Source organism: Mycobacterium sp. URHD0025 (genome assembly GCF_000426065.1).
GTDB lineage: Bacteria > Actinomycetota > Actinomycetes > Mycobacteriales > Mycobacteriaceae > Mycobacterium.
The window spans coordinates 400088-484056 of sequence record NZ_AUEQ01000009.1; the positions used below are offsets into that span (position 1 = coordinate 400088).

98 protein-coding genes, 4 tRNA genes and 2 pseudogenes (1 of these 104 cut by a window edge) are annotated in these 83969 nt (G+C 66.2%); 48 read left to right on the top strand and 56 right to left on the bottom strand.

Annotated elements, in window-relative coordinates:
• From H977_RS33190 to H977_RS35850, 3 genes and pseudogenes are all read left to right on the top strand, one after another.
• Window positions 1-356, top strand: partial view of a helix-turn-helix domain-containing protein gene (locus tag H977_RS33190; protein ID WP_051288854.1) — the 3' portion only. Its footprint begins 1276 nt before the window's first position; only the last 356 of its 1632 coding nucleotides appear in the window; the start codon falls outside the window, past its left edge; its stop codon occupies window positions 354-356.
• Window positions 357-383: 27 nt separating this feature from the next.
• Window positions 384-752: a hypothetical protein gene (locus H977_RS0114580; protein WP_029108550.1), complete on the top strand. Its 369-nt coding sequence runs from the start codon at window positions 384-386 to the stop codon at window positions 750-752.
• 137 nt (window positions 753-889) lie between these two features.
• Window positions 890-1111 (top strand): annotated as a pseudogene (locus tag H977_RS35850) (hypothetical protein); the annotation flags it as partial.
• Here H977_RS35850 and H977_RS0114585 read toward each other — a convergent pair.
• Both H977_RS0114585 and H977_RS0114590 read right to left on the bottom strand, forming a co-directional pair.
• The gene (locus tag H977_RS0114585) at window positions 1108-3909 is read right to left on the bottom strand and encodes an ATP-binding protein (RefSeq protein ID WP_029108551.1); all 2802 of its coding nucleotides are present in this window, start codon (window positions 3907-3909) and stop codon (window positions 1108-1110) included. The pseudogene H977_RS35850 and the gene H977_RS0114585 sit on opposite strands and share 4 nt — an antisense overlap.
• 92 nt (window positions 3910-4001) lie before the next feature.
• Window positions 4002-5303 (bottom strand): carboxylesterase family protein, encoded by a 1302-nt coding sequence (locus H977_RS0114590; RefSeq protein ID WP_029108552.1) that lies wholly within the window; start codon window positions 5301-5303, stop codon window positions 4002-4004.
• Window positions 5304-5353: 50 nt separating this feature from the next.
• Here H977_RS0114590 and H977_RS0114595 point away from each other — a divergent pair, with 50 nt between their 5' ends.
• The 4 genes from H977_RS0114595 to H977_RS0114615 all read left to right on the top strand — a co-directional run bounded on the left by H977_RS0114595 (window position 5354) and on the right by H977_RS0114615 (window position 8892).
• Window positions 5354-5722, top strand: coding sequence for a hypothetical protein (locus tag H977_RS0114595; RefSeq protein ID WP_029108553.1), 369 nt, complete (start codon window positions 5354-5356; stop codon window positions 5720-5722).
• A gap of 13 nt (window positions 5723-5735) precedes the next feature.
• Window positions 5736-6617, top strand: a complete 882-nt coding sequence (gene gluQRS / locus H977_RS0114600; RefSeq protein ID WP_029108554.1) for a tRNA glutamyl-Q(34) synthetase GluQRS — start codon at window positions 5736-5738, stop codon at window positions 6615-6617.
• A gap of 92 nt (window positions 6618-6709) precedes the next feature.
• Entirely contained in the window at window positions 6710-8131 is a 1422-nt protein-coding gene (locus H977_RS34875; RefSeq protein ID WP_081681737.1) for an ABC transporter permease subunit, read from the top strand.
• A complete protein-coding gene (locus H977_RS0114615; RefSeq protein WP_029108555.1) occupies window positions 8128-8892 on the top strand; it encodes an amino acid ABC transporter ATP-binding protein in 765 nt (254 codons plus the stop codon). The genes H977_RS34875 and H977_RS0114615 overlap by 4 nt, the downstream gene beginning before the upstream one ends.
• On the opposite strand, the gene H977_RS0114620 is transcribed toward H977_RS0114615, so the two are convergent.
• Together H977_RS0114620 and hpnE are read right to left on the bottom strand one after the other, a co-directional pair.
• The gene (locus H977_RS0114620) at window positions 8879-9472 is read right to left on the bottom strand and encodes a TetR/AcrR family transcriptional regulator (RefSeq protein WP_029108556.1); all 594 of its coding nucleotides are present in this window, start codon (window positions 9470-9472) and stop codon (window positions 8879-8881) included. The two genes, H977_RS0114615 and H977_RS0114620, sit on opposite strands and share 14 nt — an antisense overlap.
• The gene (gene hpnE / locus H977_RS0114625) at window positions 9469-10818 is read right to left on the bottom strand and encodes a hydroxysqualene dehydroxylase HpnE (RefSeq protein WP_029108557.1); all 1350 of its coding nucleotides are present in this window, start codon (window positions 10816-10818) and stop codon (window positions 9469-9471) included. The genes H977_RS0114620 and hpnE overlap by 4 nt, the downstream gene beginning before the upstream one ends.
• A gap of 129 nt (window positions 10819-10947) precedes the next feature.
• On the opposite strand from hpnE, the gene H977_RS0114630 reads away from it, so the two are divergent.
• A complete protein-coding gene (locus tag H977_RS0114630) occupies window positions 10948-12162 on the top strand; it encodes an MFS transporter (protein ID WP_029108558.1) in 1215 nt (404 codons plus the stop codon).
• Here H977_RS0114630 and tgt read toward each other — a convergent pair.
• The gene (tgt, locus tag H977_RS0114635) at window positions 12117-13385 is read right to left on the bottom strand and encodes a tRNA guanosine(34) transglycosylase Tgt (RefSeq protein ID WP_029108559.1); all 1269 of its coding nucleotides are present in this window, start codon (window positions 13383-13385) and stop codon (window positions 12117-12119) included. The genes H977_RS0114630 and tgt overlap by 46 nt on opposite strands.
• A 66-nt stretch (window positions 13386-13451) precedes the next feature.
• Between tgt and H977_RS0114640 the strand changes: the two genes are divergently transcribed.
• Window positions 13452-13901, top strand: coding sequence for a lipoprotein LpqH (locus H977_RS0114640; RefSeq protein WP_029108560.1), 450 nt, complete (start codon window positions 13452-13454; stop codon window positions 13899-13901).
• Between the two features lie 16 nt (window positions 13902-13917).
• On the opposite strand, the gene H977_RS0114645 is transcribed toward H977_RS0114640, so the two are convergent.
• A complete protein-coding gene (locus tag H977_RS0114645; protein WP_029108561.1) occupies window positions 13918-14838 on the bottom strand; it encodes a haloalkane dehalogenase in 921 nt (306 codons plus the stop codon).
• Window positions 14839-14973: 135 nt separating this feature from the next.
• Here H977_RS0114645 and H977_RS0114650 point away from each other — a divergent pair, with 135 nt between their 5' ends.
• From H977_RS0114650 to H977_RS0114665, 4 genes are all read left to right on the top strand, one after another.
• Window positions 14974-15474 (top strand): lipoprotein LpqH, encoded by a 501-nt coding sequence (locus H977_RS0114650; RefSeq protein WP_029108562.1) that lies wholly within the window; start codon window positions 14974-14976, stop codon window positions 15472-15474.
• A 107-nt stretch (window positions 15475-15581) separates the two neighbouring features.
• A complete protein-coding gene (locus tag H977_RS33200; RefSeq protein ID WP_155946646.1) occupies window positions 15582-16889 on the top strand; it encodes a PE-PPE domain-containing protein in 1308 nt (435 codons plus the stop codon).
• A 22-nt stretch (window positions 16890-16911) separates the two neighbouring features.
• Window positions 16912-18678, top strand: a complete 1767-nt coding sequence (locus tag H977_RS0114660; RefSeq protein ID WP_029108563.1) for a penicillin-binding transpeptidase domain-containing protein — start codon at window positions 16912-16914, stop codon at window positions 18676-18678.
• A gap of 101 nt (window positions 18679-18779) precedes the next feature.
• Window positions 18780-19040 (top strand): hypothetical protein, encoded by a 261-nt coding sequence (locus H977_RS0114665; RefSeq protein WP_029108564.1) that lies wholly within the window; start codon window positions 18780-18782, stop codon window positions 19038-19040.
• Window positions 19041-19048: 8 nt separating this feature from the next.
• Here H977_RS0114665 and H977_RS0114670 read toward each other — a convergent pair whose 3' ends face one another.
• From H977_RS0114670 to H977_RS0114685, 4 genes are all read right to left on the bottom strand, one after another.
• The gene (locus H977_RS0114670; RefSeq protein ID WP_231395951.1) at window positions 19049-20779 is read right to left on the bottom strand and encodes a diol dehydratase reactivase ATPase-like domain-containing protein; all 1731 of its coding nucleotides are present in this window, start codon (window positions 20777-20779) and stop codon (window positions 19049-19051) included.
• Entirely contained in the window at window positions 20776-21120 is a 345-nt protein-coding gene (locus H977_RS0114675; RefSeq protein ID WP_029108566.1) for a diol dehydratase small subunit, read from the bottom strand. The genes H977_RS0114670 and H977_RS0114675 overlap by 4 nt, the downstream gene beginning before the upstream one ends.
• Window positions 21117-23336, bottom strand: a complete 2220-nt coding sequence (locus H977_RS0114680) for a propanediol/glycerol family dehydratase large subunit (RefSeq protein WP_036476089.1) — start codon at window positions 23334-23336, stop codon at window positions 21117-21119. The genes H977_RS0114675 and H977_RS0114680 overlap by 4 nt, the downstream gene beginning before the upstream one ends.
• Window positions 23337-23423: 87 nt before the next feature.
• The gene (locus tag H977_RS0114685) at window positions 23424-24779 is read right to left on the bottom strand and encodes a WS/DGAT/MGAT family O-acyltransferase (protein WP_029108568.1); all 1356 of its coding nucleotides are present in this window, start codon (window positions 24777-24779) and stop codon (window positions 23424-23426) included.
• Between the two features lie 101 nt (window positions 24780-24880).
• Here H977_RS0114685 and H977_RS0114690 point away from each other — a divergent pair, with 101 nt between their 5' ends.
• From H977_RS0114690 to H977_RS0114720, 7 genes are read left to right on the top strand one after another with little or no spacing between them, the layout of a single operon-like run.
• Entirely contained in the window at window positions 24881-25285 is a 405-nt protein-coding gene (locus H977_RS0114690) for a hypothetical protein (protein ID WP_036476091.1), read from the top strand.
• Window positions 25245-27035 (top strand): peroxidase family protein, encoded by a 1791-nt coding sequence (locus H977_RS0114695; protein WP_029108569.1) that lies wholly within the window; start codon window positions 25245-25247, stop codon window positions 27033-27035. The genes H977_RS0114690 and H977_RS0114695 overlap by 41 nt, the downstream gene beginning before the upstream one ends.
• On the top strand, window positions 27035-27505 hold the full coding sequence (locus H977_RS0114700) for a hypothetical protein (RefSeq protein WP_081681725.1): 471 nt from the start codon (window positions 27035-27037) through the stop codon (window positions 27503-27505). The genes H977_RS0114695 and H977_RS0114700 overlap by 1 nt, the downstream gene beginning before the upstream one ends.
• Window positions 27460-28860 (top strand): hypothetical protein, encoded by a 1401-nt coding sequence (locus H977_RS33205; protein WP_051288857.1) that lies wholly within the window; start codon window positions 27460-27462, stop codon window positions 28858-28860. The genes H977_RS0114700 and H977_RS33205 overlap by 46 nt, the downstream gene beginning before the upstream one ends.
• Window positions 28857-30290, top strand: coding sequence for a Dyp-type peroxidase (locus H977_RS0114710; protein ID WP_029108571.1), 1434 nt, complete (start codon window positions 28857-28859; stop codon window positions 30288-30290). Before H977_RS33205 ends, H977_RS0114710 begins: the two co-directional genes overlap by 4 nt.
• Window positions 30287-30751 carry a DoxX family membrane protein gene (locus tag H977_RS0114715; RefSeq protein WP_029108572.1) on the top strand — a complete coding sequence of 155 codons (465 nt, stop codon included), beginning with the start codon at window positions 30287-30289 and terminating at the stop codon, window positions 30749-30751. The genes H977_RS0114710 and H977_RS0114715 overlap by 4 nt, the downstream gene beginning before the upstream one ends.
• Window positions 30708-31256 carry a nitroreductase family deazaflavin-dependent oxidoreductase gene (locus H977_RS0114720; protein ID WP_029108573.1) on the top strand — a complete coding sequence of 183 codons (549 nt, stop codon included), beginning with the start codon at window positions 30708-30710 and terminating at the stop codon, window positions 31254-31256. Before H977_RS0114715 ends, H977_RS0114720 begins: the two co-directional genes overlap by 44 nt.
• Here the strand turns inward: H977_RS0114720 and H977_RS34460 are convergent.
• Window positions 31253-31810: a TetR/AcrR family transcriptional regulator gene (locus tag H977_RS34460; RefSeq protein ID WP_051288858.1), complete on the bottom strand. Its 558-nt coding sequence runs from the start codon at window positions 31808-31810 to the stop codon at window positions 31253-31255. The two genes, H977_RS0114720 and H977_RS34460, sit on opposite strands and share 4 nt — an antisense overlap.
• Window positions 31811-31916: 106 nt before the next feature.
• Here H977_RS34460 and H977_RS33215 point away from each other — a divergent pair, with 106 nt between their 5' ends.
• Entirely contained in the window at window positions 31917-32786 is an 870-nt protein-coding gene (locus tag H977_RS33215; protein WP_036475948.1) for an SAM-dependent methyltransferase, read from the top strand.
• Window positions 32787-33323: 537 nt separating this feature from the next.
• Here the strand turns inward: H977_RS33215 and H977_RS33220 are convergent.
• A complete protein-coding gene (locus H977_RS33220) occupies window positions 33324-34289 on the bottom strand; it encodes an SRA domain-containing endonuclease (protein ID WP_155946647.1) in 966 nt (321 codons plus the stop codon).
• Between the two features lie 155 nt (window positions 34290-34444).
• Here H977_RS33220 and H977_RS0114745 point away from each other — a divergent pair, with 155 nt between their 5' ends.
• The 3 genes from H977_RS0114745 to H977_RS36240 are packed head-to-tail and all read left to right on the top strand — an operon-like array spanning window position 34445 to window position 36099.
• Entirely contained in the window at window positions 34445-35263 is an 819-nt protein-coding gene (locus tag H977_RS0114745) for a hypothetical protein (RefSeq protein WP_029108575.1), read from the top strand.
• The gene (locus H977_RS0114750) at window positions 35256-35885 is read left to right on the top strand and encodes a 3'-5' exonuclease family protein (protein WP_029108576.1); all 630 of its coding nucleotides are present in this window, start codon (window positions 35256-35258) and stop codon (window positions 35883-35885) included. Before H977_RS0114745 ends, H977_RS0114750 begins: the two co-directional genes overlap by 8 nt.
• Entirely contained in the window at window positions 35863-36099 is a 237-nt protein-coding gene (locus H977_RS36240) for a ribosome modulation factor (RefSeq protein WP_036475955.1), read from the top strand. Before H977_RS0114750 ends, H977_RS36240 begins: the two co-directional genes overlap by 23 nt.
• Before the next feature lie 49 nt (window positions 36100-36148).
• On the opposite strand, the gene H977_RS0114760 is transcribed toward H977_RS36240, so the two are convergent.
• The 9 genes from H977_RS0114760 to H977_RS0114800 form a co-directional block, all read right to left on the bottom strand.
• Complete coding sequence (locus H977_RS0114760; RefSeq protein WP_029108577.1) at window positions 36149-37525, bottom strand: hypothetical protein; 1377 nt, start codon at window positions 37523-37525, stop codon at window positions 36149-36151.
• Window positions 37522-37836 (bottom strand): hypothetical protein, encoded by a 315-nt coding sequence (locus tag H977_RS0114765; RefSeq protein WP_155946648.1) that lies wholly within the window; start codon window positions 37834-37836, stop codon window positions 37522-37524. Before H977_RS0114765 ends, H977_RS0114760 begins: the two co-directional genes overlap by 4 nt.
• Window positions 37836-38237 carry a hypothetical protein gene (locus H977_RS0114770; protein ID WP_029108579.1) on the bottom strand — a complete coding sequence of 134 codons (402 nt, stop codon included), beginning with the start codon at window positions 38235-38237 and terminating at the stop codon, window positions 37836-37838. Before H977_RS0114770 ends, H977_RS0114765 begins: the two co-directional genes overlap by 1 nt.
• Before the next feature lie 450 nt (window positions 38238-38687).
• A complete protein-coding gene (locus H977_RS0114775) occupies window positions 38688-39440 on the bottom strand; it encodes a hypothetical protein (RefSeq protein WP_029108580.1) in 753 nt (250 codons plus the stop codon).
• A 2-nt stretch (window positions 39441-39442) separates the two neighbouring features.
• Window positions 39443-39646 carry a hypothetical protein gene (locus H977_RS0114780; protein ID WP_029108581.1) on the bottom strand — a complete coding sequence of 68 codons (204 nt, stop codon included), beginning with the start codon at window positions 39644-39646 and terminating at the stop codon, window positions 39443-39445.
• Window positions 39647-39651: 5 nt separating this feature from the next.
• Entirely contained in the window at window positions 39652-40080 is a 429-nt protein-coding gene (locus tag H977_RS0114785) for a helix-turn-helix domain-containing protein (RefSeq protein WP_029108582.1), read from the bottom strand.
• Complete coding sequence (locus H977_RS33230) at window positions 40077-40508, bottom strand: hypothetical protein (protein WP_036475961.1); 432 nt, start codon at window positions 40506-40508, stop codon at window positions 40077-40079. Before H977_RS33230 ends, H977_RS0114785 begins: the two co-directional genes overlap by 4 nt.
• A gap of 552 nt (window positions 40509-41060) precedes the next feature.
• Entirely contained in the window at window positions 41061-41321 is a 261-nt protein-coding gene (locus H977_RS0114795) for a hypothetical protein (RefSeq protein ID WP_029108584.1), read from the bottom strand.
• A complete protein-coding gene (locus H977_RS0114800) occupies window positions 41321-41545 on the bottom strand; it encodes a helix-turn-helix transcriptional regulator (protein ID WP_036475967.1) in 225 nt (74 codons plus the stop codon). Before H977_RS0114800 ends, H977_RS0114795 begins: the two co-directional genes overlap by 1 nt.
• 121 nt (window positions 41546-41666) lie before the next feature.
• On the opposite strand from H977_RS0114800, the gene H977_RS0114805 reads away from it, so the two are divergent.
• The gene (locus H977_RS0114805; protein WP_029108586.1) at window positions 41667-42377 is read left to right on the top strand and encodes a helix-turn-helix domain-containing protein; all 711 of its coding nucleotides are present in this window, start codon (window positions 41667-41669) and stop codon (window positions 42375-42377) included.
• On the top strand, window positions 42364-43476 hold the full coding sequence (locus tag H977_RS0114810) for a site-specific integrase (RefSeq protein WP_029108587.1): 1113 nt from the start codon (window positions 42364-42366) through the stop codon (window positions 43474-43476). The genes H977_RS0114805 and H977_RS0114810 overlap by 14 nt, the downstream gene beginning before the upstream one ends.
• Window positions 43477-43530: 54 nt before the next feature.
• Here the strand turns inward: H977_RS0114810 and H977_RS0114815 are convergent.
• The 3 genes from H977_RS0114815 to H977_RS0114825 form a co-directional block, all read right to left on the bottom strand.
• A tRNA-Ser gene (locus H977_RS0114815) sits at window positions 43531-43621 on the bottom strand.
• 59 nt (window positions 43622-43680) lie between these two features.
• Entirely contained in the window at window positions 43681-44136 is a 456-nt protein-coding gene (locus tag H977_RS0114820) for a nucleoside deaminase (RefSeq protein ID WP_029108588.1), read from the bottom strand.
• Window positions 44133-44639: a tRNA adenosine deaminase-associated protein gene (locus tag H977_RS0114825; protein WP_029108589.1), complete on the bottom strand. Its 507-nt coding sequence runs from the start codon at window positions 44637-44639 to the stop codon at window positions 44133-44135. Before H977_RS0114825 ends, H977_RS0114820 begins: the two co-directional genes overlap by 4 nt.
• 97 nt (window positions 44640-44736) lie before the next feature.
• On the opposite strand from H977_RS0114825, the gene H977_RS0114830 reads away from it, so the two are divergent.
• Window positions 44737-45681, top strand: a complete 945-nt coding sequence (locus H977_RS0114830) for a prephenate dehydrogenase (RefSeq protein WP_029108590.1) — start codon at window positions 44737-44739, stop codon at window positions 45679-45681.
• Here H977_RS0114830 and H977_RS0114835 read toward each other — a convergent pair.
• From H977_RS0114835 to H977_RS0114855, 5 genes are read right to left on the bottom strand one after another with little or no spacing between them, the layout of a single operon-like run.
• Complete coding sequence (locus H977_RS0114835) at window positions 45644-46237, bottom strand: putative glycolipid-binding domain-containing protein (protein ID WP_036475969.1); 594 nt, start codon at window positions 46235-46237, stop codon at window positions 45644-45646. The genes H977_RS0114830 and H977_RS0114835 overlap by 38 nt on opposite strands.
• Window positions 46234-47010, bottom strand: a complete 777-nt coding sequence (locus H977_RS0114840) for an ABC transporter permease (RefSeq protein ID WP_029108592.1) — start codon at window positions 47008-47010, stop codon at window positions 46234-46236. Before H977_RS0114840 ends, H977_RS0114835 begins: the two co-directional genes overlap by 4 nt.
• Entirely contained in the window at window positions 47007-47681 is a 675-nt protein-coding gene (locus tag H977_RS0114845; RefSeq protein ID WP_029108593.1) for an ABC transporter permease, read from the bottom strand. The genes H977_RS0114840 and H977_RS0114845 overlap by 4 nt, the downstream gene beginning before the upstream one ends.
• Before the next feature lie 3 nt (window positions 47682-47684).
• Entirely contained in the window at window positions 47685-48791 is a 1107-nt protein-coding gene (locus H977_RS0114850) for an ABC transporter ATP-binding protein (RefSeq protein ID WP_029108594.1), read from the bottom strand.
• Window positions 48788-49702: an ABC transporter substrate-binding protein gene (locus H977_RS0114855; protein WP_051288873.1), complete on the bottom strand. Its 915-nt coding sequence runs from the start codon at window positions 49700-49702 to the stop codon at window positions 48788-48790. Before H977_RS0114855 ends, H977_RS0114850 begins: the two co-directional genes overlap by 4 nt.
• Before the next feature lie 155 nt (window positions 49703-49857).
• Here H977_RS0114855 and H977_RS0114860 point away from each other — a divergent pair, with 155 nt between their 5' ends.
• Window positions 49858-50253 carry a LapA family protein gene (locus tag H977_RS0114860; protein WP_029108596.1) on the top strand — a complete coding sequence of 132 codons (396 nt, stop codon included), beginning with the start codon at window positions 49858-49860 and terminating at the stop codon, window positions 50251-50253.
• A gap of 4 nt (window positions 50254-50257) precedes the next feature.
• On the opposite strand, the gene H977_RS0114865 is transcribed toward H977_RS0114860, so the two are convergent.
• Both H977_RS0114865 and H977_RS0114870 read right to left on the bottom strand, forming a co-directional pair.
• Window positions 50258-51286 (bottom strand): phosphotransferase family protein, encoded by a 1029-nt coding sequence (locus tag H977_RS0114865; RefSeq protein ID WP_036475970.1) that lies wholly within the window; start codon window positions 51284-51286, stop codon window positions 50258-50260.
• A 3-nt stretch (window positions 51287-51289) separates the two neighbouring features.
• Window positions 51290-51898 (bottom strand): histidine phosphatase family protein, encoded by a 609-nt coding sequence (locus H977_RS0114870; protein ID WP_029108598.1) that lies wholly within the window; start codon window positions 51896-51898, stop codon window positions 51290-51292.
• A 48-nt stretch (window positions 51899-51946) separates the two neighbouring features.
• Here H977_RS0114870 and H977_RS0114875 point away from each other — a divergent pair, with 48 nt between their 5' ends.
• Window positions 51947-52702 (top strand): SDR family NAD(P)-dependent oxidoreductase, encoded by a 756-nt coding sequence (locus H977_RS0114875; protein WP_029108599.1) that lies wholly within the window; start codon window positions 51947-51949, stop codon window positions 52700-52702.
• A 59-nt stretch (window positions 52703-52761) separates the two neighbouring features.
• Window positions 52762-53502 (top strand): GntR family transcriptional regulator, encoded by a 741-nt coding sequence (locus H977_RS0114880; protein WP_029108600.1) that lies wholly within the window; start codon window positions 52762-52764, stop codon window positions 53500-53502.
• 49 nt (window positions 53503-53551) lie between these two features.
• On the opposite strand, the gene H977_RS0114885 is transcribed toward H977_RS0114880, so the two are convergent.
• From H977_RS0114885 to H977_RS0114895, 3 genes are all read right to left on the bottom strand, one after another.
• The gene (locus H977_RS0114885) at window positions 53552-54886 is read right to left on the bottom strand and encodes an MFS transporter (protein ID WP_029108601.1); all 1335 of its coding nucleotides are present in this window, start codon (window positions 54884-54886) and stop codon (window positions 53552-53554) included.
• A gap of 177 nt (window positions 54887-55063) precedes the next feature.
• Window positions 55064-55762 (bottom strand): phosphonatase-like hydrolase, encoded by a 699-nt coding sequence (locus tag H977_RS0114890; protein WP_029108602.1) that lies wholly within the window; start codon window positions 55760-55762, stop codon window positions 55064-55066.
• 29 nt (window positions 55763-55791) lie between these two features.
• Window positions 55792-56934: a TIGR03364 family FAD-dependent oxidoreductase gene (locus tag H977_RS0114895; protein WP_029108603.1), complete on the bottom strand. Its 1143-nt coding sequence runs from the start codon at window positions 56932-56934 to the stop codon at window positions 55792-55794.
• A 150-nt stretch (window positions 56935-57084) separates the two neighbouring features.
• On the opposite strand from H977_RS0114895, the pseudogene H977_RS33235 reads away from it, so the two are divergent.
• Window positions 57085-57258: pseudogene (locus H977_RS33235) on the top strand (winged helix-turn-helix transcriptional regulator); the annotation flags it as partial.
• A 5-nt stretch (window positions 57259-57263) separates the two neighbouring features.
• Here the strand turns inward: H977_RS33235 and H977_RS0114905 are convergent.
• Window positions 57264-57764, bottom strand: a complete 501-nt coding sequence (locus H977_RS0114905; RefSeq protein WP_029108604.1) for a metallophosphoesterase family protein — start codon at window positions 57762-57764, stop codon at window positions 57264-57266.
• Between the two features lie 93 nt (window positions 57765-57857).
• On the opposite strand from H977_RS0114905, the gene H977_RS0114910 reads away from it, so the two are divergent.
• Both H977_RS0114910 and H977_RS0114915 read left to right on the top strand, forming a co-directional pair.
• Window positions 57858-58214, top strand: a complete 357-nt coding sequence (locus H977_RS0114910; RefSeq protein WP_029108605.1) for a hypothetical protein — start codon at window positions 57858-57860, stop codon at window positions 58212-58214.
• A 107-nt stretch (window positions 58215-58321) separates the two neighbouring features.
• The gene (locus H977_RS0114915) at window positions 58322-58735 is read left to right on the top strand and encodes a hypothetical protein (protein WP_155946649.1); all 414 of its coding nucleotides are present in this window, start codon (window positions 58322-58324) and stop codon (window positions 58733-58735) included.
• A gap of 145 nt (window positions 58736-58880) precedes the next feature.
• On the opposite strand, the gene H977_RS0114920 is transcribed toward H977_RS0114915, so the two are convergent.
• Both H977_RS0114920 and H977_RS0114925 read right to left on the bottom strand, forming a co-directional pair.
• Window positions 58881-58953: transfer RNA gene (locus H977_RS0114920), tRNA-Arg, on the bottom strand.
• A 38-nt stretch (window positions 58954-58991) separates the two neighbouring features.
• A tRNA-Ser gene (locus tag H977_RS0114925) sits at window positions 58992-59083 on the bottom strand.
• Between the two features lie 88 nt (window positions 59084-59171).
• Between H977_RS0114925 and hisC the strand changes: the two genes are divergently transcribed.
• Window positions 59172-60251: a histidinol-phosphate transaminase gene (hisC, locus tag H977_RS0114930; RefSeq protein ID WP_029108607.1), complete on the top strand. Its 1080-nt coding sequence runs from the start codon at window positions 59172-59174 to the stop codon at window positions 60249-60251.
• On the top strand, window positions 60248-60709 hold the full coding sequence (locus H977_RS0114935) for a DUF4334 domain-containing protein (RefSeq protein WP_029108608.1): 462 nt from the start codon (window positions 60248-60250) through the stop codon (window positions 60707-60709). The genes hisC and H977_RS0114935 overlap by 4 nt, the downstream gene beginning before the upstream one ends.
• On the opposite strand, the gene H977_RS0114940 is transcribed toward H977_RS0114935, so the two are convergent.
• The gene (locus H977_RS0114940; protein ID WP_029108609.1) at window positions 60706-61251 is read right to left on the bottom strand and encodes a TIGR03086 family metal-binding protein; all 546 of its coding nucleotides are present in this window, start codon (window positions 61249-61251) and stop codon (window positions 60706-60708) included. The genes H977_RS0114935 and H977_RS0114940 overlap by 4 nt on opposite strands.
• Before the next feature lie 19 nt (window positions 61252-61270).
• On the opposite strand from H977_RS0114940, the gene H977_RS0114945 reads away from it, so the two are divergent.
• Entirely contained in the window at window positions 61271-62086 is an 816-nt protein-coding gene (locus tag H977_RS0114945; RefSeq protein ID WP_029108610.1) for a crotonase/enoyl-CoA hydratase family protein, read from the top strand.
• On the opposite strand, the gene H977_RS0114950 is transcribed toward H977_RS0114945, so the two are convergent.
• Together H977_RS0114950 and H977_RS0114955 are read right to left on the bottom strand one after the other, a co-directional pair.
• Entirely contained in the window at window positions 62073-62981 is a 909-nt protein-coding gene (locus tag H977_RS0114950; protein ID WP_029108611.1) for an NAD-dependent epimerase/dehydratase family protein, read from the bottom strand. The genes H977_RS0114945 and H977_RS0114950 overlap by 14 nt on opposite strands.
• Window positions 62982-63404: a hypothetical protein gene (locus tag H977_RS0114955; protein ID WP_029108612.1), complete on the bottom strand. Its 423-nt coding sequence runs from the start codon at window positions 63402-63404 to the stop codon at window positions 62982-62984.
• Window positions 63405-63450: 46 nt separating this feature from the next.
• On the opposite strand from H977_RS0114955, the gene pdxR reads away from it, so the two are divergent.
• Window positions 63451-64848 carry a MocR-like pyridoxine biosynthesis transcription factor PdxR gene (gene pdxR, locus H977_RS0114960; protein WP_029108613.1) on the top strand — a complete coding sequence of 466 codons (1398 nt, stop codon included), beginning with the start codon at window positions 63451-63453 and terminating at the stop codon, window positions 64846-64848.
• Here the strand turns inward: pdxR and H977_RS35310 are convergent, their stop codons facing one another.
• The 3 genes from H977_RS35310 to H977_RS0114975 all read right to left on the bottom strand — a co-directional run bounded on the left by H977_RS35310 (window position 64849) and on the right by H977_RS0114975 (window position 66843).
• On the bottom strand, window positions 64849-64998 hold the full coding sequence (locus tag H977_RS35310) for a hypothetical protein (RefSeq protein WP_155946650.1): 150 nt from the start codon (window positions 64996-64998) through the stop codon (window positions 64849-64851).
• 60 nt (window positions 64999-65058) lie between these two features.
• Entirely contained in the window at window positions 65059-65784 is a 726-nt protein-coding gene (locus H977_RS0114970) for a cutinase family protein (protein WP_029108614.1), read from the bottom strand.
• A 141-nt stretch (window positions 65785-65925) separates the two neighbouring features.
• The gene (locus tag H977_RS0114975) at window positions 65926-66843 is read right to left on the bottom strand and encodes an acyl-ACP desaturase (RefSeq protein ID WP_029108615.1); all 918 of its coding nucleotides are present in this window, start codon (window positions 66841-66843) and stop codon (window positions 65926-65928) included.
• 198 nt (window positions 66844-67041) lie between these two features.
• On the opposite strand from H977_RS0114975, the gene H977_RS0114980 reads away from it, so the two are divergent.
• Window positions 67042-68079: a linear amide C-N hydrolase gene (locus H977_RS0114980; RefSeq protein WP_029108616.1), complete on the top strand. Its 1038-nt coding sequence runs from the start codon at window positions 67042-67044 to the stop codon at window positions 68077-68079.
• On the opposite strand, the gene H977_RS0114985 is transcribed toward H977_RS0114980, so the two are convergent.
• From H977_RS0114985 to H977_RS0114995, 3 genes are all read right to left on the bottom strand, one after another.
• Entirely contained in the window at window positions 68061-68894 is an 834-nt protein-coding gene (locus H977_RS0114985; RefSeq protein WP_029108617.1) for a MerR family transcriptional regulator, read from the bottom strand. The two genes, H977_RS0114980 and H977_RS0114985, sit on opposite strands and share 19 nt — an antisense overlap.
• A gap of 71 nt (window positions 68895-68965) precedes the next feature.
• Window positions 68966-69595, bottom strand: coding sequence for a hypothetical protein (locus H977_RS0114990; RefSeq protein WP_029108618.1), 630 nt, complete (start codon window positions 69593-69595; stop codon window positions 68966-68968).
• Window positions 69596-69662: 67 nt separating this feature from the next.
• Complete coding sequence (locus tag H977_RS0114995; RefSeq protein WP_231395952.1) at window positions 69663-70328, bottom strand: helix-turn-helix transcriptional regulator; 666 nt, start codon at window positions 70326-70328, stop codon at window positions 69663-69665.
• 70 nt (window positions 70329-70398) lie between these two features.
• Here H977_RS0114995 and H977_RS35855 point away from each other — a divergent pair, with 70 nt between their 5' ends.
• Window positions 70399-70701: a hypothetical protein gene (locus H977_RS35855; RefSeq protein WP_231395953.1), complete on the top strand. Its 303-nt coding sequence runs from the start codon at window positions 70399-70401 to the stop codon at window positions 70699-70701.
• A 159-nt stretch (window positions 70702-70860) separates the two neighbouring features.
• On the opposite strand, the gene H977_RS34465 is transcribed toward H977_RS35855, so the two are convergent.
• Window positions 70861-71310, bottom strand: a complete 450-nt coding sequence (locus H977_RS34465) for a hypothetical protein (protein WP_029108620.1) — start codon at window positions 71308-71310, stop codon at window positions 70861-70863.
• 139 nt (window positions 71311-71449) lie between these two features.
• The gene (locus H977_RS0115005; RefSeq protein WP_029108621.1) at window positions 71450-71716 is read right to left on the bottom strand and encodes a hypothetical protein; all 267 of its coding nucleotides are present in this window, start codon (window positions 71714-71716) and stop codon (window positions 71450-71452) included.
• A 203-nt stretch (window positions 71717-71919) separates the two neighbouring features.
• Here H977_RS0115005 and H977_RS0115010 point away from each other — a divergent pair, with 203 nt between their 5' ends.
• The 3 genes from H977_RS0115010 (at window position 71920) to H977_RS0115020 (ending at window position 73071) form a co-directional block, all read left to right on the top strand.
• Complete coding sequence (locus H977_RS0115010) at window positions 71920-72198, top strand: hypothetical protein (RefSeq protein ID WP_029108622.1); 279 nt, start codon at window positions 71920-71922, stop codon at window positions 72196-72198.
• A 91-nt stretch (window positions 72199-72289) separates the two neighbouring features.
• The gene (locus H977_RS35315; RefSeq protein ID WP_155946651.1) at window positions 72290-72526 is read left to right on the top strand and encodes a hypothetical protein; all 237 of its coding nucleotides are present in this window, start codon (window positions 72290-72292) and stop codon (window positions 72524-72526) included.
• Entirely contained in the window at window positions 72523-73071 is a 549-nt protein-coding gene (locus H977_RS0115020; protein ID WP_029108624.1) for a hypothetical protein, read from the top strand. Before H977_RS35315 ends, H977_RS0115020 begins: the two co-directional genes overlap by 4 nt.
• Window positions 73072-73098: 27 nt before the next feature.
• Here H977_RS0115020 and H977_RS33245 read toward each other — a convergent pair whose 3' ends face one another.
• The 5 genes from H977_RS33245 to H977_RS0115050 all read right to left on the bottom strand — a co-directional run bounded on the left by H977_RS33245 (window position 73099) and on the right by H977_RS0115050 (window position 75727).
• The gene (locus tag H977_RS33245; RefSeq protein ID WP_036476106.1) at window positions 73099-73407 is read right to left on the bottom strand and encodes a hypothetical protein; all 309 of its coding nucleotides are present in this window, start codon (window positions 73405-73407) and stop codon (window positions 73099-73101) included.
• 493 nt (window positions 73408-73900) lie between these two features.
• Entirely contained in the window at window positions 73901-74218 is a 318-nt protein-coding gene (locus tag H977_RS33250; protein WP_051288862.1) for a hypothetical protein, read from the bottom strand.
• A 69-nt stretch (window positions 74219-74287) separates the two neighbouring features.
• A complete protein-coding gene (locus tag H977_RS35630) occupies window positions 74288-74425 on the bottom strand; it encodes a hypothetical protein (protein WP_196808250.1) in 138 nt (45 codons plus the stop codon).
• A gap of 680 nt (window positions 74426-75105) precedes the next feature.
• A tRNA-Ser gene (locus H977_RS0115045) sits at window positions 75106-75195 on the bottom strand.
• Window positions 75196-75214: 19 nt separating this feature from the next.
• Window positions 75215-75727, bottom strand: a complete 513-nt coding sequence (locus H977_RS0115050; RefSeq protein WP_029108625.1) for a MarR family winged helix-turn-helix transcriptional regulator — start codon at window positions 75725-75727, stop codon at window positions 75215-75217.
• Between the two features lie 67 nt (window positions 75728-75794).
• On the opposite strand from H977_RS0115050, the gene H977_RS0115055 reads away from it, so the two are divergent.
• Complete coding sequence (locus H977_RS0115055) at window positions 75795-76778, top strand: NAD(P)H-quinone oxidoreductase (protein WP_029108626.1); 984 nt, start codon at window positions 75795-75797, stop codon at window positions 76776-76778.
• 12 nt (window positions 76779-76790) lie between these two features.
• Here H977_RS0115055 and H977_RS0115060 read toward each other — a convergent pair whose 3' ends face one another.
• Complete coding sequence (locus tag H977_RS0115060) at window positions 76791-77987, bottom strand: cysteine desulfurase-like protein (RefSeq protein WP_029108627.1); 1197 nt, start codon at window positions 77985-77987, stop codon at window positions 76791-76793.
• Window positions 77988-78111: 124 nt separating this feature from the next.
• Here H977_RS0115060 and H977_RS0115065 point away from each other — a divergent pair, with 124 nt between their 5' ends.
• The 5 genes from H977_RS0115065 to wzm are packed head-to-tail and all read left to right on the top strand — an operon-like array spanning window position 78112 to window position 83194.
• The gene (locus H977_RS0115065; protein WP_029108628.1) at window positions 78112-80073 is read left to right on the top strand and encodes a DUF6541 family protein; all 1962 of its coding nucleotides are present in this window, start codon (window positions 78112-78114) and stop codon (window positions 80071-80073) included.
• Window positions 80074-80109: 36 nt separating this feature from the next.
• Window positions 80110-80625: a bacterial proteasome activator family protein gene (locus H977_RS0115070; RefSeq protein WP_029108629.1), complete on the top strand. Its 516-nt coding sequence runs from the start codon at window positions 80110-80112 to the stop codon at window positions 80623-80625.
• 7 nt (window positions 80626-80632) lie between these two features.
• Window positions 80633-81430, top strand: coding sequence for a galactan export ABC transporter ATP-binding subunit Wzt/RfbE (gene wzt / locus H977_RS0115075; RefSeq protein WP_029108630.1), 798 nt, complete (start codon window positions 80633-80635; stop codon window positions 81428-81430).
• Window positions 81420-82367 carry a galactofuranosyltransferase GlfT1 gene (glfT1, locus tag H977_RS0115080; RefSeq protein WP_029108631.1) on the top strand — a complete coding sequence of 316 codons (948 nt, stop codon included), beginning with the start codon at window positions 81420-81422 and terminating at the stop codon, window positions 82365-82367. Before wzt ends, glfT1 begins: the two co-directional genes overlap by 11 nt.
• Complete coding sequence (wzm, locus tag H977_RS0115085; RefSeq protein WP_029108632.1) at window positions 82364-83194, top strand: galactan export ABC transporter permease subunit Wzm/RfbD; 831 nt, start codon at window positions 82364-82366, stop codon at window positions 83192-83194. The genes glfT1 and wzm overlap by 4 nt, the downstream gene beginning before the upstream one ends.
• Before the next feature lie 4 nt (window positions 83195-83198).
• Here the strand turns inward: wzm and H977_RS0115090 are convergent, their stop codons facing one another.
• Both H977_RS0115090 and H977_RS0115095 read right to left on the bottom strand, forming a co-directional pair.
• The gene (locus H977_RS0115090) at window positions 83199-83621 is read right to left on the bottom strand and encodes a pyridoxamine 5'-phosphate oxidase family protein (protein WP_502691172.1); all 423 of its coding nucleotides are present in this window, start codon (window positions 83619-83621) and stop codon (window positions 83199-83201) included.
• Between the two features lie 75 nt (window positions 83622-83696).
• The coding region (locus H977_RS0115095; RefSeq protein WP_029108634.1) for an MspA family porin at window positions 83697-83969 on the bottom strand (273 nt) is incomplete at its 5' end.

Sequence of the window (83969 nt, forward strand, 5' to 3'; positions counted from 1 at the left end):
AGATCGCGGTCGAGGCCATCGAGCAGTTCTACGACACCGAGCTGGAGGCCGAGGTGAAACAGCTCCGCGACGAATGGACTGAGGCAGCCCAGGAGCTGGTGGACGAGCAGGCCGACAGCGGCGAGCAGCAGCGGCTACGCCGGGAGGCGCAGGCCGCCCTCGGCGCGCTGCGCGACCGGATCGAGGCCGACCTGGACGAGATCGAGGAGAGCCTGCCCGAGGTGCCTGAGCTGCCCGAGTCTGACCTGGATCCTGGCGAGGTGCCGAACACGGTGATTGACTCAGCCGACGACTGGCGCACCCAAACATTCAAACTGAAGGACCGGAAGAGGTATCTGGTGGACGACATAGGCTGACCAGCGGTCGGACCGAATGGCCATCGGTTGGGCTACACCGACGAGGGCGACAAGGTGGAGTGGATTCCCGACGATGAAGAGCCGGGTGAGTTCTGGCCGCTACTTCTTCGCCGCAACGACAAGCAGATCCTCGCCGAGTACAACGAGCTGTGGGACAAGGTCTGGTGGAATCGCCATCAGAACTGGCTAATAGATCTTGCTTCGGGCAAGGAGACGCTGCGGGAAGGCCAACAGGAGATTCTGGAGCAAGCGAAGAAGGCCGCTGCTCAGATCGAGGAGAAATACGGGCGCGAGAACCTCGGCTGGGACGACTTCGAGTGGGGCCTGCTAAGCGGGAGGATGTCAGCTTTGTCATGGATGCTCGGCGCCGAGTGGAACGAATCTCTGGATACGTAGTCGAGAAACTCGGGGTATCCCAGGAAATTGTCCGTGGGACCCAGCCGCTGGGGCCGACGGACAACTGGGCAACCCCGCGCTACCCTGACCTGCATCGACCCGCCTTCAACCCCGAGTGTTGTCCAGCCAATCGCAAACACCACCGGCTGCACCACCACGGCGGCATCACCCTCACCGGACCCGCCGACCAACTCGTCGTCACCGACCCCAACGGCACACCACTGAGCAACGGATCCCTGGCCCAACCACCGACCACACCCCCACCCGACGTCCCACCGTGTCGCGGCCCCACCGGCGAACGCGCCGACTGGTGGTGGTACCCACCCTTCCAACCCCAACCGCCACCATCGACGAACTAGCTACTCCACGACACCGTGCGCAGCTGCCGACGCGACCGGACCCCGAGCTTGACGAAGACCTTGCGCAGGTGCCATTCGACCGTGTGCGTGCTGATGAACAGCTGCGCACCGATCTCCTGATTGGTCAGCCCGTCGCGGGCCAACTGGGCGATCTGCGCCTCCTGGGCCGTCAACTCGTCACCCGAGGCCAACGGCTGTTTGCGCACCTTCTCCCCGGTGGCGGTCAGCTCACGCCTGGCACGTTCGGCCAACGCGTCCGCGCCCATCTTGGTGAACATCTCGTAAGCGGTGTTGAGGTGCTCCCGCGCGCTGGTGCGCTGCTTCTGGCGACGCAGCCATTCCCCGTAGCGCAGGTGGGTTCGCGCCAGTTGAACCGCGATCCGGGTGCGGCCAAGCCGCTCGACGGACTCCTTGAACAGCGCATCGGCTTCGGCGTCGTCGGCCAGCAGCGCCCGGGCGCCGGCCAGCGCACCCAGCCCCCAGTCGGTTCCACTCGCGCCGGCGCTCGCCTCCAGCCGGCGCACCGCATCCGCCGCGGCGTCCCGCGCGCCGACGCGGACCCCGGCCTCGACCAGTTCCAGCAGAGTCCAACTGTAGAAGCCCAAGTCGTTGAACTCACAGGCCTTCTGGGCCGCGGTCAGCGCTTCCTCATACCGGCCCAGCCCGTTGTAGAGGACCGCGGCGGCATAGCCGACTGCCCCCAGTAACCGACCCTCGCCCTTGGCGGTGCCCTCGGCGGTCCCCGCTTCGATCAGACCGCCGGCCTCCTCCAGATCACCGCGCCAGGCCGCCAGTTCCACCTTGTGGTATTTCATCGGACGATGGCCGACGGCCTCCGAGATCGAGTCGGCCTCTTCCATAAGCCTTGCCGCCGTGATGAATTCGCCTTGATGGACGTGTACACCTGCCTTGTAGGCAATCGCTTGCGGCAAGACGGCCAATGCACCGGTGGCTCGGGCGTAGCCGATCATCTCGGTGGCGAGTCGGTCGATCAACTCGTCGTCCCACATCTCGTGCGCGGCGGATTCCTGCACGATCGGGAAGGCCAACGCCAACCAGCGCAGCGCCCTGCCATCATGGAGCCGGGCGTGCTCACACCACAGCTCCAGCGCGCTCCGCAGGTGATCGACTGCGGCGGGCAGGCCGTCGGTGATCAAATTCGCCATCCCGATGAGCAGGAAGTCGATAGGTCGTGAGGGCGCCGCGATTCCCTCGACCGCCGCCCGTGCCGCCTCGGCAGCCACCACCAGGGCCTTGGGTTCGCTGCGCGAGGCGAACATCGCGGCCGCCAGCGCCTCGATATACGTCTCCCGCGCCAACTCGTCGTCGACGTTCTCCAACCGCTTGGCGGCCTCCAGCAGCAGCGCGGCCGCGTACCGGACCGGCGGCGATCCGGGCAGGCCGCCCCTGCTGCTGGTGAAATCCATCTGCGCCCTCAGCCGGCCCACTTGGGCCTGCTGCAGCTCGGTCATCGGGGTCAGTTCGGCCAGTGCCAGCAGCTCGTAGGCGGCGGCCGGCGCGGCAGCTTCGCGCTTGGCGCCGGCCGCCGCGATCGCCCTGGAACTGCGCAGGACCGGATCGGCGGACAGGACCGCGGCCCGCTCGAGAAAGACTGCCGCAGCGGCTATTCCGCCGCGGCTGTGCGCGCGCCACGCCGAAGCTTCCAGGTCGGCAGCCACCGCGTCGTTGGGCCCGGAGGCCGCGTTGGCGGCATGCCAGGCCCGGCGATCGGGATCCAACTCGGGATCGGTGGCACTGGCCAGCGCCCGGTGCACCGCCCGGCGGTCGGCCACGTCGGCCGCCTGGTAGGCCGCCGACCGGACCAGCGGGTGATGAAACCGCATGCGGGGGCCGAACTCGATCAACTCGGCGGCCTCGGCCGGCGCCAGCGCATCCATTCCGATACCCAAATACCCTGCGGCACGCGAGAAGACCACCGGATCACCGACCGGATCGGCCGCCGCGAGCAGTGCCAACTGACGAGTGTCCGCGGGCAGCGACTGGATTCGGCGGACAAAGCCCTCCTCGACCTGTCCGACCGACGGCCGCGTCCCCACGATCCAGAAGCCACCGGCACGCTCCGCGGCCGAGACATTACGCGGAACTTCCAACAGGGCCAGCGGATTGCCCCGGGATTCGGCGATGAGCCGGTCGCGGACCCGCTCGTCGAGCCGCCCCAGAACCACCGAGTCCAGCAGGTCCCTGGCATCGCTGTCCGAAAGGCCTTCGAGCCGCAGCTCTGGCAGGCCGGGCAGGATGTCGGCGGCGGTGCCGTCGCGGTTGTCGCGGACCCCGAACACCAATACGACCGGCTCGGCCAGCAGCCGCCGCGCGACGAAGCCCAGGGTCTGTACCGAAACCTGATCAAGCCATTGCGTGTCGTCGATCACACACAACAGCGGCTGATCGTCGGCGGCTGCCGCCAACAGGCTCAGCACCGCCAGGCCGACCAGGAAGCGATCGGGCACCGGCCCGACACCACGGCCGAATGCGACCGAGAGCGCGTCGCGCTGCGGTTCGGGAAGTTTGTCGAGATGGTTCAGCAGCGGCGCACACAGATGATGCAACCCCGCGAAGGCCAGTTCCATATCGGACTCGACCCCTGCCACCTGGGTCGCCCGAAACGCCGGGGCCTGTCCGACGACATAGTCGAGCAGCGCCGTCTTCCCGACACCCGCCTCGCCCCGAACCACCAGCACCGCGCTGCCACCCGAGGCGGCGTCTGAAACCAGCCGTCGGAGTACCGCACATTCGCTGGCGCGCCCAAATAAGGGTGGGCCCGCGCCCGTCATCGCCATCACACCACCGCGTCCGATTTTTGCCGAAACCCTACCAAGGCGGGCCGTGTTCGGCGCTCCGGGCGAGAGTGGTCCGACAGAGGACGACCGATTCAGCCGAACCGCAGCGACGATTCCGGCAGTGAGGTGACTCCGTGATGGGCGAATTGCGCCCAGCGCGTACGCATCTCGGCGGCGAGCCGGGTGTCGATGGCCCGCTGCGGGCCGAGCATCGGAGCATCCGCCCAGGCCTGCGGTGAGCCGAACAGAAACGGCAATTCCATGCAGTGGCATGCCCCGAGGGGTGCTCCGTCCGGCGTCCAGTCGAAACGGTAGGTGCCCACCCGGCCGCCGTGGGTGCGCCAGGCGGCGGTCAGACGCTCGGCGGGGCCGGCGAACGCTTGCTTCGTGATCGACTTCGAACCGGCCCGGACCGCGAGCCGGCCGAGGAGAGGCACCCGGTTCAGCCTGGTCACCCGAGGATCCATCGCCACGAACGGCGCCGCGTCATCCTTGGTGTAGCCGATCAGCAGCTCGATGCGGCCGGCTGCGTCGGCGATGGCGCCGGGCACGTCGGGCGGGTCCGGCAGCGGCCCCCGGCCGAGCCGCGGCGAGAACGCGAGGCCGCTGAGGAGCCCCAACCCCTGCGCGGCGGCCACCGCAGCACCCTCCGCGGCGAGCAGCCGGTCCACGCTCACCTCGGCCGGATCGGCCCCGGCGAGCGACGTGGCCATCGCGGCGCCCATCTTCTGCGCCATGTCGTCGCGCCCGCGGTCGAGTTCCAGCGGAGCACTCTGCAGGATCGCGCGGTGGAACAGCCCGGCCGCGTCCTTGCACAACATCAACGACCACACGGAATGGGCACCCGCCGACTGGCCGAACGCGGTGACATTGCCGGCATCGCCGCCGAACGCGGCGATGTTGTCGTGCACCCACCGCAGCGCCAGGATCTGATCACGCAGGCCCAGGTTGTCCTCGCCTGCCCCGGGTGGCGCGAGATAGCCGAAGATGCCGAGCCGGTAGCTCACATTCACGACGACCACGTTGCCGCTGCGGGCCAGCGCACCGGCGTCGTACTTGGCCGATTCGCCGCTACCCGCGACATACGCGCCGCCGTGGAACCACACCATGACCGGTAACCGATGGGCATCGGCCGGTGCCGTGACGGTCAGCACGAGGCAGTTCTCGTCCGTCGACAGGCCATCGAGCACGTCGCCGGTCACCCAGCCCAGCCGCGACGGCCGCTGCGGGCAGGCCGGGCCTGACTGGGACGCGTCCCGTACCCCCGACCAGGCCAGGGGCGGTTCGGGGACCGCGAATCGTTTGGCGGTGCCGTAGCGGACACCCCGCGCCCGTACCAGTCCGTCTCGATGTTCAACCTGGATCGTGCCGCCCGTGATGTGTCGCTCCCGCACCCGCCCAACGCTAGCGTTTACCGCCGCCCGTAGCCGGGCATGCCAACAGCATGTCTGTAACCGCATTTCAGGACCTGCCACTGGCTGATCGGGACCGGGAGTGGGACGGCGATGCCGCTGACAAACGGGTCCGCAAATGGGCCGATGCGCAGGACGAACCCAACCAGAAATACCGCGACGCGCATGTCTGGTACGACAAGGACGAGAAGGACAACTTCACCGCGTACAAGTTGCTGATCGCCGACGTGGTCGGTGGCAAGCTCGAAGCCGTGCCACGTGGGGTGATGGCCGCCGGCGGCATCATGGACGGTGCCCGCGGTGGTATCGACCTCCCCAAGGACGACATCGACAAGGTGAAAAGCCACCTCGCCAAGTACTACAAGAAGATGGGCGAGACGGCCCCCTGGGAGCGCGATTAGCTAGATTGCGGGCGTGAGCCCAACCCCCGCCGGGCGGTTCGCGCCGAGCCCGTCGGCCGACCTGCACATCGGCAACCTGCGCACCGCGGTGCTGGCCTGGTTGTTCGCCCGGTCCACCGGACGCCGCTTCCTGCTGCGGGTCGAGGATCTCGATGACCGCACCAATACCTCGATCGGTGCGCGGCAAGTGGCCGACCTGGCGGCGATCGGGCTCACGTGGGACGAGCCGCCGCAGTGGCAAACCGATCACCGCGACCACTACGACGCGGTGATCGATGAGCTCTCCGGGCGTGGACTTCTGTACGAATGCTATTGCAGCCGAAGGGACATCGCCCAGGCGCCGCGGGCACCGCATGCCCCGGAAGGGGCCTACCCGGGCACGTGCCGGGACCTGACCGAATCCGAACGTGCGCGGCGCAGAGCCGAGACGGACCGCCCGCCCGCACTGCGACTGCGGACCGACACGTTCGTCGGCACCGTGACCGACCTGCTCCACGGCAGCTACACCGGGATCATCGACGACTTCGTGGTGCGCCGCGGCGACGGGGTGCCCGCCTACAACCTGGCTGTGGTGGTCGACGACGCCGCGGGAGGTATCGACCAGGTCGTTCGTGGTGACGACCTGCTGAGCTCCTCCCCGCGGCAGGCCTACCTGGCCCGGCTGCTGGACTACCCCGAACCGGTCTACGCCCACGTTCCGCTGGTGCTCAACTCCGACGGAGCCCGGCTGGCCAAACGCGACGGGGCCGTCACCTTGGCCGAGATCGGCGTCGAGCGGGCGCTGGGCCAGATCAGCGCATCGCTGGGGTGGCCCGCGCTGGACGTCGACGGCATGCTCGACCGGTTCGACCCGGGCGCGCTGCCACGGCATCCATGGGTATATCAGCCGGGCTGAGCAGAAGCCTGCCGAATACGGCCCGCCCCTGTTAGCGTCCGGCCGTGCGCTCCCGACGAATTCCGCTGCTGGGACTCCTGCTGATCCTCGCGATGTTGACGGCCGCATGCGGGGGCAAGGCCGCCGACACCGACGAACCACTGAAATCGGCCGGCGTGCTGCGCGTCGGCACCGAAGGCGTGTACTCGCCGTTCAGCTACCACGACACCGCCACCGGTCAACTCGTCGGCTATGACGTCGACGTGGCCCGTGCGGTGGCCGACAAACTCGGCGTCACAGTGGAATTCGTCGAAACACCGTGGGACTCGATTTTCGCCGCGCTCGAGGCCAACCGGTTCGACGTGGTGGCCAACGAAGTCACGATCACGCCGGAGCGGCAGGCCAAATATGACCTCTCACAGCCGTATTCGGTCGGCGAGGGCGTGATCGTCACTCGCGCCGACGACAATTCGATCAAGTCGCCGGCGGATCTGAAAGGCAAGGTCGCCGCCGAGAACGCCACCAGCAACTGGTCGGAGATCGCCCGTAAGTCCGGGGCCCGGGTGGAAGCGGTCGAAGGATTCACCCAGGCCATCAAGCTCCTCAACCAGGGCCGCGTCGATGTCGTGGTCAACGACAGCATCGCCGTCTACGCGTATCTGGCCGAGACCAACGACACGTCGGTGAAGATCGCCGGCACCGTGGGCGAGAAGAGTGAACAGGGCTTCGCCGCGCGCAAGGACAGCGGCCTGCTACCCGAACTCAACACCGCACTCGACCAGTTGCGGGCAGACGGCACGCTGGCCGCCATCTCGCAGAAATATCTCAAGGCCAATGCCTCCGGTGAGCCCGCACAGGGACCCCCGCGTTCGCATTCGACGTGGCAGTTGATCGCCGACAATCTGTGGCCGCTGGCCAGGGCCGCCCTGACGATGACCATTCCGTTGACCATCATCAGCTTCGTCATCGGCCTGGTGATCGCGCTGGCGGTGGCGCTGGCCAGGTTGTCGCCGAATGTGGTGCTGAGCAACATCGCCCGCTTCTACATCTCGATCATCCGCGGGACACCGCTGCTGGTGCAGCTGTTCATCGTGTTCTTCGCGCTGCCCGAGTTCGGCGTGAAGATCGACCCGTTCCCGGCCGCGGTGATCGCGTTCAGCCTCAACGTCGGCGGCTATGCGGCCGAGATCATCCGCTCGGCGATCCAGAGCATCCCGAAGGGGCAGTGGGAGGCCGCCGAGACGATCGGGCTGAACTACGCCGGCACGCTGCGGCGCATCATCTTGCCGCAGGCGGCCCGGGTGGCGGTGCCACCGCTGTCGAACACCCTGATCTCACTCGTCAAGGACACTTCGCTGGCCTCGACGATTCTGGTGACCGAACTGCTGCGGCAGGCCCAGATCGTCGCGGCGCCGACGTTCGAGTTCTTCGCCCTCTACGGCACCGCCGCGATCTACTACTGGGTGATCTGCCTGGTGCTGTCGTTCGGCCAGAGTCGCCTGGAGCGCCGACTGGAAAGGCATGTAGCGCGATGACCACTGAACACGAAGACCGCATCGTCGCCAGGGATGTGCACAAGGCCTTCGGCGACCTCCAGGTACTCAAAGGCGTGTCGTTCACGGTGCCGCGCGGCACTGCGACAGCCGTCATCGGCCCGTCGGGATCCGGCAAGACCACGCTGCTGCGCACCCTCAACGCCCTGGACGTCGCGGACTCCGGCGTGATCCGGGTCGGCGACACCGAGCTGGACTTCGCCAAGCCGGTACCCAAGGACCAGTTGCGCCGCTATCGGGCGCAGAGCGGCTTCGTGTTCCAGTCCCACAACCTGTTTCCGCACAAGACCGTGTTGCAGAACGTCACCGAAGGCCCGCTGGTCGTCCAGAAGCGCCCGCGCGACGAGGCGCTGACCGAGGCCACCGAACTGCTGACCCAGGTGGGGCTGGCAGACAAGCAGGACAAGTACCCGTATCAGCTCTCGGGCGGCCAGCAGCAGCGCGTCGGGATCGCCCGGGCGCTCGCGCTGAAACCCAAAGTGGTGCTGTTCGACGAGCCGACCTCGGCGCTGGACCCGGAACTGGTCGGCGAGGTGCTCGCGGTGATCCGCGACCTGGCCGTCGAAGGCTGGACCTTGGTGGTCGTCACCCACGAAATCCAGTTCGCCCGGCAGGTTTCCGATCAGGTGCTGTTCACCGACCGCGGGGTGATCCTGGAGCAGGGGCCGCCCGCCGCCGTGATCGGGGACCCGAAGGAAGAGCGCACCCGCCAATTCCTCCAGCGCATCCTCAACCCGCTCTAGCCGCCGCAGCGGAGAACGTCACGGCCCAATCGACGAGCGAACGCAGATGGGCCCGCACCTCGTCGTCAGGATGGCCGCTTGGGTCCTCCAGGTGTATGCGGGCGAGCTCCTCGATCGCGGACAACAGGATTCGCACCGTCGTCCCATCCGGATCGACGTCGACGCCGGCAGCGACCGACAGCGGGCGCGCCGCGACCTTCCTGGCATAACAACGGCCCACTTCGATGCGTTCGCGCACCTGTGGGGGCGCGCCGTCAGGAGGCCGCAAGATGATGCGCCAACTCGTCGGCGCCGCATGCAGGTAAGCCAGAATTCCCCTGCCGAGCTGCTCAGGATCGAGATCGGGCTGGTCCACGGTACGCATCCCGGCGAACGCGATCGCCGACTCACGGTCCAGCAGCGCGGTGGTCAGCCCGGCGAGATCGGTGAACTGCTGGTAGACAACGGTTCTGGTTATCCCAGACTGGCCAGCAACCCGCTCGATGGTCAATGCGGGATAGCCGCCTTCGGCGACGATGTCGCGGGCGACGTCGAGCAGTTGTGCCCTGCGGTCCGCGCCGCTGAGCCGACGCCGGGTCATTTCAGCAACAGATCCACGGCTATCGCAGCGCTCTGCACGGCGCTCTCCATGGTGGCCGACCAGTCGGTGGCGGTCCAGTCACCTGCCAGTACCAACGACGGCACCGAGGTCCGTTGCGGCGGGCGCAGCGCATCCGTGCCGACCACCTGCGAGAAAGTCGCCTTCGGCATCTTGACCACCTGCGCCTGAACGACTTTCGCCTCGCGTGCTGCCGGATAGTACCGGCCCAACAACGCCATCTGCTCGTCGACGATCTCGTCGTTGCTCTTGTGGATCTGCTCGTAGGCGCCGCTGGTGGTCAGGCAGTACAGCCAGGCCCGGCCGGCGTCACGGCCATGCATGATCTGGCGGTCGAAGACCTCGTCGATCACCCCGGTTCCGCCGATCAGACCCTCGAACGCCGACTCGGTGCCCAACGGACGGTCGAGGTAGAGATTGGTGCTGACGATCGGGGTGTATCCCAGTTTGTCTGCGGCAGCATAGATCTCGGGATGCTCCGGCAGGTCATCGAGCAGTCCTCCGACGTTGGAGTTCGGCACCGCGCAGACCACCGCGTCGGCGGGTACTTCGGCGCCGTCGGCGAGGAGCACTCCGGTGACGGTGCCGTTCTCGATGCGGACCCGTCGCGCGACGGCGCGGTAGCGGACGTCGACGCCGCGTTCGGCGAACACCTTCAATGCGCCGGTGACGTAGAGGGTGTCGAGGTCGACGGTGGGATAGCCGATGGTGACCGGCGTACGGTGCTTGAACCCGAGCCGGATGCCCGTGGCCATCACGTTGGCGAAGATCTTGGCCGATTCGCGGGCGACCGGCTCGGCGGCGATTCCCAGGGCGAGCCAGTCCCACAAGGCTTCTCGTGCCGGGGCCGGCATACCGACGCGCTCGAACCACTGCTGGGTGGTGAGGTCTGCCAGGTCTGCCGGCTGATGCAGGGCCTGCCAGCCCAACCGCAATGTGGCGCGGGCGGCGCGCAGCCGGTCGGCCCAGTTTGCGTCGGGGTGAACCCCGAACAGGGTGCGGACGGCCCCGGCGCCGGTGGTCTGCATGGTGACCTTGCGCCCGTCGGGCCATCGCAGTGTCGAGGACTTCGGAAAGGCGATGTGCTGCCGGGTGCCGACGCTGGCCAGGTAGCGGTAGAGGTGCTGGTAGCCGCTGGCGATCACGTGCTGGCCGTTGTCGGGGACATCGTCCGCCTCCTCGGCCCGCATCGCATGGGTGCGTCCACCGAGCCGGCCACGTCGCTCGAGCAAGGTGACGCTCTTGCCCGCTTCACTGAGCCAGACCGCGGCGGCCAGCCCGGCCAGTCCGCCGCCGATCACCACGTAGCGCCGCGTGTCCTCGTCCATACCGCCCCTCAATGCGCCCAACTTACAAATTGCAAGTTAAGTCCCCCCCTGCGGTCATGGTCAACCATCGCGGCCACGCGGTCCGATTTCCGCCAGCATCGGCTCGCCCACACCCATAACGTCGCCGACATGACATCACAGCCCGGTCTACAGCGAATCACCGTGTGGTTCATGGCGATTGCCGCAGCCCTCGGCACCGCCGCCATCTACCCGCTACAGCCGGCGATATCCGAAGTCGCTGACAGCCTTGACATCTCGGTCGCACAGGTCGGTGTCGCGCTGGCATGCGGTCCCGTCGGCTATCTGCTGGGGCTCGCGCTACTGGTGCCGCTCGTCGACCGATTCCCACCGAACTACCTGCTGGGCGCGCAGTTCTTCGCCCTGGCCGCGGCCTTGGCCGCCAACGCCGCCGCGGGCAGCCTGTGGATGTTGGGGCTCACGGTCGGCATCATCGGCGCCTGTTCCACCGTCGGTGCGCAGTTGAGTTCGATCAGCGCGCGCTTCGTCCCCGACGGACGTCGGGCGACTGCGCTGGGCATTGTCACGGCGGGTATCTCGGCCGGGATCATCGCGGGCCGAATCGTCGGGGGCCGGCTGACAGACATGGTCGGATGGCGGGGCGGCCTGCTCGTGTTCGCGCTGGCATGCGCCGTCACCGCACTGGTGGCACTACGGACGCTGCCCGGCACCGCCGGTGTGTCCACGAACGGATATCTGGCGACGCTGCGCGGTCTGCCCGGCCTGTACCGGCGCTTTCCCTCGTTGCGCATTGCCGCGGTACGGGGCGCCCTCTGGTTCTTCGCGTTCTGCGCGGTGTGGGCAGGCCTGGCCGTCGCACTGGCCCAACCGCCGTATTCGTATTCGGCAGAGCGGATCGGCCTCTACGCGCTTGCCGGTCTGCTGGGCATCGTCGCCACGCGCATCGCGGGTGTGTGGACCGACCGTGCAGGCGCGCGCCGTGTCATGTTGGTCGGCCTGCTCGTCGCCACCCTCAGCGTGATCGCCCTCGCCGCAGGTCTGTCGAATCCCGTGGTCACCGTCGCCGGCCTCGCCATGTTCGATGCCGGACTCTTCGCGGCCCAGGTGGCCAACCAGAGCACGGTTCTGGCGATCGACCCCGCCGCGCCGGCGCGGTTCAACAGCGCCTACATGGTGGTGTACTTCGTGGGAGGCAGCCTGGGTACCGCATTCGGCGCAGCCGCCGTCGGATGGCTCGGTTGGCCGGCTACCGCCGCCCTCACCGCCGTCGCGATCGCGCTGGCAATGCTGCTCACCGCCGGCGGCCGGAGCGGCCGAGTTCAGACTTGTGGCGCTTCGCGCACGCGCTCGTCGCGCACCCCGTAATACCGCCCCAGCACATGCGCCCGCAGCTCGTCGAACTCGCCGGCGACGATCGAGGCCCGGATCTGATCGACCAGCCGGATCACGAAGCGCTCGTTGTGGATGGTGCACAGGGTCGCCGACAACATCTCCTTGGCCTTGAACAGGTGCCGGATATAGGCGCGGGAGTAGTTGGCGCAGGTGTAGCAATCGCATTCGGCGTCGATCGGGGTGAAATCCCGCTTGTACCGGGCGCCGGTGATGTTGAACCGCCCGGTCGCCGAGTACACCGCGGCGTTGCGCGCCACCCGCGACGGCGACACACAGTCGAAGGTGTCGGCTCCGGCGGCCACCGCGTCGAACAGGTCGTCGGGCTCACTGATGCCCAGCAGGTGGCGCGGCTTGTCGGCGGGCAGCTCACTGCTGACCCAGCCCACGATGGTCGCCAGATTCTGCTTCTCCAGCGCACCGCCGATGCCGTAGCCGTCGAAGCTGAGCCCCTCGGCGGGCCCGGCCTCATCGCCGATCCGGGCCAGCCCGCTCGCTGCCTGGCGGCGAAGATCCTCGTACTGAGCGCCCTGCACCACCCCGAACAACGCCTGCCGGGGCCGCTCCGGCGACAGGCCCTGCAGGCGGTGGTGCTCGGCCAGGCACCGCACCGCCCACTCATGGGTGCGCTCCACCGAGCTTTCCTGATAGGCGCGGGTGTTGACCAGGGTGGTGAGCTCATCGAACGCGAAGATGATGTCGGCGCCGAGCTGGTTCTGGATACCGATCGACACCTCTGGGGTGAATCGGTGTTTCGAGCCGTCGAGATGCGAGCGGAAGGTGACACCGTCGTCGTCCACGACGGCCAGCCGCTCCTTGCCCTTGGCGATGATGTCGTCGGTCTGCAGCCGCTCGGTATCCATGGCCAGGACCTTCTTGAACCCGACGCCCAGCGACATGACCTGGAATCCGCCGCTGTCGGTGAACGTCGGGCCAGGCCAGTTCATGAATGCCCCGAGCCCGCCGGCCTCGGCCACGATGTCCGGGCCGGGTTGCAGGTACAGGTGGTAGGCGTTGGCCAGGATCGCTTGGGCGCCAACCTGTTTCATGGCCTCGGGAAGCACCGATTTCACCGTGGCCGCTGTCCCGACCGCGATGAACGCCGGGGTCTGGATGTCGCCGTGCGGTGTATGGATGGTCCCGACCCGGCCGAGTCGGCCGGGCAACTCGGCCTCCACGGTGAAATAGGGCTGGTCCACACCAGGTATTCAACCGGATGCGCGTCCGATTTCCGTCACGGGGGCGGACGCGACCATACTGCGGACGTGAATTTGGTCAAGAGCCGCCCAATCGTCATCGCCACCGGATGCGCTGTGTTTCTGGCCGCAGTCGCCGGATGCTCGTCGCAGGACTCGGAATCCTCAGGGAAAACCGGCCAGGGCCGGGTGACCTTCGGCCCCAACGATGCCGGTCCCGTCACCAACGTCAGCTGCGAGACCAAGGACGGGCTGACCACCATCAGCATCGAGGCCAAGATGCCGGCCTCCGTGGTGCTGACCGAGGGCGCCTCCCCGACGGTGCAGTCGGTGAAGATCGGCGACGTGAACGGCGAGGGCTCCTCGCTCACCTATCTCGCCGGCCTGTCGGGTGTACCGGTGGTGGCAGCGCGCGACGGCAAGGGTTACACCGTCACCGGTACCGGCATGGGCATCGACCCCAACCAGCCGGCCGCGCCGGTGGACATGCCGTTCGACATCGCCGTCACCTGCCCATAGGGCGACGACAGCAGACCTAGCTCGGGCGTAGACCGCCGGCGAGGAACTCGACTACCGCCCCAGCGAGTTCCTCGCCGGCGTCCTCCTGCAGGAAATGACCGGCATCCCGGATCACGGGATGGTCGATGCCCTGCGCGCCGCGCATCTCCCGCTTGAAAATGGGTGCCATGCCCCCGGTGATCGGATCACCGTCACTGAATGCCACCAGCATCGGAGTTTCGCCGGCCGCCAACACCTTCCATGCCGATCGGTTGGCGGCCGAAGCCGGGTCGTCGGGCGACGTGGGCACCAGGCCCGGCATCGCCCGCGGACCCGCACAGTACGAGTCGTCGGGGAACGGGGCGTCATAGGCGGCCCGGACCTCGTCGCTCACCGGCCGCCGACATCCCGATGCCACGAACCGCCCGACGTCGATCGTGGGCAGATTTTGGATCGCGGTGCGGAACTGCCACCAGATTTCGGGCATCGGGATGTCTCCGGTGGGCAGCCCGGTGTTGGCGACGACGACGCCGGCGAACCGGTCAGGGTGTTCGGCGGCCAACCGCAGCCCGATCAGGCCGCCCCAGTCCTGACAGACCAAGGTCACCCGACGTAGGTCCAGCACGTCGAAGGCCAGCACCCTCATCCATTCGACATGCCGCTCATAACTGTGGTCCTCGATGCGGGTGGGCTTGTCCGACCGGCCGAAGCCGACCAGGTCTGGGCAAACGACCCGATGTCCCGCGGCGACCAGAACGGGGATCATCCGGCGATAGAGAAACGACCACGATGGTTCCCCATGCAACAACAGCACCGGATCCGCCTCCGGTGGCCCGGCCTGCACCCAGGCCACCCGCAATCGACCACCCTCCGCGTCATCGATATCGGAATACTCTGGTGGATAAGGAAATTCAGGAAGATCGCCGAAGCGGTCTTCGGGCGTGCGCAGCGTCCGCATGTCCTCGAACTTACGACCGCCCCGCCCTATCGACAAACAATTCACCCAAACGCACGCCCACGACCTGCGCAAACTCCATACTTCTGCCTGACAGCCCGCCACTGATGGCGGGCTGCACAATCGTGAGGAGCACTGGTGAAGCGTGAGTTCCTGGTAGCCGTCGGCGGCGCCGCGATCATCGTCGCAGGCCTGTCCGGCTGTTCGTCGAGCGACAAGAAAGAAACCTCCAGCGACACGACAGCCACGGCATCGGCGTCGGCGACAACCTCGGTCGCCTCAGGCGACACGACGGCGACCACCGGCGCGGGCACCGCCCGGGTTGTCATCGACGGCACGGAGCACAAGGTCGAGGGCACGGTCGTGTGCGCCACGGTCGCGGGCAATGTCAGCCTGACCGTCGGTCAGGGCATGAGCGCAGTGAGCGCCACGCTCAGCGAGGGCGACAAGCCGTCGGTCACGGCAGTGGCACTGGGCAACATCGACGGCGTCAGCCTCGGCTACACTCCCGGCGTCCCCGGCGGCAGCGCCGAAGCCACCAAAGACGGCAACAAGTACACGATCAAGGGCGACGCGACCGGGGTTGACGGGATGAACCCCGTCACCAAGTCATTCGAACTCGAAGTCGCCTGCCCTTGACAGAATCCCCTACATCTAGCAAACGACTGACATAGTGTGGGCCCGGACTGACCCGGGCCCACACTCCGTTCTCAGTCGTCTTGACCCGCACGACGCCGAGGAGCCCAGTGGCCAGTCACCGTAAGCGCGCACGTTCATCCGCTGCCGTGGTGGCCGGCGCCACCGCCGGCATGACGGCGGTCCTCACCTTCGGACAGGTCGCCGACGCGCTCGCGGCCACCCTGCCGGGCGACGGTGCCGTGGTGGGGGTGGGCGGGGCGAAGAACCCCACCAGCGACCGGATCCAGGACAAGTTCAGCGGCGCGTACGTGCCGTATGGCGGCGAGTTCGTCGACGTCACCGACCACCAGTTCAAGGCCGTCCAGTACTCGGCCACCTTGCCGATCGACACGAGTGTGGCCGACGGACGCCAGCCGTTGATCGACACGGTCGCCGTAGCGCGCACACAGGTCGGCCCGGACGGGACGGTCTACATCGTCAGCTACTCCGAGGGCACCCTCGTCGCCGAGAACTACAAGCGCGAACTCAATGCCGGGACAGTCGACGACCCCGGCGGAAACATCGAATTCGTGTACATCGCGGCCCCGACGGTTCCCAACGGCGGCATCTATGCGCGCTTCCCGAATATGGGTCCGCTCGGTCTCCTCGGTTTCACCAGCACCGGGGCAGCCGCGCCCACGACCTACAACCAGACCTTCATCACCGTCGAATACGACCCGGTGGGCGACTTCCCGGCGTACGCCAACCCGTTGTCGCTGGCCAATGCCGTCGCGGGATTCGCCTATCTGCACGGTGATCCGACGCCCGACGCCGCCGACCTCAACGATCCGGACACGATCATCGTGAAACCGGTCGGCACCGACACCTACATCCTGGTCAAGACCGAGCACCTGCCACTGCTGCAGCCCGTGCGTGACTTCTCGACGGCCCTCAACGCCACGGCTTTCACCGAGCCGATTCTCGGCGCGATCGAGCCGACGCTGAAGCTCGGCGTCGACATGGGTTACACCGACCGGGACTACTCCGATCCCGCCACGCCGACCCGCTTCTCCTTGATCACCCCGCCTCAACGCGTCATCGACACCGTCAAGGCGCTGCCGGGCGCCCTGCAGGAAGGCGCCGATAATTTCAGGAACGGGTCGTCCTCTACCACAACGCCTTCCACGACGTCTGAGCCCACAGATCGCAACGCGGCGAAGAACGACATCCCCGTCGCTCGGCCCAAAGCCGAACCGGACGCTGAGGCCGGCGTTCCCGAGAAGCCGGTCAAGCGCCTGCCCGCGCACCGGCGCGACGACGTGCGCAACTCCGTGTCCGATCTCGCGAAGAACGTCAGGAACTCGCTGAAGCCCCATCCCAGGCCGAAGCACGAGGCCAAGCCGAAGACCGAATCGGACGCGGACCGGGCTGCCTAGGTACTGATGTCATGCTGGGAGCATGACTCAACGGCGCGCCTGGTTCTTGCTGCTGTGCCTGTTCTTCCCGCTCGTGGGATGTTCGTCCTCCCCGGACCCCGCTGACCGCTTCGCCGCATTCGCCGATGCCTTGCAGCGCAAAGATGCTCACGGCGCGGCCGAGCAGACCACCGACCCCGCTGCGGCCGAACCGGCAATCACCTCGATGTTCGACGGCATGGGCGATGCCGCCGCGGTCAAGGTCAGTGCCGCTCCCGAGGACGGCAACGATGCCGGCGCGACCCTGAAATACGAGTGGTCCTGGGGTGAGGGTCATGATTTCGCCTACGACGTCGTCGGCACCGCGACCAAGTCCGGTGACGACTGGCGTATCTCGTGGACGCCGACACTGTTGCACCGAGACCTGCGCGACGGCTTGAGGTTTCAGTACAGCACCGACAGCGACCTACAGACCCCGGTACTGGACCGGACCGGCCAGCCGTTGATGACGTGGCAGACCGTGGGTGTGATCTCCCTGGATCGCGCCCACCTGGATTCGGCCGCCCCGCTCGCCGCGCTCCTGGCACCCTTCGATCCGACCACCACCGCGGAATCCATCGGCGCACAGTTCGCGTCGAACTCCGATGATCGGGTGACGGTGATGAAGCTGCGCGAAGACGACCTCACGTCGGTGCGCGACCAACTGACCCAGGTTCCGGGGGTCACGGTGGCCGAGCAGGGTGACCTGCTGACGACCGACCGCCAGCTGTCCTCACCAGCCATCGCCGGCTTGGCCCAGCTGTGGCACGACCGGATCACCAAAGCCGCCGGGTGGTCGGTATATCTGGTCGACGGGGACGGCGCGCCCGCACAACGGCTGGCCGCGCAACCACCCGCGCCGACCGACCCGATGCGCACCACGCTGGACCTGCGCCTGCAACTGCGCGCCCAGCAGGCCGTCGCCCAGGAGGCGCGGCCCGCCGTGGTGGTCGCTCTGTCCGGCTCCACCGGCGGCATCCTGGCCGCGGCGCAGAACACCGCTGCGGATCCACAAGGCGCCATTGCCTTTTCAGGCCTCTATCCGCCGGGGTCGACGTTCAAGACCATCACCACCGCTGCCGCGCTGGAAGCCAACCTGGCGACCCCGGAGACCCCGGTGGCCTGCCCCGGCCGGTTGACCATCGAGAACCGCACCATTCCCAACGACGACGACTTCGACCTCGGCACGGTGCCGTTGACGGCGGCGTTCTCCCACTCGTGCAACACCAGCATGGCGGCGCTGTCCGACAAGCTGCCCGCCGACGCGCTGACCAAGACTGCCCGCGCATTCGGCATCGGGGTCGACTTCACCATCCCGGGGCTGACCACGGTGACCGGTCGGGTTCCCAACGCCGACAGCGCCGCGCAGCGGGTGGAGAACGGTATCGGCCAGGGCACCGTGACAGTGAGCCCGTTCGGACTCGCGGTCGCCGAGGCCAGCCTGGCGCACGGCTCGACCGTCCTGCCGAACCTGGTGGATGGCGACAAGGTGACCGCCGATACCCCCTCGGAGACACTGCCCACCGCTGTCACCGGGGCGCTGCGGGACATGATGCGCAAGACCGTGACCGAGGGCACCGCAAGCCAATTGAGCGATATCCCCGACCTCGGCGGCAAAACCGGAACGGCGGAATTCGGCGACAACACGCACTCGCACGGGTGGTTCGCCGGTATCGCCGGTGACATCGCCTTCGCCACCCTGGTGGTGGGCGGTGACTCCTCGACGCCCGCGGTGAAGATCTCGGGAGACTTCCTGCGGGCTACCGGGTAGCCCTACCTATGAGATGGGTGTCAGCAGCGACGACACCAGAGTGCCGGAGCGACAGGATTTATTCATCGCCAGCAAGGGCGACCGGCACCGAGGAGACCACCATGAAGAACCCGATGAAGTTCGCCGCCACCGCACTCGCCGCCGTCGCGATCGGCGGGGCAGTCGCCATGGCCCCGATCGCCGCCGCTGACACCGGTTCGCATCCGGCCATCGCGGCCGCCGCCAACAACAGCCCGATGACGGGCACCGATCCCCTGGTCCCCTACGGAACCAATCCGTATCTCCCCTATCCGCAGGGCTACGTCGATTCCAACCATGACGAGGTCTACACCACGAATGGCAGTGTGGAACTTCCGTTCTGAGGCCGCACTCAGCTCCGCGAGGCGGTGGCGCACAGATGCACCAGTCCTGACGCCACCGCGAAGCGGGGGCCATGAACCCCGTCGATGTTGGCTCGCCCCACCACAACTCCGCTGGGGCGCAACGATTCACCGACAGTCCGCAGCAGTTCGTCATCCAGCGCCCCGCCACCGGCAAGCACCAACGCGGTAGGGGGCTTCTCGAACGCGGCCAGGCACCGGGCGATGTTGGCCGCCACGGTCTCCTGCTTGATCGCCAACCGCAGGCTGCGCCATTCCTCGGCCGCCAGCTTGGTGGAGAACGGCACCAATCCGGCTGTGCCACGGGTGCACAGCCGGCCGATCGCGTCGGCCGGGGCGGGTGAATCCAGGAACAGGCGCCGCCCGTCCTCCTCATGGGCCACGTGCGGGCCTTCCACCCGGATCGCCGGGGTGCGTTTGACCCGCTCGGCCAGTGCGCGAGGGATGTTGAGCATCCGGGCGACAGCGACGGTGATGCTCTCACCCGCGCCCGCCGCCGTGACGGCACGGTCCGTACCGATCAGATCGATGGTGCCACCGCCGATATCGCACACCACCGAATCCGGCGGCAGGCCAGGCGTGGTGCGCGCGCCACGGGCGGCCGCTTCAGGTTCGGTGGCGATGGTACGGGCCGGACGACCGGTGAGCTCGGCGAGCGTCGCCGCGGCATCCTCGACATGGTCGGCCGCCAGCAGGGCCACCACCGTGCCCCTGGCATCGGCCACGCCACGGCGCAACCACGTGCCGCTGTCGAGTGCGGTCAAATCGGTGAAAAAGGCATCGTCCACCTCCATCTCGTGATCGGCGGTCGCCATGGAGCGCAACCGGATCCGCACCACACTGCCCGGCAGCTCACGCCGCAGGATGGCGTGCGCCTGTGCGGGTGAGTATCTGGCCAGTGCTCCGTCGATCCTGAATTCGACGTAGTCGTCGTCCACCGCGGGTGGTTCCGGTGGCTCGGTGCGTGCCGTCACCGCGATCGCCGGGGAATCCGAGAGCTCCCTGGTGAATTCGGCCACGTCGTGGATCCGCTCATGGCCCAGCTGCAGTGCCGCGCACAGGGCGATCGGATCGGCCAGCGCCCGGTAGGCGCGCCCCTCGGCCACCACCTCGACCGCGACCAGCACCCCGGGCGTCAACCCGTCGAGCATCACCTCGTCGACCACGGGGACGTCGAGCGGGATCCGGTTGCGGATCAACACCGCATCGTCCTGAGCGGCCAGCACACCCGCGATGGTCCAGCCGCGCGCCACCGCGGCGGTGATGGCCGCCGCGGCGACCTCGAAATCGGTGTCCCCGTCAACCGAGACGATCACCGGGCCGTCGTCGAGCGCGCCGGTCAACGCACCCAGCGGCACGTGCCGGCCGACCGCGTACCCCGTACCGGCAGGAGTGCTCGCGTCCGGCCTGCGCAGGCTGCGTACAGGTGAGCGCGGCGACGGTGCCGGCGCCAGCGGAGCGGTCTCGGTGTCGACCGGGCGGATCGCCGAGAGCACCAGCTCGTCGGCGTGGATCTGCGCGTCGACCTCGATGCGGCGCAGCAGCGCGGCCGCTCCGTCCAGCGATTCCCGGGATCCCTTGCGGCCCCGGGTCGGTGCCTGCCCGTGGCTCAGTGGTTGCACCTCGCCGTCGAGGATCCGGGCCAGGACGATCTCGGTGGTGTGGTTGCCCACGTCGATCCCGGCGACAATGTGTTCGGGCCGGCGATTGGGCACCGTCACCGCAACAAGCCCCGGCGGGCATATACCGTCGCGGCTTGGCGCACCAGTTCCGCGCAGCGCGCGGCGCCTCGGGTCTCCAGCGACGCCTGCAGCGCGTCGAGTTCGGCGGCGGTGGAGCGGTGCGGACGCAGAGCCTCGTACAGGCCCATCACCTCTTCATCGTCGATCGTCGCCAACTCGGCTGCGCGCAGGAAGTTCTCGGCGAGTTGGGGGTTGCCGTTCTCCTCTGCGACCACCGCCTGGTGTGCCAGGGTCGCCGGGTCCATCCGCAGATCCGACAGATCCAGCTTGCCGTCGACGGCCGCGTCTACCGAAAACTTCTGGGCTGACTTGTCGCTCATGCCCGGGCCACCTCCACCGTGACGGGTGCCCGGCCCGGCTCGCTGGCCTCACGCTCCAGCGCGACGAGTGCCACCGCGCGGGCGTGGTAGCGCGCCGAGATCGACTCGTCGGTACCTCCGGTCAGGATCGGCACCGGGGCCATGCCCTTGGCGTGCCGGGCCGCGTTGCGGCCCAGCTCGCGATAGTTCCTCGCCGTCAACAACGGGGCCACGCTGAACAGCTCCAGGTTGGCCAGCGGTGCCAGATCTCTGCGATGGATGAGGGCAGTACCCTTGCCCTGCAAGCCGATTCCGATCCCCGACCCGGACAGTTTGGCCGCCGTCAGGCCGATCAGGCCGACGTCGATGGTCGAGCGAACCCGGACGAACCGCGGCACGCAGCCCTCCTCCTCCAGCCCGGCGGAAAGTTGACGGATCACCTCACCGATCGGCAGGCCGCACAGGCTCAGCCACACGCTGCGCCCCAGTGCGGGCGACAACCCGATGCACACCTCCCGCGGATCGCTGCCCTGACGGGCGGGTTCGAGATCGGTGACGGTGATGTGGCCTGCGTGCTCGACCTGGTCGGCGGTGAGCTCACCGCCGGTGCGCTGCTGACGGATGTTGTCGATCTCGGCCCGGCGCGCATCGCTCGGCGTGTAACCGGTTGCGGGACCGGCGTAGTCGTTCGGATCGGTGATCTTGGACAGCACCCGGAACTGCTCGTCGAAGATCGCCGAGGTCTGCAACTGGTCACCACGCAGGCGCTCGGCCGTCAGCCGCATGATGGCCCCGGCCTCCTCGTCGTACCCGGTGCGCTTCAGCGACGCCACCACGTCGAACACCGTGAGCTGCTTGGCCTCGATGGCGTTGGCCGCTTCCGCCACAGCCTTGGGATCGCCGGGCGGCAGATCGCGCGACCCGTTGGCGACCACCACTTCCTCGATGTGGCTGTCGTCGAAATCGGCCAGGCCGAGATCCCGGTAGACCGCCTGCACGGCCGTCGCGGCCCGCCGCCGGACTGCGGCGAGGTGCTCGGGCGACACCGTGCGCAAACCGCCGTCGGCTCCCCAATCCCGTTGCAGGACCAGGAAATCGTCCATATCGTCGGAATTGAAGTTGGACAGCGCGAACGCGTTGTCGTAGCGCGGGATCGAGCCGAACCCGGAGAAGATGAAATCGGCACCGGCCAGCAGGACGGGCAGGGTGTGCGCGCTGCGGCGGATGTCGGATTCGGAGATCAGGTTGTCATTGCCCGCGCACGACTCCAGATCGCGCATCATCACCATCAGGTTCTCGGCGAGCAACTCCTTCATGCCCTCGGGCACCGAGGCCACCACACCCACCCCGTCGATACCGCCGTTCTGCACGCCCTGGGAGCCGAGCGCCCGGGCCAGCGACACGCAGCGCGATTCCAGGTACAGGATCGAGCATTTCTCGGCCGCACCCATGAGCACCTCGGCCCCGCCGCCACTGGTGACCCGCATCTTCAAACCGCGTGACGCATAGGCACTTGTCAGGATCGCCTTGGAGAACGGGGTGTCATCGCCGTCGACGAACACCTGCTCGGTGCCGTAGATGGAAATGGTCTCGGCATAGCTGGTCAGCCCGCGCATACCGAGCCGCAGCTCAAGCGCCTCCTCGATCGCGCACTGCGCCATCGCGCCCGGCGTCCCCACCTGCGAACCGATCAGCAGCGCAACGGCATTCGACGGCGCGTCGCCCAGCACCGGAACCGTCGTCTCGACCTCACGGAAACCGTAGGCCACCGCGCCGGCCGCGTCGGCGGCGATCAGCATCGGATCGTCCAGCTGGTTGGTGACGTGGGCCTGGTTGCTCGGGGTGCGTCGGGCCCGCATCTTCGCCATGGCCACCTGGATCTCGACCGGCGTCAGCACCGCGATGACCCGTGCGAGCTTGGCCGGCGTGGTGCCGCCGATCAGCCGGACCACCTCGGCGCGGGGAACGTTGAGGTCGACGGTCTTGCGGGCCAGCTCGACGTCGGACATCGACATGGCCTCGGCCGCGACGTTCAGGTCAAGGCCGTAGCGGGCGATGAACTCGTCGATCACGTCGAAATCGGCGGCGGCCTTGCCGTCCATCTCGATGACCTGGCCGTCCCGCAGCACCAGCGAGGGTTCCGGATCGTGCGGACTGCGCATCGCCACCAGACCCAGATCCGGGTTCGGCGTGCTGAACCCGTCGAGGTTCACCGGCTTGGCATCGAGAATCCGCATCCTGCCGAGGTAGGCACCGCCGTCATCCGCCACGCCGACCATTTTGCGTGAAGATCACTATTTGGTCTACCCATTACACCTTTTGGATCAGACCCCGGAGGCGACCTCCAGCGCCTTGAGAGAGTCCTCCAGATGGCTGAGCATCCGCTGCAGATGCGGCACGCTGCGACGGCACCCGACCAGCCCGAAATCGAGGTTGTCGGCATTGTTGGCCAGCGTGATGTTCATGGCCTGCCCGTCCAGCGCGATCGACAGCGGATAATTACCGTCCAGGCGAGCGCCCTTCCAGTACAACGGTTGTCGCGGTCCGGGCACATTGGAGATGACGAGGTTGAACGGCGGGGAGGTGGCGCCGACGAAACCGGGCACCGCGGCCAGGCCGAGCGGGGCGATCATCATCGCGGACAAGGCCAGGGCCTGGATCCGGGGCAGTTCGGAGAACACCTTCTTGTTGCCCCGCATCGACTCGCCGACGACGTTGAGCCGATCCGCCGGATCGTCCAGGTCGGTACCCAAATTGCACAGGACCGAGCCCACGAGGTTGCCTCCGGCGTCGGCCTCGTGCTCGGCGCGCAGGCTCACCGGCACCATCGCGATCAGCGACTCGTCCGGCAGCGCGTCCTGCTCGAGCAGGTAGGCACGCAACGCACCGGCACACACCGCGAGCACCACATCGTTGACCGTGAAACCGGCGGCCGCGGAAATCCGCTTGAACCGCTCCAGCGGCCACGACTGCGCCGCGACCCGGCGGGCACCGCCGATCTTGACGTTGAACATGGTCTTGGGAGCCGCGAACGGCAACGTGAGCTGTTGCTCCAGCAGCGCCGCACGAGCCAGCCGCAGCGTCGACGGCGCCAGCCCCGCGACAGCGCCGGCCGCATCACCGACGGTGCGCATGATCGACGAACTCTGGTGTGGGCGTTTCCGGCGCGGCAGCGCCCACGGCACCCGCACCTCGGTGTCATCCGGATCCTCCGACAACGTGCGCATCAACAGCTTGAGCGCCGACACCCCGTCGATCAGCGAATGGTGCATCTTCGTGTACACCGCGAACCGGCCGTCGGCCAGCCCCTCGATCAGGTGGGCCTCCCACAGCGGCCGGTGCCGGTCGAGCAGGCTGCCGTGCAGGCGTGAGGTCAGCTCGAGCAGATCGCGGACCCGGCCCGGCGACGGCAGGCCCGAGCGGCGTAGGTGGTAGTCGAGATCGACGTCGTTGTCGTAGGTCCAGCCGACGTTGGCGATACCGCCCAGAATGGTCGCCGGGTGCTTACGGAACACCGGCTCGACCTCGGTCTGGGACAGCATCTGCTCGTACAGCTCCCGCACGAATTCTCGGTTCGCACCAGCCGGAGGTTCATAGAGCGCGAGGCCGCCGACGTGGAAAGGGTGCTCCCGGCTCTCTGCGATCAGAAACATCGAATCGGTCGGCGACATCAGCTGCATGAGGCCATTCAACGCTGCCGCATCAGACCCCGACACAAACCCGGCAAAACAGGTAGCCCACTACGCGTTCCCCCGCACCCGTGAGCAACCAAGATCTGTTCATGGCGAACGTGGCGCGCAAGATGCTCGCACTGATCAGGATCTTCAACGGGGCGGCCGGACTCCTGGTCCCCGAGAAGCTGCTGGCCCGCCTCGGGGCCGATACGGCGACGGATCGCGCCGGAACCTACCCGTTCCGGATGTTCGGCATCCGCACCGTTCTCATCGGCCTCGACCTGTTGGTGCTCCGCGGAGCCGAACTGCGTCGGGCCGAAAAGCTCGCGGTGCTCATCCACGCCACCGACACTGTCTCTGCCGCCGTCACCGCAGCCCGCGGCGACCTGCCGCGCAAACAGGGTCTGGTGGCCATAGCCATCTCCGCAACCAACACCGCACTTGCCGTCATCGCATGGAAAGGAGGCCGGGATGCCATCCCTGCTGACACGCTGGTTCATCAAAGCCACTGAGGTTGTCGACCGACGGATCGGGTGGGACAAGCTCCCGCCGTGGATCGGTCTCGGCGTCCTACTCGGGGTTCGCGACGCACTGCGCGAACACAATCTCTACGACTCCTACCGGGGCGATCCTCCGGCAGCACCCGCACACGCTCCTGCCGAATACCTCACCATCAGGACCGTCGACGGCTCCTACAACGATCTGTCGGCACCGTCGATGGGTATGGCCCACACAAGGTTCGGACGCAACGTGCCGCTGGACAAGGGCCATGCCGAGCAGCCGCCGAACCTGATGGACCCCAACCCGAGGGTGATCAGCAACGAGTTGCTGCGCCGCGACACGTTCAAGCCGGCCACCACACTCAACGTCCTGGCGGCGGCCTGGCTGCAGTTCGAGACCCGCGACTGGTTCAGCCACGACACCGACCCCAGCAAGATGATCGAGATTCCGGTGCCCGAGGGCGACGACTGGGACGAGTCCGCCATCCGGATCCCGTCGACGCCTGCCGACCCGGACCCGACGCCGGGCGACTCGACGTTCATCAACACCGAGACGCACTGGTGGGATGCCTCGCAGCTCTACGGCAGCAACCAACTGTTCCAGGATGCGATCCGCACGCCGGACAAGAAGGACGGGAAGGTTCGCATCGACGCCGACGGATTCATCGATCTCGATCCGTCGTTGCTCGGCGCCTCGGGCGGGGCGGACGGCTGGTGGCTCGGCCTGGAACTGATGGGCACGATCTTCCTGCGCGAGCACAACGCCATCTGCGACCGGCTGCAAGCCGCCTACCCGACCTGGACCGGCGACCAGATCTTCCACAAGGCGCGGATGATCAACGCCGCGCTGATCGCGAAAATCCACACCATCGAATGGACGCCCGCAATCCTCGGCCATCCCACCTTGCAGATCGGGATGCGGGCGAACTGGTTCGGGCTCGCCGGCGAACGCGTCAAGCAGCTGTTCGGGCGGCTCAGCGCCGACGAGGCGATCAGCGGTGTCGTCGGGTCGGCCACCGATCACCACACCGCGCCGTACTCCATCACCGAGGACTTCGTCACCGTCTACCGCATGCACCCGCTGGTGCCGGACGACTACGAGTTCCTCAACATCGCCGGAAAGGCCGAGCCGCAGCAGCTTTCATTCGACAGCATCCACGGCGGTGCCAACTCTCGTGGCGTGCTCAAGAGCATGGGTGTCTCCAACTGCATCTACTCGCTCGGCGTCGCACACCCCGGCGCGGTCACCCTGCACAACAGTCCCAACTTCATGCGCCGCTTCGACCGCACCGACGGGCACGTCATCGACATGATCTCGACCGACATCGTCCGCTCCCGCGAGCGAGGGGTGCCGCGCTACAACGAATTCCGCCGCCAGCTGCGATTGAAGCCGGCAACGTCGTTCGACGAGATCAGCGGCGGGGACCGCGACACTGCCCTGAAGATGAGCGAGATCTACGGCGGTGACATCGAGAAGGTCGACGCCATGGTCGGCATGTTCGGTGAGAAGCTTCCTGAGAAGTTCGGCTTCAGCGACACCGCGTTTCGCATCTTCGTGTTGATGGCGACCCGCCGGCTCAAGAGCGACCGGTTCTTCACGGTCGACTTCACCCCGCGGGTCTACACGCCGGAGGGCATCGCCTGGATCGCGGACAACGACATGTGCTCGGTGCTCATCCGCCACTACCCCGAGCTCGAACCGGTGCTGCGCGACCAGCGCAACGCGTTCGCCCCGTGGTCGCGACTCGGTCAGGACTCGTGATGACCCGACCCGAGCCCGGCTTGCCCCGGACCACACCGCTCGACGAGTCGGCGTTGCTCGGCTACCGCAACAGCGAGTTGGACATGCTGTTCCGGCAGGCGGAGGCCGGGCCCATTCCGGACGGGGACACCCAGGGCACGCTGCTGGCCTGGCCGGGAACCTGGGTCGCCGCACCGCTGGCCCGGCTGGTCCGCGTACTCATCTGGCAGGGCAAGGTGCTCGACCGCCGTGAGGGGATGCTGCGCAACAAGCTGACCCCGTTCGGTCTGCGGCTCGTCAAAGCCCGACTGTCGGTCACCGCCAGCTGGGTGGACAGCGCTGACTGCGTACTCATCGACTACTCCAAGACGTCGATTCTGGCCCGCATGGTCCGCGATGAGATCCGCCTGATCGGCCCCGGGCTCTACCTCGGAGTGGTGTGGCTGTGGCGGAAACGCATCGGCTGGTTCACCATTCGCTCGACCAGGTGATCCAGATGCCGCACCAGGAAGCCTTCACCGTACTCGCCGAGGTCAGCGCAGATCGGCTGTCGTCACTGCGTGATCTGCTCGGACGCATCCCCGACCATGTCGAGCGGTGGGACGTGCTGCCGTTCGAGAAGTTGAGCGGTCTGCACTTCGCCAGGATCGTGCTGTTCGAGCCGACGCAGGATCTCGACGGACGCCCCGTGCCGGCCCAGGTGGCGCTGCTGACCGATGTCGACGCGCCGCTGGGCGGCCATCTCGACGAGCTCGCGGCGATCGGCGGTGACGGGCTCGACGCGGTGTTCTCCCACTGCGTCGGCTACCCGGCCAGGGCATCGGTGCCGGACCGGCGGGCGTTCCTGCGTGCGCATCAGGCCAAAGTCGCTGCGGCACACATCAACCGGCGCGGCCGTTCGGTCAACCAGATTCGGCAGGAGGATCTGCTGCAGCGCGAGATCAACAGGTTCCTCGATGCGGGCGATCTCGGGTCGTTGGATCCGGGGAAGATCAAGAGCGCGATCGTCGACTTCGTACGCGACCGCGAGGATCTGGCGTGGGCCCTGAAACAGGCGCAGGGGCCGTCCTTCCTGTGGCGAGCCAAAGAGGCTGTGCACAAGTACTTCTGGATTGCCGCACTGGCCGTGGTGACGGTGCTGTTCCTGCCGCTCGTGGCGCTCGGCCTCGGATTGTTCACGCTCGTGCTCCGCTACCACGAGAAGCGCGACCAGCCCGACACCCGCGCCGCCGCACCCGAGGTGGCCCGCGCGTACCGCGATGACGAGGACTACTGGGCACACAACCAGATCGTCGCCGTCGGCTTCCTCAAGCCCGGCCCGTTCCGCCGGCTGACCACGACGGCGATCCTGTTCCTGACCGACTACGCGACCCGCCACATCTACAACCGCGGAACCCTGTCCGGGCTCAACACCATTCACTTCGCCCGGTGGGTGCGGATGGACGGCAATCGCGGCCTGTTCTTCTCCAGTAACTACGACGGCAGCCTGGAGAGCTACATGAACGACTTCATCGACAAGGCGTTCTGGGGACTCAACGCCATCTTCAGCAACGGCGACGGCTTCCCGCGCACGCGCTTCCTGTTCTTCGGCGGCATCACCGACGAGAAGGCCTACAAAAAACTGCTTCCCACCCGACAAGCCCCGAGCAATGTCTGGTACAGCGCCTACCCGCATCTGACGACCAAGAACATCGCCAACAACGAAGCCATCCGACAGGGCCTCTCGGACAACATGGACGATGCCCAGACACGGCGCTGGTTGCGCCGATTCGGTTGTGGCAACGAACTTCCCGAGTCCAACTGGGCGGCCCGACAGCTCGACAGCATTCCGTGGGACAGGCTATGACTCTTCAACTGGACGACATCCAGGGCGTCATCCTGCATGGCTACGGCGCGCTGGACGACGCGGCGTTCCTGCTTCTGACGATCGACGACGTCGCGGCGGCCAAGCAGTGGCTGTCACAGCTTCCGTTGCGCGACAGCACAGTCCGGCCCGACGTCACCGACACCTGCACCAACATCGCCTTCACGCCGTCGGGACTGGCGCGGCTGGGGCTGCCACCAGAACACCTCGGAATGCTGGCCGGGGAGTTCCGCGAGGGTATGTCGGGCACCGAGCATCGCCGTCGGATTCTCGGCGACCACGGTGACAGCTCCCCCTCGAACTGGCGGTGGAACGGCGACGACATCCACGCGCTGTTGCTGCTCTACGCGCGTGACGCCGCCGCGGTGGCCGACCTGGAGAACAGTCACGACCTGCCGGGCGCCGGTCTGCGCGTCGTCAGGCGGCTCGATTCGCTGACCCTCCCGGGGCGCAAAGAGCACTTCGGTTTTCGCGACGGGATATCGCAACCTCTGATCGACGGCTACGACGACGGCGGACCGGCGGGAAACACCGTGGCCCCAGGCGAATTCGTGCTCGGATATCCCAACGCCTACGGCCAGTACACCGACCGGCCGCTGGTGGATCCGGCTGCCGACCCGCGAGGCCTGCTGGCGGCTGCGGCCGATGCGCCGGCGCTGCGTGACCTCGGCAAGGACGGCAGCTACCTCGTCTTCCGGCAGCTCAAGCAGGACGTGGCCGGGTTCTGGAACAGCCTGGCCGAGCGATCCGCCGACGTGCTCGACCGGGTGCCTGCGTGTGTCGGGCTGGCAGCCAAGATGGTCGGTCGCTGGCCCAGTGGTGCGCCGCTGGTGAAAGCACCGACCGCCGATGATCCCGCACTCGCCGACGACAACGACTTCATGTACTTCCGGTCCGAAGATCCCGACGGTCTGAAATGCCCGATCGGCTCGCACCTGCGGCGGTCCAACCCACGCGATGCGCTCGACCCGGTACCCGGATCCGACCGGTCGATCGATGTGGGCAAGCGCCACCGCATCATTCGCCGCGGCCGGGCCTACGGTGCGCCCCTGGCGCCGTCCATGGACCCCGCCGACATGATCGGGGCCGGTGACGACGGCGCCGAACGAGGTCTGCACTTCATCTGCTTCAACAGCCAGCTCGGGCGGCAGTTCGAGTTCATCCAGCACACCTGGGTCAACAGCGCCAAGTTCGACGGCGGCTACGCCGAGGACGATCCGATCGCCGGTGCCCGCGGCACTGGAAACGGGAACGGGAACGGAAACGGTGACGGGCACGGGACATTCACGGTCCAGCAGGAGCCGATCCGCCGGCGCGTCACCGGCTTGCCCCGCTTTGTCCACACTGTCGGCGGCGCGTACTTCTTCATGCCCGGTGTGGCCGCCACGCGCTATCTCGCGGCCCTGCCATGACGTCCTGGCGGGAGTGGGCCCCGCTTCCTCTGCGACTGTTCCTCGGCGGCGGGCTGATCCTGCACGGCGGCATCAAGCTGTTCACGTCCGGCGGGCACGCCAACATCGCCCACCTCGTCGGCCGGCTCGGGGTGCCGTTCGCCGATATTGTCGGCTGGATCGTGGGCATCGTCGAATTCGGCGGTGGCCTCGGCATCCTGCTCGGGATCTTCTTCCGGCTCGCCACGGTGGTGAACGCGCTCAACGTCGCCGGCCTTTTGGTGCTCGGCTTCGTCGCGGGCGGAATCCCCGCGCCTCTGCCCGGCGGCGATCCGCTGCCCGGTTTCCGTGAGGCACTGCTGATCCTGGCGGGCGTGGTCAGCCTGCTGCTCAGCGGACCCGGCCGGCTTTCGCCGGCCGACAAGTCAGGAGGCCACCATGCACACCGACAACCTGAGCGGGATACCCCGGGTCGAGCTTGAAACCAGGCCGCGGTGGAAGCGGGAACTGTCCTGGTGGATCGGAGGCAGGCTGTTCACCACCGACCGCGCCGCGACGTTCTGGCGGCGACGAGTCGCGCCGTTGGAGGCACCGGTGATGAAGGCGACCCGCGGGCGCGCGCGGATGAGTGTGGGCCTGCCGGTGCTGGTGCTGAACGCCACCGGAGCGCGTAGCGGCAAGCGGTACGAGGTCCCCCTGGCGTACTTCACCGAAGGCGATGACGTGGTGTTGATCGCCTCCAACTACGGGCGCGAACATCATCCGAACTGGTATCACAACCTGATCGCGCATCCGGAATGCGAACTGCACATCGGCCCGCACGGTGGCCGGTTCCTCGCGCGCGAGGCCACCGGGGCCGACCGCGACCGGCTCTATGCCATGGCTGCCGATCGGCTCAACAAGGGCTGGAATGTGTACAAACAGCGCACCGACGGAATCCGCACCATCCCGGTGCTGCGGTTGTCGCCCGATGGCCGGCCGGGTTAATCGCTGCGCTCGTAGATGTCTGAGGCGATCGCGATGGCGGTGTCGTTGCATTCCTCGTCGGTCAGCGCCAGGTCACCCATCATCGCCACGCTCCACGAGATCGTCAGCAGCGCCTGCCGGGCGTGGTACACCGCGACTGGTTCATGATCGGGTGCGGTCATGGCATCGGCCACACTCCGAAACTGATAGCGCAGGTCTGCTCCTACCCCGAGCCGGTTGAACGCCGCGTAATTCTCGTGCATGAACCGCGTCATCGCCCGACCGGTGCCGTGGAGGACGGTGCCGTACCTTCGCAGCACCTCGCGTCCGGTTTGCTTGCCCGGCGGTTGCCCGGCGGCCCACTCGAGGATCTCGTCCACACCGGTACGCAGATCGTCGGCGAGGCTCACCACGATGTCTTCTTTTGCCGGAAAGTGGTAGTAGACAGCCGCTTTCGTGATCCCGAGGCGCTCGGCTATCTGCCGGATCGAGGTCTGGTCATAGCCGTGGACGGAGAACAGTTCGAGCGCCACGGCACGGATCTTGTCGCGGGTATCGGTCCGTCGACCTGCCATGGAGGCCCCTTCCATTACTTGACGCCCGGCAAGGGATGAGCTTAGCGTGGGCACACCATTACTTACCTGCCGTCAGGTAATGACGAGCCACTTCTGGGGGGATCGAATGGACGAATCACAGCCGACCACCGCGTTGACCGGGCCGCCGCTCACCGCCGTCGGGGTCGCGGTCATCCGGGCCCGGGAAACCGAACGGGCCGACCGCCTCTACGCCGATCCGTACGCCGCCCGCTTCGTCGAGGCGGCACAGAAGGCATATCTCGACCCAGGCGCTCCCGAGGGCGCCCCCAGCACCTGGGCGACGGTGATGCAGTTGGCCGAGGTGATGTACGAAGCCCGCACGATCGGTGTCCGCCTCGTCGACGACGCTTTGACCGAAGCCGCGGCGGCCGGGCGCACACAGATCGTGTTGATCGGGGCCGGACTGGACACCCATGCCTTCCGGCTGACCTGGCCTGAGCCCGTCAGGCTGTTCGAGATCGACCTGCCCCAGCTGTTCGCCTTCAAGGAACCGATCCTGCGCGACGCCGTCGCCACTTGCGAACGCCACATCATCGAGGCCGACCTCTCCGACCAGGGTTGGGCGGAATCCCTGGTGTCCAACGGGTTTGATCCCGCCACCCCCACGCACTGGGTCGACCACGCACTGATGACACTGCCGAGGGCCGCGGCTCGCGCCGGGGTCGAGGCGATCACGCGCCTGTCCGCACCGGGCAGCCGCTACGGATACCCGACGATGGGCAGCCAGAGCTTCAACACCACCATGAACTCGGTGGCCGGTGCCGCGGAGCTGTACCGCAGCATGCCCAATGTCGACCGCGGCCTCGGTGATGACGCCCGGCAGTGGATCGAAAACCTGGGATGGTCAACGTCGTTCAACAGCTTCGCCGACCTTGCCGCGCGCTATCCCCGCAACATCGGTTCCGACACCGGCAGCGGAACCGTCACCGCCACCCGCCTGGGGACGCCGGCATGAAAAAAACCCGCTACCTGCGATGGCAGGAAGCGGGTTTATGGCGGTGGCGGAGGGATTTGAACCCTATTTACGCTCCAGGCCAGGCGTTCGGATATGCGTCAAGCTGCTAAAACACATATCGACAGTTCACGCGTGTTATCTGTAACTGCGGCCAAATTGCGGCCAAATTGCGGCCGCGACTACCCACCCAATGTGCTGTTGTCGCTACGGCCGGCAGTCGCCATGTCACGGTGAAGTGGTGACGCGAACGTACTCCCTCGCCGAAGTCGCAGCGGTCTATCTGCCACCCGAGTGGAAGGACGGCGTCCGTTGGCTCTCACGCCGACTCAACCGCGGAGAGATCCAGGGTTACAAAGTTGGCCGCGTTTGGCGGATGACCGAAGGCGACGTCGCAGCATTCGTCGAATCGCGGCGCAATCCAACGAAGCCCGCGGCCGGTTTCGCGGCCGCCGCATCAGCGAAGCCTGGCGGCAGCGTCATCGACGGACTGTCCGAACGGTCAAGGCGTCGAGTGACGGAGTGCGAGACTGGCAGCAACTAGGGGCAGCGGTTCAGTGATGTCATGTCGATGAAGATTCCCGGTGACGACTCAACGACGCAGCCAATGTCGAGTTGCTCGAGCAATTCGACCAGATCGGCGGCCGGCGACTCCGGCAACAAGACGGCCAAACTCGAATCGCCGACATATCGCCCGTAATCGAGGACCTGGCCGATAGCCAAACGAACGCTCATCCGCTCGGCGGATCCCTTGGCTTCGTACAAGATGTTGTCGGAGATATCCGCGAGGTCGCTGTACAGCGTGGCTGATCCAACCGGATTGATCCGGTAACGCATGACTTCCCGATGATGAGCTTCGAGATATGCCTTGAAGCGGTCCGTCAATTGCGCCTCACGCTGAACTACCGTCCCGCTAACCGACTTCTCAACTTCGGAGTTCTCGATGTTGACCACTGCGACCGGGACAGAGTCCACAGCGACGGTGGCTATTTCCGCGGCCTGGCCAGCGCCTTCGATAGTGCTGACGTGTGGATCCCCCTCGGCAACCACGACGCCGATCGGTAGCAACCGAAACACGAAAACATTGCGCGGGACACCGTCGGTGCCTGGCGCCCTCCGGATGAAGTACGGAAGGTCTGGGTCAACTGAAAACTGTCCGACGTACTGATGAATGCGTGCGTCGCTGCCGGGGACATTGCCGACCGCTACGAACAGCCTCAGCGCAGTGCCGTTGGTTTGATGGTCGGCGATCGCGCGGTTGCCCCGGACCATCTGCTGATCGCCGATCTTGCCCTCGCCGGTGTAGTAGTACACCTGCTGCGACACATCCCAGCCGTCGAAGTCGTAGCCGTTGGCAGCAGCCTTGCCATGATCCGAGTAGACAAGAACATTCGGCGTGGTACTCGAGCCCGTGATGCCTGCTTGAGCATTGCCCTTGTAGACACCGTGGATTTGTTCCCTGACAAGGATCTCTCCGGGTTGCACGCTCCACATCGGCGAAGTCATCGGGCGATCGTAGGTCGCGGCACCGACATGTCCAGGCGCAGCGCAGCTCCTGGCGGATGTTCCAGCGAGTGTCGACAGCTCGTCCACCACCGGCTGACGACTTTTAGACGGCACGTTGCCACAAGATTGTCGGCAGGCCCGCTTACTGTGTCCTTGTGGGGCAGGCAGGTGCGGTGAGTGGCGGCGAGGCCGTGTTGGCAAAGCTGACGACGTACAAGACGGCCCTGTTCGCGTCACTCGTAGTGATCGCGGGAATCGGCCTAATGTGGCTTTCCAACAAGGGCTGGTTCGACTCTCACAAAGCTGTGCAAGCCACCGCGAACCAGGTTGGTGGGCTCCTCGTTACGACAGGCGGGCTCGCCATCCTGTGGGACCTTCGAGCCAAAAGAGACTTCATGCAGGAGGTCCTTGAGAAGGTACGGATTTCGTCCGACGTGACCGCCGCCGGCATTGACCGCGTGACGATGAAGTGGATGGACATTCCGTGGGATGACCTTTTCAAGAACTCGAAACAGGTATCAGTCTTCATTTCGTATGGAGGCAGTTGGCGCAAGAATAATTGGGCGTCGATCGAAAAATTTGTCGGAGTCAAGGGCAATTCGCTCAGGTTGTTCCTGCCAGATCCCAATGACGAAGCAACCATGCAAGTGCTCGCGAAGCGCTACGACTACACGCCACAGAAAGTTCAAGACAACGTTGTCGAGACGACGGAGGAGTTCGCGAAGCTGGGGATAGCGGGCGCGGATGTTCGCATCTACTACCGCGCAGGCGATCCCACCTACACGTCTTACTGCTTCGACGACAAGGTGCTAGTGACCCTGTACGCAAACAGACGACGGCGCGGCGATGTACCAACACTGCTGGTGGGACAAGGTACGTTCCACGATTTCTTCAAAGAAGATCTCACTGCGATCGAGAATCAGAGCACGCCGGTCGCATTGGCCGACGTAATCAAAGGCGGTACGAATGGTTGAGATCCAATACGTCGATCTAGTCAAGGGCGACGTTTCCTCAGACTTCGAAACAGCTGTCCGGGATGCCGGGACAGTAGCGTGGGACATTGAAACCAGCGGTCTCGATTGGCGGCTTGACCGCATTGGCACCTGCCAGCTGCATGTGCGCCACGTAGGGACACAGATCATCCGGATGGATGGGCACCAACCCGAGCGGCTTCGGGAGCTCCTCACGTCTGAGCATGTTCGAAAGGTTTTCCACCACGCGCCTTTTGACCTTCGGTTCATGCGCCATCATTGGAAGGCCAGCGCACGAAGTGTGGCGTGCACCAAGATCTTGTCGAAGATAGTTCGACCGGAGGCGGACGGCCGTGAGCACAGCCTCAAGCCCACTCTGGAGCGGTTCCTCGGAGTAGTGCTCGACAAGAGCCAACAGACCTCCAACTGGTTGTCAACTACTTACACAGCTGAGCAACTCAATTACGCGTCACGCGACGTCGAATACCTGGTGCCGTTGTTCGACACGTTGATGGACGAGGCACGGGCCAGCGGTGTGGCTGACATCGCTGAGCGGACATTCGAATATCTACCTATCCGCGTCGAGACTGATATACGCGGATGTGGCGACGTATTCGATTACTGATCCAGAGAACACGTCGCCAGAGGCGCGTGCGCAACGCGTCGCTGAGCTCAAACGCATATATGTCGAAGGCCGGGCCGCCAGCGTGGGCGCACCTAATCCGTACCGCGGTCAGCACGTGAACGCTGCCGTGTGGCGCGCCGGCTATCGACGCATGCTTGACGACAGGCTCGTCGCTTCGCCGGCGCGGCAGGACTATCTACGTCGGAAAGACTGATCCGAAGACTGGAATCGACTGCGCCTCTGTTCTGCTGGTCTTCCGCGGGCTATCGCGGCCGGAAGCGTGTAGCCGCGAATTCCAACGGCGACAGTGGGCGGCCCCCGATTGTCGTCTCTATTCGGCCGCCGGCCATAGCCGCGAAAGCCCGGGCGGCGGACTCACTAGTCTGGCCCGCGGCATCCTGAGCAGCGGCCAGCTTGTACGCAGCCGCCAGGCGCGCTTCGTCGCTATCACCGCGCGGATGACCCGCGGTGCCATCCCAATAGCCTCCCAGAGACGCCGCTGCTGGCTGGTGGTGTGTAACCGATGCTCCCTCGGGGAACAGCGTCGCTGCGGATACCCCTGCGAGTTCCCGCCACGCCGATTGTTCCGCCGCTTGCAGCGCTCGCGTGTCGGTCGATATGGCGACCTCGATTCCGTACCTCTTGCGCAGGCTCTCGGCGACATAGGCATGTGTTTCGGGAATGCAGAGGCGAAGCACGTTGTATCGCTGCGACACGAGGTCGTTGATCGGGGCGTCGACGTGACCGGGAGCGTAGCCGAAGGTGAACGCGAAAGCGCAGTTCTTCATCGACCCATCCCCGTACACGTCTGAGCGCTCAATAGCCATCCGCAGCCCCATGACCGCAAGTGACAGCGACCGAAAGTAAGACACACCTTCGGCGCGCTCGATATACGGGCCGTCCGGCGAGGTTTCGAGTGCAACGTTCCATCCGGTCGTCGGGTTGCCGATCAGCCGCGGCGCGCTGTTCTCGTTTTCGTCGTCGATCAGCCACAACTGCCAACCGAAGTGGTCGGGGTGAACGTCGCACACGTGCTCGGATGCCGGTAGTGCCGGTTCTCGGCGGGCATCTTCTAGGAAGCCTGTCGAGTCCACGCCGCGCAGACGCCGGCGAGCAGAGCCCTCGATCGCATCAAGATCGTCGTGTGTGATGCGCCGCAAATCCGCTGCCGTCCAGACTCCTCCAAATGACTCCGACCGCGGATACTGGGCTCGGAACTCGTTAGCGCGCCCGCCCGGCACCACCATTTCGAGGAAACGAAACCGCGTGGTCCGCATGAGATGTGAGGCGGCCGGATCAGTACCGAATCCACCGACCGCGACCCCATAAGTCAAGACCGTCAGCTCCGGCTGCCGCCGAAGCCCAGCCTCCCAGTCCATCCGCAGTATGTTCGCCAGCGATTCTCGGCGATGGCCAGGCACGTAATAGATGCCGCAATAGCAATTCTCGTACAGCGCAAAGTGATCGACGTCGGGCGGCTTGTGCGTGCAGATCGACTGCTCTGCGAAGAGCCGGCCGAACCGCGCCGGGCCACCGTGAAGCGGCGAGAAAAGTCGCGTGCCCTCATCGTGCAGATACCACCGACGCCAGCCGAACCGGTTCGGCTCCATGTCGACCCAGTCCGTCGTGCCCTCATTCACTCGTCGATCACCGCTTCCTCGTCTGCGGGCCCGTGCCATTCGCAGAGCTCGTCACCATTGAGCCGAAACCACTTGCCGTGGTCGACGCCCCCGAACCCGAACCGGTTGGCCGGCAGACCGGCGAGCGTGAACGCCGAGAGCAGGCGATCCGTCGAGATGACAACGGGCCGGCCGCCCTTCAACGCCTCTTCGTATTCGTAGATGTGGCCGGGTATCCGCCACCGCTTCATGCCTTGGTCCCACTCTGCAACCAGTAATGCGCGGATCCCCGATATGCCGGCGATACCGGCGCGACCGTCGCGACGCGGCATCAGCCACCGCCTGCGCCCCACCGCGCCAGCGCGGCAGCAGCGAACCGATTCGTTCCGCCGGCAGCCGGAGTCTTCGGTGTCTTCTCCGCGGGCAGGTCGAGGGTCAGTCGGCCGAGCGTTTGCGACTTCAACTGTGTCTGCATGCGGATCTCTGCAATCAGCGGATTCAACACTGCCTGTCCGGTGGAGCCAGTCGAGCCGATCTCCTGCGCTACGAGCTCGGCCTCAAGCGTTGCGATCCGGCCCTCGATCGCACACGCCGCTTTCAGCTGCGCCAGCTCCACAGCGTTGAGCACAATGCCGACGTCCTGGGCATCAGCGATGATCGCGCGCCACAGCTTCTTGCCGGCCTCGGCGAGATCCGCCGGCACACGCGGCGGCCACGCTGGCTTGGCTCCCATGGCTACCTCCTGGGAGTCGAAAAATGGAAGTTTCGGAAAACATGCGACGCATAGGCGGGTGCTATGGCATTTCGGTGCCGGCCGGGGCCTTGGGGGTCACCCGGTACCCCCGAACGCTCGCGCCGGCGCCAACGGTGGCGCCCAGCCGCCGTGTGAGCGACGATCGCCGCCGGTCTGGTGTGGTTCATTGGCGAGTAGAACGTGGCGCGGTGGCAGTCCTTGCGGTTCTGGCCGCCGTCGGCCGCGCGGGTAGTTGCGTGGTGGCACTTGGTGTTTCCGTTCGTTTCGGGTGCGGCCGGGTGCGCTCGGGGGTTCAGGACTTGGACGGCAACCTGGCCGCCAAACCCCGGCGCACTCCGGCCGCGTGGTGTCACCGCGGTATGCCCAGGAGTGGCTTTCGGGTGACGGGCCGCCACGCCCGACCCCGCAGTTGATGCGTGGCGGCAGTCTTCATGCGGTGGTGTGTCCTGATTCGGCGTCGAGCAGTTCGCGTAGCGCGTCGCGGAGCATCGCGTTGCGGGTCGTCGACAGGCTTCCGCCGCTGTTAGCCTCGTGTGCCGATTCGATGGCCTCGGGCGTGATGGCCGCAGTGACGCGGCGGTAGGCATCGGCTATCCGCTCGGGGGTGTCGATGTTCAGGCACTCACCGTCGGCGAGTTCGGCGGCTTGTTGACGGGCCGCCGCTTCGGCGGCGTCGATGGCTTCTGCGAGGTCAGTGCTGAGCTGGTGTGCCCGGGCGTTGTATGCGGCTTTCTCGCGCTGCGCGATGATGGAGTCGAGGTAGTCGGAGAATTTCACACCGATGAATCGGCGACCTACAGGGACCGTTCGGTCCCGCTGAACACCGATCTCGTTGTCGGGTAACGGGTCAACCGTGTTGAGCCTGTTCAGGTGCAGGTGGAGCGCGCCGAGCTCCGCGTCGAGACGTTGCCGCTTATCGAACGCGCCGGCGAGGGCGTCGAGGTCGAGTGGGTCGGCGGCCGCGAGCGCGTCAAGTTCCTTGCGGGCCGCGATGGCGGCGTCACGCGCGGGCTTCGGTAGTTCGCGCCAACCGCGGCGTATCTCTGCGAGCTCAACAGCGGCGCGGGTGGTTTCGCCGGCCTCGCGGATGGCGACGGCCTTGCCGGCAAGGCGGCGGTGTTCAGCCTCGGCGCCTTCGAGCGCCGCGTCAATGTCGGCCGGTGTAGCGGTCTTGGTTGCCATTGTCAGGCTCCTTTGGGGTTGAACGTGAGGGCGACGGCTTCGTTGGCTTTGTTCGACATGTCCCACAGCTCAGCGGATTTCGAGCCAACTTCAGCGCGGCGGTGTTCGGCCGCGAGCCGGGACGCGGTGATCGGGTCGCGTACGCCGGGTTCGATCTGTGTAGGTCGGGCTTGGGCCGACAGCGCTTGGTATTCGTCGTCGGTCATGGCTGCTAGATGCGCGAGGAGCTGTCCACGGTCCATCGTTCGCCTTTCTCGTGTTCGTCGATGGCGGTCTGGTCGAGCAGCCAGCGACCGCCGACCTTGCGGCCGCCGAGCTGTTCGGCGATTCGTCTAACCTGGCGGTGTGACAGTCCGAGTCGGGTGGCCGCGTCGTCGATCGTGACCGTTGACTGTTCTCGTGGGATAGATTGCAACACTTTGGTTTTACGGACGTCCGTCTGTCCGTTTGCGGACATAGCAGCGGTGTTGAGAGCGCAGGCAAGGGCGGTTAGTTTCGTTCCGACGGGCAGCCCGTTGTGGTGGCGTGTGCGGGCCGCGATCAGCACAGCTTGGCGTGCCGCTTCGAGCCATTCGCCTGTGAGGACCACCGCGCTGCCGGCTACTACCAAGCCCGCGCTTTTGTTGTCGGCGGAGGTCATGAGGCTTCGTTGCTTTCGTGTGGGTGGTCGCATCGGCGGACTTCGTTTTCCGCGGTCTCGACCCATCCGCTTCCCTGACAGAGCTTGCAGTCGGCGCCGCGTCGCTTGAGTGCTTGGATCTCAGCGACGCGTTGATCAGCGGTGGAACGTCGAGCGAGCGCCGGCAAACGGCCTGGGTTGCGCCCGATCCAGCGCTCGTGATGTTCCCGAGCGATCTTGCATCCGGGACAACTGTCTCCTGTCCCGTAGGGCATGTGCACTTTGCAGAACTCGGGTGGTTTGGGATCCGGATCGGCACGGGATACGTCGGCGCTTTCCGCGGCGGCGACGCCGTTGATGTTCCGACCCGAGAATCGGATTGGAGAGAGAGCGCTGCCCGAGTCGAGGAATGCTTCGACATCGACCGGTTGTGCCGGATCCGTTCGCACGCCTCTCTCCCGAAGTAACTCCCGAAGCGATACCCGAAGGGGGGCACTCTGCTGCCCCCCTTAATGGGTCACTGGTGACCCCACCATTCACCGCTACTGACCGCACTAAACCGATAGTGGGGTCAGCGATAGTGGGGTCACCAGCGACCCCACTATCGCCATTCGCACGGCCCGGCTTAGATGGCATGGTCAGCCGATATTCGGTGGTTTTGCGACTGCCGCGGGACCTCGGCGCAGGCCTTGACACTGTGAGCAGCCCGTACTTGATGGCGTCCTGCCGTGCTCGCTTAACCGTTTCGGGCGAAACTCCCAGGTCGTCGACGAGAATGCCGTTGGCGCGCCATGCGTTTCGTCCGTCACGATCGGCCGTCGCCCCGATGTGCTCGATAACCAGGCGGCGCGCCGCCGGTATGTCCTTGCAGCAGCGCACCGCTCCAAGCCAGGCCAGTTTCGAGAACTGGCCGCCATCCTCGCTGCGTACGGTGTTCAATGCCTGGCTTTCGGTTGAGAGCGGACTGCCTAGCGACCTGCTAGTGACTTGCTAAACACTTGCTAGCCTTTGTATTTCGAGGACTGGACGAGTTCCTGAATTGCGACGCACCCTGCCGGGTACACAAGCGTGGTCTCGACGCGCAGTCCCGCGATACTGCCCTGGCGCGCGCGGAAGATTCCCGAGAGCGTCGCAATCGCGATTTGCGCTTCGTCCAATGTCCAACTGTCCCGAGGATGCACGGCGAGGATGTTGTCGATGCGGCGCTGAACGTCGCGCAATTGGCATTCGTGCATCTGCGCCTCACACGTCAACTCAGTCATCACGCGAGCACTCCCCGCGCGTCGTCGGTGCGCTGGCACACGTTGGCGTCGAGGTAGGCACGAACGTCCGACCATCGGTAGAGCACACGCCTGGGGCCACATTTCACGAACTTGGGACCGGTTCCGCGGTAACGCATTTGAGCAAGTCCCGCCGTGGTGGTGCCAAGAACTGCAGCAACCTGGGCGGAGCTAGCGGTGTCGATATCGGCGGGAATCGGTGGCATCAATTTCTCCCTGGTTGATGTAGCGATATCTCAAGCTACGGGTTATTTCGTAGCTTCACGCACAGCGAAGCATGCCCGGGCTACCTTGTCAAGCAACGGAGATAGCCGTAGTATTTTTCTCGTGACGGAAGCCGAAAAGTGCCTGCCGTTGGCCGTGGTGGTCGGCCGCAACTGCCAGCGCATTCGTAAATCGCTCGGTTTGTCCCAAGACGAGCTAGCGACTTACGCTCGCGATGCCGGGCTCAAATGGTCGACGTCACGCGTCAGCGACTTCGAGGCGGGACGGACTTCCCCGACGTTTGCGACAGTGCTGCTGGTGAGTCTGGCGCTACAACGCGCCGCTCAGGCGACGAGCGACGCCACCGAAGAGGGGTCGGACGGCAACGAAGTGCAGCTCGCCGATCTGGTAGGAACTGACGGCTGCGTGCAACTCAGCGAGGACCTGTCGCTACCCGCCAAGCATCTATCTCTAGCGTTGTCTGGTAGCGGTTGGATCCTGGACACCTGGTATGACGAGTACCAGGAGGCGATGCTGGCGCGCGAGTTCCGGCGACTAATCCCTGCCGACAGGATCAGCGCATTTAGCGGCAATTTTCAGCATTTGTCGGCGTCAGTTCTACGCCGGTCTGGACTGGCAGAAGACAGGATCGCGAAGAAGCTTGGCATATCGCGTGACGGACTTGCGGACATCTCGTCGGTGCTCTGGCAGCGTACGTTCAGTGAAGAACGTGACCGGCGCGCCGGGGATGGCGCCAACCAGCAGCGAAAAGGGCACATCGCGCGGGAGCTGCAAACCGAGCTTGAGCGGGCCCTAGCCGATGGCCGCGATTAGCCGGTATCAGACGGCAGCAGGCGAATCCCGTTACAGGGTTCGGTATTACACGCCCGATCGGGGCGAGACACAGAAGCGCGGGTTCAAAACCAAGCGCGACGCGGAAGCGTTCGCCGCGACAGTCGAAGTGTCGAAGATGCGCGGTGAGTACGTGCGGCCGGCGCTCGGCCGTGTCCGTATCGCTGAGCTCGGGCCCGACTGGCTGACGCGCAAGCAGGGCATGGCGCCGTCCCACTACCGGATGCTCGAATCCGCTTGGCGGGTCCATGTTGCGCCACGGTGGGCGACTGTCCGCGTCGCTGATGTCGACATCCTCGCCGTCGAGGACTGGATAGCGACGATGACAGACAAAGGCTCCGGCGCAACGACAGTGCTGCGGGCACACGGCGTGTTGTCAGGCATTCTGGCCGATGCGGTAAAGGCCAAGCGGATCGCAACCAATCCCGCCCGCGGCGTCGAGAACCTACCGCGCAAAACGGCGCGCCGCCGTATCTACTTGTCCGGTGATGACGTACACCGCCTGGCCGCCGAGTCGGGCGAGCATCGCGCCCTGGTGCTCGTGCTCGCGTATTGCGGACTGCGGTGGGGCGAGGCCATCGGCCTGCGGTGGCGGGATGTCGAGTTCCTACGCCGGCGGATCTCGGTGTCTACGAACGCTGTGCAACTCGGCGTGACGCATTCTGTCGGCCGCACCAAGAGTCGAGAGGATCGGACTGTCCCGGTGCCGGCGTTCGTGCTGGAAGAGTTGTCGGTGCTGCGGAGGGACCGCGCCGATGATGATCTGGTGTTCGCGGGGCCGGCCGACGGATATCTTCCGCGGCCCAAGTCGACCCGCGGCTGGTTCGCCGGGGCAGTGAAACGGGCCAAGGTCCAGCCGATCACGCCGCATGATCTGCGGCACACGTGCGCGTCACTGGCGATCTCGGCCGGCGTCAACGTGTTGGCATTGCAACGGATGCTCGGCCACAAGTCTGCGAAGGTCACTCTGGACACCTATGCGGACCTGTTCGACGATGATTTGGACGCGGTCGCCGTCACGCTCCATGCCAAATATTCACCGGAGATTGCGGCCAAAATGCGGCCACCTTCAGCCCAGTAGTCGGGGCAGCAGACAAAAAATAGCCTCCGACCTGCGTTAACAGATCAGAGGCTATGGCGGTGGCGGAGGGATTTGAACCCTCGGACGGGGGTTACCCGTCACACGCTTTCGAGGCGTGCTCCTTAGGCCGCTCGGACACGCCACCGTGTGGCAGCTTACCGGGCGAGGGCCGCCAGCCCTAATCGGTCGCGAGTCTGGCGGGAACTAGCGCTGGGCGGCGAAGAATTCCTCCAGCAGCGCCGCGCACTCGTCGGCCAGCACTCCGCCGACCACCTCGGGACGGTGATTGAGCCGACGATCGCGCACCACATCCCACAGCGAGCCCACCGCACCGGTCTTGGGCTCCCACGCCCCGAACACCACCCGCGCCACCCGGGCCAGCACCAGCGCACCCGCGCACATCGTGCACGGCTCGACGGTCACGGCCAGCGTCACACCTTCGAGGCGCCACCCGTCGCCGAGCACCCGGGCGGCCTCGCGCATCGCCACGATCTCGGCATGCCCGGCCGGGTCGCCGGTGGCCTCACGGACATTGGCCGCGCGGGCCAGCTCGGTGCCGTCGGCCGCGAACACCACCGCACCGATCGGCACATCACGCGGCCCGGCCGTGCGGGCAGCCTCCAGCGCCGCGCGGATCAGGGCTTGGTCTGAGGCACTCACCGACCGAGCCGGTCGAGCACCGCCGACAACTCGTCGGCGAAGCCCATCTCGCGGGCGATGCGCCCGATCTGCTCGTCGGCGTACAGGTCGGTTTCGGACAGGATCACGCCAAGCACGTCCTCGTGCAGACCGATGTCCGACAGCACCGAGAGGTCGCCCTCCTCGAACGGATCCGAGTCTTCGAGATCCTCTTCATCGAGATCGGCGTCGAGATTCTCCAGCGCCTCGGCGGCGATGTCGTAGTCCAGCGCAGCCGTGGCATCCGACAGCAACAGCCGGGTTCCCGCAGGTGCAGGCCTCACGATCACGAAGAATTCGTCATCCACGTCGAGCAGCCCGAAGACCGCCCCGGCACTGCGCAGCTCACGAAGCTCGGTCTCGGCCGCGGTCAGACTCTTCAATGACGACGAACGCATGGGGGCGCACCGCCACTTGCCGTCCTCCCGGACAACGGCCACCCCGAAGCCATCGGGCAGGTCTGCCGGCGCACGCTGTGCTCCCATGCCCGCCTACGGTAGTCGCCGACCAGCAATTTTGACAGGGATCACCCTCGGCTCCGGCACAGCCGTATGCCAACCTTGATGCGTGACGAACACCCCCGTGTGTGTGGTAGGCCTCGGCCTGATCGGTGGATCGCTGATGCGTGCCGCCGCCGGAGCCGGCCGCGAGGTCTTCGGCTACAACCGGTCGATGGAGGCCGTCGCGGCCGCGAGGTTCGACGGGTTCGATGCGACCGAGAACCTCGACGAGGCACTGGGCCGGGCCGCCGACCGCAACGCGCTGATCGTGGTGGCGGTGCCGATGCCGGCTCTGCCGCAGATACTCGCCCACGTCAAGCAGACGGCACCGCAGTGTCCGCTGACCGACGTCATCAGCGTCAAGGGGGCAGTGCTCGATGAAGTGCGTCGAGCAGATCTGTTACCGAACTTCGTCGGTGGCCACCCGATGGCGGGCACGGCGCATTCGGGCTGGTCGGCCGGGGACGCCGCACTTTTCACCGGCGCCCCGTGGGTGGTCAGCGTGGACGATCACGTCGATGCGCGGGTGTGGTCGCTGGTCACCCAGCTGGCACTGGACTGTCACGCGGTCGTAGTGCCGGCCCGCTCCGATGAGCACGACGCCGCCGCGGCCGCCATCTCGCACCTGCCACACCTGTTCGCCGAAACCCTGGCCGTGATGGCCGGCGACGTACCGCTGGCCTTCGCCCTGGCCGCCGGATCGTTCCGCGACGGCACCCGGGTGGCGGCCACCGCACCGCACCTGGTGCGGGCCATGTGCGAGGCCAACGCCGACCAGCTGCTGCCCACGCTGGAGCGCGGCATCGAACTGCTGACGAGCGCCAAGAAAACCCTGGCCGCCACGGGTTCGGTTGCCGAGCTGGTCGAGCCCGGTCACGCCGCCCGGATGCGCTACGACAGCTTCAGCCGCCCCGAGATCATGACGACGGTGGTGGGCACGGACAACTGGCGGGCCGAGCTGGCCGCCGCCGGACGAGCCGGCGGGGTGATCAGATCCGCTCTGCCAGTCCTGGGTAATCAAGGATGAAACCGTCGGAATCCACGGTGATGGTGGTGTCGGCGACCGGCGAACGCAGCTTCACCCCGGCGTCCGGGCCGGAACTGGTGTAGCTGATGCTGGCGGTCTCCACCGAGAAGTCCGGCAAGCGCACGTAGACGACCGGCAGGGTCATCGACTCAGCGCGCTCGTGAAGTCCGGTCCGCCGGATGGGCAGCGCATTGAAGAACGGGCTGAACACGACGTCGACGTCGAGCGCGCCGCCGAAGTCGGAGCGCTTGGTCTGGGTGTGGTCCTGCACCAGCCACATGTTCTCCTCATCGCGGGCGATGGAGAGCTGGCGTTCCCGCTCGGCCAGCGTCACGGTGAGCGAGAGTCGCTTGGTGGCACCGGTCTCGTCGGTGATCAGGTCATAGGACGCAGAGAACGCCGGGTGGGAGCCGGTGGCTGCGGCCACGATCCGGCCGTAGGCCTTGATTCGCTTGCCCGACAACTGAACCCGAACAGACTCCATCCGCGATACATCGTGCGCCCGCCACGTCAACACTGCCGGCCAGGCACGGTCCTTCTGGTCGCTCACCCTTATACCGTATGCGACGACGCGCGGCGTTCGTAGCCGAGTCCGGAAGTCCTCACCGAACGCGACTCGAGTGCGACCTCGTCACTGAGCAACGGCTGCGGAATCCGTCGCCCACCTCCCAACCGGCCACTACCGGGCACCGACAACCACACCGCGAACGCCAGCGCGGCATCGAGAATCAAGGCCAAGGCCGTGACCATGAGCGCACCCACCAGAGCGATGTGGAACTGGCGCACCTTGATGCCGTCGATCAGATACCGGCCCAGCCCACCGAGGCTCGCATACGCGGCGACCGTCGCCGTCGCCACGATCTGAAGCGTCGCGGTGCGCAAGCCACCCACGATCAACGGCAGCGCATTGGGCACCTCGACCCCGAACAGCACCCGGCGCTCGGTCATGCCCATCGAACGCGCCGCGTCCACCACCGCGGGGTCCACATTCGCGATTCCGGCGTAGGTCCCTGCCAACAGCGGCGGGATGCCCAGCAGCATCAGGGCGACCGTCGGCGGCACCAGGCCCAGTCCCCACAACAGGACCCCGAGCAGCAGCACGCCCAGCGTGGGCAGTGCGCGCAGCGCGTTGACCCCGGTGACGATCAGGAAGGTACCGCGGCCGGTGTGCCCGATGAGCAGGCCGACGGGAATCGCGACCAGCATCGAAGCCAGTACCGCGACCCCGGTGTACTGCAGATGCTCGACGATGCGGGCCGTCAGTCCGGCGGGCCCGGTCCAGTTGGCGGCGGTGAAGATGAAGTCCAGTGCCTGCTGCAGGAAGTTCATGCCACCGCCTCGGCACGACGCGAAATTCGGGACGCCTTCGGTTGCCGGTTCCACGGCGTGATCGCCCTGCCTGCCAACATGATCAGGGTGTCGATGACGACGGCCAACACGAAGATCGCGATGATCCCGGCGATGATCTGGTCGCTCTTGTTCGACTGGTAGCCCTCGGTGAACCAGGTGCCAAGGCCGCCGATGCCGATCACCGAGCCCACCGACACCATCGAGATATTGGTGACCGCGACGACGCGCAATCCCGCCGTCAACACCGGGATGGCCAGCGGAAGCTCCACCTTGAGCATCCGCACCAACGGCCGGTAGCCGATCGCCGTCGCGGCGTCGCGGACCTGCTCGGGCACCGCGTCGAGCGCCTCGGGCACCGCGCGCACCAACAGTGCGGTGGTGTAAAGCGTCAGGGCGACAATGACATTCGCCTCATCCAGGATGCGGGTCGGAATGATCAACGGCAGCACCACGAACAATGCGAGCGACGGAATGGTGAAGATGATGCTCGCGGTGAGCGTGGTCATCCGCCGCAGGGCCGTGGTGCGCTGAACCGCCGCTCCCAGCGGTACGGCGATCACCAGCCCCAGCACGATCGGCACCAACGACAACCGCAGGTGCACGACCGTCAGCACCCACAGGTCGTCGAGATGGTTCAGCAGATACCGCATGGGCTACCCCAGCTCCGGAACGCGGCGCTGCTCCTTGAGCGCCTCGAGCACGTCGTCGGCGCGCACACCCCCGAGGAGCTTGCCGTCGTCGTCGACCGCGACACCGAGCCCGCTCGGTGAGGACAGTGCGGAGTCCAGTGCCTGCCGCAGGTTGCCGTCGGGTGGAAAGAAAGAACCGCCGCCGATGGTGCTGTCGTAGAGCTCATTGCCCTTGCGGTGCACCTCGACGCCTTCGGCGTTGATCCAGGCGAACGGCGTGCCGGACTTGATGACCAGCCTCCACTCCCCCGGGCTCAGGTTCAGCGCGTCGATGTCGTCCGCGTCGACGTGCTCGATCTGGTGCAGGGGCAGACCGGTGGCGTGAAAGAACTGCAGCCCGCGGTAACCGCGGTCGGCGCCGACGAATCCCGCCACGAGTTCGTCGGCAGGATTCGACAGGACGAATGCCGGATCGGCGTACTGCAGAAGTGCCCCACCGCGGCCGAACACCGCGACCTTGTCCCCGAGCTTGACCGCCTCGTCGATGTCGTGCGTGACGAACACGATCGTCTTGTGCAATTCGCTTTGCAATCGGAGGATTTCGGCCTGCAGATCTTCGCGCACCACCGGGTCGACCGCGCTGAACGGCTCGTCCATCAACAGGATCGGCGGGTCGGCGGCCAACGCGCGGGCCACTCCGACGCGTTGCTGTTGACCGCCGGACAGCTGGGCCGGATAGCGGTCGGCCAGTTTCGGGTCGAGCCCCACCCGTTCCATCACGCCGATCGCGGCCTTGCGCGCCTTGCGCCGGGATTCGCCCCGCAACACCGGCACCGTCGCGACGTTGTCGACCACCCGCAGATGCGGCATAAGCCCGGCACTCTGGATGACATAGCCGATGCCGAGCCTCAGCTTGACCGGGTCGACCGTGCTGATGTCCTCCCCGTTGACCGTGAGGGTGCCCGACGTCGGATCGATCATCCGGTTGATCATCCGCATGGACGTCGTCTTGCCACAGCCCGACGGGCCGACGAACACCGTCAGCGTGCCTTGCGGCACTTCCAGATTGAGTTTGTCGACGGCCACCGTGCCGTCGGGGTACTGCTTGGTGACGTTGCTGAAGGTGATCACTTGATCATCGCCTTGTCGAATCCGTTGTCCCTGATCCACTTTTCGGCTGCTTCGTCGGGGTCGACGCCGGAATTGCCCTCCACCGCCGTGTTCAGTTCGATCAGGGCTTCGGTGGTGAGCTTGGCCGACACCGCGTCGAGCACCGTCTTGAGCTCAGCGGACATTTTCTGTGAGGCCACCAGCGGAACGACATTGGCGGCCAGGAAGGCGTTCTTGGGATCCGCCAGAGGGACCAGGTGGTGCTGTTCGATAGCCGGTGAGGTGCTGAAGATGTTCGCGGCGGTGACGGCGCCACTGGTCAGCGCCTGCACCGTGGCCGGGCCGCCGCCGTCACTGATCGCGACGAAGTTCACCGGCGCAATATCCAGCCCGTAGTGGGACTTCAGGCCCACCAGCCCTGTCTGGCGGGTCTGGAATTCCGACGGTGCACCCACTTTCACCTCAGCCGAGTGCGCGGTCAGATCGGCGATGGTCTTCAGATTCCAGCGCTGGGCGGTCTCGGCGGTGACCGCCAGGGTGTCCTTGTCCTCGGCGGGTGAGGGATACAGGATGGACAAATCCCCCGGCAAGGCTTTGAACAGCGCGATCAGCACCTCATCGGAGGTCGTGGCGGTGGCGTCCTTGTCGAAGTACTGCAGCAGATTTCCGGTGTACTCGGGGATCAGATCGATCGAGTGATCCTGAACCGCAGGCACATACGTCTCACGGCTGCCGATACCGAACTGCCTGCGGATCTGAAAGTCGTTGGCCTCCAGAGCCTGGGCATAGATCTCGGCGATGATCTTGGACTCCGGGAAGTCGGCGGAGCCGACCGTGATCGATTTGAGGTCGCCCGAGATAGGTCCGCCGCCCAGCGGATTGGCGCTTCCGCAGGCCACCGCCAGCGGCACGATCAGGGCGAGCAGGATCATCGCGATGGCCAGGGGTTTGCGCTGCACAGGCGCGTCCTTTCGGCGTCGGCGGCTGGACGATCGGCCTCTGACGACCCTAACGGCACACCCGACATGCCGCCGCGCTTTACCCCACGGTGGTTTGCTTTGTCGCCTGGACGGGCAAAGATGGCAACATGACCAGCGATCCGTCTGCATCGCCCGATTTGCCTGAGCCCACTGCGGCCATACCGGACCCCGCAGCACCCGACCCAGCCAAAGCCCCCGAGCCCGGCAAAACCCCGGCCAAAACCAGTAAGGCCACCGAGCCCAAACTCACCCGCGCCGGAGCCTTGTGGTCAGCACTGATCCTGGGCTTCCTGGTGCTGATCGTGCTGCTGATCTTCATCGCGCAGAACACCGAACCGGTTCCGATGACGTTCATCAGCTGGCACTGGTCGTTGCCGACGGGCGTGGCGATCCTCGGTGCCGCAGTGGCCGGCGGGTTACTGACCGTCGCCGCAGGCTCGGCACGGATCTTCCAGTTGCGCCGCGCGGCCAAGAAGAACTTCAAGGCCGCGCAGCGCAGCTGACGCGTCAGCCGATAGCGCGCAGACCCGATGCGATGGCCGGTGCCACCGCTTCGCCCACGCTGGTACCGCCCGGTGACTCAGAACCCTGCCGGGCGCGGAAGTCGATCCCCGCGGCGATGATCGCGGCCTTGAAGTAGGCCAGCGCCATGTAGAAGTCCCAGTGCGCCAGATCCTGGCCCGACTGCACCGAATAGCGGTTGGCCAGCTCGTCGGCCGACGGCATGAGCGGTGAACTCCACGCCGCTTCCATGCTCAGGATCAGGTTGAACATCGGGTCCCGATACACGCACATCAGTGCCGCGTCCGACAACGGATCGCCCAGCGTCGACAGCTCCCAGTCCAGCACCGCCAGGACCTTGGTCGGGTCCTGTGCATCCAGGATGGTGTTGTCGATGCGGTAGTCGCCGTGCACGATCGAGGCGCGGCTCTGCGCGGGAACCGACTCGGCCAGGGCCTGATGCAGACGTTTGACGTCGTCGTCGCGGGGATCGTCGGGGAGCCGGACCAGATCCCACTGCGAACTCCAGCGGCGCACCTGGCGTTCCAGGTAGCCCGCCGGCTTGCCGAAGTCGCCGAGACCGACCGCCTGCGGGTCCACCGCGTGCAGGTCGGCCAGCACCCGGATCAGGGCGTCGACACTGCGGCTGATCACCTGCTCGTCACCGAGTGCGTCGAGTTCTGACGCGCTGCGGACGACGAGGCCGTCGACGTTCTCGACCATCTGGAACGGCGCGCCCAGCACGGAGTCGTCGTTGCTCATCGTCACCGCACGGGCGACCGGGACCGCGGTGCCGCTCAACGCCGCGACCACCTTGTACTCGCGGGCCATGTCGTGCGCGGACGGCGTCAGCCCGTGTAGCGGCGGGCGGCGCAGAACCCAGGCCGACGCGTCGTCGCACACCCGGAAGGTGAGGTTGGAACGGCCACCGGCGATCAACTCGGCGCGCAGCTCGCCACTGCGGGCGATGCCTTGAGAGCGCAGATGCCGGTCCAGAGCAGTGAGGTCGAGCCCCTCCAGATTGGTCACCGTCATTGTTTACCACCGCACATTTCGTGGCAGCAGGTCCCATACGTGCTCGGTGCCGTTGACCGAGGCGACGGCCAACTTGCCCGAGCGCGAGGACAGCAGCCGGGTGACCGACGCGTAATCGACGTGGAAGGACAGCAACCGCTGGGTGCCCAGGATCTGGTGCAGCAGCACGTTGATCACACCGCCGTGGCTGAACACCGCGACGGTGTCGTCATGGTCGCCGCTCGCCACGAGTTCCTCGACGGCGGCATCGATCCGCGCCAGGAATGCCTTCTCGTCCACGCTGCTCGGCAGATGACCTTGCATGAGCCGGGTCAGCTCCTCGGGGTTCTCCTTCGCGATCTCCTCGATCGGCACGTAGTGCGACATGTCGCGGTCGTACTCGGCGAGCCGCTCGTCGACCTCGACCTGCAGCCCCAGCTCCTCGGCCAGCGGACCGGCGGTCTGGACCGCACGCCGCTGCGGGCTGCTGACGAGCCGGCTGATGGGAAACCGGGCCAGGGCCGCGGGCAAGCGCTGCGCCTGGGCGATGCCCTCGGCGGACAGATCAGGGTCGGACCCTTGACCGGGCTCGCTGCGGAGCGGTAGAGCATGTCGGACGAGAAGCAGTTGCACCGTGTCACCATAGGGCCGCGGTGCGGGACGGCCGGAGAGGGCTGCGACATGGGCTATGCCGACGAACTGTTCGATCTCACCGATCGGGTCGTGCTGGTCACGGGCGGCAGCAGGGGGCTCGGCCGCGAGATCGCGATGGGAGCGGCACGCTGCGGCGCCGACGTCGTGATCGCCAGCCGCAATCTGGACTCCTGCGTGGCCGCGGCCGACGAGATCACCGCCGCGACGGGCCGCGCCGCCCTGCCCTGTCAGGTTCATGTGGGGCGGTGGGATCAGCTCGACGCTCTGGTCGAGGCCACCTATGAGCGGTTCGGCAAGGTCGACGTGTTGGTCAACAACGCCGGCATGTCACCGCTGTACGAATCGCTCGGCTCGGTCACCGAGAAACTCTTCGACTCGGTCGTCAACCTGAATCTCAAAGGGCCGTTCCGGCTTTCGGCCCTGCTCGGTGAGCGGATGGTCGCCGCCGGCGGAGGCGCGATCGTCAACGTCAGCTCATCCGGATCACTGCGACCCGACCAGTACATGCTGCCCTACGCCGCGGCCAAGGCCGGCCTGAACGCCATGACCGAAGGTCTGGCGAAGGCCTTCGGTCCGACCGTGCGGGTCAACACCCTGATGGCCGGCCCGTTTCTCACCGACGTCAGCAAGGCGTGGGACATGGCCGGCGACCCGTTCAGCCACCTTGCCCTGCGACGGGCCGGCAACCCGCCCGAGATCGTCGGCGCCGCACTGTATCTGATGTCGGACGCAGCCAGCTTCACCACCGGCTCGATCCTGCGGGTAGACGGCGGCCTGCCCTGAACACGGCACGGTAATGTAGCTCGTAGCAAACTTGTCATGACAACCGGAAGGTGATGCGGATGGCGGGGCCCCGTTCACGCCACGAGCACGTCGCAGCCGAACTGCGCCAACGCATCACCCGCCGCGACTACGCGATCGGTCAGGCACTGCCCACCGAGAGTGCGCTGTGCGCCGAGTTCGACGTGTCCCGCGGTCCGGTACGCCAAGCCCTGGCCACACTGAAGAACGAGGGCCTGATCCGTGTCTCGCGGGGCAAGCCCGCGGTGGTGCGCAGTCACGACGCCACGCAGACGCTGGACACGTTCACCCCGTTCACCCAGTGGGCCGAGCGGGTCGGACGTACCGCGGGGAACCGCACCATCGAGGTGGCGCGCCGCCGCGTACCCGAAACTGCCATGGAGCCATTGGGTTTGACGCCCGACGACTTCGTGGTCGAGGTCCTGCGCGTGCGACTGCTCGACGGCGAGCCCGCGATGATCGAACGCAGCACATTCATCGAGCCGGTGGGTTCTCTGCTGTTCGAGTTCGACACCGACTCCGGCTCGATGACCGACTACCTCGCCAGCCGCGGCGTGTACTTCGACTCCATGGAGCACGTGCTCGACGCCGTGGCCGCCGGTCCCGACGACGCCGCAAACCTCGGTATCGCGCCGGGCAGTCCGCTGCTCCGTGAGCGCCGCGTCTCGCGCGATCAGCACGGCGTGGTGTTCGAATGCGCCGACGATCGCTACCGGCCGGACATGGTGGCGTTCAGCATCGTCAACGCCCGCACCAAATTCTCCTCCGCCGAACAGACATGAAACTGCCCCTTTCACGTCGGAAAGAGGCAGTTTCATGTCTGTTCGCGGGTCAGTCGGCGGCAGGCATCCGGTTCCAGTGCGGGATCAGAAGCAGCATGGAAAGCAGTGCGGCAGCGGCAAATCCATAGAACAACGTGGAGGTGTTCAGATAACCGGGCAGCAGACCACCCAGGATCGCGCCCACCGAGCCGCAGCAGTTGATGAAGCCGGCCGCGGTACCGGCGTGCTTGGAGGTACCGAAGTCCACCGCGGCGACACAGGAGATCATCGCGTCGGCGCCGTAGACGCTCAGACCGATCAGACCGAGCACCGCCACCATGATCCAGGGGTTGCCGGTCGCAGTGAGCGGTCCGAACAGCGCCAGCACCGCCACCAGCATTCCCAGACTGATCACACAGGCGGGCACCCGGCGCGCACTGAACACCCGATCGGAGATCCGGCCAAGCAGGATCGGGGCGATCACGCCGGCGACACCGAATGCCACCGGGATGGCGACGGCCTGGAACTTGTCACCGTCGACCAGGCGCTCGGCGACGATCACCGGGCCCCACAGCAGGATCGCATAGCGAGCCGGCTTGAGCAGGAAGTACGACGCGCCAAGGGTTCTCACCATCCGGTCACTCAGTACGGCCTTCAGCGATTCCTGCCATGTGGGCTTCGGCTCGGCCACAGCCTCCGCTTCGGGCGAGTCATCGAGCTCGACACCTTCCCGAGCGTCCTCCGACGCCCGGTACTCCTCGATCGACGGCAACCCGACGTCCTGCGGCTTGTTGCGCTGGAACAACAGCACGAGCACGAACACCCCGACCACGATGGCGGCACCGGTGAAGAACGCCGCGCGCCACGAGCCGAACACGTCGTAGGCGGCCCAGCCCAGGATGGGTGCGGCCACCAGGCCGCCGAATGCGTAGTTGGTGCTCCACAATCCGAGGACGCGACCCCGTTCTCCGATGGAGAAGAACTGGGCCATGTTGCTCAGCGTCGGGGACCAGCCGGTGGACTGGGCCAGGCCCTGCACGATCATCAGCGGCAGCAGGAACACCAGTGCGGGCAGCAGACCCATGAACACGGTGGCGATCGCCGATATCGCCAGGCCGCCGAGGATGACCACGCGGGGACCGAAGCGGTCCGAAACCTGGCCCCAGACGAACTGACCGGCGGCATAGGCGGCGAGGTAGGCGGCGTCGAGGTTCGCCAGAGTGCTCTTCGTCAGGCTGATGGACAGGATGGGATCTTCGAGAATGCCCAGCTTGGCGACCGAAAAGGCCTGCCGGGTGAAATAGAAGCCGGCGTAGGCGATCCAGGTGACCGCAAAAATCTGGATGCGCCAGCGCCGATAGCGCGGGACTGTCGTCGGGGTGATGGAAGTCGTTACGTTGGTCATGAGAATGCACCTAATGTGGGCGTGCTGCAGGCGGTGTGCTGACGGGCCGGGGCAGATTGCCGAGAGACTGTGGCCGAACGTCAAAAGCAGGTTTCTCGAAAGAGAACGACGTGAGAGCGGTGCGGCGGTCGGGAGGCAGGCCTACGACCGACCGCCGCAAGAGCTGTTGTGTTCGGGTTACCGCAGCGCTGCCACCAGCGCGGGAAGATCGGCGACGCTGTTGAGAATGTGTGTGGCACCCGCCTCGGAGAGCTGTGCCCGGTTGTGCGCACCGGTCAGCACACCGACAGAGGCCCGCGCGCCCGCGCGCAATCCGCTGATGACATCGGAAGAAGTGTCACCCAGCACGATCATCGAACGCACGGAATCGGTCTGGGTCTGCATCAGCGCAGCCAGCGGCATGTCCGGATACGGCCGGCCACGCACCCCCGGCGACGGGCAGAGCACGATATCGGCGAGGTTCTGCCATCCGAGCGCGTCGATGATGGCCGACTGGGTTTCTTTGGCGAACCCGGTGGTCAACGCGGTCTTGATGCCGCTGGAGCGCAAAGACGTAATGACTTCTTCGGCACCGGGGATGGGGCTGCAATTGCCCTCGGCCACCAGTTGGCCGTAGCAGCGTTCGAACTCCTTGTTCGCGGCCTGCGCCTGCTCCTCGTTGCCTTTCGCCAAGTGACGGAAGACCACGATCTTCGACTGGCCCATGGTGTCGGAGACGTAACGCAGCATCTCCTCGCGGTCGGCGTCGGTCTTCGACAACCCCGCATGGCTGTCGGCAGCCAGGAATGACTGCTGAACCAGCCCGCTGTCCTCCACCGTGGTGCCTGCCATATCGAACACGATGAGGCTGATCGGGTCAATTGTCTTGGTGCTCATGGGTTATCCCTTCTCGTCAATCGGATCGTTCAGGCGTGTGCGACGACTTTGTCGCGGTCAAGGGCGTTTTCGACGCTGTCGTAGGCCAGGCCCATGCTGGTGGTCATGCCGATACCGGTGGTGACGGTGACGACGTGGGTGCCCTCGATGGGCTGCTCGACCAGGAACTCCTGCCCGGGCGCCGAGGTGTAGACGCCCTGCCAGCGTTCAGTCACCTCGATGTCGTTGACCCCGAACAGTTTCCGTGCCTCTTCGAGGAGGACTGCGAAGCCCTCTTCGGACTGGAACGGCGGTGCGGAGATGTCGCGGTAATGGGTGTCGCCGATCAGCAGAGAGCCATCGGGTTGCGGCGTGTACATCTGGTGCAGGTCGATGGCGACGTAGTCGGGGTGTTCGGCACGCAACCGCTCGGCCACTGCCCCGGTACTCGGCAGCCCTTCGAATCCCGAGTACCTCAGCAGCGACCAACCGGTGAACAGCGGTGCCGGCAGGGCGAAAGCCAGCGGCAGCCGCGCACGCAGCATGTGCAGCCGGCACCTCAGCAGGCCGTCACGTTCGGCCAGCGCGGGGAACAATCGATCGACGTCATAGTTGACCGTGACGAACGTCGTACCTGCGCGTAGTGGGCCGCGCGACGTGTGCACTACACCGAGCTCGAAACCGGATGCGGCAGTACGCCAATGGAAATCGACTCCTTCGCTGGCCAACCACCGTGCGATCGACGGTGCCGCGGTGCGCGGGTCGACCTGCAGATCGTTCGGTAGGTACATGCCACCGGTGACCCCGGTCGGTACCGCCGGGATCCGTTCGAGAATCTGCTCGCGGCTCAGCAGCCGGACCTCGCCGTCGTCGCGCGTGGTCGCGAACTCCTCCATGACCGCGCGCTCGTCATCGTGGCGGGCGATGCAGAAGGTTCCCGACTCCGACGACCAGAAGCCGGCCTTACGGGACAGGTCCAGCCAGTGCCGGCGACCGTTGCGGCCATAGTCCCGCGCCACCCCGGACTGCGCGGTGATGCAGGCGTGGCCGAAGTTCTGGACCGAGGCGCCGACGACACCGTCGGCATGATCGACGACGGCGACAGACAGTCCCCGCTGGTGCGCGTGATAGGCGTGCGCCAGGCCGACGATGCCCGCACCGACGACCACGACGTCGTAGCTGTGATTTCCCATGCGGTCACTGTGGTCCACATCACCACAACTTGTCAATACAAGTTTTGAGTTTTTACCTCGTGTCTATATATGTAAAGTGCCGTTCACCTCACGGCGTCGAAACGCTCACGGCTGCCGGGCGGATCCGGCTGATCTCGTCGGCCCCGTGCCCTCAAGGAGCTTCAGCGTCACGGCGTGGTGCATCGGGAGAGCTATCACGAGGTGCCGCCACGGGTGGAGCACTCGATGACGTCCGCAGGCGAGGAGATACTCGAATCCCTTGAACCGCTGGGCGATTGGGCCACCAAGCACATCACGCTGATCTGTGCGGGCGAGGCGAGCTAGCCGCGTCAGGACCGGTCCAACGTGTGCAGCGTGACCTCGTCGAGCACACCCGCGGCGATGTGCGCCGTCATGTACGTACAGTACGGCTGCCGTCGGCGGTCGGTCGGCGATCCCGGATTGAGCAGGCGCAGGCCGGTTTTCGCGGTGGTATCCCACGGAATGTGGCTGTGCCCGAACACCAGGACGTCGGTGCCCGGGTAGTCCCTGGCCATCCGGGCCTCCCGACCGGTGGCCGCGCCCGTCTCGTGCACGACGGTGAATCGCAGACCGTCCAGAGTCACGTCGGCGCGCTCTGGCAGTCGCCTGCGCAGTTCCGCTCCGTCATTGTTTCCCCAGCAGCCGATCAGGTGCGCCGCACGCGAGCTGAGCGCGTCGAGCAAGGTGGGATCGACCCAATCACCGGCGTGGACAACGACATCGGCTTGATCCACCTCGTCCCACACGCGAGCCGGGAGATCCTTGGCGCGCTTGGGTACATGGGTATCGGCGATGAGAAGCAGCCGCACCCGGCCGAGCCTACGTGACCGATGCGGACGAGCCCGGGAAGCACTTCGGCGGGTTCGGCGATCAGGCGCTGTCGCGGCGCTTACACTCCGACGATGGATCTACTACGCAATGTAGTTGTATATGCGCATCTGCTCGGTTTCGCGGTGATGGTCGGCGCCTGGATCGCCGAGGCCGCAGCCCGGCGCTTCCTGATCACCCCGGTGATGACCTACGGCATGACGCTGTCACTGCTCACCGGTCTGGCCCTGGCCGCGCCCTGGCCGGCGGGCATCGTCCTCAATTATCCGAAGATCGGCACCAAGCTGGTCATCCTGATCGCGCTAGGCGCGGTACTGGGCATCGGCACGGCGCGCCAGCGTCGCGCAGGCGGCCAACCGGTCATGCCGCTGTTCATCGCCGCCGGTGTGCTGCCGCTGCTTGCATCGGCCATCGCGGTGTTGTGGAGCTGAGCCCCAGGCCAGGCCCGAACCTGAGCTGAACCTGAGACCTTCCCGTAAAGTTAACTGGCAAACAACTTTTGTCGGCAGGTACGGGAACGATGGGTCACAGACACGCCATGGCAACCGCCAGGGTCATGCGCACGGCGGCATTCACGGGATGCGATTCGCCGCGCGGCGACATCGGCGTCCGAGCGCGGACGCGTCCCGCCAAATCCCCGCGTCAAAGCCACCACGGCGTGTTCGAGCAGCCGCGGCAACGGCGCTATGCCGGACAATTGAAGACCTCGACGTCCACGGTGGCCGGCCGGTCGCCGTGGATGAACGATCGCGTCACCGTGCTGCGCGGCTTCCTCGCCGATCTGCACGGTCTGCACCTGCCGTCCGATCTGGCCCGCGTCCAGGTGGCCGGCCATGTCGAGCTCCTTGTCTCCGTGCTGCGATTGAACCGGCAGACCGCGCGTCAGTTCGTGACCGACGACGTATTGCGCGAGATGGCCCTCGACATCGCCACAGCCGTCGCTTCCGAGTAGGTCCGGAGTAACTCACCCGCGGGACTGGCTGTCGACGCCGAATCGACGCCAGGGTCGTCGTTTCGCACGAATCACAGCCTTGGTGTCGATCTCGACAAAAAAATCGAGGCGCGGTCCGCAAGACCGCGCCTCGATTTCTCCAGAGTGCGCCCGAAGGGATTCGAACCCCTAACCTTCTGATCCGTAGTCAGATGCTCTATCCGTTGAGCTACGGGCGCCTGTCGTTATTCAGTTGTGCGGTTGACGGTATCAACCTTGGCGGAGGCGAGAGGATTTGAACCTCCGGTCCCCTGTAAGGGGGACAACTCATTAGCAGTGAGTCCCATTCGGCCGCTCTGGCACGCCTCCTTTGAACTTCTGTGAGGGTACCGGACTCCGCCCTGTCGCCCGAAACCGCCGAGGGCACACAGTACACAGCCTCCCCTATCCTGGCCAAGTGAGTATCCGTCTGCGCCCCGAAATGGCCGACCTTCCGGCGTACGCACCAGGCAAAACAGTTCCGGGCGCAATCAAGATCGCGAGCAACGAAACGGTGTTTCCAACGCTTCCCAGCGTGCGCGAGGCCATCCTCAAGGCCACCGAGAACATCAACCGCTACCCCGACAACGGGTATCTGGACCTGCGCGAACACCTCGCGAAGCACGTCGACTTCGCGCCGGAGAACATCGCCGTCGGCTGCGGTTCGGTGAGCCTGTGCCAGCAGTTGATACAAATCACATCCGCCGTCGGCGACGAAGTGGTGTTCGGATGGCGCAGTTTCGAGATCTATCCATTGCAGATCCGCACCGCGGGCGCGACCGGCGTCCCGGTCCCGCTGCGTGACGAGACTCACGATCTCGACGCGATGCTCGCCGCGATCACCGATCGCACCCGGCTGATCTTCGTCTGCAACCCGAACAATCCGACCAGCACCGTGGTCGAACCCGAAGCGCTGGCCCGGTTCGTGGCGGCGGTGCCCTCGGACATCCTGATCGTGCTCGACGAGGCCTACGTCGAATACATCCGCGATGGGCTGGTGCCCGACAGCCTCGGGCTGGTGCGCGCCCACCGCAATGTGGTTGTTCTGCGCACCTTTTCGAAGGCGTACGGGCTGGCCGGCCTCCGCGTCGGATACGCCGTCGCCGATCCGGAGATCATCACCGCGCTCGGCAAGGTCTACGTGCCGTTCAGCGCGACGAGTGTGTCCCAGGCCGCGGCCATCGCCAGCCTGGAGGCCGCCGACGAACTCCTGGCCCGCACCGACGCCGTCGTCGCCGAACGCATCCGCGTCAGCGCCGCCCTGCGCGACGCCGGATTCGAATTCCCGCCCTCACAGGCGAACTTCGTCTGGCTGCCGTTGGCCGAGCGCACCCTGGACTTCGTCGCCAGGGCCGCCGACAACCGCCTGATCGTGCGCCCGTACGGTGAGGACGGCGTGCGGGTCACCATCGGAGCGCCGCACGAGAACGATGCCTTTCTGGAATTCGCCCGACGCTGGAGCGCGGGCGGCGGGACTCGGACAGGAGCGACCACGTGAGCGACGCACGCGGCACATTCGACGGATTCGTGAGCCGCGAGGGCCAGATCCCCGACGCCGAACTCGACGCGTTCTGGGCCGTCCTGGCGCCCGCCGGCATCAACTTCATGCTCGGTGAGTGGAAGGGCGGCGCGTTCGACACCGGCCACCCCGTCAGCGGCCTGCTGAAGAAGGCGAACTGGTTCGGAAAGACGATGACGTCGCCGAACGACGTGCAGCCGATCGTGTGCCTCGACGAGGCCGGCAACAAGTTCAACAACGAGAAGCTCAGCAAGGGCGGCGCCAGCCTGTGGCTTGAGGAGTTTCGCGGCGAGGTGACCGCCACCATGGTCTACGACGGCCAAGCCATCCATGACCACTTCAAGAAGGTCGACGACACAACCGTCATGGGCATCATGAACGGCAAGGCGGGTCTACAAGACGGCCGCTACGGCTACTTCTACCTGCAACGCGTCTAATCCGTCGGCCGGCGGCCCGTAAAGGCCAGCAGCCGGTCCAGCGGCGGTGCGTCCGCGCCGAGCGCAACCGGGTCGTCGAAGCCGGCGCGCACGCGCCCCTCCGGCGTAATGATCTCGCGCGCCCACCCCAGGACACACTCCGGCTGCTCAGCCTCCACGTCGACCGTCTGCCCGGTGGCAGCGGCGTAATCCCAGGCGTGCACGAGGAATTCCAGCGACAGGATCCGGGCCATCATCTGGGCGGGCGCCTCACCTTTCCCGAACGGGACGGTGCCCTCCACCCCGCGTCGTCGCCATGCGGCCACGGCCTGCCGCGCCGCGGCGATCACCTGATCCTCCACCGAGGCCGCGCCGTCGCGTTCGGGCATCTGCGCCCCGGCCGCCGAGCCGATCAACGTGATCGAGTTCAGCAGGTGGTCCGTCAACCCCGCCACGTCGAACTCACGACACGGGGTCGGACGGGACAGATCATCCGGAGTGACGCCGTGCAGCACGCTTTGCAGCACGTCGAGCGTGGCCTCGGCGCTATCGAGTTCATCCATACTCGGTAGTGTCCACCCCATGTCTGACACGTACGAGTCCGTTTCCGTCGAGATCAAGGACCACGTCGCCCAGGTGACGCTGCTGGGTCCCGGCAAGGGCAACGCGATGGGTCCGGCGTTCTGGGCCGAGATGCCGGACGTGTTCGGCACTCTCGATGCCGACCCCGACGTGCGCGCGATCGTGCTGACCGGCTCCGACAAGAACTTCAGCTACGGCCTCGACCTGCCGGCCATGGGCGCGACGCTGCCCGGCCTGGACGCCGGCGCGAAGGCTCGTTCCGACTTCCACACCACACTGCGGAAGATGCAGGGCGCCATCACGGCCGTCGCCGACTGCCGCACCCCGACCATCGCCTCGATCCACGGTTGGTGCATCGGCGGCGGTGTGGACCTGATCAGTGCGGTGGACATCCGCTACGCCAGCGCCGACGCCAAGTTCTCGGTGCGCGAGACCAAGCTGGCCATCGTCGCCGACGTGGGCAGCCTGGCGCGGCTGCCGCTGATCCTGTCCGACGGGCACCTGCGCGAGCTGGTGCTGACGGGCAAGGACGTGGATGCGGCGCGGGCCGAGAAGATCGGTCTGGTCAACGACGTGTACGCCGACGCCGACGCCTCGTTGGCCGCGGCGCATGCCACAGCCGCTGAGATCGCCGCCAACCCACCGCTGACCGTCGCCGGGGTCAAGGACGTTCTCGATCAGCAGCGCACCGCGAGGGTGGCCGAGAGCCTGCGCTATGTGGCCGCGTGGAATTCGGCCTTCCTGCCGTCGAAGGATCTGGCCGAAGCGGTCACCGCGATGTTCCAGAAGCGCCCGCCCCAGTTCACCGGGGAATAGGCGTCCAGCCGAGCTCTGCCTTGGCCTTCGCGTTCGACAGCGGCAGCCAGGCCGTGCCGAATGCGGTGGCCGGGTACGGCGCAATCAGGCCGACCAGCCGGTGCGAGACCGGCACCGGTCGCGGCCGATGCAACTTGCGACTTAACTCCCCGACGTAGTCGCCGAACGACTGCGGACGGTCGTCGACGATGTTGTAGATCTGGCCACCGCGTCCCCGGTCGAGGGCGTCCGCGGTGGCCCGGGCGACGTCATCGATGTGTACCCACGACACGATTCCGGGGCCGGTCAGCGCGGGCATCGCCCACCATTTCGCCAGGCGGGTGAACAGTTCGTCGTGGGTGACGCCAGGCCCGTAGAAAACGCCGTAGCGCAAGACGATTCCCTCGGTGCCGCTGTGTTCGCCAGAACCCAGCACGGTGCGTTCCATGCCGCGCAACGCCGCGAGCATCTCGTCCCCACCGCGCGGCGGTGGACCCGGGTACGGGTCGGACTCGTCGATCAGGTCCGGCCCCGTCGGCCCGTAGCCGTAGGCGAAGATCACCGACTCGGCGACGACGCGTCGCACGCCGGCACGCTGGGCGGCGGCCAGCAGGTTGCCGGCGCCACGGCTCCACAATTCGATGGCCGGCTCGAAATCCTTCATCCGCTTCGGCCCCAACTTGGGCAGCGTCGTCAACAGGCTCACCACCGCCTCGGGACCGAATTCGGCCAGCACGGAGTCGATCTGGCCGGCATCGAGGACGTCGGCGACCACGGGCTTGGCGCCGGCCGCCGAGATCTGGGCGGTCTTGGATGGAGAGCGGGTCACGCCGATCACCTCGTGGCCCCGCGAAATCAGTTCCCGCAGCAGCGGGATCCCCGGAACACTGGTCGCACCTGCCACCAGGACGCGCATCTAGAGTTCTCCTGCCTTCTCGTCGGACATACTGGTGCGCAACGCGATTGCCAACAGCACCGTGGTCACCACCAGGCCCGCGGCCTCCAGCCATCCCACCCACGTCCCGGCGGCATGGTTGGTGTCGATCAGGTGGCTCAACGAATGCAGGGCCCAGTGCACGGTGGCGAAGGCCAGCGTGGGCACCCGCCACCGCGGCCACTTGAGCGCGGCCAGCATCATCAATCCGAGCGGCAGTTCGAAGGACGCGTTGTCGAGGATGTAGTGATCGTTGCGCATGCCGAAGGCGCCGATGGTGTCGTAGAACGGGCCCGGCGCGAGCAGCATGAACAGACCGAGGCTCACCGAGTAGACGCCGAAGACGGCGAGGACCACGTCGGGGTAGCGCCGGGTTCGGGTCACCGGGGGCGCAGCATTGGCCATGTCATCACGCTAGCGCCGCAGTGGTCTCCGAGTAGGCTCCAATTTCATGGCGAATTCGGGTACCAGTTCTGCCCCCGAACTGCTCGTCGAACTCGACCGGGACAGCGCGCAGCCATTGCATCGCCAGCTCGCCGACGGACTGCGCGACGCCGTCCGAACGGGCCGGTTGACGCCCGGCTCCCGCATGCCGTCCACCCGCGTACTGTCCGCCGACCTCGGGGTGTCACGCCGCATGGTGGTCGAGGCCTACAGCCAGTTGACCGCCGAGGGGTTCCTGCACAGCAGCCAGGGCGGCAGTACACGTGTCGCCGCCGTCGACGTCGTCCCTTCGAGCCGCATCCGCCCCGACCACACGCGCGCCCGCTTCGACATCGACTTCGCCCCCGGCTCACCGGATCTCACGAGTTTCCCGCGCCAAGCCTGGCTGCGCGCCATGCGACAAGGACTGACCGAGATCGAGTCCAGCGCGTTCGGCTACGTGGCCCCGCACGGATTGCCCGCCGCCCGGACCGCGGTGGCCGACTATCTGCGACGCACCCGCGGCGTGGTCGCCGACCCGCGGCTGGTCGTCTTGTGCTCCGGCGCAACGCAAGCCGTCGCGCTCCTGGCCCACTGCCTCGACGACAGGGTCGCTACGGAAGACCCCGGATTCTGGCTGCATCGAATGGTTCTGCGGCACAACGGTATCGATCCGATACCCATCCCGGTGGACGGCAACGGCATCGACGTCGGCGCGCTGGCCGCAAGCGAGGCGACCACGGTGCTGACCACCCCGGCACACCAATCACCCACGGGAGTGGTGCTCTCGGCCTCGCGGCGCACCGAACTTCTGGAATGGGCCCAACCCGGGCGGTTGATCGTCGAAGACGACTACGACGCCGAATACCGCTACGACCGGGCCCCCGTGGGCGCCCTACAAGGGGTGGCACCCGATCGGGTGGTGTACCTCGGCTCGACCAGCAAGACGCTGGCGCCCGGGCTACGCATCGGCTGGATGGTGGTGCCCGCGCATCTGATCGACCGCGTCAAGACCGCCAAAAGCCTTGCCGACACCGGCAGTTCGGTGATGGACCAGATCGCGTTCAGCCAGTTCCTGACCTCCGGCAGCTATGACCGCCACCTGCGTCAGATGCGCCGCCGGTATCCGGCACGACGCGCCGCACTACTGACCGCCCTGTCGCGGCACCTACCGCTGGCCGAGGTTCTCGGTGCGGCGGCCGGGGTGCACCTGACCGTGCGGTTCCCACCCGGCTTCCCCATCGAGGAACTCACCCGCCGTGCCGCCGAGTCACGGATCCGGCTGGAGCCGCTGGCACCGTGTTACGCCGATCCGGCGACCGCGCAGGCCGGTCTGATCCTCGGCTATGCCAACCTCACCGAATCCCAGATCGCCACGGGTGTGGAGATCCTCGGCGAGGTGGCACGGCAATTGGATACGACGTGATCAGCCCGCCTGCTTGGCCGACTTCCGCTCTGCCAGCTTGTATTTCACCAGAGCAACCAGCGCCTTCGGATTGCGCGCGAACGCACCCGCGGCCTGCCATCCCAACTTGGCCTTCTGGCCGAACGTAAGTTGCTGCTCTTGTTCCGTCACTGACTCTCCCCTATCCGGACAACGTTGCCCGAACAGTAGCGTGCGTCAGTGTGGGAGCTCCTACCGCCCGGCCGCCTGGTCGACACTGCGGTCGGCCGGCTTGATGCCCAGCTTGCCGACCACGTAATCCGCAGCCTGATCCGTCAACCCGTTGGCGGCGTACAGATTGTGCGCGTTGTTGTCGCTACCAGTGGGCGAGCACACCGGATCCTCCGGGATGCACAGATCATCCGTCTTGGCGACGTACCGGGAACCGACGGTGATCGGCGGCGCGCCGGTGTAGATCATCTGCAGGAACCCGCTCGACGGCTTGCCGAACAGCGCCACCGCGGCGACATGGTCAGCCACGTCCGCCGGAAGCGGTCCGGAGATGCTCGGCGGCAACACGAACCCCTGCGGCACCGTATCCGCGGTGATGTACGCGGCGACGGCCGCGCCCTGAGAAAAGCCGCCCAGCACGATCTTGCTGTTCGGGCAGGCCGCGGCCGTGGCCCGCACCTTGTTGCTCGCGTCGGCGACACCGTCGGCCGCAGTCGCGAAGTCAAGTGACGCCGGGTAATTCACCGCGTAGACGTCGACGGACTTGCCGCCGGTCCTGGCCCGCAGCGCATCCACGAACGCGTCACCGATGCCACCCACGCCCGGCGGCTCGAACGTTCCGCGCGCGAACACCACCTGAACGTCCGCGCAAGGATCAGCCGACGCCTGACCGGCAGCGGCAATACAACCGCCCGCCACGAACACCGCAGACCCCACCGCACCCAACCAACGACCAATTCGGTTCATCTCGACCACCCAGCACTCGACCCGATCCACGGCGACAGCACGCGCCCACACTCCTCGATACCCAAGATCGAGCCTCAGCGAATCCCCAGGAGCATGTGATCTACGACACGTTTTGGCGAAAGTGAAGACAACCCGAGGTGCCTACGAAGCCGCTCCGACGCTCTGACGCTGGCGTTTCTCTTCGTAGAACCGCGCCCGCTCGTCGACCGCGTCGAGGAACTGGCCGAGCTCTTCACGGGCCTTTTCACCTTCCGGACCGAAATCGGTTCGGTCGAAGATCCGCCAGAAACGCAATACCGGTTGCAGCACGTCGTCGTGGTGCACGCGAAGGTCGTAAATGCCGGCCTTGGCGATGGTGATCGCGTTCTTCTCGAAGTCGGTCATTCCGATCCCGGGCATCGCGAAGTTCACCACCTCGTCACGGACGGCCTCCATCGCCGCGTCGGGCGCGATGTCCAGTGCTGCCGCCATGAGATTGCGGTAGAACACCATGTGCAGGTTCTCGTCGGCCGCTATCCGGGCGAGCAGTTGATCGGCGATCGGGCAGCCCGATTGCCGGCCGGTGTTGCGGTGCGATACCCGCGTGGCCAGCTCCTGGAACGACACATAGGCCAACGCCGCCAACGCGCTCTTGTCACCGGAGTCATATCCGGCAACCGTATGCTCCATGCGAAGCCGTTCCAGCGCAACAGGATCCACGCCGCGAGTGACCACCAGATAATCGCGCAACGCGATACTGTGACGGCCTTCCTCAGCGGTCCACTGCCCGACCCAGGTGCCCCACGCGCCGTCGCGGGAGAACCGCGTGGCAATCTCGCGGTGATACGAGGGCAGGTTGTCCTCGGTCAGTAGGTTGACCGTCATGGCCACCTTGGCAACCGGGTCCAGCGGTGAATCCTCGGGGCGCCAGTCCTCACCCCCGAGGAACCCGAAATCACGTCCCCGACTCCACGGGACGTAGTCGTGAGGAAACCACTCCCTCGCCATCGACAGATGACGGTCGAGGTTGTTCGCGACAACCGGCTCCAGTTCGTGGAGCACTCCTGTGTGGGTATCCATCCAGTCCTCCCAACGTCTACAGCAGAGGCGCCGGCACCGACGTGTCGGCTAGAACCTACGGTACCGTAGGTTACGCAACCGTAGGTTACGTTTGGGTGAAACCACAACCGCAACCGGCCGGGCCACCAAACGTTCTGTGGCGCTGCGGCTTTCAGCGACTCGACCTCGCCGACCTGGGGCCGCACTAGGCTCGCTTCGATGTGCACGCGAGTCATCTGGCCTGAAGCGCGCGATGCGGTCCTGGTCGGCAGGAACATGGACTTCCACAAAGACCTGATGACCAACCTCTGGAAGCAACCCCGCGGCGTCCGGCGCGACGACGCGGTATCGGGCAAGCTCACGTGGACCTCGAAGTACGGCAGCGTCGTCGCCGCCGCCTTCGACATCACCTCGGTGGACGGACTGAACGAGGCGGGTCTGGCGGGACACATCCTGTGGCTGGCCGAATCCACCTACGGCCAGCCGGACCCCTCGCGCACCCAGCTCGGACAGGCCATCTGGCTCCAGTACTTCCTGGACAACTTCGCCACCGTCGCCGAGGCCGTCGACTGGATCGCGGAGACCGATGTGCAGGTGGTGCAGATGGACGATCCCACCGGCGGGGTCCGACCCGGACTGCACCTGGCCCTCGACGACGCGACCGGAGACTCGGCGATCATCGAGTACGCCGAGGGCCACGCGCGGGTGTATCACTCGAAGGACTACACGGTGATGACCAATTCGCCGACCTTCGATCATCAGCTGGAACTGGTGAAGTCATTCACCGGCCTGGGCGGCGAGCAGCCGCTGCCGGGCTCCACTCTGGCCAGTGACCGCTTCGCCCGGGCGAGCTATTACGCCAGCCGGTTGCCCGCGCCGGCCTCTCAGGTGGAGGCCATCGCGAGCATGTTCTCGGTGATCCGCAACGCCGCGCAGCCCTTCCGCATCCCCGACCCGGGCAAGCCCGATGCCTCGCAAACCATCTGGCAGGTGGTGCTCGACCTCACCAACAAGCGGTACGTCTACGAGTCCACCACCCGCCCCAACATCGTGTGGGTAGACCTGGCGGATCTCGACTTCTCGGAAGGCAGCCCACAGCTCAAGCTCGACCTGATCGGTGAGCTCGCGGTGCAGGGCGGTATCGCAGGCAACGTGGCCGACAAGTTCGCGGACAAGGGCCCCATGACGTTCCTGTCCATGAAGGTCATGGAGGCGCTCGAAGCGGCGGCCGAGAAGGGTCAGGCCACCGGCACGTAGACCTTCGTCTTCAGCCGGTCTTCGGGTACCTCGCGCGGGTCGTCGAGGTACACGTTGAAGTGGTGCGTCGTGGCATCGTCGACCGCGCGGGTCAGGCTCAGTCCGTGCTCGGTCACGTAGGCGCCGATGAGTTCGTGGGCCCGCGGGATCGCCTCGGCGTACGGGCCGGTGACGGTGGCCACCACCGCGCGTCGAGCCGGGGCGACGAGCACTCCGAGCGGAGCCCGGGCGGTGGTTCCAGCGGGGACCTCGAGGAACACCGACTCGTCGACATCGGATTCGCGGAACTCGTCATCGTGTTCGATGCAGCCGCCGAACTGTCCGGGCGTGATGCCCTGCTCCTGCAGGGTGGGCATGAACCGCGCCCACAGCTGTCCCTCGGCGGCGTAGTTCGGCAGGGTGTCGCGCAGGTAGACGGCGGTCAGGGCCGGGACGGTCTCTTCGGTGACGGTGTCGGTCATGGTGAGTTCCTTCTCGGCGAGTAGGTGGTCGATGAGCTGGAGCCGCGCGTTCGCCTCGTCAGCCGCCGCGACGAGTTCGATGCGCTGGGCCGCGAGGGCCGCATCGAACGCCGGGGTGCCTCGGAGAGCCAGCAGGGCTCCGATGGCGGACACGCCGAATCCGATGTCGCGCAGCCGCCGGATGGCCGCGGCGTCAGCCAGCTGCGCCGCGGCGTACCTGCGGTAGCCGCTGACCGCGTCCACACGCGCGGGCACCAGGACACCGTGCTTGTCGTAGTGGCGCAGCATGCGAACGGAGATGCGGCTCAGCGAGGAGAACCTGCCGATCGGCATCAGGGACGGGGTGTCGGTCACGGACCAGAGCCTGCCGTCTCACACCGTGTGAGAGTCAAACCCGGCGCTAGCAACAGGTTTCGTCCGCCTCGTCAGCACCAGCAGCCGCCGAACGATGAAGTGTGCTCGTCGGTCTCGATCGACTCCTCCCGCACCACGGTGCTGCCGCCCCGCGGATCGAAGTGCAATATCGAGCTGAGCGGGTCGTGCCGGATCCACACGGCCACCGACAAAGGATGCCCCGGGCGGAAAATGTAGGAGACGAGTTCGATACCACCGGGCTTCCCGAGAGCTCGGACATCGGACACCGCTGCTCGTATCCGCTGCCCCGACAGATCCGCCGCGGTGAACGCCGTCTCGCCCGCGTGCAGGTCGGGCATCGAGTTCATGTCCTCCACCTCGCCGTCGCGCACCCAGTAGAGGTGTAGCCGGCCATCGTTGGCGACGGCCTCGACCGAGATCAAGTTCGAGGTCACATCGACTCGCCGCATCGGCAGATCGCCGAGCCGCATGCGCACCAAGTCCAGCTCCCCGTCCAGCCGCTGCGAGGAGAACAAGTCCTCGTTGGTTCCGCCTAGCGCACGGGTGATCCGGCCGGGGACGTCGCCGACGACCACGACCACCGCGGCGATGGCCACGAGGACCGAGACGACGACGACAGCGGCGTACTTCGCCCGGTGGTTCGGCCGGGGTGCGTCCGGTTCTGTGTCCCGCGTGCTCATGGACGGATGGTTCCACAGCGTGCCGTGAGGGAGCGGAAGTTGCCGCGATGTAGGCCCCGGTCACCTTTCATTCGTGGCGGCGGTAAGCGCTGGGTGACATACCTACGCGGTTTTTGAATGTCGTGGCGAAATGGCTGGGTGTGGAGAATCCGACGTCCATGCCGATATCCGTGATAGACATCGCCGTGGTGGCCAGTAGTTTCTTCGCCCGGTGTATCCGGCGGTCCAGGACGAACTGATACGGCGTGGTGCCAAAAGCGGCGGTGAAGGCGGCTGAAAACTCGGCAATCGTCATCTCGGCGAGTTCGGCGAGGGCCGCAAGGGAGATTTCCGAATCGAGGCTGTACTCCAGGTATTCCATCAATCTGGCGCGTGTGAGCCTGTCGAGGCCGCGGCTACGCGGGCCGCGGGTGGTGGCGCCGCCGAACTGATCGACTAGGTGTAAACGCACGGTTTCGGCCAGCGACTCGGTGAGAAGCCGCGCACTGACATCGCTGCGGTCGGCGATGGCGGCCATACGTTCGATCAGCTGGTGCACAAGCGGATCACGATGCCTGGTGCGCGGAGTGAGGTCGCGGTCGGCAAGCGCGACGGTGGGGATGCTCAATTCGCAGAACTGGACGGCGTTTCCGTGAGCAAGTGCGGCGTACCGATGCTCTGCGGGAATGACCCATACATCCCCGACCAGAGGAATATGGGGGCCGCTGGGACCGCGGTCGAAGTCGATCTCCATGGATTGCAGCCGCCCACCACGGTGCACGACGACGACATGGTGGGTTTCTTCGAAGCACCAATCTGTCGGTGTGGTGATCTGCTCGGAGATGAACCGGAACTCGATCCCCTGCGCGGACGTGGTGACGCTGGACAGCATCGTGCGCGGACTGCGCTCCCGCTTCCCGTCCCACACCGGCAAACCCATCGTCGGCATTATCTCTCACTTCATGGCACTCGGCACACCATGTGTGGCGAACCTCGCCCGGACTAAAAACTTCTACAGTGCATCGAGCACCCACAGTGGTGGAAAGACCGGTCACTCAGGTGGTGGTGCACACCAAGGGTTTTCGGAAAGTTTGCCGATATATTTCGAAAGCACTGAGCAGTGCTGAACGCATATTGTCGCTACGCGTCATACGAATAGGCGTCGTGGACGTGCGATCCGGTTGCCGGGACACGACTCACCGGCAACCGGATCTTCTACCGCCCGCAACGCCCGGCGGGATCGCCGGTATCAGGTGGCGGGGGTGATGGCCGGCCGCTGTACCGACTCACACCTGGCCGAGGGCGTCGACGTCGGTGACGCTGACCCAGAAGCCCTCGTTGGTGCGGTTGTTGGTGAACCGGGTGCCATCGTCGAACGCCTCCATTACCCAGCCGTTGGTGATGTAGGTCTGGTCGCAGAGGATCAGGTGCGGCGGGTGGATCACGCCGAGGTCCGCGGTTAGGTAGGTGAACGTCCCGTTCTGGTTGAGCGACACCGAGTTTGGGACGTCTCCCGCGCTCGCGGGCGGCGGATCGACGAACTGCACCGTGCAGTTCACACGATCGTCCTCGATGCCGCACAGCATGGGTCCCGACTCGGTCCTGATGTAGGTGACCCCGTGCGGCCCTGACGGCAGGATCTGGTCAGCCGCAGCGATACCCGGAGCGGCCATCGGTCCACCCAAGGTCGCACCGCTCACCGCGGCGCAGATCAGTACCCGTCCACGAACGTTCATCGCGTACTCCTCAACGTGTCACGCCATTGGATGCCTGGCAGCGCTGCGGACCGCGCTGCGGCGCGAGATGACCGGCCGGCAGCCCCGGAACCCCCGGCCGGGGCTGCCGCACCGCCATGCCGCCGGCGAACGCCGACGACTAGTTGGGGACGTCGGAGTTCCAGAGGTACCAATGAGTGGTGTCGCCGTTGTCGTCGCCGATCCGGCAATACCAGTACGGGTACGCGCGGTCATTGATCTGCAGGCGCACGTTCGGTCCATCGGCCCGGCACTCCGCCTCAGTGAGGTAGTACTCCTCGACGCCGTCATAGCCGACCACCAAGATGTCGTCGGCGCCCGCAACGCCGGTCGTGGCGAACACGGCGCTCAGCGCCAACGCACCCGCGACAGCAAACCTCTTCAGCACGGGGTATCTCCTCACACCCACCCCGGGGACGGTCGCCCCGAGCAAACTATGTAGAAGCTACCCAGCGAACGTCCAGTTAACTTTCACAAAAACTCACGCCCCTTTCGAAAAAGTGGCGGTAGAGATGTGACACGGACGTGGATAGCAACGTTATCGTTCGCTTCGACGTGCACTATTAGGTGCACAGATTTAGAATCCACTCCATGTTCAGCAACCGACAACTCTTCCGCGACCCTCCCGGCGAGCTAACCCCTGCGCAGGAGTCAACGGCCAGGAACGCTGCCCGCCGGGCCGCTCGGGAGGCACGTCGTTCGCTGCGCACCGCTCGCGGTCAGTACCGGCGCTACCGTGCGGTCGCGGGAGCCGTTTACCTGGACTGGCCCCGGTGGCACGGGGAGTACCTCAACGAGTATCACGGTGGCGGCGGGATCAACGAGGGTGGCCTCCAGGTCGGCACAATCGTTCCCGGCGACGCGCTCTGACAGCCGCCCGAGCACGCCGACACGAAGCAGTTACCCGCTATTGTTCAACAACATGCGTCCCACGACGTCGTTTAAGTCGTCCATCGCTTTCATGGCAAAGCCGCGTACCGCCATTGTCGCCGCCGCGATCGTCGCAGGCTCCGCCCTGTCCGTTGCCGCCCCGGCGGGCGCTGAACCGATGACGGTGTGCCCGCCGAACCAGCCGTCGAACTGGAACGGGCAGCCGTGCTTCCCGCAGCCGTGTGTGCCGCCGTACGCGCCGGGCATCCCGCCGTGCTTCATGCCACCGCCGCAGATAGGGCCGAACGGCATCCCGGTGTTCGGGTGAGCCACGTAGAGCTCGGCGGGAAGCGATTCACCACTGCGCGGATCGCCCGCGTCACCGCAGCAGGGGCGTGGTGGGTGTTCGTCGTCGCCCGGCTCATGGCCGAGATGAACTCGTTCGGCCTCCCGCGCCGCTACGCCGACTACGGCAGCGAATCGATATTCGGAGTCGGCTTGGGCCACAGCGACTCTGGTTGGGCCGCGTACGAGCCGCTGACCGACCAGTCCTCGTCGCCCGTGACCGACTTCTTCTACAGCGTGAACCTCGTGTCATCCGTCGCGGTCTTCTCCTTGGCCGTGACCGTGATCGCCGCGGTGGTCGAAGCTGTCGCGGTCGGCAGGTGGCCGGCCGGTGTCGCAACGATTCTCACTCCGGTCGCGGGGGCCGGCATCATCCTCACAGCGCTCTACTACCGGAGTGGATTCGCAGGCGGATTGCAGCTGAACCTCACCATGGCGTTCGTGCTGGTACTCCTCGGCGTGGCGATCCGCGAGGTGTGGAGCCGTGCATGGGCGCCCCGCTGGACGCGCCGCGCCGCCGGCATGTGACGAGACCCAGCACCGCTGGATCGGCACCTACACCTCGTCGGGGGGCATTTCCTCGCGGTACCACTCGAGTTCCGGCGAGGGCCGGAAGGCCAACCAGCCCACCGGGAGATCCGCCAACGCGCGCAACGACGGGTCGGCGCCGACCACGCACCCCATGCACGCGAGCTTGATCTCCCGGACCGGGTCCGGAGTCTCACACACGAACTGCCATTCACCCTGCCGATCGTGGAAGACGGTCAGGACCGGTAGGCCGTCCTCGAGGACCTGGCGAGTGGTGAAGGCCGCGATGTTGACCGGCGTAGCAAAGGGCCAGTCGGATTGATCCACACATGCCATAACGTAAATCGTAACTGCAGCAAACTTCAGGCGCGCGTCGAAAGCCATCCGACCCGCAGCGATCCGCACCCACAGCGGCACTTCCGGAGGTGTAGCTAGCGGTCCTCATCCTCGGTGACTCACACGGTGCCGCAAGGACTGACGAGGGTCCGAGCTGTCAGCGCATCATCTAACTTGTCCGTCAGCGCGCGGGCGTTGCGCCCGGTGAGTTCGAGCGTGCCCGTCTCAGGTGCCCACCTCACCAGCACAGTGCGACATGGGGATGTGACAAACGCGAGCCCACGACTGTCCGGAACTTGTTGGGACACAATGGATTTATCGCGGCGCAAAGAAGAAGCCGAAGAAAGAACCGAGCACCAACAAAAAGAGGCCGCTGGCACCGCCGAGCTACCCGCGCGGGTACCTGCCGGGAATCTGGTCAGAGGCGCGCGGGAACTTCTTCAAGTCTGCGATGTAGGTCTTGTCGGTGGGCCGCACCGTCTGCCCGCGCCCGTCAGATCACTCCCGACACGTGGAGGGTCGCAACGAGGTCGAGGACGTGCAGGAGCCCCAGGAACGCCAGCACCGCACCGGCGACGATCAACCAGATCCCGCCAGAGTGCGGGTTTGACGTGCGGTGTACGTCCGATCGCGCCGACCCGTCCGGATGCAGCAGGCGACGGTCATCTTCGCGGTTCCAGCGAGCGCGGGCGACGCGTCGGCGAACACCGACTACAAGCAGCGCCACACCCATCGCTGTGAACAGGACCGCGCGGACGGCGGGGCCGCTCCACGGCGTGCCACCGCCTTGTGCGAGCACGTACTCGACCATCACCCATCCCCCTGATCAGCCAGTGCAGGTACACGTGTTGAGCTCGTGGCGTTGCCGTGGAGAACCGGGTCACCACTCGTCCTCGTCGTCGTGCTCTCCGAGCGGCGGCCGCGGCTTGCGCATCACCTGCACCGCCCAGATCACCCCGCCGATCAGCGCCGCGATCAACGCGAAGAAGAGCAGCTGTCCCGCCATGTAGGCCATCATCGTGACTCCTCGGTCGCACCCATTCTCGGAACTGAGGGGCACGTAGAACTCCTCAACGGGGATCTGCCGACCTGTAGGGGTGTCGTAGATGCTGATGCCGCGCTCATCGCGAACGATCTGCAGGGTCGGATCCGACCGGGAAGTCGTAGATGCCGATCAGGGCCGGCAGCCGCCGCCCGCAGGCCGTCTGAGTCGACTTCCAATCCGTTTGCCATGCCAATCCCCCAACCGGCGAATTCACTGGTCGTGAGGCTACCCCACCGTTTGCGCCGGCCTATGCGTGAGGATTGGTCCCGGAGTGGCTCGGAACTCGGGGGAAGCGGCGTGACGCCTCAAGACACCGCACTGCAATGCACCATCGCCGTTCCGCAACAGACTCGTGAAGTCGGCTCAGCACCACGGTTTCGCGCCACACGGTCTTCCCACCGGGCGAACATCCGGTTGATCGTGGTGCGCACCCAAGCTCCGCGTTCATCGGAACGTGTTCGCAGCTCAGTGATTAACGTCTCGGCGTCGCGCTTCGTGATCGCCTGCACCTTCACGTCGCCGAAACTCCGATGAGACCAGCGCAGACGAACGGCACGCCGCCCTACACGGGGACAATTCCCGCGACTATGGGCCACTTTGGATCATCGAGACGGTTCCGAGCTCCGAGCACGAAACACGGAAACCAGGCCTGATGGCGGTGGCGGAGGGATTTGAACCCCCGGACGGTGTTAGCCGTCTCTCGCTTTCAAGGCGAGTGCATTAGGCCGCTCTGCCACGCCACCGCCGACAAGAGTACGGGCTTCAGACCCGGCCGATGTGAGCGGGCGGTGCACCGTTCTTCAGCGCGACGCTGATCCGGCGGCAGTTCTCCCCCATCGCCGCGATCTGCGGACGCGAAAGCCTGCCGAGAAAGTGTGAACGGACACCCTGGCCGTACGTCACCATCGCATCACGGACAGCGACCCTGCCCTCTTCGGTGATCGTGGCCACCACGCCGCGCCCGTCGTCGGGACTGGCACACCTGGTCACGAGGTTCTGCACTTCGAGCCGCCGGATCTGCCGGGTCACGCGGCTGGGTAGTGACATCAGCCGCTCGGCCAAGTCCCCCATCCGGGCCGATCCGGTGGACGACTTGTCCAACATATCGAGCAAGCGCACATCATTCAGCGTCAGATGATGTGCGTCCACCAGCGACCGGTTCAGCGTCGCATACATTCTCAACGCCGAGTCGAGGTAGTTCTGCCATGACCTCTGCTCGGCGATGTCAAGGCCCGGCATGTCACCCGCCGTGCGCCCCGCAATCATCCCCACCATGGGCGCAATCGTAAGCGACGTCAGTATTGCTGCGCTTGGGAAACAGAAGGCTTGTAGCGTTGAAAAAATGCATGCAATCGCCGCTTCCGTCGATGGCCATCTGACCTGGGAAAACGTCGCTGATGCCACACCAGCAAACGACGAGATTCTGATCCGTGTTCACGCCGCGGGCGTCAATCGCGCCGATCTTCTCCAAGCGGCGGGCAAGTATCCGCCCCCGCCAGGAGCCAGTGAGGTCATCGGATTGGAAGTATCGGGCACCGTTGCCGCCCTCGGCGCGGATGTTACCGACTGGTCAGTTGGGCAACCGGTGTGCGCATTGCTCGCAGGCGGCGGCTACGCCGAATACGTCGCGGTGCCCGCCCCGCAGGTGCTGCCATTGCCCGATGGCGTTGCCCTCCGCGACGCCGCGGGCCTGCCCGAGGTGGCCTGCACAGTGTGGTCGAACCTCGTCATGACTGCGGGCCTGACGGCCGGTCAGCTCGTTCTGCTGCACGGCGGCGCCAGCGGCATCGGTACCCACGCCACCCAGGTGGCCCGCGCACTCGGTGCCCGGGTGGCCGTGACGGCTGGCTCCGCCGACAAACTCGCGCTGTCTCGCGAACTGGGAGCCGACATCACCATCAACTACCGCGACGAGGACTTCGTCGAGCGCATCCGCGCCGAAACCGACGGCGCGGGCGCCGACGTCATCCTCGACATCATGGGCGCGGCCTACCTGGACCGCAACGTCGACGCCCTGGCCACCGGTGGGCGCCTCGTGATCATCGGCATGCAAGGCGGCATCAAGGCCGAACTGAACATCGCCAAGCTGCTCGGCAAGCGGGCCGGCGTCATCGCCACCTCGCTGCGTCCCCGGCCGGTGGACGGACCCGGCGGCAAGGGGCAGATCGTGCGGGCCGTGCTCGACAACGTCTGGCCGATGGTCGCCGACGGACGGGTACTGCCCATCATCGGTGCCGAACTGCCCATCCAGGAGGCCCAGCGGGCCCACGAACTACTGGCCTCGGGTGAGGTGTCGGGAAAGATCGTGCTGACGGTGCCCGAGTAGGTCGGCGGCGGCTCAGCCGAGGGAGGCCAGCGCCCGCACCAGCTGATCGACCTCGGCGCCGGTCGAGTAGTGCGACAACCCGACCGTCACGGCGCCGCCGATGTCGTTGACGCCGATCACGTCGAGCACGCGGGAGCTGGCATTCGAGATGGCCAGAATGCCGTTGTCGGCCAGCCGCTGCACCACCCGCTCGGCCGGGATGTCGCGCACCACGAAGCTGAGCACCGGAATCTGCGACTCGGGCCTGCCGATCACCATCACCAACGGCAACGAGCGCAGCGAGGCCACCAGGTACTCGAACAGCCGGTCCAGGTACGCGTTCGCCGACTGCATCGACACCGCCAGCCGTTCGCGGCGCGAGCCGTTCGCGGAATCGTCGAGATTGGACAGGTACTCGATGCTGGCCACCACGCCGCCCAGCAGGCCGTACTGGTGCCCGCCGACTTCGAGCCGGGCCGGGCCCGTGGCGTGCGGATTCAACGACACCGACGCCAACGAATCGATGGTCGACGGCTCACGGAACACCAGCGCGCCGATCGGCGGGCCGCCCCACGGCACGGCGTTGAGCGCCACGACATCGGCATCGATCTCGTTGATGTCGATCAGCCGGTACGGAGCCGCCGCCGAGTGGTCGACGACGACCATTCCGCCGACCTCGTGGGTGAGCTTGGTCACCTCGCTCAGATCGGTGATGGTGCCCAGCGTCGACGAGGCCGACGCGATGGCCACCAGGCGGGTCGGCTTGTCGATCAGCCCTTCCCATTGCCAGGACGGCAGCTCACCGGTCTCGATGTCGACCTCGGCCCACTTGACCTTCGCGCCATAGCGATTCGCGGCCCGCAACCACGGGGCGATGTTCGCCTCGTCGTCCAGGCGGGTGACCACCACCTCGTAGCCGAGGCCGACGCGGCTCGAGGACGCCTCGGCCAGCGCGGTCAGCAGCTGGGCGCGGTCCGCACCCAGGACCACGCCTCGCGGATCGGCGTTGACCAGGTCGGCGACAGCTTGGCGGGCAGCGGTGAGCACAGCCGCGCTGCGGCGTGCCGATGGGTGGGGTCCGACTGCGGAGGGCATCGAGCCGCGGAAGGCAGTGGAGACGGTCGTCGCGACCGAATCGGGCACCAACATGCCGTGCTGGGCGTCGAAGTGGACCCACCCATCGCCCAATGACGGGTGTAACCCCCGCACCCGGGCGACGTCGTATGCCATGCCAGCCACCTTAGAGCGTCCGCAGATATCACAAACCGACACGATTTGGGGAGCGCCCGAGCGCGCGTTTGCACTTCCGAGACCGTGCTCGGACCGGGTCGCCCTGGGCAGCCATACTAGTCCAGTGGGCTTCGGGTTCGGAGTGCTAATCGCACTGTTGTTGCTGGTGATACCCGGGGCGTTGATAGCCAGGGCGGGCGGACTGACCGCGTCGATGGCGGTTGCGGTGGGTCCAGCCTTGACCTACGGCACCGTCGCGCTGACGATCGTTCCGCTCGGGGCCATCGGCGTGCCGTGGAACGCGTGGACGGCGTTGTTTGCTGTGGCCGTCGTCGCCGCCATTGCGGCCGGGTTGCGGAGGCTGCTGGCCCGTTATCGTGACCGCGACGCCGAGGCGTCAGCGATGACGCGACGGCCCGCCGTGGTGGTTGCGGTGGGGGTGCTGCTGGGCGCCGCGCTGATTGCTGCCGCGGCGTTCGCCGGCCTGGCGCACTGGCAATCCATCCCCAGCACCTGGGACTCGGTGTGGCACGCCAACACCATCCGGTGGATCCTCGAGACCGGCCAGGCATCGCCCACCCACATGGGCGAGCTGCGCAACGTCGAAACCCACGAAGCGCTCTACTACCCTTCGGCCTTCCACGCGCTGGCCGCCGTCTACTGCCAACTCACCGGTGCCGCCGCGACCACCGCGTACACCGTGAGTTCGGTCACTGCCGCGGTGTGGCTGTTCCCGGTCAGCGCCGCCGTGCTGACGTGGAAGATCGTCCGTCCGCACACCTGCGAGCTGCGCACCGCCGTCTCCGCGGCCACCGCGGCGGCGCTCGCCGCGTCGTTCACCGCGGTGCCCTACGTCGAATTCGATGTGGCGGCGATGCCCAACCTGGTCGCCTATGGGCTGGCCGTACCGGTGTTCGCACTGATCGCCTCGACGCCGGCACACCGCGACCGCATCGGACTGGCGGTACTCGCCACCGTCGGCGTCTTCTCGGTGCACATCACCGGCGGTGTGGTGACCGCGCTGCTGGTGGGCGTCTGGTGGCTGGCGGATGCGCTCTGGCGGCCGGTGCGCGGCCGGCTGTCCGACTTCATGGCGCTGGCCGCCGTCGCGGTGCCGACGCTGCTGATCCTGCTGCCCCAGTTTCTCGGGGTCCTTCAGCAAGCCGAGATCATCGTCGGACACGCCTTCGTCAACCACCTCGGCAAGAAGTACTCGCTCTTCGCGGCCATCGTCCAGCACACCCGCCACCTCAACGACTTCCCGATCCAGAACGCACTCATCGCGCTGGCCGCCGTCGGCGGACTGGTCATGCTGGTCAAGAAGATGTGGTGGCCGCTGGCAGTGTGGCTCATCCTGATCGCCTCGATCGTGCACTCGGGCGCACCGTTCGGCGGGCCGCTGGGCACCATCACCGGCAAGTTCAGCGACCTGTTCTACAGCGACCCGCGCCGCCTGTCCGCAGTGGTCGCGATGCTGTACGCACCGATGGCCGCGATCGGCTTGGGTGCCCTGGTCATGCTCGGCGCCGCGGCCCTGCGCCGGACCGGTGCCCGCCCGGCTTGGATCCGCGCGACGGCCGCCGTCGCGCTGGTCGCCACCGCCGTGGGTCTGGCCTGGCACTACTTCCCCCGGCACAAGTACCTGTTCGGGCAGAAGTACGACTCGGTGATGGTCGGCGCCAAGGACCTCGAAGCGTTCGCCCACCTGGCCCAGCTGCCCGACGCCCGCACCACACTGATCGGCGATGCCAACACCGACGGCACCGCCTGGATGTACGCGGTCTCGGGACTGCACCCGCTGTGGACCCACTACGACTACCCGGTGCAACAAGGCCCGGGGTATCACCGGTTCATCTTCTGGGCATACGCAGATGATGCCGACACCGATCCCCGAGTTGCCGAGGCCGTCGAGGCTCTCAACATCCGCTATGTGCTCACCAGCACACCGGTGGTCCGAGGGTTCGTCATGCCAGACGGACTAGTGTCGCTAGACAGCTCACGGTCGTGGGAGAAGATCTTCGACAACGGTGAGGACCGCATCTACCGCTGGCGCGGGGAGCACGCGGCGGTCAAAGCGGCGAACTGACACAACCCAGAACTGACGAGATCTAAAGGGAAGGCCATGACCATCAACCCCGACGATGACAACATCGAGATCCTGGCCAGCACGTCCGACGGGAACGACGTCGACGCTGACGGCAAGTCGCTGACAGACCTCGTCGAGCAACCGGCGAAGGTCATGCGCATCGGCACCATGATCAAGCAGCTGCTGGAAGAGGTGCGGGCGGCTCCGCTCGACGAGGCGAGCCGCAACCGGCTGCGCGACATCCACCGGACCAGCATCCGTGAGCTCGAGGACGGCCTGGCACCCGAGCTGCGCGAAGAACTCGAACGGCTGACGCTGCCCTTCACCGAGGACAACGTGCCGTCCGACGCCGAACTGCGCATCGCGCAGGCACAGTTGGTCGGCTGGCTCGAGGGCCTGTTCCACGGCATCCAGACGGCGTTGTTCGCCCAGCAGATGGCCGCCCGCGCACAGCTCGAACAGATGCGCCAGGGCGCCCTCCCCCCGGGACTGCAGGTCCCCGGTGGACAGCGTGGTGGCCCGTCCCACCCCGGCACCGGCCAGTACCTGTAGGTCTGAATTGTCTGATCCCTACATCTCGACGCGCGAAGCATGGGTGGAGTTCCCCATCTTCGATGCCAAGACCCGCTCGCTGAAGAAGGCGTTCCTCGGCAAGGCCGGTGGCGCCATCGGGCGAAACGAGTCCAACGTCGTCGTCATCGAAGCGTTGCGCGACATCACGATGTCACTGAAAATGGGCGACCGGGTCGGGCTGGTCGGCCACAACGGTGCGGGGAAATCCACACTGCTGCGGCTACTTTCGGGCATCTACGAGCCGACGCGGGGCTCGGCCACGGTCACTGGCCGGGTGGCCCCCGTGTTCGACCTCGGCGTCGGGATGGATCCTGAGATCTCGGGATTCGAGAACATCATCATCCGCGGGCTGTTCCTCGGACAGACCCGCAAACAGATGATGGCCAAGGTCGACGAGATCGCCGAGTTCACCGAACTGGGCGAGTACCTTTCGATGCCGCTTCGCACCTACTCGACCGGTATGCGGGTGCGCCTGGCCATGGGCGTGGTCACCAGCATCGACCCCGAGATCCTGCTGCTCGACGAGGGCATCGGCGCCGTCGACGCGGAGTTCCTCAAGAAGGCGCAGTCACGGCTGCAGAGCCTGGTGGAGCGATCCGGAATCCTGGTGTTCGCAAGCCATTCCAACGAATTCCTGGCCCGGCTGTGCAAGACCGCGATGTGGATCGACCACGGCACCATCAAGATGACCGGCGGGATCGAGGACGTGGTGCGGGCCTACGAGGGCGACGACGCCGCGCGGCATGTGCGTGAGGTGTTGGAGGAAAACGCGCGTGACGCCTGACGAGCGCGACGAACACGTCATCGCGGTGATCGTCACACACCGGCGTCGCGAACTGCTCACCAAATCGCTGGCCGCGGTGGTGGACCAGGACCGCAGACCCGACCACCTGATCGTGGTCGACAACGACGATGACGAGGCGGTACGCGAGCTGGTCCTCGGCCAGGAGGTGCCCGCCACCTACCTCGGATCACGCCGAAACCTGGGCGGCGCAGGCGGTTTCGCACTCGGCATGCTGCACGCCCTGGCCCAGGGGGCGGACTGGATCTGGCTGGCCGACGACGACGGCCGTCCCGCTGACAACACCGTGCTGTCCACCCTGCTGGCCTGCGCCGAACAGTACAGCCTGGCCGAGGTCTCACCCATGGTGTGCAACCTCGACGATCCGCAGCGACTGGCGTTCCCGCTGCGCCGCGGATTGGTGTGGCGGCGTTTGGTTTCAGAATTGCGAACCGAGGACGCATCCGTTTCGGGCGACCTGCTGCCCGGGATCGCGTCACTGTTCAACGGCGCACTGTTCCGGGCCGCCACCGTGGAGGCCGTCGGCGTTCCCGACCTGCGCCTGTTCGTCCGCGGCGACGAGGTCGAACTGCACCGGCGGCTGGTGCGCTCCGGACTGCCGTTCGGAACTTGTTTGACCGCAAGCTATCTGCACCCCTGCGGCACCGACGAGTTCAAACCGATCCTCGGCGGCCGGATGCACACCCAGTATCCGGACGATGAGACCAAGCGGTTCTTCACCTACCGCAACCGTGGCTATCTCCTGTCCCAGCCGGGGTTGCGCAAACTCCTGCCGCAGGAGTGGATGCGGTTCGGCTGGTATTTTCTGGTATCCCGCCGCGACCCCGCGGGTCTGCGCGAATGGATTCGCCTGCGGCGGTTGGGCAGCCAGGAGAGATTTTTCAGGGACGAGCGGAGCGGCGGGAGGAGCACCAGGTGACGTTCACCGATGCGGCATCCGAGTCCAAGACGATGACCCGGGCAGTGCGCGATCTCTCCGAAGGGTTCCGCAAGCGTGAGCTGTGGCTGCACCTGGGCTGGCAGGACATCAAGCAGCGCTACCGGCGCAGCGTGCTCGGACCGTTCTGGATCACCATCGCCACCGGCACGACCGCAGTGGCGATGGGGCTGTTGTACTCGAAGCTGTTCAAGCTACCGCTCGAGGAGCACCTGCCCTACGTCACGCTCGGCCTCATCATCTGGAACCTGATCAACGCCTCGATCCTCGAAGGCGCCGACGTCTTCATCGCCAATGAAGGTCTGATCAAACAACTTCCGACTCCGTTGTCGGTGCACGTCTACCGGCTGGTGTGGCGGCAGTTGATCCTGTTCGGCCACAACATCGTCATCTTCGTCGTCATCGCGATCATCTACCCCAAACCCTGGAAATGGATCGACCTGGCGGTCATCCCGGCACTGGGCCTGATCGTGCTGAATTGCATATGGGTGTCAATCTGTTTCGGCATCCTGGCCACCCGCTACCGCGACATCGGTCCGCTGCTGGCCTCACTGGTGCAGCTGCTGTTCTTCATGACCCCGATCATCTGGAACGAATCCACGCTGCAGCAGCAGGGAGCCGGCTCATGGGCCAAGATCGTCGAGATCAACCCGCTGCTGCATTACCTCGACATTGTCCGGGCTCCGCTGCTCGGCGCCGACCAGGAAGTACGACACTGGCTGGTGGTGCTGGCACTCACGGTGATCGGCTGGGGGTTCGCAGCCCTGGCCATGCGCCAGTACCGCGCCCGCGTCCCGTACTGGGTCTGAACCGCTACGCGTCGTCAGCCACGGAGCCGAAGACGAACCGGCGCCCCGAGATCTCTTTCGGCTGGATCCGGACGTAGCGGCGTTTCACGGTCGCGATCCACGACAACAACTGGGCCCGTTCCGCCTCGGCGATGTCTTCCGGTGTTTCGAGCAGTTGCGGGACACCGCGCACGATCACACTCCAGCCGCCGACGCCGGTGTGATCGTCGGCCTCGAACAGCACCCGGTCGTTGAACAGGGCGCTGATCAACTTGGTGCCCTCGGCGGTCCGGAACAACACGGTGTGGCGCTGAACGACGAAGTTGACCGGGAAGATCTCCAGCCTGGTGCCGATGGTGGAAACCAGACGACCCAGCGTCACGCTGGACAACAGCTGCCAGCACTCGTCCTCTCCGAGCACCGAAGCCGAGCCCTGTGGCGTCACCAGGCCACCGTAACCCCATATGGCAATCGGCGCGCCCAGCTCCTGAGGGAGCGGGACGCGCCGATCGGGGAGAGCTGTTTAGTTCATGTTCCAGGGCTCGCCGTAGGTGGTGACGCTGTCACCGGTCGAGGCGATCAGGCGGGCGAACGGACGCAGCAGCACGCCACCGGCCGCACCGGTCACGGTGCCGTGCGCGTTGGACACCGCCACACCACCGGCCGGACCCTTGACGTCCACCGAGAAGGTGGCCACTTCCTGGATACCGGGGCCGTTGCCCAGGTCAGCACTGATCGACACACCCGGGAACAGGTTCGGGGTAATCACCGAGCCCAGCGGGTTGAAGTCGGTCGG

Bases quoted from the DNA above. Each gene is read 5' to 3' on its own strand.
- H977_RS0114585 (WP_029108551.1), bottom strand. From the start codon at position 3,909: ATGGCGATGACGGGCGCGGGCCCACCCTTATTTGGGCGCGCCAGCGAA.
- H977_RS0114595 (WP_029108553.1), top strand. From the start codon at position 5,354: ATGTCTGTAACCGCATTTCAGGACCTGCCACTGGCTGATCGGGACCGG.
- H977_RS34875 (WP_081681737.1), top strand. From the start codon at position 6,710: ATGTTGACGGCCGCATGCGGGGGCAAGGCCGCCGACACCGACGAACCA.
- H977_RS0114615 (WP_029108555.1), top strand. From the start codon at position 8,128: ATGACCACTGAACACGAAGACCGCATCGTCGCCAGGGATGTGCACAAG.
- H977_RS0114620 (WP_029108556.1), bottom strand. From the start codon at position 9,472: ATGACCCGGCGTCGGCTCAGCGGCGCGGACCGCAGGGCACAACTGCTC.
- hpnE (WP_029108557.1), bottom strand. From the start codon at position 10,818: ATGGACGAGGACACGCGGCGCTACGTGGTGATCGGCGGCGGACTGGCC.
- H977_RS0114630 (WP_029108558.1), top strand. From the start codon at position 10,948: ATGACATCACAGCCCGGTCTACAGCGAATCACCGTGTGGTTCATGGCG.
- H977_RS0114645 (WP_029108561.1), bottom strand. From the start codon at position 14,838: ATGCGGACGCTGCGCACGCCCGAAGACCGCTTCGGCGATCTTCCTGAA.
- H977_RS0114660 (WP_029108563.1), top strand. From the start codon at position 16,912: ATGACTCAACGGCGCGCCTGGTTCTTGCTGCTGTGCCTGTTCTTCCCG.
- H977_RS0114665 (WP_029108564.1), top strand. From the start codon at position 18,780: ATGAAGAACCCGATGAAGTTCGCCGCCACCGCACTCGCCGCCGTCGCG.
- H977_RS0114675 (WP_029108566.1), bottom strand. From the start codon at position 21,120: ATGAGCGACAAGTCAGCCCAGAAGTTTTCGGTAGACGCGGCCGTCGAC.
- H977_RS0114680 (WP_036476089.1), bottom strand. From the start codon at position 23,336: ATGCGGATTCTCGATGCCAAGCCGGTGAACCTCGACGGGTTCAGCACG.
- H977_RS0114685 (WP_029108568.1), bottom strand. From the start codon at position 24,779: ATGCAGCTGATGTCGCCGACCGATTCGATGTTTCTGATCGCAGAGAGC.
- H977_RS0114690 (WP_036476091.1), top strand. From the start codon at position 24,881: ATGGCGAACGTGGCGCGCAAGATGCTCGCACTGATCAGGATCTTCAAC.
- H977_RS0114695 (WP_029108569.1), top strand. From the start codon at position 25,245: ATGCCATCCCTGCTGACACGCTGGTTCATCAAAGCCACTGAGGTTGTC.
- H977_RS0114700 (WP_081681725.1), top strand. From the start codon at position 27,035: ATGACCCGACCCGAGCCCGGCTTGCCCCGGACCACACCGCTCGACGAG.
- H977_RS0114710 (WP_029108571.1), top strand. From the start codon at position 28,857: ATGACTCTTCAACTGGACGACATCCAGGGCGTCATCCTGCATGGCTAC.
- H977_RS0114715 (WP_029108572.1), top strand. From the start codon at position 30,287: ATGACGTCCTGGCGGGAGTGGGCCCCGCTTCCTCTGCGACTGTTCCTC.
- H977_RS0114720 (WP_029108573.1), top strand. From the start codon at position 30,708: ATGCACACCGACAACCTGAGCGGGATACCCCGGGTCGAGCTTGAAACC.
- H977_RS34460 (WP_051288858.1), bottom strand. From the start codon at position 31,810: ATGGCAGGTCGACGGACCGATACCCGCGACAAGATCCGTGCCGTGGCG.
- H977_RS33215 (WP_036475948.1), top strand. From the start codon at position 31,917: ATGGACGAATCACAGCCGACCACCGCGTTGACCGGGCCGCCGCTCACC.
- H977_RS33220 (WP_155946647.1), bottom strand. From the start codon at position 34,289: ATGACTTCGCCGATGTGGAGCGTGCAACCCGGAGAGATCCTTGTCAGG.
- H977_RS0114750 (WP_029108576.1), top strand. From the start codon at position 35,256: ATGGTTGAGATCCAATACGTCGATCTAGTCAAGGGCGACGTTTCCTCA.
- H977_RS0114765 (WP_155946648.1), bottom strand. From the start codon at position 37,836: ATGCCGCGTCGCGACGGTCGCGCCGGTATCGCCGGCATATCGGGGATC.
- H977_RS0114770 (WP_029108579.1), bottom strand. From the start codon at position 38,237: ATGGGAGCCAAGCCAGCGTGGCCGCCGCGTGTGCCGGCGGATCTCGCC.
- H977_RS0114775 (WP_029108580.1), bottom strand. From the start codon at position 39,440: ATGGCAACCAAGACCGCTACACCGGCCGACATTGACGCGGCGCTCGAA.
- H977_RS0114780 (WP_029108581.1), bottom strand. From the start codon at position 39,646: ATGACCGACGACGAATACCAAGCGCTGTCGGCCCAAGCCCGACCTACA.
- H977_RS0114785 (WP_029108582.1), bottom strand. From the start codon at position 40,080: ATGACCTCCGCCGACAACAAAAGCGCGGGCTTGGTAGTAGCCGGCAGC.
- H977_RS0114795 (WP_029108584.1), bottom strand. From the start codon at position 41,321: ATGACTGAGTTGACGTGTGAGGCGCAGATGCACGAATGCCAATTGCGC.
- H977_RS0114800 (WP_036475967.1), bottom strand. From the start codon at position 41,545: ATGCCACCGATTCCCGCCGATATCGACACCGCTAGCTCCGCCCAGGTT.
- H977_RS0114810 (WP_029108587.1), top strand. From the start codon at position 42,364: ATGGCCGCGATTAGCCGGTATCAGACGGCAGCAGGCGAATCCCGTTAC.
- H977_RS0114825 (WP_029108589.1), bottom strand. From the start codon at position 44,639: ATGGGAGCACAGCGTGCGCCGGCAGACCTGCCCGATGGCTTCGGGGTG.
- H977_RS0114840 (WP_029108592.1), bottom strand. From the start codon at position 47,010: ATGAACTTCCTGCAGCAGGCACTGGACTTCATCTTCACCGCCGCCAAC.
- H977_RS0114845 (WP_029108593.1), bottom strand. From the start codon at position 47,681: ATGCGGTATCTGCTGAACCATCTCGACGACCTGTGGGTGCTGACGGTC.
- H977_RS0114855 (WP_051288873.1), bottom strand. From the start codon at position 49,702: ATGATCCTGCTCGCCCTGATCGTGCCGCTGGCGGTGGCCTGCGGAAGC.
- H977_RS0114860 (WP_029108596.1), top strand. From the start codon at position 49,858: ATGACCAGCGATCCGTCTGCATCGCCCGATTTGCCTGAGCCCACTGCG.
- H977_RS0114865 (WP_036475970.1), bottom strand. From the start codon at position 51,286: ATGACGGTGACCAATCTGGAGGGGCTCGACCTCACTGCTCTGGACCGG.
- H977_RS0114875 (WP_029108599.1), top strand. From the start codon at position 51,947: ATGGGCTATGCCGACGAACTGTTCGATCTCACCGATCGGGTCGTGCTG.
- H977_RS0114880 (WP_029108600.1), top strand. From the start codon at position 52,762: ATGGCGGGGCCCCGTTCACGCCACGAGCACGTCGCAGCCGAACTGCGC.
- H977_RS0114885 (WP_029108601.1), bottom strand. From the start codon at position 54,886: ATGACCAACGTAACGACTTCCATCACCCCGACGACAGTCCCGCGCTAT.
- H977_RS0114890 (WP_029108602.1), bottom strand. From the start codon at position 55,762: ATGAGCACCAAGACAATTGACCCGATCAGCCTCATCGTGTTCGATATG.
- H977_RS0114895 (WP_029108603.1), bottom strand. From the start codon at position 56,934: ATGGGAAATCACAGCTACGACGTCGTGGTCGTCGGTGCGGGCATCGTC.
- H977_RS0114910 (WP_029108605.1), top strand. From the start codon at position 57,858: ATGGATCTACTACGCAATGTAGTTGTATATGCGCATCTGCTCGGTTTC.
- H977_RS0114915 (WP_155946649.1), top strand. From the start codon at position 58,322: ATGGCAACCGCCAGGGTCATGCGCACGGCGGCATTCACGGGATGCGAT.
- H977_RS0114940 (WP_029108609.1), bottom strand. From the start codon at position 61,251: ATGGATGAACTCGATAGCGCCGAGGCCACGCTCGACGTGCTGCAAAGC.
- H977_RS0114945 (WP_029108610.1), top strand. From the start codon at position 61,271: ATGTCTGACACGTACGAGTCCGTTTCCGTCGAGATCAAGGACCACGTC.
- H977_RS0114950 (WP_029108611.1), bottom strand. From the start codon at position 62,981: ATGCGCGTCCTGGTGGCAGGTGCGACCAGTGTTCCGGGGATCCCGCTG.
- H977_RS0114955 (WP_029108612.1), bottom strand. From the start codon at position 63,404: ATGGCCAATGCTGCGCCCCCGGTGACCCGAACCCGGCGCTACCCCGAC.
- pdxR (WP_029108613.1), top strand. From the start codon at position 63,451: ATGGCGAATTCGGGTACCAGTTCTGCCCCCGAACTGCTCGTCGAACTC.
- H977_RS0114970 (WP_029108614.1), bottom strand. From the start codon at position 65,784: ATGAACCGAATTGGTCGTTGGTTGGGTGCGGTGGGGTCTGCGGTGTTC.
- H977_RS0114975 (WP_029108615.1), bottom strand. From the start codon at position 66,843: ATGGATACCCACACAGGAGTGCTCCACGAACTGGAGCCGGTTGTCGCG.
- H977_RS0114980 (WP_029108616.1), top strand. From the start codon at position 67,042: ATGTGCACGCGAGTCATCTGGCCTGAAGCGCGCGATGCGGTCCTGGTC.
- H977_RS0114990 (WP_029108618.1), bottom strand. From the start codon at position 69,595: ATGAGCACGCGGGACACAGAACCGGACGCACCCCGGCCGAACCACCGG.
- H977_RS0114995 (WP_231395952.1), bottom strand. From the start codon at position 70,328: ATGGAGATCGACTTCGACCGCGGTCCCAGCGGCCCCCATATTCCTCTG.
- H977_RS34465 (WP_029108620.1), bottom strand. From the start codon at position 71,310: ATGAACGTTCGTGGACGGGTACTGATCTGCGCCGCGGTGAGCGGTGCG.
- H977_RS0115010 (WP_029108622.1), top strand. From the start codon at position 71,920: ATGTTCAGCAACCGACAACTCTTCCGCGACCCTCCCGGCGAGCTAACC.
- H977_RS35315 (WP_155946651.1), top strand. From the start codon at position 72,290: ATGGCAAAGCCGCGTACCGCCATTGTCGCCGCCGCGATCGTCGCAGGC.
- H977_RS33245 (WP_036476106.1), bottom strand. From the start codon at position 73,407: ATGGCATGTGTGGATCAATCCGACTGGCCCTTTGCTACGCCGGTCAAC.
- H977_RS33250 (WP_051288862.1), bottom strand. From the start codon at position 74,218: ATGGTCGAGTACGTGCTCGCACAAGGCGGTGGCACGCCGTGGAGCGGC.
- H977_RS35630 (WP_196808250.1), bottom strand. From the start codon at position 74,425: ATGATGGCCTACATGGCGGGACAGCTGCTCTTCTTCGCGTTGATCGCG.
- H977_RS0115050 (WP_029108625.1), bottom strand. From the start codon at position 75,727: ATGGTGGGGATGATTGCGGGGCGCACGGCGGGTGACATGCCGGGCCTT.
- H977_RS0115055 (WP_029108626.1), top strand. From the start codon at position 75,795: ATGCATGCAATCGCCGCTTCCGTCGATGGCCATCTGACCTGGGAAAAC.
- H977_RS0115060 (WP_029108627.1), bottom strand. From the start codon at position 77,987: ATGGCATACGACGTCGCCCGGGTGCGGGGGTTACACCCGTCATTGGGC.
- H977_RS0115070 (WP_029108629.1), top strand. From the start codon at position 80,110: ATGACCATCAACCCCGACGATGACAACATCGAGATCCTGGCCAGCACG.